This window comes from Mesorhizobium sp. M1328 (genome assembly GCF_040318075.1).
GTDB lineage: Bacteria > Pseudomonadota > Alphaproteobacteria > Rhizobiales > Rhizobiaceae > Mesorhizobium.
This window is the reverse complement of record NZ_JAMYLO010000001.1, coordinates 335,754-450,036: the sequence shown is the minus strand read 5'-3', so window position 1 is coordinate 450,036 and position 114,283 is coordinate 335,754. Positions and strand designations below refer to the sequence as shown.

At 62.9% G+C, this 114,283-nt stretch carries 102 protein-coding genes and 3 pseudogenes (2 of these 105 only partly in view); 44 read left to right on the top strand and 61 right to left on the bottom strand.

The window, feature by feature from the left end; genetic code table 11:
• The 3 genes from NKH23_RS02200 to NKH23_RS02190 all read right to left on the bottom strand — a co-directional run.
• Positions 1–264, bottom strand: the 5' portion of a protein-coding gene (locus NKH23_RS02200) for a helix-turn-helix domain-containing protein (protein WP_292656925.1). It extends 6 nt beyond the left edge of the window; 264 of the gene's 270 nt are visible here — the first part of the coding sequence; it begins with the start codon at positions 262–264; its stop codon lies off the left edge, out of view.
• A 312-nt stretch (positions 265–576) separates the two neighbouring features.
• The gene (locus NKH23_RS02195; RefSeq protein WP_352716085.1) at positions 577–1,278 is read right to left on the bottom strand and encodes a phosphatase PAP2 family protein; all 702 of its coding nucleotides are present in this window, start codon (positions 1,276–1,278) and stop codon (positions 577–579) included.
• 14 nt (positions 1,279–1,292) lie between these two features.
• Positions 1,293–1,631, bottom strand: a complete 339-nt coding sequence (locus tag NKH23_RS02190; RefSeq protein WP_023679017.1) for a hypothetical protein — start codon at positions 1,629–1,631, stop codon at positions 1,293–1,295.
• 199 nt (positions 1,632–1,830) lie between these two features.
• Between NKH23_RS02190 and NKH23_RS02185 the strand changes: the two genes are divergently transcribed.
• Positions 1,831–3,822 carry a PhoX family protein gene (locus NKH23_RS02185; RefSeq protein WP_352912158.1) on the top strand — a complete coding sequence of 664 codons (1,992 nt, stop codon included), beginning with the start codon at positions 1,831–1,833 and terminating at the stop codon, positions 3,820–3,822.
• Between the two features lie 100 nt (positions 3,823–3,922).
• Here the strand turns inward: NKH23_RS02185 and NKH23_RS02180 are convergent, their stop codons facing one another.
• The 4 genes from NKH23_RS02180 to NKH23_RS02165 form a co-directional block, all read right to left on the bottom strand.
• A complete protein-coding gene (locus NKH23_RS02180; protein WP_352912156.1) occupies positions 3,923–4,603 on the bottom strand; it encodes a GNAT family N-acetyltransferase in 681 nt (226 codons plus the stop codon).
• Positions 4,600–5,091: a MarR family winged helix-turn-helix transcriptional regulator gene (locus NKH23_RS02175; RefSeq protein WP_352912154.1), complete on the bottom strand. Its 492-nt coding sequence runs from the start codon at positions 5,089–5,091 to the stop codon at positions 4,600–4,602. The genes NKH23_RS02180 and NKH23_RS02175 overlap by 4 nt, the downstream gene beginning before the upstream one ends.
• A 165-nt stretch (positions 5,092–5,256) precedes the next feature.
• Entirely contained in the window at positions 5,257–6,018 is a 762-nt protein-coding gene (locus NKH23_RS02170; RefSeq protein WP_352912216.1) for an ABC transporter permease, read from the bottom strand.
• A gap of 14 nt (positions 6,019–6,032) precedes the next feature.
• A complete protein-coding gene (locus NKH23_RS02165; RefSeq protein WP_352716093.1) occupies positions 6,033–6,959 on the bottom strand; it encodes an ABC transporter ATP-binding protein in 927 nt (308 codons plus the stop codon).
• Positions 6,960–7,222: 263 nt separating this feature from the next.
• On the opposite strand from NKH23_RS02165, the gene NKH23_RS02160 reads away from it, so the two are divergent.
• The 3 genes from NKH23_RS02160 (at position 7,223) to NKH23_RS02150 (ending at position 12,248) form a co-directional block, all read left to right on the top strand.
• The gene (locus NKH23_RS02160) at positions 7,223–8,596 is read left to right on the top strand and encodes a cytochrome ubiquinol oxidase subunit I (protein ID WP_353034185.1); all 1,374 of its coding nucleotides are present in this window, start codon (positions 7,223–7,225) and stop codon (positions 8,594–8,596) included.
• Positions 8,593–9,597, top strand: a complete 1,005-nt coding sequence (locus NKH23_RS02155; RefSeq protein ID WP_352716098.1) for a cytochrome d ubiquinol oxidase subunit II — start codon at positions 8,593–8,595, stop codon at positions 9,595–9,597. Before NKH23_RS02160 ends, NKH23_RS02155 begins: the two co-directional genes overlap by 4 nt.
• 101 nt (positions 9,598–9,698) lie before the next feature.
• Positions 9,699–12,248 carry a mechanosensitive ion channel family protein gene (locus NKH23_RS02150; protein WP_352912151.1) on the top strand — a complete coding sequence of 850 codons (2,550 nt, stop codon included), beginning with the start codon at positions 9,699–9,701 and terminating at the stop codon, positions 12,246–12,248.
• Positions 12,249–12,400: 152 nt separating this feature from the next.
• On the opposite strand, the gene msrA is transcribed toward NKH23_RS02150, so the two are convergent.
• The 4 genes from msrA to NKH23_RS02130 form a co-directional block, all read right to left on the bottom strand.
• Positions 12,401–13,129, bottom strand: coding sequence for a peptide-methionine (S)-S-oxide reductase MsrA (msrA, locus tag NKH23_RS02145; RefSeq protein ID WP_352977000.1), 729 nt, complete (start codon positions 13,127–13,129; stop codon positions 12,401–12,403).
• A 77-nt stretch (positions 13,130–13,206) separates the two neighbouring features.
• Complete coding sequence (locus NKH23_RS02140; protein ID WP_352912147.1) at positions 13,207–13,491, bottom strand: hypothetical protein; 285 nt, start codon at positions 13,489–13,491, stop codon at positions 13,207–13,209.
• 78 nt (positions 13,492–13,569) lie between these two features.
• Positions 13,570–14,280, bottom strand: coding sequence for a DUF1223 domain-containing protein (locus NKH23_RS02135; RefSeq protein ID WP_352912145.1), 711 nt, complete (start codon positions 14,278–14,280; stop codon positions 13,570–13,572).
• Between the two features lie 336 nt (positions 14,281–14,616).
• Positions 14,617–15,669 carry a TadE/TadG family type IV pilus assembly protein gene (locus NKH23_RS02130; protein WP_353034183.1) on the bottom strand — a complete coding sequence of 351 codons (1,053 nt, stop codon included), beginning with the start codon at positions 15,667–15,669 and terminating at the stop codon, positions 14,617–14,619.
• Between the two features lie 159 nt (positions 15,670–15,828).
• Between NKH23_RS02130 and lepA the strand changes: the two genes are divergently transcribed.
• Entirely contained in the window at positions 15,829–17,634 is a 1,806-nt protein-coding gene (lepA, locus tag NKH23_RS02125) for a translation elongation factor 4 (RefSeq protein WP_352976998.1), read from the top strand.
• Positions 17,635–17,905: 271 nt separating this feature from the next.
• Here lepA and NKH23_RS02120 read toward each other — a convergent pair whose 3' ends face one another.
• Entirely contained in the window at positions 17,906–20,254 is a 2,349-nt protein-coding gene (locus NKH23_RS02120) for a DEAD/DEAH box helicase family protein (RefSeq protein WP_353034181.1), read from the bottom strand.
• A 208-nt stretch (positions 20,255–20,462) separates the two neighbouring features.
• Here NKH23_RS02120 and NKH23_RS02115 point away from each other — a divergent pair, with 208 nt between their 5' ends.
• From NKH23_RS02115 to NKH23_RS02090, 6 genes are all read left to right on the top strand, one after another.
• Positions 20,463–20,975 (top strand): hypothetical protein, encoded by a 513-nt coding sequence (locus NKH23_RS02115; protein ID WP_352976996.1) that lies wholly within the window; start codon positions 20,463–20,465, stop codon positions 20,973–20,975.
• A 284-nt stretch (positions 20,976–21,259) separates the two neighbouring features.
• Positions 21,260–21,631: a hypothetical protein gene (locus NKH23_RS02110; protein WP_352977072.1), complete on the top strand. Its 372-nt coding sequence runs from the start codon at positions 21,260–21,262 to the stop codon at positions 21,629–21,631.
• Between the two features lie 319 nt (positions 21,632–21,950).
• Positions 21,951–22,577 (top strand): CDGSH iron-sulfur domain-containing protein, encoded by a 627-nt coding sequence (locus NKH23_RS02105; RefSeq protein ID WP_352976995.1) that lies wholly within the window; start codon positions 21,951–21,953, stop codon positions 22,575–22,577.
• Between the two features lie 121 nt (positions 22,578–22,698).
• Positions 22,699–23,415, top strand: a complete 717-nt coding sequence (locus tag NKH23_RS02100) for a hypothetical protein (RefSeq protein WP_352912129.1) — start codon at positions 22,699–22,701, stop codon at positions 23,413–23,415.
• 293 nt (positions 23,416–23,708) lie between these two features.
• The gene (locus NKH23_RS02095; RefSeq protein ID WP_352976994.1) at positions 23,709–25,736 is read left to right on the top strand and encodes a hydantoinase/oxoprolinase N-terminal domain-containing protein; all 2,028 of its coding nucleotides are present in this window, start codon (positions 23,709–23,711) and stop codon (positions 25,734–25,736) included.
• 257 nt (positions 25,737–25,993) lie between these two features.
• Positions 25,994–28,168, top strand: a complete 2,175-nt coding sequence (locus tag NKH23_RS02090) for a malate synthase G (RefSeq protein ID WP_352976993.1) — start codon at positions 25,994–25,996, stop codon at positions 28,166–28,168.
• Positions 28,169–28,422: 254 nt separating this feature from the next.
• Here the strand turns inward: NKH23_RS02090 and NKH23_RS02085 are convergent.
• The 4 genes and pseudogenes from NKH23_RS02085 to NKH23_RS02070 all read right to left on the bottom strand — a co-directional run bounded on the left by NKH23_RS02085 (position 28,423) and on the right by NKH23_RS02070 (position 32,667).
• Positions 28,423–29,956: pseudogene (locus NKH23_RS02085) on the bottom strand (YifB family Mg chelatase-like AAA ATPase).
• 161 nt (positions 29,957–30,117) lie between these two features.
• The gene (gshB, locus tag NKH23_RS02080) at positions 30,118–31,059 is read right to left on the bottom strand and encodes a glutathione synthase (protein ID WP_353034179.1); all 942 of its coding nucleotides are present in this window, start codon (positions 31,057–31,059) and stop codon (positions 30,118–30,120) included.
• A gap of 218 nt (positions 31,060–31,277) precedes the next feature.
• Entirely contained in the window at positions 31,278–31,652 is a 375-nt protein-coding gene (locus NKH23_RS02075) for a GtrA family protein (protein WP_352979122.1), read from the bottom strand.
• A gap of 7 nt (positions 31,653–31,659) precedes the next feature.
• Complete coding sequence (locus tag NKH23_RS02070) at positions 31,660–32,667, bottom strand: glycosyltransferase (RefSeq protein ID WP_352571550.1); 1,008 nt, start codon at positions 32,665–32,667, stop codon at positions 31,660–31,662.
• 129 nt (positions 32,668–32,796) lie between these two features.
• Here NKH23_RS02070 and NKH23_RS02065 point away from each other — a divergent pair, with 129 nt between their 5' ends.
• The 6 genes from NKH23_RS02065 (at position 32,797) to NKH23_RS02040 (ending at position 39,233) form a co-directional block, all read left to right on the top strand.
• Positions 32,797–34,596, top strand: coding sequence for a GtrA family protein (locus NKH23_RS02065; RefSeq protein WP_352912120.1), 1,800 nt, complete (start codon positions 32,797–32,799; stop codon positions 34,594–34,596).
• Positions 34,597–34,727: 131 nt separating this feature from the next.
• Entirely contained in the window at positions 34,728–35,495 is a 768-nt protein-coding gene (locus tag NKH23_RS02060) for an SDR family NAD(P)-dependent oxidoreductase (RefSeq protein ID WP_352912118.1), read from the top strand.
• Positions 35,495–36,445, top strand: coding sequence for a 2-dehydro-3-deoxygalactonokinase (locus tag NKH23_RS02055; protein WP_352716399.1), 951 nt, complete (start codon positions 35,495–35,497; stop codon positions 36,443–36,445). Before NKH23_RS02060 ends, NKH23_RS02055 begins: the two co-directional genes overlap by 1 nt.
• The gene (locus NKH23_RS02050; protein WP_352912116.1) at positions 36,442–37,080 is read left to right on the top strand and encodes a 2-dehydro-3-deoxy-6-phosphogalactonate aldolase; all 639 of its coding nucleotides are present in this window, start codon (positions 36,442–36,444) and stop codon (positions 37,078–37,080) included. The genes NKH23_RS02055 and NKH23_RS02050 overlap by 4 nt, the downstream gene beginning before the upstream one ends.
• Positions 37,080–37,961, top strand: a complete 882-nt coding sequence (locus NKH23_RS02045) for an SMP-30/gluconolactonase/LRE family protein (protein ID WP_352912114.1) — start codon at positions 37,080–37,082, stop codon at positions 37,959–37,961. Before NKH23_RS02050 ends, NKH23_RS02045 begins: the two co-directional genes overlap by 1 nt.
• 213 nt (positions 37,962–38,174) lie before the next feature.
• Positions 38,175–39,233, top strand: coding sequence for a D-alanine--D-alanine ligase family protein (locus tag NKH23_RS02040; protein ID WP_352979120.1), 1,059 nt, complete (start codon positions 38,175–38,177; stop codon positions 39,231–39,233).
• Here the strand turns inward: NKH23_RS02040 and NKH23_RS02035 are convergent.
• The 6 genes from NKH23_RS02035 to dnaK all read right to left on the bottom strand — a co-directional run bounded on the left by NKH23_RS02035 (position 39,230) and on the right by dnaK (position 44,897).
• Positions 39,230–39,517 carry a DUF1330 domain-containing protein gene (locus NKH23_RS02035; protein ID WP_023718908.1) on the bottom strand — a complete coding sequence of 96 codons (288 nt, stop codon included), beginning with the start codon at positions 39,515–39,517 and terminating at the stop codon, positions 39,230–39,232. The two genes, NKH23_RS02040 and NKH23_RS02035, sit on opposite strands and share 4 nt — an antisense overlap.
• Positions 39,518–39,544: 27 nt before the next feature.
• Positions 39,545–40,258 (bottom strand): orotidine-5'-phosphate decarboxylase, encoded by a 714-nt coding sequence (gene pyrF, locus NKH23_RS02030; protein WP_352716155.1) that lies wholly within the window; start codon positions 40,256–40,258, stop codon positions 39,545–39,547.
• A complete protein-coding gene (locus NKH23_RS02025) occupies positions 40,255–40,851 on the bottom strand; it encodes an NADPH-dependent FMN reductase (RefSeq protein ID WP_352912110.1) in 597 nt (198 codons plus the stop codon). Before NKH23_RS02025 ends, pyrF begins: the two co-directional genes overlap by 4 nt.
• Positions 40,852–40,912: 61 nt before the next feature.
• Positions 40,913–41,518, bottom strand: a complete 606-nt coding sequence (gene pmtA, locus NKH23_RS02020; RefSeq protein WP_352716159.1) for a phospholipid N-methyltransferase PmtA — start codon at positions 41,516–41,518, stop codon at positions 40,913–40,915.
• 118 nt (positions 41,519–41,636) lie between these two features.
• Positions 41,637–42,767 carry a molecular chaperone DnaJ gene (dnaJ, locus tag NKH23_RS02015; RefSeq protein WP_023679852.1) on the bottom strand — a complete coding sequence of 377 codons (1,131 nt, stop codon included), beginning with the start codon at positions 42,765–42,767 and terminating at the stop codon, positions 41,637–41,639.
• Positions 42,768–42,980: 213 nt separating this feature from the next.
• Positions 42,981–44,897 (bottom strand): molecular chaperone DnaK, encoded by a 1,917-nt coding sequence (dnaK, locus tag NKH23_RS02010; RefSeq protein WP_352716162.1) that lies wholly within the window; start codon positions 44,895–44,897, stop codon positions 42,981–42,983.
• Between the two features lie 320 nt (positions 44,898–45,217).
• Here dnaK and NKH23_RS02005 point away from each other — a divergent pair.
• The 4 genes and pseudogenes from NKH23_RS02005 (at position 45,218) to NKH23_RS01990 (ending at position 53,677) form a co-directional block, all read left to right on the top strand.
• Positions 45,218–47,429 (top strand): annotated as a pseudogene (locus tag NKH23_RS02005) (hypothetical protein).
• A gap of 10 nt (positions 47,430–47,439) precedes the next feature.
• Entirely contained in the window at positions 47,440–51,219 is a 3,780-nt protein-coding gene (locus tag NKH23_RS02000) for a DUF7929 domain-containing protein (RefSeq protein ID WP_352979118.1), read from the top strand.
• Between the two features lie 217 nt (positions 51,220–51,436).
• The gene (gene rpe, locus NKH23_RS01995; protein WP_352912103.1) at positions 51,437–52,114 is read left to right on the top strand and encodes a ribulose-phosphate 3-epimerase; all 678 of its coding nucleotides are present in this window, start codon (positions 51,437–51,439) and stop codon (positions 52,112–52,114) included.
• A gap of 39 nt (positions 52,115–52,153) precedes the next feature.
• Positions 52,154–53,677: a malonate--CoA ligase gene (locus NKH23_RS01990; RefSeq protein ID WP_352979116.1), complete on the top strand. Its 1,524-nt coding sequence runs from the start codon at positions 52,154–52,156 to the stop codon at positions 53,675–53,677.
• Here NKH23_RS01990 and nagA read toward each other — a convergent pair.
• Genes nagA through NKH23_RS01970 form a run of 4 tightly spaced genes read right to left on the bottom strand, consistent with a single transcriptional unit; the run spans position 53,674 to position 57,537 of the window.
• Positions 53,674–54,852, bottom strand: a complete 1,179-nt coding sequence (gene nagA, locus NKH23_RS01985) for an N-acetylglucosamine-6-phosphate deacetylase (protein ID WP_352979114.1) — start codon at positions 54,850–54,852, stop codon at positions 53,674–53,676. The genes NKH23_RS01990 and nagA overlap by 4 nt on opposite strands.
• The gene (locus NKH23_RS01980) at positions 54,849–55,880 is read right to left on the bottom strand and encodes an SIS domain-containing protein (protein ID WP_353034176.1); all 1,032 of its coding nucleotides are present in this window, start codon (positions 55,878–55,880) and stop codon (positions 54,849–54,851) included. The genes nagA and NKH23_RS01980 overlap by 4 nt, the downstream gene beginning before the upstream one ends.
• Complete coding sequence (locus NKH23_RS01975; RefSeq protein ID WP_352912097.1) at positions 55,877–56,659, bottom strand: GntR family transcriptional regulator; 783 nt, start codon at positions 56,657–56,659, stop codon at positions 55,877–55,879. The genes NKH23_RS01980 and NKH23_RS01975 overlap by 4 nt, the downstream gene beginning before the upstream one ends.
• A complete protein-coding gene (locus tag NKH23_RS01970; protein ID WP_352912095.1) occupies positions 56,656–57,537 on the bottom strand; it encodes a glucosamine kinase nucleotide-binding domain-containing protein in 882 nt (293 codons plus the stop codon). The genes NKH23_RS01975 and NKH23_RS01970 overlap by 4 nt, the downstream gene beginning before the upstream one ends.
• A 199-nt stretch (positions 57,538–57,736) precedes the next feature.
• On the opposite strand from NKH23_RS01970, the gene NKH23_RS01965 reads away from it, so the two are divergent.
• The 6 genes from NKH23_RS01965 to NKH23_RS01940 all read left to right on the top strand — a co-directional run bounded on the left by NKH23_RS01965 (position 57,737) and on the right by NKH23_RS01940 (position 64,044).
• Entirely contained in the window at positions 57,737–58,696 is a 960-nt protein-coding gene (locus NKH23_RS01965; RefSeq protein ID WP_352716175.1) for an N-acetylmuramic acid 6-phosphate etherase, read from the top strand.
• Positions 58,697–58,698: 2 nt separating this feature from the next.
• A complete protein-coding gene (locus NKH23_RS01960; protein ID WP_352716177.1) occupies positions 58,699–59,958 on the top strand; it encodes an ABC transporter substrate-binding protein in 1,260 nt (419 codons plus the stop codon).
• A gap of 239 nt (positions 59,959–60,197) precedes the next feature.
• The gene (locus NKH23_RS01955; RefSeq protein WP_352716179.1) at positions 60,198–61,121 is read left to right on the top strand and encodes a carbohydrate ABC transporter permease; all 924 of its coding nucleotides are present in this window, start codon (positions 60,198–60,200) and stop codon (positions 61,119–61,121) included.
• Positions 61,122–61,132: 11 nt separating this feature from the next.
• Positions 61,133–61,972, top strand: coding sequence for a carbohydrate ABC transporter permease (locus tag NKH23_RS01950; RefSeq protein ID WP_023718923.1), 840 nt, complete (start codon positions 61,133–61,135; stop codon positions 61,970–61,972).
• Positions 61,969–63,030 (top strand): Gfo/Idh/MocA family protein, encoded by a 1,062-nt coding sequence (locus NKH23_RS01945; RefSeq protein ID WP_352912093.1) that lies wholly within the window; start codon positions 61,969–61,971, stop codon positions 63,028–63,030. The genes NKH23_RS01950 and NKH23_RS01945 overlap by 4 nt, the downstream gene beginning before the upstream one ends.
• A 15-nt stretch (positions 63,031–63,045) precedes the next feature.
• Positions 63,046–64,044, top strand: coding sequence for an ABC transporter ATP-binding protein (locus NKH23_RS01940; RefSeq protein ID WP_352716186.1), 999 nt, complete (start codon positions 63,046–63,048; stop codon positions 64,042–64,044).
• A gap of 167 nt (positions 64,045–64,211) precedes the next feature.
• Here NKH23_RS01940 and NKH23_RS01935 read toward each other — a convergent pair whose 3' ends face one another.
• From NKH23_RS01935 to NKH23_RS01915, 5 genes are all read right to left on the bottom strand, one after another.
• Positions 64,212–65,057, bottom strand: coding sequence for a fumarylacetoacetate hydrolase family protein (locus NKH23_RS01935; protein WP_352716188.1), 846 nt, complete (start codon positions 65,055–65,057; stop codon positions 64,212–64,214).
• Between the two features lie 166 nt (positions 65,058–65,223).
• A complete protein-coding gene (locus NKH23_RS01930; RefSeq protein ID WP_353034174.1) occupies positions 65,224–65,955 on the bottom strand; it encodes an SDR family oxidoreductase in 732 nt (243 codons plus the stop codon).
• A 177-nt stretch (positions 65,956–66,132) separates the two neighbouring features.
• Complete coding sequence (locus NKH23_RS01925) at positions 66,133–68,505, bottom strand: aldehyde dehydrogenase family protein (RefSeq protein ID WP_352912088.1); 2,373 nt, start codon at positions 68,503–68,505, stop codon at positions 66,133–66,135.
• A gap of 13 nt (positions 68,506–68,518) precedes the next feature.
• Positions 68,519–69,568, bottom strand: coding sequence for a deoxyribose-phosphate aldolase (gene deoC / locus NKH23_RS01920; protein ID WP_352912086.1), 1,050 nt, complete (start codon positions 69,566–69,568; stop codon positions 68,519–68,521).
• A 165-nt stretch (positions 69,569–69,733) separates the two neighbouring features.
• Complete coding sequence (locus NKH23_RS01915; RefSeq protein ID WP_352912084.1) at positions 69,734–70,561, bottom strand: ferredoxin--NADP reductase; 828 nt, start codon at positions 70,559–70,561, stop codon at positions 69,734–69,736.
• Positions 70,562–70,779: 218 nt separating this feature from the next.
• Between NKH23_RS01915 and NKH23_RS01910 the strand changes: the two genes are divergently transcribed.
• The 3 genes from NKH23_RS01910 to NKH23_RS01900 are packed head-to-tail and all read left to right on the top strand — an operon-like array spanning position 70,780 to position 74,922.
• On the top strand, positions 70,780–72,864 hold the full coding sequence (locus tag NKH23_RS01910) for a hydantoinase/oxoprolinase family protein (RefSeq protein ID WP_352912082.1): 2,085 nt from the start codon (positions 70,780–70,782) through the stop codon (positions 72,862–72,864).
• A gap of 1 nt (position 72,865) precedes the next feature.
• Positions 72,866–74,551 (top strand): hydantoinase B/oxoprolinase family protein, encoded by a 1,686-nt coding sequence (locus NKH23_RS01905; protein ID WP_352912080.1) that lies wholly within the window; start codon positions 72,866–72,868, stop codon positions 74,549–74,551.
• Positions 74,548–74,922, top strand: a complete 375-nt coding sequence (locus NKH23_RS01900; RefSeq protein ID WP_352912078.1) for a hypothetical protein — start codon at positions 74,548–74,550, stop codon at positions 74,920–74,922. Before NKH23_RS01905 ends, NKH23_RS01900 begins: the two co-directional genes overlap by 4 nt.
• 60 nt (positions 74,923–74,982) lie before the next feature.
• Here NKH23_RS01900 and NKH23_RS01895 read toward each other — a convergent pair whose 3' ends face one another.
• The 4 genes from NKH23_RS01895 to NKH23_RS01880 all read right to left on the bottom strand — a co-directional run bounded on the left by NKH23_RS01895 (position 74,983) and on the right by NKH23_RS01880 (position 78,315).
• Positions 74,983–75,639 (bottom strand): methionine ABC transporter permease, encoded by a 657-nt coding sequence (locus NKH23_RS01895; RefSeq protein WP_254815748.1) that lies wholly within the window; start codon positions 75,637–75,639, stop codon positions 74,983–74,985.
• Positions 75,620–76,717, bottom strand: coding sequence for a methionine ABC transporter ATP-binding protein (locus NKH23_RS01890; protein WP_352716206.1), 1,098 nt, complete (start codon positions 76,715–76,717; stop codon positions 75,620–75,622). The genes NKH23_RS01895 and NKH23_RS01890 overlap by 20 nt, the downstream gene beginning before the upstream one ends.
• A 104-nt stretch (positions 76,718–76,821) precedes the next feature.
• Complete coding sequence (locus NKH23_RS01885) at positions 76,822–77,670, bottom strand: MetQ/NlpA family lipoprotein (protein WP_352912073.1); 849 nt, start codon at positions 77,668–77,670, stop codon at positions 76,822–76,824.
• A gap of 345 nt (positions 77,671–78,015) precedes the next feature.
• A complete protein-coding gene (locus NKH23_RS01880) occupies positions 78,016–78,315 on the bottom strand; it encodes a DUF1236 domain-containing protein (protein ID WP_352912070.1) in 300 nt (99 codons plus the stop codon).
• Between the two features lie 204 nt (positions 78,316–78,519).
• Between NKH23_RS01880 and NKH23_RS01875 the strand changes: the two genes are divergently transcribed.
• Positions 78,520–79,236: a DUF1236 domain-containing protein gene (locus NKH23_RS01875; RefSeq protein ID WP_352912215.1), complete on the top strand. Its 717-nt coding sequence runs from the start codon at positions 78,520–78,522 to the stop codon at positions 79,234–79,236.
• A gap of 99 nt (positions 79,237–79,335) precedes the next feature.
• On the opposite strand, the gene NKH23_RS01870 is transcribed toward NKH23_RS01875, so the two are convergent.
• Positions 79,336–79,578 (bottom strand): hypothetical protein, encoded by a 243-nt coding sequence (locus NKH23_RS01870; RefSeq protein ID WP_023677112.1) that lies wholly within the window; start codon positions 79,576–79,578, stop codon positions 79,336–79,338.
• 247 nt (positions 79,579–79,825) lie between these two features.
• Positions 79,826–80,380 (bottom strand): DUF4142 domain-containing protein, encoded by a 555-nt coding sequence (locus NKH23_RS01865; RefSeq protein ID WP_353034172.1) that lies wholly within the window; start codon positions 80,378–80,380, stop codon positions 79,826–79,828.
• 232 nt (positions 80,381–80,612) lie between these two features.
• Between NKH23_RS01865 and NKH23_RS01860 the strand changes: the two genes are divergently transcribed.
• Entirely contained in the window at positions 80,613–80,855 is a 243-nt protein-coding gene (locus NKH23_RS01860) for a hypothetical protein (protein WP_023677110.1), read from the top strand.
• A gap of 75 nt (positions 80,856–80,930) precedes the next feature.
• Here the strand turns inward: NKH23_RS01860 and NKH23_RS01855 are convergent, their stop codons facing one another.
• Entirely contained in the window at positions 80,931–81,242 is a 312-nt protein-coding gene (locus NKH23_RS01855; RefSeq protein ID WP_352979104.1) for a hypothetical protein, read from the bottom strand.
• 309 nt (positions 81,243–81,551) lie between these two features.
• Here NKH23_RS01855 and NKH23_RS01850 point away from each other — a divergent pair, with 309 nt between their 5' ends.
• Positions 81,552–81,716 (top strand): DUF3309 family protein, encoded by a 165-nt coding sequence (locus tag NKH23_RS01850; RefSeq protein ID WP_023677107.1) that lies wholly within the window; start codon positions 81,552–81,554, stop codon positions 81,714–81,716.
• Between the two features lie 249 nt (positions 81,717–81,965).
• Here NKH23_RS01850 and NKH23_RS01845 read toward each other — a convergent pair whose 3' ends face one another.
• Positions 81,966–82,163 (bottom strand): hypothetical protein, encoded by a 198-nt coding sequence (locus NKH23_RS01845; RefSeq protein WP_292655400.1) that lies wholly within the window; start codon positions 82,161–82,163, stop codon positions 81,966–81,968.
• Positions 82,164–82,663: 500 nt separating this feature from the next.
• Here NKH23_RS01845 and NKH23_RS01840 point away from each other — a divergent pair, with 500 nt between their 5' ends.
• Positions 82,664–83,395 (top strand): Crp/Fnr family transcriptional regulator, encoded by a 732-nt coding sequence (locus NKH23_RS01840; protein WP_352716218.1) that lies wholly within the window; start codon positions 82,664–82,666, stop codon positions 83,393–83,395.
• 168 nt (positions 83,396–83,563) lie between these two features.
• Positions 83,564–84,091 carry a YciE/YciF ferroxidase family protein gene (locus NKH23_RS01835; protein ID WP_352979102.1) on the top strand — a complete coding sequence of 176 codons (528 nt, stop codon included), beginning with the start codon at positions 83,564–83,566 and terminating at the stop codon, positions 84,089–84,091.
• 138 nt (positions 84,092–84,229) lie between these two features.
• Here the strand turns inward: NKH23_RS01835 and NKH23_RS01830 are convergent, their stop codons facing one another.
• Positions 84,230–85,228: an ATP-dependent DNA ligase gene (locus tag NKH23_RS01830; RefSeq protein ID WP_352979100.1), complete on the bottom strand. Its 999-nt coding sequence runs from the start codon at positions 85,226–85,228 to the stop codon at positions 84,230–84,232.
• 30 nt (positions 85,229–85,258) lie between these two features.
• A complete protein-coding gene (locus NKH23_RS01825; protein ID WP_023677102.1) occupies positions 85,259–85,426 on the bottom strand; it encodes a hypothetical protein in 168 nt (55 codons plus the stop codon).
• 226 nt (positions 85,427–85,652) lie between these two features.
• On the opposite strand from NKH23_RS01825, the gene NKH23_RS01820 reads away from it, so the two are divergent.
• A complete protein-coding gene (locus NKH23_RS01820) occupies positions 85,653–86,357 on the top strand; it encodes an MgtC/SapB family protein (protein WP_352716224.1) in 705 nt (234 codons plus the stop codon).
• 200 nt (positions 86,358–86,557) lie between these two features.
• A complete protein-coding gene (locus NKH23_RS01815) occupies positions 86,558–87,820 on the top strand; it encodes a DUF763 domain-containing protein (RefSeq protein ID WP_352449581.1) in 1,263 nt (420 codons plus the stop codon).
• A gap of 10 nt (positions 87,821–87,830) precedes the next feature.
• Here the strand turns inward: NKH23_RS01815 and NKH23_RS01810 are convergent, their stop codons facing one another.
• From NKH23_RS01810 to NKH23_RS01780, 7 genes are all read right to left on the bottom strand, one after another.
• On the bottom strand, positions 87,831–88,274 hold the full coding sequence (locus NKH23_RS01810; protein WP_352912057.1) for a PPC domain-containing DNA-binding protein: 444 nt from the start codon (positions 88,272–88,274) through the stop codon (positions 87,831–87,833).
• Entirely contained in the window at positions 88,271–88,450 is a 180-nt protein-coding gene (locus NKH23_RS01805; protein WP_352977132.1) for a peptide ABC transporter permease, read from the bottom strand. The genes NKH23_RS01810 and NKH23_RS01805 overlap by 4 nt, the downstream gene beginning before the upstream one ends.
• 201 nt (positions 88,451–88,651) lie before the next feature.
• Entirely contained in the window at positions 88,652–90,367 is a 1,716-nt protein-coding gene (locus tag NKH23_RS01800) for an HAD family hydrolase (RefSeq protein WP_352912053.1), read from the bottom strand.
• A 4-nt stretch (positions 90,368–90,371) separates the two neighbouring features.
• Entirely contained in the window at positions 90,372–91,343 is a 972-nt protein-coding gene (locus tag NKH23_RS01795) for an SDR family oxidoreductase (protein WP_352912050.1), read from the bottom strand.
• Positions 91,344–91,530: 187 nt separating this feature from the next.
• Positions 91,531–91,833 carry a hypothetical protein gene (locus NKH23_RS01790; protein WP_352912047.1) on the bottom strand — a complete coding sequence of 101 codons (303 nt, stop codon included), beginning with the start codon at positions 91,831–91,833 and terminating at the stop codon, positions 91,531–91,533.
• Between the two features lie 460 nt (positions 91,834–92,293).
• Positions 92,294–93,694, bottom strand: a complete 1,401-nt coding sequence (locus NKH23_RS01785) for a phospholipase D family protein (protein ID WP_352912044.1) — start codon at positions 93,692–93,694, stop codon at positions 92,294–92,296.
• A gap of 63 nt (positions 93,695–93,757) precedes the next feature.
• Positions 93,758–94,573 (bottom strand): endonuclease/exonuclease/phosphatase family protein, encoded by an 816-nt coding sequence (locus tag NKH23_RS01780; RefSeq protein ID WP_352912041.1) that lies wholly within the window; start codon positions 94,571–94,573, stop codon positions 93,758–93,760.
• Positions 94,574–94,754: 181 nt separating this feature from the next.
• Between NKH23_RS01780 and NKH23_RS01775 the strand changes: the two genes are divergently transcribed.
• The gene (locus NKH23_RS01775) at positions 94,755–95,165 is read left to right on the top strand and encodes a DUF427 domain-containing protein (RefSeq protein WP_353016094.1); all 411 of its coding nucleotides are present in this window, start codon (positions 94,755–94,757) and stop codon (positions 95,163–95,165) included.
• Between the two features lie 29 nt (positions 95,166–95,194).
• On the opposite strand, the gene NKH23_RS01770 is transcribed toward NKH23_RS01775, so the two are convergent.
• The 4 genes from NKH23_RS01770 to ku all read right to left on the bottom strand — a co-directional run bounded on the left by NKH23_RS01770 (position 95,195) and on the right by ku (position 98,506).
• Positions 95,195–95,611 (bottom strand): HD domain-containing protein, encoded by a 417-nt coding sequence (locus tag NKH23_RS01770; protein WP_023677074.1) that lies wholly within the window; start codon positions 95,609–95,611, stop codon positions 95,195–95,197.
• A 120-nt stretch (positions 95,612–95,731) separates the two neighbouring features.
• Positions 95,732–96,103, bottom strand: a complete 372-nt coding sequence (locus NKH23_RS01765) for an avidin/streptavidin family protein (protein WP_352716236.1) — start codon at positions 96,101–96,103, stop codon at positions 95,732–95,734.
• A gap of 75 nt (positions 96,104–96,178) precedes the next feature.
• Positions 96,179–97,579, bottom strand: coding sequence for a PAS domain-containing HWE histidine kinase family protein (locus NKH23_RS01760; RefSeq protein WP_352912036.1), 1,401 nt, complete (start codon positions 97,577–97,579; stop codon positions 96,179–96,181).
• 93 nt (positions 97,580–97,672) lie between these two features.
• A complete protein-coding gene (gene ku, locus NKH23_RS01755) occupies positions 97,673–98,506 on the bottom strand; it encodes a non-homologous end joining protein Ku (protein WP_352912033.1) in 834 nt (277 codons plus the stop codon).
• Positions 98,507–98,631: 125 nt separating this feature from the next.
• Between ku and NKH23_RS01750 the strand changes: the two genes are divergently transcribed.
• Entirely contained in the window at positions 98,632–99,096 is a 465-nt protein-coding gene (locus NKH23_RS01750; protein WP_352912030.1) for an NUDIX hydrolase, read from the top strand.
• Between the two features lie 54 nt (positions 99,097–99,150).
• Here NKH23_RS01750 and NKH23_RS01745 read toward each other — a convergent pair whose 3' ends face one another.
• A complete protein-coding gene (locus NKH23_RS01745; protein WP_352912027.1) occupies positions 99,151–99,753 on the bottom strand; it encodes an alpha-ketoglutarate-dependent dioxygenase AlkB in 603 nt (200 codons plus the stop codon).
• Positions 99,754–99,882: 129 nt separating this feature from the next.
• Here NKH23_RS01745 and NKH23_RS01740 point away from each other — a divergent pair, with 129 nt between their 5' ends.
• Entirely contained in the window at positions 99,883–100,098 is a 216-nt protein-coding gene (locus NKH23_RS01740; protein ID WP_352912024.1) for a KTSC domain-containing protein, read from the top strand.
• A 79-nt stretch (positions 100,099–100,177) separates the two neighbouring features.
• Positions 100,178–100,464, top strand: a pseudogene (locus NKH23_RS01735) (ATP-binding protein); the annotation flags it as partial.
• 48 nt (positions 100,465–100,512) lie between these two features.
• Here NKH23_RS01735 and NKH23_RS01730 read toward each other — a convergent pair.
• Both NKH23_RS01730 and NKH23_RS01725 read right to left on the bottom strand, forming a co-directional pair.
• A complete protein-coding gene (locus NKH23_RS01730) occupies positions 100,513–101,694 on the bottom strand; it encodes an acetate/propionate family kinase (RefSeq protein ID WP_352977131.1) in 1,182 nt (393 codons plus the stop codon).
• A complete protein-coding gene (locus NKH23_RS01725) occupies positions 101,694–104,105 on the bottom strand; it encodes a phosphoketolase family protein (protein WP_352912020.1) in 2,412 nt (803 codons plus the stop codon). Before NKH23_RS01725 ends, NKH23_RS01730 begins: the two co-directional genes overlap by 1 nt.
• Before the next feature lie 276 nt (positions 104,106–104,381).
• On the opposite strand from NKH23_RS01725, the gene NKH23_RS01720 reads away from it, so the two are divergent.
• Together NKH23_RS01720 and NKH23_RS01715 are read left to right on the top strand one after the other, a co-directional pair.
• The gene (locus NKH23_RS01720) at positions 104,382–106,382 is read left to right on the top strand and encodes a protein-L-isoaspartate(D-aspartate) O-methyltransferase (RefSeq protein WP_352716247.1); all 2,001 of its coding nucleotides are present in this window, start codon (positions 104,382–104,384) and stop codon (positions 106,380–106,382) included.
• 39 nt (positions 106,383–106,421) lie between these two features.
• Positions 106,422–106,667: a hypothetical protein gene (locus NKH23_RS01715; protein ID WP_352716249.1), complete on the top strand. Its 246-nt coding sequence runs from the start codon at positions 106,422–106,424 to the stop codon at positions 106,665–106,667.
• A 118-nt stretch (positions 106,668–106,785) separates the two neighbouring features.
• Here NKH23_RS01715 and NKH23_RS01710 read toward each other — a convergent pair whose 3' ends face one another.
• The 4 genes from NKH23_RS01710 to NKH23_RS01695 all read right to left on the bottom strand — a co-directional run bounded on the left by NKH23_RS01710 (position 106,786) and on the right by NKH23_RS01695 (position 112,204).
• Complete coding sequence (locus tag NKH23_RS01710; protein WP_352716251.1) at positions 106,786–107,277, bottom strand: DUF1772 domain-containing protein; 492 nt, start codon at positions 107,275–107,277, stop codon at positions 106,786–106,788.
• A gap of 98 nt (positions 107,278–107,375) precedes the next feature.
• Entirely contained in the window at positions 107,376–108,914 is a 1,539-nt protein-coding gene (locus NKH23_RS01705; RefSeq protein WP_352977130.1) for a SpoVR family protein, read from the bottom strand.
• Entirely contained in the window at positions 108,914–110,236 is a 1,323-nt protein-coding gene (locus tag NKH23_RS01700; protein WP_352912013.1) for a YeaH/YhbH family protein, read from the bottom strand. Before NKH23_RS01700 ends, NKH23_RS01705 begins: the two co-directional genes overlap by 1 nt.
• A gap of 18 nt (positions 110,237–110,254) precedes the next feature.
• The gene (locus tag NKH23_RS01695) at positions 110,255–112,204 is read right to left on the bottom strand and encodes a PrkA family serine protein kinase (protein ID WP_352449545.1); all 1,950 of its coding nucleotides are present in this window, start codon (positions 112,202–112,204) and stop codon (positions 110,255–110,257) included.
• Positions 112,205–112,473: 269 nt separating this feature from the next.
• Between NKH23_RS01695 and NKH23_RS01690 the strand changes: the two genes are divergently transcribed.
• Complete coding sequence (locus NKH23_RS01690) at positions 112,474–112,635, top strand: hypothetical protein (RefSeq protein WP_292655465.1); 162 nt, start codon at positions 112,474–112,476, stop codon at positions 112,633–112,635.
• 16 nt (positions 112,636–112,651) lie between these two features.
• On the opposite strand, the gene ocd is transcribed toward NKH23_RS01690, so the two are convergent.
• A complete protein-coding gene (gene ocd / locus NKH23_RS01685; protein ID WP_352912009.1) occupies positions 112,652–113,719 on the bottom strand; it encodes an ornithine cyclodeaminase in 1,068 nt (355 codons plus the stop codon).
• Between the two features lie 3 nt (positions 113,720–113,722).
• Positions 113,723–114,283, bottom strand: partial view of an arginase gene (gene rocF / locus NKH23_RS01680; protein ID WP_352912006.1) — the 3' portion only. 360 nt of this gene lie beyond the right edge of the window; the window shows 561 of its 921 coding nt (coding positions 361–921); its start codon lies off the right edge, out of view; it ends in the stop codon at positions 113,723–113,725.

Genomic DNA, 114,283 nt, shown 5'->3' with positions numbered 1-114,283 from the left:
CTGCGGGTTCTGCGGCGTGACAGGCTTGAGGCGAACGCCCCTGCCGCCACGCTCGCTCGCCTGGTTCTCGCCGATCAGCTCGACCCCGGCCTCTTCAAGGGCCTGGATGACCTTCATCAGCGTATCGACCACGCCCCGGACCACGCCGTCGCTCGCTTCCATGCGCTGAATGGTTGGAAGCGAAACCCCGGCGCGCTCGGCGAGCGTCTTCTGATCGATGCCGGCCAGCGCCCTCGCGGCACGCATCTGCGCGGCAGTGATCATCGGCCAAAACCCCCGTCTGAATCTGCGGTATCACGTATAATACCTTCATTATGATGGTTCAAGCATCATCTTGCATATGTGAAACATGCAGCACTCTTTGCCAGCCGATGCGCTAGCATGCTACGGCATCGTTTGGCGGGACATCCATTGCGATCCCGATTTCACAGGCGACGACTCAAAAAGGATGAGCAGGTGAAGATATTCAAAGCGTTGGCGACCTCGACAGCCTTGCTGTCGATGGTTTTCCTGCTGGCAGGCTGCGGCCATGGCCTGATCAACAGGCTGATTTGACCGCAAATCGACTGACATGAGTCAGGTGCCGCCGGCCCGCCCGAGCCGTCGCTGCAGGAACCGGGCCGCAAGCCAGCACAGCATCGCCCAGGCAAAGCCGGCGCACCAGCCGGCCAATACGTCGGACGGCCAGTGGACGCCGAGATAGATGCGGCTGATGCCGACCACCACCGTCGTCAGCACCGCCAGCCCGAGCACATAGATCTTCGTTGTCCGCCCGGGCAAAAACCGCGCCGCCATGCTGCCCAGCGTCAAATATGTCACCGCCGACAGCATGGCGTGGCCGCTCGGAAACGAAAGCGATGCCACGTCGGCGAGATGCGAGACCAGATCGGGGCGCGGCCGGTCTATATCGAACTTGAGCACGCTTGACAGGACCTGGCCACCCGCTACCGCGACGAACATGAGAAGCGCCGCGCCTGGCCTGCGTATGAGGAGCAGATAGACGATCATTGCCGCGGTAATCAGGACCAACACGCTGGCGCTGCCGAGGCTGGTGATGTCGCGCATCGCTCCTTCCAGCCACGCCGGTCCGATCGGATTGTCGGGCTGGCCGGCCTTGCGGAAGGCGAGCAGGATTTCGGTATCGAAGGCATGCGGCGTGGTGGCCCGCGCCATCTCCATCAGCTCCTCGAACCCCCACAGCCCGCCGGCAATGATCAGCCCGGCCAGCAGAACCGGGAACTCCAGCCAGTTGCGCAGTCTGCTTGCGGTCTTCTTCATCGGCCCGATCGCAGTTACAGCCTTTGCAGATAGGGCCCGAGCGTGATCAGCGCCACAGCTGCGATGGCAAGCACAATGCCGGTCGCCTGCAAGGCATTGACGCGCTCGCCGAAGAAGACCAGCGCCACCACATTCACCGACACCAGCTGGATCACCGCTGACAGGCTGAACGACACCGACATGCCGAATTCACGGATCAGCCTCAGCATGATCAGATTGCCGAGCGAATAGAGCGCCAACGTCAGCACGATCTTGCCGAGGCTCGGCGCCAGCCCCCACTGTTTGGCAGCCATCGCCGCCAGCAGGAAGATCACCGTCGAAACGCAGAGCTGCCCAAGTCCCCAGAAACTCACTTTTTGTTCCTCCCGATGCGGTCCTACGCCCACCGCAGCTCTTGTTTCCGAAGCGCCGGTCGCGGTCAAGCGGGGCCGATGCTGGATACAAAATCGCAGTGGTAATTAGCCGGCATGTCATCAAACTGTGACCTGCCGGCGATACCGGACTGGCCAGGCAACACGCTCCAGCAATCCATCCAGCCAGAGGCATGCCCCTATGACCGAACATCGCTCCCCTGACGCCCATTTCCGCACCAGCCTGCTCGAGGAAAACGACGGGCCAGGAGCCAATCCCACCGACAACCGCACCATGGGTGAAATCATCGCCGCGCGGTTCTCGCGCCGCGGCTTCCTCAAGGGCTCGCTTGCCGTCTCGGCCATAGCCGCTACCGTCAGCCCGCTGGCGCTGATCACCGCCGACAACGCCCGCGCCGCCGAAGGCTCCGCCTTCGCTTTCGACGAGCTCGAGGCCGGCATCGACGACAAGCATCACGTCGCACCCGGCTATGACGCCGATGTGCTGCTGCGCTGGGGCGATCCGCTGTTCGCCGATTCGCCGGAATTCGATCCGACAAAACAGTCGGCGGAGGCCCAGGCCAGACAATTCGGCTACAACAACGACTATGTCGGCTATATCCCGATCGACGGCTCGGCCGAGCACGGCCTGCTGGTGGTCAACCACGAATACACCAATCCGCACCTGATGTTTTCGGGCCTCGTCACCATCGTCGACGGCAAAGCCAAGCAGGCGCCTCTCAGCAAGGAACAAGTCGACGTCGAGATGACCGCGCATGGCGGCACCATTGTCGAGATCCGCAAGATATCAGGCAAATGGCAGGTCGTTCGCGACGGCAAGCTCAACCGCCGCATCACCTCCAACACCGAGATCGAGCTCTCCGGCCCCGTCGCCGGCCACGACCGCGTCAAGACCAGCGCCGACCCGAGCGGCACCAAAGTCATCGGCACTGTCAACAACTGCGCCGGCGGCGTCACGCCATGGGGCACCTATGTCATGGCCGAGGAGAACATCCACGGCTATTTCTCGGGCGAGCTGCCGCAGAGCCATAAGGAAGCCGCCAATTACAAGCGCCTCGGCATTCCCGAAGGTGCCTATGAATGGGCAGCGCATTACGACCGTTTCGACATCGGCAAGGAGCCAAACGAGCCGAACCGCTTCGGCTGGATCGTCGAGGTCGACGTTCAGGATCCGACTTCGGTGCCGAGGAAGCGCACCGCGATGGGCCGCTTCAAGCATGAGGGCGCCGAGTCGATCGTCGCCAAGGATGGCCGTGTCGTCTTCTATCTCGGCGACGATGAGCGCTTCGACTACGTCTATAAGTTCGTCACCACAGGCAAATTCAATCCGGACGACCGCGCTGGAAACAAGGATTTGCTCGACGATGGCACCTTGCATGTCGGCAAGTTTGCCGAGGACGGTTCGGTCGAATGGTTGCCGATCGTCTTCGGCCAAGGGCCGCTGACGGCGGAGAACGGCTTTGCCAGCCAGGCCGACGTGCTGATCGAAACGCGCCGCGCCGCCGACCTGCTCGGCGCCACCAAGATGGACCGTCCGGAAGACATCCAGCCCAATGCCGCCAACGGCAAGGTCTATGTCATGCTGACCAACAATTCGAAGCGCAAGGCCGATCAGGTCGACGCCGCCAACCCGCGTGCCGAAAATGCCTTTGGCCACATCATCGAGATCGTCGAGGACGGCGGCGATTTCACTGCCACCAAGGGCAAGTGGGAGGTGCTCTTGAAATGCGGTGATCCCTCGGTTGCCGCTGTCGGCGCCACCTTCTCGACCGCAACCACGGCCAATGGCTGGTTCGGCATGCCGGACAATTGCGCGGTCGATTCGGCCGGCCGCCTCTGGGTTGCTACCGACGGCCAGGGCCCGAAGGCCACTGGCCGCACCGACGGTCTGTGGGCGGTCGACACGGAAGGGCCGGCAAGGGCCACATCAAAGCTGTTCTTCCGTGTGCCGATAGGCGCCGAAATGTGCGGCCCGTTGTTTGCGCCGGACGACCAGACCGCCTTCGTTGCCGTCCAGCATCCGGGCGACGGCGGCGAGGACTGGGAGGCTTTCGGCCGTCCATCCTATTATGAGGATTTGTCGACCCGCTGGCCCGACTTCAAGCCGGACATCCCGGTGCGCCCGGCGGTCGTTGCCATCACCAGGCAAGGTGGCGGCAAGATCGCGGTCTGACGCGCAGCCAGGTCTTGCAGTCTCAAGGAAGGATTTCGGCGATACGAAATCCTTCCTTTCCTGATACACGCATCCATGCTGCCCATCATGCGCCGACGAATTATTCGGTGCGCTGAACCACGGCCACATTCATTGTGCTTCGCAACCTGAAGCCAATGGACTTGTATAGTCCTATGGCCGTGGCGTTGCTGGCATAGGCGTGGAGATAGGGAACTTCGCCGCGCGCCACTATCCGGTTTGCCACGAACAGGGACAGCAGCTTGCCCAGGCCGCCGCCCCGAAATTCCGGATGTGAGCATACCCCGCTGAGTTCGGTATAGCCGGGTTGCTTCATGCGCTCGCCGGCCATCGCCGCAAGCCTGCCCTCGATTTTCACACCCCAAAAATCGCCCAGGCTCAAGGCTTCGAGCGTGAATGGGCCAGGCTTGGTGAGCAATGCCAGGGCGAGCATCTCAGCGGCATCGTCTCGCGTCAGACGTTGCACGCGTTTGTCAGACACGGTTTGCAACGGCTGCTCGGCAATCATCTGAACCCCGGCTGCGGTCGAAGTCGCGGAAAGCCCCGCGGGCAGATCAATGGCGTCCGACTGAAGCAGAATGACACTCTCGCCTGGGGGAACAAGCTTTCCGAGCGCCTGCAAGTTATCCGCGTCGTCCGCCCCGGTGGCGGCGAAAGGGACGATTGACGGCCGGTATCGCATGGCGAGGTTGTCACCCTCCGCGAAGGCCCGATGTCGCGTCTGAAGCGCGCTCCAGATAGGGCGGTCAAGCAGGTGCCTCATTGTACCGCATCCTTCGGTTTTTTTACTCGATGGTCGAGGGGAGCCGCGGCGAGGCCGTCCTCGATGGCAGCCAGCTGATCAAGAAGAGGCCCCGAAAGATCCGCGCACAAATCCGCGACGGCGTTCTCGATGCGCGGCCAGACCTCGCGCTTTGCGATATCGACCAGCCGCCGGCCGTCCCGAGTAAGCGAGACAATCCTGCGCCGCTGGTCATCGGTCGACGGACTGACCTCGAGCAGTCCCAATTCGGCCAGAAGCGAGACGCTTCGCGTTACGCCTGGCTGCGCGATGCCAAGGGATTGCGCCAGTTCCCCGACAGACAGCGGACCCAGCCTGTCGAGCGCGGCCAACAGCGGGTACTGGCTCGCCTGAACCGGGACATCCAGCCGGTCGAGCAGGCGCTGCGCCTCCGCTTGCAGTTGTTCGCCTATACGCTTCATCCTGCTGCCCAGGCACAGGAAACCAAGCGATCGTATGACGTCTTCCATAGGTCACTTCGTCTCGTGCGAAAATCGATAACATGATATATAACAATGCATAAAAAGCAAGATCGAGCGTTCAAGCGCCGGCTCCAGGCACGGGCGCAGGCCTATATCGCCTTCGGAAAGGAAACGTTGACCGATAAGGCTGCTTTGCCTGGCACGGCCAGTCGATCAGTTGCGCAGCCGGTAGCCGGTCCTGAAGATCCAGGCGACGATTGCTATGCAGACGAGCAGGAAGACCACCGTCATGCCAAGGCTGACGCCGACCGAAACGTCGGATTTGCCGTAGAAGCTCCAGCGGAAGCCGCTAACCAGGTACACCACAGGGTTGAACAGCGTCACCGTGCGCCAGATGCCGGGCAGCATATTGATCGAATAGAAGCTGCCGCCGAGAAAGGTCAGCGGCGTGATGATCAGCAGCGGCACCAGCTGCAGCTGCTCGAAGCTCTTCGCCCAGATGCCGATGATAAAGCCGAACAGGCTGAAGGTCACCGCCGTCAGCACCAGGAAGGCGAGCATCCAGAACGGGTGCTCGATCGTCAGCGGCACGAACAGCGAGGCCGTCGCCAGGATAATCAGGCCAAGCACGATCGACTTTGTCGCCGCACCCCCGACATAGGCGATGACGATCTCCAGATAGGACACCGGCGCCGACAGCAATTCGTAGATCGAGCCGACGAATTTCGGAAAGTATATGGCGAAAGACGCATTGGAGATCGACTGCGTCAGCAGCGACAGCATGATCAGCCCCGGCACGATGAAGGCGCCGTAGCTGATGCCGTCGATCTCGGTGATGCGTGAGCCGATCGCCGAGCCGAAGACGACAAAATAGAGCGATGTCGAAATGACCGGCGAAACGATGCTCTGCAGCACGGTGCGAAGAGCGCGCGCCATCTCCATCCGATAGATCGCCCATACCGCATGAAGATTCATGACCGCGCGCGGGTTCATGCCTGTTTCCTCACCAGATTGACGAAGATCTCCTCGAGCGAGCTGTTTTCCGTGTCGATGTCGCGGAACTGGATGCCGGCCGCCTCGAGCTCGCGGATCAGCGAGGCGACGCCCGGCCGTTCGCTCTGGTTGTCATAGGTATAGGTCAGCTGCCCGCCATCCGGCGAAAGTTCCAGCGCGTAGCGCGAAAATGCGTCGGGAACGGTGGCCAGCGGGCTGCGCAGTTCCAGCACAAGCCGCTTGCGGCCGAGCTTGCGCATCAGCTCGGCCTTGTCCTCGACCAGCACGATCTCGCCGCGGTTGATGACGCCGACGCGGTCGGCCATCGCCTCGGCTTCTTCGATGTAGTGCGTGGTCAGGATGATGGTGACGCCGTCTTCGCGCAGCCGGCGCACCATCGCCCACATGTCCTGGCGCAGCTCGACGTCGACGCCGGCGGTCGGTTCGTCGAGGAACAGGATGCGCGGCTCATGCGACAGCGCCTTGGCGATCATCAGCCGGCGCTTCATGCCGCCGGACAGCGTGATCGCCTTGGCGTCCTTCTTGTCCCAGAGCGACAGGTCGCGCAGCACTTTTTCGACGAACGCCTTGTCCGCCGGCTTGCCGAACAGCCCGCGGCTGTAATTGACCGTCGCCCACACGCTCTCGAAGGCGTCGATGGTCAGTTCCTGCGGCACCAGCCCGATCAGACTGCGCGCGGCGCGGTAGTCGCGGTTGATGTCATGGCCGTCGACTGTGACGCTGCCCGACGAGCGGTTGACGATGCCGCAGACGATCGAGATCAGCGTCGTCTTGCCGGCGCCGTTCGGCCCGAGCAGCGCAAATATCTCGCCGCGCACAATATCGAGATTTATCTCCTTCAGCGCCTGGAAGCCGGTGGCGTAGGTCTTGGTGACCCCGGAAATCGAGATGATCGGCTGCATGGCTGAAAACGGCTGCTTGAAACAGAGTTGTTGATTTAATCCGCTGAATGTCGGTTCGCAAATCCGTATGTCAATGGCGCTCCTGACAGTTCTGGACATCGAGGTTCGCCGGAATAAGCAACACCCGCCTGGTCGTCCAGCAAAATTCCACGCAAAAGCAGATTAACCGGCACTGCGGCGTTCCGCCTCGCGGCGGGACGCCGCTTTGACCGTCCGGCGCATCAAGCCTATCCTTGTACAAACAAGCAGCAGCCGGAGCCGCCATGGACCCGCTCATCCTGTCGCGCATACAGTTCGGCGCGAACATCTCGTTCCACATCCTGTTCCCGGCGATCACCATCGCGCTCGGCTGGGTGCTGCTGTTCTTCAAGCTCCGCTACAACGCGACAAACGATTCCGCCTGGATGCGCGCTTATTTCACCTGGGTTAAGGTATTCGCGCTGTCCTTCGCCATGGGTGTGGTTTCCGGCGTCACCATGAGTTTTCAGTTCGGCACCAACTGGCCGGGCTATATGGAGACGGTCGGCAACATTGCCGGCCCGCTGCTGGCCTACGAGATACTCACCGCCTTCTTCCTCGAGGCAGCGTTCCTCGGCATCATGCTGTTCGGCTTCCGTCGCGTCTCAAACCGCGTCCATACACTGGCGACGGTGCTGGTGGCCGGCGGCACCACATTGTCCGCCTTCTGGATCATCGCGCTCAATTCGTGGATGCAGACGCCGGCCGGCTTCGAGATGCGCGATGGTGTCGCCCACGCCACCGACTGGTGGGCCGTTGTCTTCAATCCGTCCATGCCCTACCGGCTCGTCCATATGCTGCTTGCTTCGGGGCTGACCGTCTCGTTCCTGATCGCCGGCCTGTCGGCGCTGCGCTATCTCTACGGCGATCGCTCGGAATCGATGTGGAAGGCCTTGCGCACCGGCGTCTTCACCGCCGCGATCCTGATCCCGATCCAGATCTTTGCCGGCGACCAGCACGGCCTCAACACGCTTGAACATCAGCCGCAGAAGATCGCTGCGATGGAGGCCAACTGGAACACCGGTCCCAACGTTCCGCTGGTGCTGTTTGCGCTTCCCGATGAAGCGGCCAAGGAGAACAGGTTCGAGCTCACCATTCCCGATGGCGCCAGCCTTATCCTCAGGCACAGCGCCGGCGGCATCGTACCGGGGCTGAACGACTATACCGGCAACCGTCCCCCGGTATTTCCGGTGTTCTGGGGCTTTCGCATCATGGTCGGCACCGGCCTCCTGATGCTCGCTGTCTCCTGGTCGGCGGCCTTCTTCCTCAAGCGCCGCCACAGCCTGCCTAAGCCGCTGGCGCTTGTCATGGTGCCGATGGCGCTGTCCGGCTGGCTGGCGACGCTGGCCGGCTGGTACACCACCGAGATCGGCCGCCAGCCCTGGTTGGTCACCGGCGTGCTGCGTACCGCCGATGCTGTCGGCCCGGTCGCCGGCAGCCATGTCGCGCTGTCGCTCGCGGTCTATCTCATCCTCTACGCGCTGCTGCTGATCGCCTATCTCGGCGTGCTGGTGCATCTGGCATTGAAGGCGGCGAAGGATGGTGACACCTCGCCGCTGCCGGGCGTCATGAACAGGCCGCTGTCGCAGCCGGTTGCGCAACCGGGAGAAACATCATGAGCTTCGACTGGCCGACCCTGTTGCCTCTGATCTTCGCCGGCCTGATGGGCCTCGCCATCCTGATCTACGTCATCCTCGACGGCTTCGATCTCGGCATCGGCATCCTGTTCGCCGCAGCCGAAGATACCGAGCAGGATACGATGATCGCCGCCATCGGCCCGTTCTGGGACGCCAACGAGACCTGGCTGGTTCTGGCGGTCGGCCTGCTGCTGGTCGCCTTCCCATTGGCGCACGGCACCATCCTGACGGCGCTCTACATTCCGGTCTTCGTGCTGCTGGTCGGCTTGATCCTGCGCGGCGTCGCCTTCGATTTCCGCGCCAAGGTGCCTGCCGGCAGGAAGCACCGCTGGAACCGCATCTTCTTTCTCGGTTCGGTCATCGCATCGCTGGCGCAAGGCTATATGCTCGGCGTCTATGTGCTCGGCCTCGACGTCGGCGCTGGCGGCATCGCCTTCGGCGCGCTGGTGGCGCTCTGCCTTGCCGCCGCCTACGCGGCGATGGGAGCGGCGTGGGTCATCTACAAGACGGAAGGCGACCTGCAGAGGAAGGCGGTGCTGTGGCTGCGCACGGCACTGGTGCTGACCGCGCTCGGCATGGTCGCGGTATCGCTGGCCACGCCCTTTGCCAGCGCGCGCATCTTCGACAAATGGTTCGTCTGGCCGGCCATGCTCTATTTGTCGCCGTTGCCGATCCTGTCGGCAGTGCTGTTCCTGTGGCTATGGCGCCAGACCTTCCATCTGCCGAAGCCCGGCGACCGCCACGCGCTGCTCCCGTTCCTGACATTGGCCGCGATCTTCACACTCGGCTTTGCCGGCCTCGCCTGGTCGTTCTACCCTTTCGTGGTGCCCGACCGGCTGACCATCTGGCAGGCTGCTTCGGCACCCGAAAGCCTGGCCGTCATCCTGGTCGGGACGGTCGTCGTGCTGCCGATCATCATCTTCTATTCGTTCTTTGCCTACCGGGTGTTCGCCGGCAAGGCGACGGATCTGACCTATGACTGACCGGCATCGCCGTCGCCGCCTGAAACAGAATATTCATCTTCAAGCGGAATAACCTTCTCTGGCCGGCCCAGCAGAATCGCCGGCAGAAGAAGGGCAACAGAATGACCCCCTTTTTTGCGGCAAGGCAGGATCGGCTGTTGCTTATGCTGATCCGGACGGTCGCGCTGATCGGCGCATTCGCGCTTGCCGGCCTGCTGCCGGCCATACCGCAGGCGCATGCCCAGGACGCGGCCAACTGGACCGGTGTGTGGGACACGAAGTGGCGCGGCGGCGGCGCCCAGATCAAGTTCGAGCAGACCGGCGCTGACGTAAAGGGCGTGTACCCGCTTTATAACGGCCGCATCGAGGCCAAGGCCGACGGCGACAAGCTTGTCGGCCACTGGTTCGAAGGCGACCGCCAGGGCGCCTTCACCTTCGTCCAGTCGCCCGACGGCGGCAGCTTCATGGGTCGTTTCGATGCCGCCACCGCCGAATGGTGGACAGGGGTGCGCGTCAGCGCCGTCGAGGACGTCCGTGTCGACCAGTCGAGCCCGATGAGCACCATGCGCTCGTTCCTGCAAACGATGAACGAGAGCGGCGCCGACAACGTGCCGCGCGCCACCGGCGGCGGCATGGGTCTTGCCGGTCTGGCAGCGGGTCTCGTCGACGTCACCGAGACCGACCGCGGCGGCCTCAACATGCCCGATTACACCAAGCTTCTGTTCACCGTCGTCGACAACGCGACGTTCCGTCTGTGGAGCCTGCCGCATGACACGATTGCCGGTGACGAGGTGACGGCGACGCTGCCGCAATACGGCACCAGGGTCTCCTTCGACGTCACTTTTCGCCGCAAGAATGGCGACTGGTTCATCGTCGGGCCGCCACTTGCCCAGCTCCAGGCCAAGCTCGCCGAATTCCAGGAAGCGCGTGGCGAAGCTGTCGACATGGTCGACGATCCGAGCAAGCTGGCCTCGCCGCGCGATACGTTCAAGGTACTGTTGAGCGGCCTCACCGAAGCCGGCGATCCGGCACAGGCGGCGCTCGATCTGCGCAACTACAGTCAGGCGGTGCGCGGCGACGAGGCATTTCTGCTCGAGCGCTATCTCAAAAAGGTCATCGACCGCATCGGCTATGTCTATTGGCAGGAGATCCCCGACGATCCGAAGAGCAACACCCCTTTCGTCTATTTCGAGCATCCCACCGGCAACATCGTCATCGGCCCGGTCGAGACTGAGAAGGGCAAGATCTGGCAGTTTACGCCCGAGACGCTCGCCCACATCCGCGCGCTCTACGCCGACGTCGAAGACGTGCCGGTGGCGCCGGAATTCGCCGCCTTCGCCAGCACCGACCCGTTCTTCATCGCCCGTGGCCTCGCCCGCGAGATCGGCCCCAGCCTGCTCACCCGCGCCGGCCCGATGGAGCACTGGCAATGGTGGATGCTCGGCCTTGCCGCACTGGCCGGCATCGTCTTCGGCTTCATCGCCAATGCGCTGATTTCCTTGTTTGTGCCAAGGACGGACAGCTCGGCCTTCTTCCGCATTGTCGAATGGGCGGTGCGCTCGATCGTGCTTGGCTTCTTCCTGCTGTTGACGCTGCGCCCGCTCGGTCTGCCGCAAGTGGTCGCCGCCCCGGTCAAGGCAATCGCCTGGAGCCTGATCGTGATCGGCGCCGTGCCGGTGGTCTGGCGTCTGATCGGCAAGGTCGCCGACCACTATCGCGGACTGTGGCAGGTGCCCGGCTACCACGACACGCTGATTTCGCTGTCCACCGGTGTCGCGCGCGTCGCCGTGCTGGTCGTCGCCTTCCTGCTGTTGGCCGAAGTGCTCGCCATCCCCTACGAAGGCGTCATTGCCGGTCTCGGCATCGGCGGTCTGGCGGTGGCGCTGGCCGCGCAGCCGACGCTGCAGAACTTCCTCTCCGGCCTGACGCTCTATGCCGATCGGCCAGTCAGCGTCGGCGACTTCTGCAAGTTCGGCGACCAGTCCGGCACGATCGAGCATATCGGCATGCGCTCGACGCGCATCAGGTCGCTCGACCGCACGATCATCTCGGTGCCGAACTCGGATTTCGCCGGCATGCAGATCGAGAACTACGCGCATCGCGACCGCACCCGGTTCGCGACGACGCTGCAGCTGCGCTACGAGACGACGCCCGATCAGCTGCGCTACGTCCTGGCCGAGCTGCGCAAGCTGCTGATCGCCCATCCGCGCGTCATCGACGAGCCGTGCCGCGTGCGCTTTGCCGGCTTCGGCGCCTATTCGCTCGACATCGACGTGTTCACTTATGTCAAAACCGCCGACGTGGCCGAATTTCAAGCCATCCGCGAGGACATCCTATTATCCATGATCAACATCATGGATGATGCCGGCGCGCAGTTCGCCTTCCCTTCGTCACTGGAATACAGAGCCACCGACCTTCCGGTCGACGACGAAAAGCGCATCGCCGCGGAGAAAAGGGTCAGCGATTGGCGCGAGGCGCAAAATCTGCCATTCCCGGACTTCAGCCAGATCGACAAATTCGCCCTCAACAACACGCTTGCCTACCCGCCTGAGGGCTCGGCGCATTATCGCGAGACAGAGCCCGACCCGGACTCGGCCGAGGCAAAGGCGACGCTGGAGAAAGTGCGCTGGAGCCTGCCCTGGAAAAAGGGGGGTATTAATCTCCCCCCTTGAGGGGGAGATGGCCGGCAGGCCAGAGGGGGTCGGTTCGGTTGGCGCGACGCGGCATTTCGAGGAAGACGAAGTTGGCGCTCAGCGCGCGGCGACCCCCTCTGTCGCCTTCGGCGACATCTCCCCCTCGAGGGGGGAGATTACCTCCCCACAACTCAGCTCTTGTTGGCGGCCAGCACCAGAACCGGCTTTTCGCTGTAGAGGTTGGGGAACAGCCGCTTCAAATTCTCGACCTTGGGCAGATCGTTGTAGACGATATAGGGATAGGTCGGGTTGAGCGTCAGAAAGTCCTGGTGGTAGTCCTCGGCCGGATAGAAGCTCTTGCCGGTCTCCAGCGTCGTAACGATCGGCTTAGGAAACACCTTGGCCTTATCGAGCTGCGCGATGTAGCTTTCGGCGATCTTTTTCTGCGTGTCGTTTTCGGCAAAGATCGTCGAACGGTACTGGGTGCCGCTGTCTGGCCCCTGATAGTTCAGTTGCGTCGGATTGTGCGCCACCGAGAAATACACCTGCAGCAGCTGGCCGTAGGTCACCTTGGATGGCTCGTAAGTGATCTCGACGGATTCGGCATGGCCCGTCCGGCTGGTGCCGACCATTTCGTAGACGGCCGTGTCCTTGTCGCCGCCGGCATAGCCGGAAACGGCGCTGGTGACGCCCTGGACGTGCTGGAACACGCCTTGCACACCCCAGAAGCAGCCGCCGGCGAAGACCGCCTTCTCGGTGCCGGCGGTGGCCTTCTCGTCCATTGCCGGCGGCGGGATCACCACCGCGTCTTCGGCCGAGACTGCCGGCGTCTGCCAGAACACGGCAGCGGCGGCCGCGAGGATGAGCGCGGCAAGTGCGGCTTTTGTGAAAATCGCCGATCGTTTCACGGTTGCGGTCATGTCTGATCTCCCATGATGCTGGTGTGGATTATACGACGGATAGGTCCGCCGGGCTCTCACATTGCTGTGCGCATCGCCTATTTGGCCGGAGCCATGGCATCGCAGGACTTGGTCGCTTCGGCTTTCTTCATGGCGTTCGTTTCGGCGGCTGCCTTGTTCATGCAGTCGGCCTTCATCGGATCTGTCGCCTTCATCGCAGTCGTGGGCATCGCGTCAGGCGCCATTGCGCCCGTCGCCGGCTTCATGGCGTTTGTCGCCATCGCCGGCTTCATCGCATCTTCGGCCCGCGCCGCGCCTCCTGCGAACAGCGCCGTCGAGCAAAGTGCGAAGGCGAGTGCCGCCAGGGTCGGGCGATTGGTCATGATGATCTCCTTGGGTTTGGCAGGGGTTGACGGCACGCGGCGGCGCCGCTGCGCGTTGGGGAAATTTCGCGAGGGTTTCTAGTTCGTAGCGGCGGCCAGAATCGGCCCGCCGCCCGGCACCTGCACCAGCACCGCCGTGCTGAGGCCGCCCGTCGTCGCCGGCAGCGGCAGCGCGGTGGCGTCGCCGGTCCAACTGCCCAGCCTGGTCAGCGAATGCACGACATTGGCGTGCGGCAGCGTGCGGCCGGTGTTTTCTCCGCGCGCCACCGGCACCTCGACGACGCCTTGTCGGTAACGCACCAGCCAGACGTCGGCCTTGCCGCCGGGCACCGGACCGGCGCCGATGCTGACCTTCCCGCCGGCGAGCGACAGCGAAGGTCCGTCGGCGAGGCCGCCGCTCGAAATCAGCTGCTCTATCTCGCCCGGCCTGGCGCCGACCGCATCGGCCTTGCCGTTGACCACCACTTGCGGCGTGAACGGGCCGGAACGGCCGAGCGACGGTTCATAGCGGACCTGGCGCTGCGTGAATTCTTCTTTGCCGAATGTGTCCTTCCAACCGAGATAGTCCCAGTAGGTGACGTTGAAGGACAGCGCCAGCACGCCGGGCCGGTCCTTGACCTTGATCAGATTGGCGTTGGCTGGCGGGCAGGACGAGCAGCCCTGGCTGGTGAACAGCTCGACGACGGTCAGCGTCTGGCCGGCGGCCGCGCTGGTTGCCGAAAACCCAATTGGCGAAAACAGAGCCAGGGCAAGCCCGATAAGGGCAGTGCCGCGTTTCGATCCGGTCATCGCTGTTCTCCTGTGCGGTTCCATGTCCACACTTCGCCGCCGACGCACGGTTCGTTACAGCATCACCGCTTCGTGATCGTTCGCAGCTGTCCCTTCTCCCCTTGTGGGAGAAGGTGGATCGGCGCGTAGCGCCCAGACGGTTGAGGGGTGCTGGAAGAAATGAGGCGTTGGCGTTCCCTGGAACACCCCTCTTCCGACCGAGCTTCGCTCGGCCACCTTCTCCCACAAGGGGAGAAGGGAAGATGGTCATTCGCAACCAAAAACGCCACCGGGTGGTGACCAGGCGGCGTTGTGACGAGTTCTGGGGCAGGCAGGTGGCACCCAGCCGCGGCCCGGCTATTGTGTAAGCACAGTTTCCGAAGGCCGCTTGTTGAAGGCGCACTTGCCGGTCACCGTGTAGAAGAAGTCGGCATTCGAAATGGCTGCCGGTACGGGATTGCCGCCATCTTCCCAAGCCTGTTTGCTGCTCTGGCCGCATGGCACGAGCGTGAAGATATCGACGGTTTCTCCGTTCGCAATTTCGACGCCGTCGGCGTAAAGCCGGTTCGATGTCGCCGGATCGTTCGATTTGAGCACGGATGGATTGCCGGACGGCACATCCATCCGCAGGTACAGCTGGTCCATGTGGCTGACGTCGATCACCGCACCGGCACTCGTCGCGGGATACATCGTGCTGACGCAGGTGGTTGCGTATTTCCTGCCGTATGAGTCGGTCTGGGTGATCGTGGTGCTGGGTAAGCCGTAGAAGCTGAGCACTGTGGTGGTCGTGCATACTTGCTGCTGGACGAGCGTGGTCGTCGTTCCGTTGACCGTATACACGCTGGCCGTGCCGTAGCCCTTAGGATCGCCATAACCGTTGTATGTGTAGTCGATCTTCATCAGCTTGTTGGCAGTCGTCTCAGCGAATTTGGTGCCATAGAGCGTCATCGTCTTGTTCCAATAGCCCGAGATCTTGTCGACCTTGAAGGTCGCCTCCACCAATGCCGGCCGCTTTGTCACTGCCGACGCGACGCCGACCTGCACCGTGTTGATCTTGGCGATCTGCATGAAACTCGTCGGCATGGCAAAGCCGGCCGAAGCCTTGATGCTGGCGGCGCCGTCCGTGGCGACGACGAAGCTGTCGAGCTTTGCCGTGCCTTCCCCGCCATTGGCCAGGTATGCCTCCTGCAGCTTCACCTGGCGGTCTGCCAGTGACGTGGTCGTCTCCAGCGTCGTGATCGACAGCGATGCTGCATCGAGCGCGTTCTGCATCGAGGCCTTGGTTGAAACCGCCGAGGTATAGTCGATGGAAAAGCCCAATGCGGCAACCATCGGAATAAGCAAAATGGCGAGCATTGGCGCGAACGAGCCGCTCACCGATCTGAGAAATTTGCGTGCTGACAGCGGCATTCCGATCCCCCCAAACGGCGATAGGCCAATGGGGCTATCACGCCGGGCGCGAACTATGCTCTAATCTCATGGATCAAAGTTTAACGACTTCGCCGCGCCGCCGCCGCACCCGCGCCCCGCCGCTTGCCGATGTACCGTGCCCCTGCTAAAGCGCGCCGCATGACCACGCCGATCAAGAACATCCGCAACTTCTCCATCGTTGCCCATATCGACCATGGCAAATCCACGCTTGCCGACCGGCTGATCCAGTCGACCGGCGGGCTGGAGCTGCGCGACATGAAGGAGCAGGTGCTGGACTCGATGGACATCGAGCGCGAGCGCGGCATCACCATCAAGGCGCAGACGGTGCGGCTGAAGTACCACGCCAACAATGGGCAGGACTATATCCTCAACCTGATCGACACGCCCGGCCATGTCGACTTCGCCTATGAAGTGTCGCGCTCGCTGGCCGCCTGCGAGGGTTCGCTGCTGGTCGTCGATGCCTCGCAAGGGGTCGAAGCGCAGACGCTGGCCAATGTCTACCAGGCGATCGACAACAACCACGAGATCGTCGTGGTGCTGAACAAGGTCGACCTGCCCGCCGCCGAGCCCGAGCGCATCCGCGAGCAGGTCGAGGAGGTGATCGGCATCGACGCCTCCAACGCCGTGCTGATCTCGGCCAAGACCGGGCTAGGCATTCCCGACGTGCTGGAGGCGATCGTCAACGATCTGCCGCCGCCGCGCGAGGGCGACATAGCCGCACCGCTGAAGGCGATGCTGGTCGACTCTTGGTACGACGCCTATCTCGGCGTCATCGTGCTGGTCCGCATCATCGACGGCGTGCTGAAGAAGGGCCAGACCATCCGCATGATGGGCACCGGCGCCAGGCATCTGGTCGAGCGCACCGGCGTCTTCACGCCTGCCCGCATCAATGTCGACGAGCTCGGCCCCGGCGAGTTCGGCTTCTTCACCGGTTCGATCAAGGAAGTGGCCGACACCCGCGTCGGCGACACCATCACTGAGGACAAGCGCCCGACGGCACAGGCGCTGCCCGGCTTCAAGCCGGCGCAGCCGGTGGTGTTCTGCGGCCTGTTCCCGGTCGACGCCGCCGATTTCGAAGATCTGCGCGCCGCGGTCGGCAAGCTGCGCCTCAACGACGCCTCTTTCTCGTTCGAAATGGAAACCAGTGCCGCGCTCGGCTTCGGCTATCGCTGCGGCTTCCTCGGCCTGCTGCATCTCGAAATCATCCAGGAGCGGCTGGAGCGCGAGTTCAACCTCGACCTCATCGCCACAGCGCCGAGCGTCGTCTACCGCCTGGCGCTGACCGACGGCACGGTCAAGGAACTGCACAACCCGGCCGACATGCCCGACGTGGTCAAGATTGCGGCCATCGAGGAGCCGTGGATTCGCGCCACCATCCTCACGCCGGACGAGTATCTCGGCAGCATCCTGAAACTCTGCCAGGACCGGCGCGGCATCCAGGCCGACCTCTCCTATGTCGGCAAGCGTGCCATGCTGACCTACGATTTGCCGCTCAACGAGGTCGTCTTCGACTTCTACGACCGGCTGAAGTCGATCTCCAAGGGCTATGCCTCCTTCGACTATCACCTCACCGACTATCGCGAAGGCGACCTGGTCAAGATGTCGATCCTGGTCAATGAGGAGCCGGTCGACGCGCTGTCGATGCTGGTCCACCGCACGGCGGCGGAAAAGCGCGGCCGCCAGATGTGCGAGAAGCTGAAGGAGCTGATCCCGCACCATCTGTTCAAGATCCCGATCCAGGCGGCGATCGGCGGCAAAGTCATCGCCCGCGAAACGATCTCGGCGCTGCGCAAGGACGTCACCGCCAAATGCTACGGCGGCGACGTCTCGCGCAAGCGCAAGCTGCTCGACAAGCAGAAAGAGGGCAAGAAGCGGATGCGCCAGTTCGGCAAGGTGGATATCCCGCAGGAGGCGTTTATCCAGGCGCTGAAGATGGGGGATTGAGCGGGCCGCGCGCTTACCCCCGAAGAAACTCCCGGCTGGAGCCGATCAATCGGCAGCTACAGTCCTATGCATCGATCCTGCAGCTAAAACAGGTCGACAAGTCTAGGAGATCAAACGCGTTAGTATGCCTCTGGTCGTCCACTCGGGACTTTCCCCAAATTTGCTTGCCATTGCAAAACTCTCCACTAGCGTTTGACGGCTCATATCACCAAGCAACACCGTAAAATCGTTCCAGAGTCGCTTCACCTTATCGAAGTTGACGAGGTGCATATTAGGCGAAAGGATTCGCTTTCTCAGATATCCGTGTTGCAGCCGTGTAGATAACCAACCCGACGAGCTCGTAACCGCTAAACTGAGTGTTTATCCACTCGATGTGATCGTGACACTGCCCGACGTCGGTCTTCGACACTTCGGAGTTGGCGAGTTTTTCGTTTTTTAGCTCGAAGCCGATGATCGTTTTAGTGTAGTGGTCAATCCAAATTCCGTCCGGTCCTGTGCCGTGATCCGTGCAGGGGCGCCTCGCATCGAAACCAAGGGTACTGCCCAATTGCCGGATGCCTTCTTCTGCCAACTTGTGGTCGCTCTGAACAAAGGCAGGCGCGACAAGCTCAGTGATACGCCCGATTTCCTTGGTCATCTTTGGCCGCTCTAGAATCAGTAGCCGACGGAGCCCCTCCTCGAAAAACGTCTTTTCCTTCTCCGGGTTTAGCTCTGAAAGGCGAGGCCTTCGGGGTAGGCTGACACGCGCGCCCAGCTTTCGCCTGGCTTCGTCAAACCAGTCATAGCTAGCTTCTTCGTCGCCATTTTTTTGGTGTGCGATGCCAATCCAAACCGAATACCATCCATGGAGACGAGGATTGATTTGAGAAAGGCCGTCCCGGTCTCCTTCAAATTCCGCCAGAGCGCCCGAAACGTCTCCTTGCCACATCTTCAATATGAATCGTGTTTCTTTCTTTGCGTACAAGTCATCGATCTTATTTTCAGCCTCGCGTTCGTCAATCTTATTGTCGTCGAGAGTTTGATTGTTAATGTGCGACTCATAATAGTCAATCCATTCGGGATCCCTATCAATTATCTGGTCTACAATCGATAGAATGCGCTCGTTAGAAACTCCTTTTATGCTGTCATTGAAAAATTCGGAAAGTTTAATTTGTTCTTGAAGAATACGAGGAAAATTCGTCATGTTGCGAACGTTCCGCAGCCAATTCTCCACTTCCCGGTCCGGAACAATGTAGACTCCAAAATCTGTCTTTCCACGGTTGATGCGACCAAATAGCTGCGTAATTCGATTAGCGATAGTAGACATAAAAGCTCGATCGAGCTTTAGGACGTCAAACGAAAACCGCTCCAACTGCGTGGTACCAACGGGCAAGCCATCGACCAGCATTATGCGGCATTGGTCATCCGGCAAATCGATACCATCATAACGACCGACTAGGATAAATGCGCCGGCATGTGACCGTCTAAATGCGTTAAGTCGAGCAGTGAAGTCGGCATCGCTCGACGCTTGCGTGACAACGGTTTGCCAGATCAAGGCCTTCTTTGCGTTAGGTACCGCGACGAGTACCTTGTGCCTCTGGCTCAAAGTCTCAATATTTGTCGGATTCCTAGCGAATTCCGGTATCGCACTTCCGAAAAGTAGAACCCGCTCTCCTCGACCGGCATCAACCGTTGGCTCTATTATTATCGAGGATCTGCCAAACGCTCTAATTATGTCCGCCTTTGAATGTATAGTGGCTGACAAGAAAATCTTAGGTACGGAGTTATCCTCAAGAATTGGCATGAATAATGCAGGCAAGAATGGCGGCGTTACCTCTATAGTGGTTTTGGAGATTGTTATCGCGCACAGAGATAGGCGACCACGTAAATAGTCGGCACTCAGGACATTCGAGGTGTCAGAATCTTTGATATTATCTTTCAATATTTGTTGAAGAGGGTCGGCGTGACGCAAGACGCCCACCGGTGGCACGAGTTGAACACCGCCCCCCGTGCTATCCTCTGCCATAGCGTGCTGATAATTATAGAGAGTCCCGTCCTCATCAAATATCTGCCGAATTTCAGCGGCGAGAGCGGCGAACAACTCAGGGTGTTTGCTACGATGTGCCGTTATAGTGAAAGCGTCTCGAACAAGTCGTTCGCCAACGTGCGCGTCATCAAATATAATAGCGCTCGGTGCTTTTGTACCTTTGAATTTTGTGCGCGCGGGCAGAAGAGCCTGGTACGTGGTGACGCAAAACGATTTCCCTTGTTCGAAATTATCGTCAGAAAATGTCCTGTCAAAATAGGTAGTGGGGTTCGACCCGATGCTCTTGGCTTCTTTCACGGTTTGGTGAATTAGGTCGATCGTCGGGCAGGCATAAACAACGTTGGCGTATCCTTGATTCGCGTAACTTTGGGCAATCAAAACTCCAACGAGAGTTTTGCCGGCACCGGTATACATCGAAATTAGGGACGATTTGTCTTTAACTTTGAACCACTCATCCAAGGCATAGGCCTGCCCTTGCCAGAGTTCCTTGATCCCGGATAATCCAGAGGGCCTTCTACCGAAAATATCTTTGGGTTTGGTTGGCTTCTCACCGCTTGCCGGTTTCTTCAGGTCTCCGAACTTAAATTTATCCATGACTAACTCTTTGTGATTCGAGAAGGGACACTATAGCAGTGAAGGGGAGTATCACAATTATAACTCGAATTAGGAATGGCTTGGTTGCTCCGTCACCGGTGGTATCTTCTTGCTTGAAAAGCTGTGGTTGCGGCCTGCCGAGGATCGCCCGCCCTTTGAGCACGCCCCGCCCTAGAGTATCCTCCACGCAGCTTCGGGGAAGATATCAGTGCGCTCCACCTTCGACATCATCGCAGCGATAGGCCTCACCATCGGCGGCGCTCTGGGCCTCGCCGGCACCTTCGTGGCGAGCGCGCCGCTCCGCGAAACACTCTGGACAATCGACGGCGTGGCGCTCGTGGTGGCGGCCGCACTGTTGACGATGAAATATCAGCGGCAGGGCAATGACTGGGTGGCGGCCGGATTTCTGACCTTTCTCGCCGGCGAAAGCCTGCTGCTCTCCGGCAATGCGGCGGGGCTTGAGGCCAGCGTGCCCTCCTATGTCGGCGGTATCTCGCTTTGGGCGGCGGCGCTGGTCATGGTCAGCGCGCCGAAAACCTTTGCCCTTTGGATACGGCTCACGGCTGTCGTGGCCGCTTTGCTGTTTGTCGCCTCAGTGGGCCTAATCCTCTGGGGCGCGCCTTTGCTGCCGACCTCGGCGCCGCTGCCCGCTGCCGGATATCCCTTCCTGGTGCTCACTTTCATCGGCTGGATCTGGACGCTGCTGAAGCCTGGCCGTTGAGCCCGGTCGGACCGCCCCCGCTCCGGCCGCTTTCCGGCCACCTCTCCCCCACTTTGTGGGGGCGAGGAACCCAGGTCTTGTGAGGCTGCGGCGATTGGCATTTCCTCGCCCCACAAAGTGGGGAGAGGTGGTTTGCGAAGCAAATCGGAGAGGGGTCTTGCTTAGCAACGCTGCGCCTTTCACGATGCAAATACCGCAATCGCCTCTTCCACCCGTTTAGCCGCCATGCCATGTTCCCCCGCGCGGCCGGACAGGCCGTTTCATTCCGGGGGGAATTGCAAATGTTGTCCTACGCTTTCGCGCGCCGCGCTGCCGCGGCGCTTTTCATTGCCGCGTTGTTTGCGCCAGCCGCACATGCCGGCGATGTCACTTTCGAGATCAAGAACAGCCATCCCAACGCTATGCGCGTCGAACTCTACAGCCAGGACCGCGACCATGTCTGGCCGGGCAACAATCAGGATTATTATCTCAACGACGGCGAGACCAAGTCGATCCCGCTGTCTTGCAATGACGGCGAATCGATCTGCTACGGCGCCTGGGTCGACGGCGACGAGAACACCTATTGGGGCGTCGGCCCCGCCAACACGGAAAAATGCGACGATTGCTGCTACACCTGCAGCGGCGGCGAGACCGAGGAAATCGATCTGGTGCCGTGAACTGCCTGTCTCTCGTGTGGACCCATTGTACCCGGCAGGGCAGGCGAGCGGCATCGATGTCGACAGCTCGCAGGAATGTTAGATCGAAAAGGCAACAAAAAACCCGCCTCGGCGGGCGGGTCGTTGGAGCCAATTAGCACCATACCGAGATTAGTAGCATAGCTGCCGGCACAAAGCAAGAACAAAATGTGGTGCGGCGGGCAAAAAAGCGAACTCCCTTCCCCCGCCGCGCTTGGCCCCCAAGAGGGCGAAGGGAATGCTGCCTTGACGCCGTCCGGGCCGCCGCCATAGCGTGACGGCTTCAGCAAGGAGTACAGTTATGGCCGGCATGGTCGAAGGCGAGAAGATCGATATCGGATTTTCCGGGCGCCGCTGCATCCATTCGCGCAATTGCGTGCTTGGCGATCCGCGTGTCTTCGTGCCCAATGCGCCCGGCCAGTGGATCCATCCCGAGGCGGCCAGCGTCGAGAAGGTCGTGGCGCTCGCCGAAGCCTGCCCGTCCGGCGCCATCACCTATGTCCGCAAGGATGGTGGGCCGCAGGAACAGCCGCCGGTGGTCAACACCGTGCGCATAAGGGAGAACGGCCCGCTGGCCGTCCATGCCGAGATAGTGCTGGGCGGCGAAACGTTTTTCCGCGCCACGCTGTGCCGCTGCGGCGCTTCGGAAAACAAGCCGTTCTGCGACGGCAGCCACGCCAAGGCGGGCTTCACCGCCACCGGCGAACCGGCGCTGAAGGATACGCCGGCGCTGGAAGTACGGGATGGCCCGCTGGCCGTGACGCCGACGACCAACGGCCCGCTCAAGCTCGAAGGCAATCTCGAAATCGTCACCGGCACCGGCCACACTGTAGACCGTACGCAGCGCGCCTTCCTCTGCCGCTGCGGCCACTCCGCCAACAAGCCGTTTTGCGATGGCAGCCACAAGCGCGTGGGATTTGCCGGGTAGGCGGCCCAGCGCTCGCCGCCAATCTCGGCCTTCGACAATTGCGCCCGGTTGATGTTAGATCTTTGCTACCGGTGCGTGCATGTGCCGGAGTGGCGGTTCGTCGGGCTTGGGGGATTTCAAATTGCGCAAATATGTCTTGCTGTTTCTCAGCCTTTGTATCGATTACATCTGGGTAAATGCGGCCGTCGTCCTGGCCGACCGGCTGTTTCCCGGCATTGCCGAGACCGTTCTTGGCCAGCCGGCGTCATGGGCGGCTCGGCAGGTCCTTTCGCTGATCCTGTTCAGCCTTGTACGGGTGGCAAACATATCGGTGGGGGAATGGCTGCTGTCCTATGCGCAGATGGAGCAGCCGGCCGGCCAGCGACAATGGGCCAATCTGTTGCTTGGCACGCTTGGTGTCCTGTCCGGGATTTGGTACCTGCTGCGCCTCACCGGACCAGACGACGGCACGCCGTTCCTTTTCATGGTGGAGGACACGCCGCTGAAGACCGCGGCCGTTGCGCTTTACAGCGCCCTATACAGTTGGTGTGGCGTGATGCTGTTGCGGTTCGAGCCCAAGGCGAAGCTCTGCAATGCCCTGCTGTTCGCCTCGGTCCTGCCATTGACCGCGATAAACCTGATCTTCTCCCGCGACGCGCTGATTGCCTCGATGGTGGCGCGCGCCGCCAGCCAGGGCCGCTCGTTCCCGGTGGAAAAGGCGGAGGTCTATGCCCGACTGTCGATCTACTACGCCATCCTGCTTGTCGCGGTGATGCTGACGATCTTGTATTTCTGCCGCGAACGGCCCACCGCTTCTGTCGGCAGGCCGCTAGAAGGCTCGCCGGGCAGCCGGGCGTAGCCCTATTCGGCCAACAAGCCTTTCTTGTGGGGTAGGCGGCCAAGCTGCGAATCTCCCCCCTCGAGGGGGAGATGGCCGGCAGGCCAGAGGGGGTCGTCTCGCGTGGAGCGCCGGCTTCTTCTTTCCTTGGCAGAGAGGGCGTCGCGTCAGGACGTACCGACCCCCTCTGTCGCCTTCGGCGACATCTCCCCCTCGAGGGGGGAGATTACGCTGCCTTGGCCCAGCCATCGCGGCTTTATCGGCCCGTTCATATCCGCTAAGGGGCGGGGCAAGAGAATTCTCCGGACCCAAATATGACCGCCAAGACCAAACCCTCACCCCTGTTCCTCGGCATAGACACCGGCGGCACCTACACTGACGCCGTGCTGTGGTCGGAAGCGGGCGGCCCCGGCGGAAAAGTGCTGGCCAAGGCCAAGGCGCTGACAACGCGCCACGACCTGGCGGTCGGCATATCGGGCGCAGTCGATGCCGTGCTGCAAAAAGCCGACACCGACCCGACTGCGATAAAACTGGTGTCGATGTCGACAACGCTTGCCACCAATGCGCTGGTCGAGGGCCAGGGCGGGCGCGTAGCACTTGTGATGATCGGCTTTGCCGAGGGCGATCTGGCCCGCGACGGACTAAAGGCGGCGCTCGGCTCCGACCCGGTGGTGTTCTGCCCCGGCGGCCACGATGTCCATGGCAATGCGGCAAAGCTCGATCTTTCCGGGCTGGAGGCAGCTTTGCCGGAACTGGAAAAGTCGGTGTCCGGCTTTGCCATCTGTGCCTATTTCGCCACCCGCAATCCGGCGCACGAGCTAAGCGCGCGGAACCTGATCCGCGATATAACAGACCTGCCGGTCACCGCCAGCCACGAACTGTCGGCCAAGCTCGGCGGCCCGCGCCGGGCGCTGACGACCTTGCTCAACGCCAGGCTGATCTCGATGATCGACCGGCTGGTCGCGGCAACCGAAGGCTTTTTGGCCGCGCGCAACATTGCCGCCCCGCTGATGGTGGTGCGCGGCGACGGCGCTTTGGTCTCGGCCGCCTTTGCCCGCCAGCGGCCGATCGAGACCATCCTGTCCGGCCCGGCCGCCAGCCTGGTCGGCGCCCGCCACATGACCGGCCTCGACGATGCCGTGGTCTCCGACATCGGCGGCACCACCACCGACGTCGCCGTGCTCGACAAGGGCCGGCCGCGGCTCGATCCGGAAGGCGCCACCGTCGGCGGCTTCCGCACCATGGTTGAGGCCGTCGCCATGCGCACTTTTGGCCTCGGCGGCGATTCCGAAGTGGCGCTGGAGGACGGCGCGCTCAGCCCGAGGATCCTGCTCGGGCCGCGCCGCCTGGTGCCGCTGGCGCTGGCCGGCTTGATGCATGGCGACGCCGTCACATCAGAGCTCGAACGCCAGCTGCGCGCGCCCAATCCCGGCCGCATGGATGGCCGGCTGGCGGTGCGCACCGGCGTGCCGGAGCGTCTGGCGGCCGGACTGACCGGTGCTGAAGCCAAGCTTTACGAGCTGATCGGTGCCGTGCCGCAGGCTCTCGACAGGTTGCTGACCTCGAATGCCCAGAACGCCACCTTGAACCGGCTGGTGTCGCGCGGGCTGGTGCATGTCGCCGGCTTCACGCCGTCGGATGCCGCCCATGTGCTGGGCAGGCAGGCCAATTGGGATCCGGCCGCCGCGCGTCTGGGTGCCGAGCTGTTCGCGCGCAGGCGCGACGGCCGCGGCCAGTTCATCGCGGCCTCGCCGGAGGCAATCTCGGACCGGGTGCTGACCATGCTGACCCGCCTGTCGGCGGAAGTCATCCTCGAAACCGCCTTCGCCGAGGATGGGCTGGATGGCGCGGCGACCGTCGCCCATGCCCTGGTCCAGCGCGCCGTCGACGCCCATCCCGGCATCGCCCGCCTCAGCGTCGCGCTCGACCGTCCGGTCATCGGCCTCGGCGCCTCGGCGCCACTGCATTATGCCGGGCTGGCCGAGCTGGTCGGCAATAACTGCGTGGTGCCGGAGGATACCGATGTCGCCAACGCGCTCGGCGCCGTCGTCGGCCAGGTCCGGGTATCGGCCGAGGCGCGGGTCAGCCAGCCCAAGGAAGGGCTGTTCCGCGTTGCCTCCGGCGAAAGTGTACGCGATTTCAACGACGAGGCCGCGGCGATCGCCGCGGCGGAGAAAGACGTGCGGGCGATTGCCGCCGGGCGGGCGAAGGACGCCGGCACCGACAGCGCCGAGATCGAAATCGCCAGCGAATTCCGCGTCTCCACCGTCGAGGGCCAGCGCATGTTCATCGAGGCGCATGTCGTGGCGGTGGCGTCGGGAAGGCCAAGGATTGCGGTGTGAGCGCGTAATCTCCCCCCTCGAGGGGGAGATGTCGCCGAAGGCGACAGAGGGGTCGCCGCGCATGAAGCGCGACGCGATTTGGTGCAAAGAAGAGGTCGCACTCCACGCGAGGCGACCCCCTCTGGCCTGCCGGCCATCTCCCCCTCGAGGGGGGGAGATCGGCAGCGAAAACGCCCTACCTTCACTCTATGCCGAATTGACCCTGCCACCGTGACATGCCAAAGGCCGGGCCTAGCCTTTCGTCTGGAGAAGCCCTGATGACCGATCGCGTCGAGATCGCCGGATTGCGGATTGCCCGCGAGCTTCATGATTTCGTCGTCAACGAGGCGCTGCCGGGCACCGGCATCGAGGTGGACGCATTCTGGAACGGTTTTTCGACGATCGTCCATGATCTCTCGCCAAAAAACCGGGCGCTGCTCGAAAAGCGCGATGCCATGCAGGACAAGCTCGACCGCTGGTACCGCGACAATGGCGCGCCCGTCGACATGGAGGCCTACAAGAGCTTTCTCCGCGAGATCGGCTATCTCCTGCCCGAGGGGCCGGCGTTCAGCGTGACCACCGAAAATGTCGACCCGGAAATCGCGCTGGTTGCTGGGCCGCAGCTGGTGGTGCCGGTGATGAATGCGCGTTATGCGCTGAATGCCGCCAATGCGCGCTGGGGCTCGCTCTACGATGCGCTCTACGGCACCGACGCCATTCCGGAGACGGACGGCGCCGAGCGAGGCAACAAATTCAATCCGGCGCGCGGCGCCAAGGTCGTCGCCTGGGTGAAAAGCTTCTTCGACGAGGCGGTGCCGCTCACGACAGGCAAATGGGCCGGCGTCAACGGGCTTTCGGTCGCCAATGGCATGTTGCGGCTGGGCGAGGGTGCCGGCGCCACCACGCTTGCCGACCTCAAACAGTTTGCCGGCTATCGCGGCGATGCCGCCAACCCCGAAGCCGTGCTGCTGGTCAAGAACGGCCTGCACATCGAAATGGTCATCGACCGCAACAACCAGATCGGCCGCACCGATCCGGCCGGCATTGCCGATGTCGTGCTGGAATCGGCGCTGACCACCATCCAGGACTGCGAGGATTCGGTGGCGGCCGTCGATGCCGAGGATAAGGTGCTGGTCTACCGCAACTGGCTCGGCCTGATGAAGGGCGACTTGGCGGAGGAGATCACCAAGGCCGGCAAGAGCTTTGTCCGGAGGCTCAACCCCGACCGCACCTATACCGCGCCCGATGGCGGCACGCTGACCTTGCCCGGCCGCTCGCTGATGCTGGTCAGGAACGTCGGCCACCTCATGACCAATCCGGCGATATCGGACCGCGAGGGCAACGAGGTGCCGGAAGGCATTATGGATGCGGCGCTGACGGCGCTGATCGCGCTGCATGACATCGGCCCGAACGCGCGCCGCGCCAACTCACGCACCGGCTCGATGTATATCGTAAAGCCCAAGATGCACGGGCCCGACGAAGTCGCCTTCGCCGTCGAGATTTTCGACCGCGTCGAGGCGCTGCTCGGCATGGCCAAAAACACCATCAAGATGGGCATCATGGACGAGGAGCGGCGCACCACCGTCAACCTCAAGGAGGCGATCCGCGCCGCGAAAGACCGCGTCGTCTTCATCAACACCGGCTTCCTCGATCGCACCGGCGACGAGATACACACCTCGATGGAAGCCGGCCCGATGATCCGCAAGGGCGACATGAAGCAGGCCGCCTGGATTGCCGCCTACGAAGCCTGGAACGTCGATACCGGGCTCGAATGCGGGCTGGCCGGCCACGCCCAGATCGGCAAGGGCATGTGGGCGATGCCCGACCTGATGGCGGCGATGCTGGCCGAGAAGATCGCGCACCCCAAGGCCGGCGCCAACACCGCCTGGGTGCCGTCGCCGACGGCGGCGACGCTGCACGCCACGCACTACCACAAGGTCGACGTCCACGCCGTCCAGAAGGCGCTGAAAAGTCGGCCCAAGGCCAGGCTCGACGACATCCTGTCGGTGCCGGTAGCAAAGCGGCCGAACTGGTCGCCTGAAGACATCCAGAGGGAGCTCGACAACAACGCACAAGGCATTCTGGGCTATGTCGTGCGCTGGATCGACCAGGGCGTCGGCTGCTCGAAAGTGCCAGATATAAACGACGTTGGCCTGATGGAGGACCGCGCCACGCTGCGCATCTCCTCGCAGCACATCGCCAATTGGCTGCATCACGGCGTCTGCACCCCCGAGCAGGTCACGGAAACGATGAAACGCATGGCGGCGATCGTCGACCGCCAAAACCAAGGCGATCCGCTCTACCGGCCGATGGCGCCGGATTTCGACAACTCCATCGCCTTCCTCGCCGCCTGCGACCTGGTCTTCAAGGGCCGCATCCAGCCCAACGGCTACACCGAGCCAGTGCTGCACGCGCGGAGGTTGGAGCTGAAGGCGAACGAGCAGGCGCGCTAGTCGCCGGCGTCCCCCTCCCCCTCGAGGGGAGGGTGGCCCGAAGGGCCGGGTGGGGTCCTGGGTGCAGTGCGCCGACGCCCATTCTGACGATGCGCCTCGGGAAGAGCACCGCAACGCTCCGCACGCGGATCGGTTTCGAAATACAGCAAGGCCGAGGGTCCCACCGGCGCCCGCCCCCCCCCCCCGAGCCCCCCCCCCCCCCCCCCCCGGCGGCTGCGCTCCCACCCTCCCCTCAAGGGGGAGGGGGGCGTCCCTCAGGCCGCTTGTGCCATCCGTTCCGAGCTCATGCGGTAGGAAATCGCTTCGGCCAGATGGATGCGGCCGACCGTCTCGCTGGCCTCGAGATCGGCCAGTGTCCGCGCCACCTTCAAGACGCGGTGATAGGCCCGCGCGGAAAAGCCAAGCTTTTCGCTGGCGTCCCTGAGCAGCGACAGGCCGGCGGCATCGGGCATGGCGATCTCCTCGATGACCGACGGTGAGCAATGCGCGTTGGTGGTGGCGGAGGGTCGCGCCGAGCCGTTCGAAACGCTCACGCTGGATCGTCCGCGCCCGTGCTACGCGAAGTGCCACGGCTGCACTCTTCTCCGCCCGGTCCGGCCGGATCAAATCGCTGGCCGAGACCGCCGGCACCTCGATCCTGAGATCGATGCGATCGAGCAGCGGGCCGGAAATGCGCGCCTGGTAGTCGGTGCGGCAGCGGTCGCCGCGCAGGCAGCGATAGCCCGGCTCGCCGGCCATGCCGCAGCGGCACGGGTTCATCGCCGCAACCAGCTGGATGCGCGCCGGATAGGTGACGCGGTGGTTGGCGCGCGCGATCATGCAGTCGCCGGTCTCGAGCGGCTGGCGCAGCGCATCGAGCGCCTGCGGTGAGAATTCGGGAAACTCGTCGAGGAACAGCACGCCGTGATGGGCAAGCGAGGCCTCGCCCGGCCGCACGCGCAGGCCGCCGCCGACCATCGCCGCCATCGAGGCCGAATGGTGTGGCGCACGGAACGGCCGCCGGTCGGTCAGCTTGCCTTCGCCGAGTTCGCCGGCCACCGACGCGATCATCGAGACTTCGAGCAACTCCCTGGGCGCAAGCGGCGGCAGGATCGACGGCAGCCGCTGCGCCAGCATCGACTTTCCCGATCCCGGCGGACCGACCATCAAAAGATTGTGGCCGCCGGCCGCCGCCACCTCCAGCGCCCGCTTGGCGGTCTCCTGACCCTTGATGTCGGCAAGGTCGGGCAGGTCGCGCGCCGAAGCATGGATGCCGGCTTCCGGCCGCGACAGGACCTGCGTGCCGCGAAAATGGTTGGCGATGGCAATCAGGCTGCGCGGCGCCAATATGTCGAAATCCTTGCCGGCCCAAGCCGCTTCCGGCCCGCAGGCGAACGGGCAGATCAGGCCCTTGCCTTCGGCATTGGCGCCGATCGCCGCCGGCAACGCGCCGGCCACCGCGGCAATGGTGCCGTCGAGCGATAATTCACCAAGCACGACATAGCCGGCCAGCATGTCGCCCGGAATGGCGCCGAGCGCAGCCATCAGCCCGAGCGCGATCGGCAGATCGTAATGGCTGCCTTCCTTGGGCAGGTCGGCGGGCGCCAGATTGACTGTGACCTTCTTCGACGGCATCGACAGGCCGGATGCATGCAGTGCTGCCTGTACCCGCTCGCGGCTTTCGGCCACAGCCTTGTCGGCCAGGCCGACGATGTGCATGTTGACCTTGCCCGGCGCGATCATCACCTGCACGTCGACCGGCACGGCCTCGATGCCCTGGAAAGCAACCGTGCGAACCCGCGCCACCATGTCTTCACCCCGGATGCAGGCTTTGCCCCAAGCCTTTGCGATCATGCCGCGAACGGCGTCACCGGAGACAACCACAGATTTCCGGCGAAGGCAAGAACATTTGGGGAACAGCTGAACGCAGCGGCTGCAATGGTTTGCAACGCGGCCGCTCCGAAGCGAGACTAGTTACGCTTCTCCTCCACCGCATCCCAGAACAGGCTGGCGATGTCGGCGCCCCCAAAACGCTGCACTTCGCGTATGCCGGTCGGTGAGGTCACGTTGATCTCGGTCATGTAGTCGCCGATGACGTCGATGCCGACGAGGATGAAGCCGCGCTTCTTCAGCGAGGGGCCGATGCGGGCGCAGATCTCGCGTTCGCGTTCCGTCAGCTCGGTCTTTTCGGCGCGGCCGCCGACATGCATGTTGGAGCGCGAATCATGCTCGGCCGGCACGCGGTTGATGGCGCCGACCGGCTCGCCGTCGATCAGGATGATGCGCTTGTCGCCGGCGCGCACCTCCTTGAGGTAGCGCTGCACGATGTAGGGTTCGCGGAACATCTGGCCGAACATTTCGAGCAGCGAGGCGAGGTTGCGGTCGGCCTCATGCAGATGGAAGATGCCGGCGCCGCCATTGCCGTAGAGCGGCTTGACGATGATATCGCCGAACTCCTTGCGGAAGGCTGCGACCTCGAGCGGGTCCTTGGTGATCAGCGTGTCCGGCATCAGGTCGGGAAATTCGGTGACGAAGATCTTTTCCGGGCTGTTGCGCACCCAGGCCGGATCGTTGACCACCAGCGTCTTCGGATGGATGCACTCGAGGATATGCGTGGTGGTGATGTAGTTCATGTCGAACGGCGGATCCTGCCGCAAAAGGATGACGTCCATTTCCGAAAGGTCGGTGCGGACTTCTTCGCCCAGCGAATAATGGTTGCCCTTCTCGTCGCGGACCTGCATCGCCTCGATACGGGCAAACACCTTGCCGTCGCGCAGCGACAGCCGGTCGGGCGTGTAGTGGAACAGCTGGTGCCCGCGCCGCTGCGCTTCCAGCGACAGCGCAAACGACGTGTCGCCGGCAATCGACACGGTGGAGATATGGTCCATCTGGATGGCGACTTTCAGGGGCATAGGTGCTCTCCGGCGCAGTTGGAGCGATCCACTTGGACGCACAAAGTGCGCTCCAAACACTTTTGAATCCATGCATCGTACTGCCCGAAAATCGATTCCGATTTTTCGGGCCGATGCATCGACGACAGCGATATAAGGAAATCGGCGGCTTCTGCCAATCGGCCAAGGTCATGATGAGGCTGCGCTTCGCTTGGCGCAGACCCCAATGCGGTGTGCCTTCAGCGATCGAAGACCAGCTTGGAATAGCCGAGGAAGGACAGCGCCATGGCAATCAGCGAGGCGACCGCAAGGGCAATGAGCGGCGACACCATCGGCAGCGCGAACAGCATGGCGCAATAGACGAGATAATTGACGACGCTGGTGGCAATACCGACGCCGCCGTAGCGTGCGCCCTCTTGCGCGACGCCGCGGCTGGAAGGCGAGAAGGTCAGATGGCGGTTGATCAGCCAGGTGACGGACAGGGCAAAACCTATCGAAATGATGCGGGCCATGAAAGGTCCGACCGGCGCTATCGTCAGCACCAGCCAAAGCGCCGCCGCGTCGGCGACGAAGCCGATGCCGCCGGCGACAATGAAGCGGGCAAGGCGTCCCATTTAGGCTCTAAGCCGCCCGCGGGGTCTTGCGCGGTCCGGCCTTCAAAGTCGCGAGCGCGCTTGCACGTTCACGTTCGACGCGGCCGGAAGGCATCGACAGATAGAAGATGCGCTTCTGCTCGGCCCGGCCGCGCGACACCGAATCGAGGATTACCCCGGTCACTGCCGCTAACATCGACAGCAGCAGCAGCCCGACCGACAGCACCCAGGTCGGCATGCGCGGCACAAGCCCGGTTTCGGCGAACTCGATCAGCACCGGCGCCATCAGAAACAGGCTTGATGCCAGGAAGAACACCGAAAAAGCGCCGAAGAAACGCAGCGGCTGCGTCTCCTTCATCAGCATGGCGAACATCCACAGGATCTTCGCGCCGTCGCGAAAGGTCGACAGCTTCGACGAGGAGCCTTCCGGCCGGCGGCCATAGTCGAGTCCGATCTCGCTGACCGGCAATTTGAGCTGCGAGGCGTGCACCGACATTTCGGTCTCGATCTCGAAGCCGCCGGAAACGGCGGGAAAACTCTTGACGAAGCGCCTGGTGAAGGCGCGGTAGCCGGAGAAGATATCGGTAAAGTCCGAGCCGAACAGCCGCTTGTAGAGGCTGTTGAAGATGCGGTTGCCGAAGGCGTGGCCTGTCCTGCCGGCATCGTCGGCGACCCCGCGCCTCGTGCCCACCACCATGTCGGAGCGCTCGGTCAACAGAGTGTTGATCAGTTGCGGCGCGTCCTCCGGCGCATAGGTGCCGTCGCCGTCGGCCATCAGGTAGATGTCGGCCTCGATGTCGGCGAACATGCGGCGCACGACATTGCCTTTGCCCTGGCGCGGCTCGCGCACCACGATGGCGCCGGCGGCGCGGGCTCGGAGCGCCGTCAGATCGCGCGAATTGTTGTCGTAGACATAGATCGCGGCGGCAGGCAGCGTTTCGCGAAAGCGCCGCACCACTTCGCCGATCGTCAGCTCCTCATTGTAGCAAGGCAGCAGCACGGCGATGCTCGGCTCATGGCGCACTTCTTGTGGCATTTTCGTCTCCGGATGCCCTGTGAGGCCCCTGACCGCTCAAACGCCGGCCTCGCTCGGGCGGCTTTACTATTTATTGAAGCTGTTAAGGCTAGGTTTAAACCGCACCGTATTCCTTCCAAAGGTCCTGATATGAGCACAGCCGACGATGGCGCCTCCAGTTGGAGGTCCGATATCGCGCTGGCGCTGCTTGCCACATTGCTGGCGCTTGCCGTCAATGCCTTTGCCGGCTTCCCGGAATTGACCAATGCCGGAGGCGACAACGACAATCTGCTGCGCCTTGTCGAAGTTCGCGACATGCTGGCCGGCCAGGGCTGGTTCGATCTGCACCAGTACAGGATGGGCCTGGAAGGCGGCTTCGTCATGCACTGGTCGCGGCTGGTCGATGCGCCGATCGCCGCCATCATCATGGCCGTATCGGCCCTGACCGGCAGCGCGGCCTTTGCCGAGCATGTCGCGCAAGTGCTGTGGCCGGCGCTGCTCTTTTGCCTGACCGTATTTTTCACCGCCCGCGCCGCGCGTAGCTTTGCCGGTGACGGCGCCGTGCTGCCGGCCGTCGTCGTCGGCGCCGCCGCACTGCATTTCCTCGGCATTTTTTCGCCTGGCGCGCTCGATCACCACAATATCCAGCTGATGCTGAGCATGGCCAGCCTGAGCCTGTTGCTTGAAGCGCCATTGCGCAAGCCGGCGGCATTGCTCTCCGGCCTATGCGCCGGGCTGATGCTGGCCATCGGTATGGAAACCGCGCCTTACGTTGCCACCATCGGCGCCTCTGTCGCCATGCTGTTTGCTCTCGACGCCAATGGCGAGAGGTCGATCGCCAGGGATTTCGGCCTCGGCTTTGCCGGCGTCTCCGCCCTCGTCTTTATCGCCACCATTGCGCCATCCGCCTGGGGTCAGGCGCAATGCGACGCCTTTTCGACCGTGCAGTTCGTCGTCGCAGCGATTGCCGGAACCGGCCTTGCAGCCATAGCGTCGATCGAGCCGGCAGGCCGCACGCGCCAACGGCGCATCGCCTCACTTGGCCTGCTTGCCCTGCTATTGGGCGCTGTCGTCGTCTTGTTGTTCCCACAATGCCTGGCAGCGCCCTACGCCAACCTCGATCCGCGCCTCAAGGAGCTATGGCTTGATCACATCGACGAGGCGCAGTCGCTGTTCAAACTGCTCGCCGAGGATCCGGCCGAGGTGGTGGCGCGCTATGCCACGCCGCTCATTGCGCTCGTGCTGATGGCGCTTCGCCTTGGCCACGGCTGGCGACGGCAGGACAGCCTTGTCGGCGCGCTGCTTGTCGTGGCCTTCATCGTCAGCGCCTGGCAGGTGCGCGGTTCGACATTCTCGATCGCCTTCGCCGTCATCCCGCTTGCCGCCTGGATTGCCAAATGGCGTCAACGGGCTGAGGCCAGCCCGTCGCGTGGTGTGGCGCTGCGTATGGCTGCCGTCTGGCTGGTTTCGGTGAATGCGGTCTGGACTGGGGCTGCCGCGGCGACCTCGGTAGCCTTCGACGACAGCAACACGACGGCCGATAACGGCGACGGCACCGATGTCGCTTGCCAGCGCATGGCCTCCTTTGCGGCACTCGGCCGCCTGCCCGGCACCACGGTGCTGGCAATTTCCAATCTCGGATCGCCGATCCTGGCCTATTCCGGACATCGCGTCTTCGCCGGGCCTTATCATCGCAACGTAGCCGGCAACCTGCTGGCGCTCGATGCCTTCCTTGGGTCCGATGCCGATGCCAGGACGATCCTGACCGATCATCACGTCGGCCTCGTCGCGCTCTGCCCCGGCAGCGCCGAAAGCAAGCTCCTCGCAACCAAGGCGCCGGCAGGCTTTCTTGCCGGGTTGATGAGCGGAAGCGTGCCGGAATGGCTTGAGCCGGTTGCCGGGACCAGCGGAGCCGCCGTCGAATTGTACCGCGTCCGGCTGGGCAGTTGATCGATCGGCGGGCCGTGCGGCCTTTTGTCGGACATAAGTCCTGACAATCCACTCTTTCGCCCTTGCCCGCCCGACACGGCTGGATAGGATGCGCGCCGGCCGACCGAGATCATTGGACCGGGAGAGAATTCATGATGCCATCGGCACGCTTTGCCGACCTCGAAGGCGCTTCGGTGCTGATCACCGGCGGCGGCTCCGGCATTGGCGCTGCCTTGACCGAAGGTTTTGTCCGCCAGGGGGCAAAGGTCGCCTTCATCGATATCGCCGACCGTCCGAGCCTGGCGCTGGCCGATCGGTTAGACAAGGAGCTCGGCTTTCGGCCGCTCTATCTCAAGACCGACATACGCGACATCGAGGCCTTGCGGCTATCAGTCGCCAAGGCCGCCGAGGCCCATGGTGACGTCACCGTGCTGGTCAACAATGCCGCGCAGGATGACCGTCATGCCGTCGAAGACGTCACGGTCGAGTTCTGGGACAACAACCATGCCATCAACCTGCGTCCGCATTTCTTTAGCGCACAGGCGGTGGCGCCGGGCATGAAGCGGGCCGGCGGCGGCTCGATCATCAACTTCACCTCGACCTCGTTTCTCATCAACCATCCCGATATGCCGGCCTACACCGCCGCCAAGGCCGGCATCGTCGGCCTCACCAAGGGTCTCGCCGGCAAGCTCGGCGTCGACGGCATCCGTGTCAACGCGATCGCGCCCGGCTGGGTGATCACCGAGCGGCAGAGAAAGCTCTGGGTCACCGAACAGGCGCTCGCCGCCCACGTCGCCAAGCAGTGCATCAAAGAGGTGATGCAACCTGAAGACATTGTCGGCACCGTGCTGTTCCTGGCGTCGGATGCTTCACGCATGCTGACCGCGCAGATGCTGATCGTCGACGGGGGGTTCCTGTGATCTCACCGAGCAAGGCAGCGTCTGTCGCGGCCGTCGACTGGGGTACCACCCGTATGAGGGTCTGGCTGCTCGATGGCACCGGCAAGGTTCTCGCCGAGCGGCGCGGCGATGACGGACTGATCACCGCCCAGGCCAAAGGATTTTCGTCCGTTCTCGAAGGGCATCTGGCCGCCATGGGCGCTCCAGAGGCGCTGCCGGTCATCATTTGCGGCATGGCCGGTTCGCGCCAGGGCTGGCTGGAGGCGCCCTATGTCAGCGTGCCGGCGCCGATCGGCGCTATCCTCGCCGGCGCTGCCCGCATCCCCGGCCAGCGCCGTGATATCCGCATCGTGCCTGGCCTCGCCCAACGCCTCGCCGATGCACCTGACGTCATGCGCGGCGAGGAAACCCAGCTTGCCGGCGCCGGTTTGCCGGCAAAGGGACGCCACCTCGTCTGCATGCCCGGCACCCATTCGAAATGGGTGCTGGTCGAGGACGGCTCCGTTGCCGGCTTCGGCACCTGGCCGACCGGCGAGCTGTTTTCGGTGCTGGCCGCGCACTCGATCCTGCGCCATTCGCTGGGCGAGCCGCCGAAGCCGGTTGCCGCCGAAAGTCCGTTTTTCCGGGACTGGTGCCTGAAGGCGTTGGCCGAGGGCGGTGACATTGTTTCAAGACTGTTCTCGATCCGCGCCGCCAGCCTGTTGCAGGATCTGAAGCCCGAGGATGCCGCCGCCTGCCTGTCCGGCCTGCTGATCGGCGGCGAGATCGCTTCGGCAAATCGCCGTTATGGAGCAAGCGCTGTGCCCGTCGTGCTGATCGCGTCGGGCGCACTCGGCACGCTCTATGCCGAGGCGCTCGGCCTTGCCGGGCTCGCTTTCAGGGCGGTCGACGCCGACGAGGCGGTGCGTGCCGGCCTTGCCGAAGCCGCGCGCGAAAATGGCATGATCGCCAAAAATGGAGTTGCCGCATGACAGAGACCGCACCTTTTCCAAAGCTCGAGCGGGGTCTGGTCGCGATCCTGCGTGGCCTCAAGCCAAGCGAGGCGGTGGCGATCGGCCAGGCGATCTTCGGCGCCGGCATCGAAGCAATCGAGGTGCCGCTCAACTCGCCCGAGCCCTTTGCCTCCATCGCCAGCATTGTCGAAGCGCTTCCTCCGACGGCGCTGGTCGGCGCCGGCACGGTGCTCACCGCCGCCGATGTCGACGGTCTGCACAAGGCCGGCGGGCGGCTGCTGGTCAGCCCCAATATCGATGCCGAGGTCATGGGCCGTGCCATGCAGTACGGCATGGTGACGATGCCCGGCGTGTTCACGCCGACCGAGGCATTCCAGGCAATCCGGCTCGGCGCCTCGGCACTGAAATTCTTCCCGGCGAGCGTGCTTGGCGCGGCGGGCATTTCGGCGATGCGCGCGGTGCTGCCGGCCAGTGTGCTGGTCGGCGCCGTCGGCGGCGTTTCGGACAAGGATTTTGCCGGCTACAAGGCAGCCGGCGTCAGCGTCTTCGGTCTTGGCTCCAGCCTGTTCAAGCCGGGCATGAGCGTCGACGAAGTGGCAGCACGGGCGAAGGCCGCAGTCGTGGCCTGGGACGCGGCGTTAGGAGTGGCATGATGAGCGAGACCATCGTTTCGGTTTTTTCCGACCATGTCTGCCAACTCGGGGAGGGGCCAAGCTATGACCCTGCCACCGACACGCTCTACTGGTTCGACATCGTCAATGGCCAGCTCCTGGAAAAACGTCTGTCCGGCGGTGCGGTCAAGATCTACGAGCTCGGTCAGATGGCCAGCGCCGTCGCCATCGTCGACGACCGGCGCCAGTTGATCGCCACCGAGACCGGCCTGCATGTCCGCGACGTCGCGACCGGCAAGCTGACGTTGCACACGCCGATCGAGGCCGACAATGCGGTCACCCGCTCGAACGATTCACGCGTTCACCCTTGCGGCGCGCTCTGGGTCGGCACAATGGGCAAGGGCGAGGAGAAGGGCGCCGGTTCGATCTACTGGTTCTTCAAGGGCGAGCTGCGCCGGCTTTATGCCGACATTACTGTGCCCAACTCGATCTGCTTTTCCGAGGATGGGACCATTGCCTATTACACCGACACCAGCACCGGCCTGTTGATGCGCGTCGGCTGCGATCCGGCGACCGGACTGCCGGTTGGCGAACCGAAGGTCTTCGTCGACCACCGTTCCGCCAAGGGCTATATCGATGGTTCGGTGCTCGACGGCGACGGCATATTGTGGAACGCTTGCTGGGGCGGCAGCGTCGTCGAAGCCTATGGACCCGACGGCAAGCTTGTCCGTTCGGTGGCGATGCCGGCGACGCAGCCATCCTGTCCGGCTTTCATCGGCAGGAACGCCGACCGGCTGGCGGTCACGTCCGCCTGGTCGGGCAAGAGCGAGAAGCAGCGCCTGCTCGACCCGCAAGCCGGCATGACATTTATGCTCGACATTCCAGTCAATGGTCGCTTCGAGCCGCGCGTGCTGATTGGCTAGACCCATGTCTGCACTGTCGTGCGGGCGTCCGGCTGACGTCGGTTCCGCGAAAGCCGAATGCAGTCGCCATGCGATGCTAGAACGGTTCATCGTTTCGCGGAAACGCTGAACCGCTCTATCTCTTTGTTTTGACGCAGTTCCGAACGGAAAACCGTTCCACACTTTTCCTGGAATTGCTCTAGGCAATCGTGCTGCCGGGAAATCGTTTCGATCATGTCAAGCCGCAAGCCGAAGCTGATCCTTGTCTACGAGCCGGAAAAGGCCTGCTTCGATCGGCTGGTCGCCGATAACCACGTGCCGAAGCGTGCCGCCGAAATCGCCTCCTATCTGGCGCAATCGACCGACATCACTGCTGATTTCGACGCACTTGCAGCCGCTTGCCAGACGCGCGGCCTGTCGTTCGCCCCACTGGCGCTCGACGATGCCGCAAGCGTTCTCGCTAGCGAAGTTCCGAAGACCACGCTTGTCTGGACGCTGACCGACGGCATCGCCTATTTCCGTGGCGGCGCGGCACCAGCTCTGGCACGGCTGAATGGCCTGAAGGCGATCGGCGCCGACGATGCGTTGTTCGCGCTCTGTCAGGACAAGTTCCGGTCCGGCGCCGTGCTTGGCGCGCTTGGCCTGCCGGTGCCGCAGGCGGGCCTTGCCCGTGACGGCGCCTGGCTGGTCGCGCCACCGGCCTCGCCTGCCGGCTGGTTCGTCAAGCCGAACCGGCTCGGCGCCAAGATCGGCATCTGGCCGGATTCGCGCTGCCATGATCTCGGCCATGCGCTGGAGCTTAGCCGGCGCGTCTTCGCCGCCTATCGCGACGATGTCGTGGTCCAGCCCTATGTCGCCGGGCGCAACGCGCGGGCCAGTTTTCTCGGGTTGAGGCCCGATACCGGCGTCGAGGCGCTGGGCATCGCCTTTGTCGATTCAGGCGGCGATTTCCAGACCATGCAGGACAGCCTGGCGCTTTACGGCGATACCGGCGCAGTGGCGAAAGCGTCGGGAACATACACAGAGCCGGCGCTGCTGCCGGTCGCCGACAGCCAGCCTCGAGCGGATGCAACTATTCGCCGAATAGCCGGAAACCTGATGGTCGGGCTTGGCCTGCGGGACGTCTTTTCCATCGACTTCCGGGTCGAAGCCGACGACAGCGTGCACCTCATCGAGTTCGAGGTCTGCCCCGGCCTGCCCTGCTTCGATTTCCGCGATTACTGTCGCCGACAATGGGGCCTGAGCCTCGCCGATGCGATGGCTGAAACCGCGATGAACCGATTTCTCGCCTAAATCCCCTCGACCAGCACGATTTCGCCGTCAGCCACCTTCTGGCGGATCGCGACGGCGCGCTGGTATTCGGGCGAGTGGTAGCAGTCATGCGCCGCCGCAAGCGACGGAAATTCGATGATCACATTGCGGTCGCGGCCTGGTCCCTCTGCCTTCTCATGCGCGCCGCCGCGCGCCAGGAACTTGGCGCCGAAGCGGTCGAAGGCCAGCTTGGCAGCTGCGACATAGTCCTTGTAGCCTTCCGCATCGCGTACATCGACGCGGGCGATCCAGTATCCCTTGGGCATGGCTTTTCTCCGGGTTAATTCCTGGCGTCAGGCCGAGCGCATTTCATCGAGGATCGCTTCCGCTGCCGCCCGCCTGTCGGCCGCGCCGACGATCGGCCGGCCGACCACGAGGTGGCTGGAGCCGTTGCGGATCGCCTGCGCCGGCGTCACCACGCGTTTCTGGTCGCCATGGTCGCTGCCCTTCGGCCGGATTCCCGGCGTCACGACGGCCAGGTCGGGGCCGACGATGCGGCGCACTGCCTCCGCTTCCTCGGCCGAGCAGACGATGCCGCCCATGCCGGCATGCAGCGCCTGCTCGGAGCGCCTCAGCACCAGCGTATGCGGATCATACTCATAGCCGGCGTCGATCACGTCCTGCTCGTCCATCGAGGTCAGCACAGTGACCCCCAGCAGGCAAAGGTCGCTGCCCTTCGCAGCCTCGACCGCCGCCTTCATCGTCTTCGGATAGGCATGGATGGTCAGCATGCTCACGCCCATTTTGACGATGTTGTCGACCCCCTTGGCTACCGCGTTGTCGATGTCGAGCAGCTTCATGTCGAGGAAGATCCTGGTGCCGCCGCTGGCCAGCTCGCGGGCGAAGTCGAGCCCACCGGCAAAGGCGAGCTGGTAGCCGATCTTGTAGAAGGAGACGAGTCCGTCGAGCTCGCGCACCGCCTTCTCGGCCTCCTTCAGCGTCGGCAGGTCGAGGCCGACGATCAGCCTTTCCTGCATTGTGTCGGCATGCGTGGCGTCCGGGATCATGCCTCGATCCGCGTCGACAGCATGCGCGAGGTCTCGATCAGCGTGCGGCATAGGTGCTCCATCGATTGGTGTAGTCTCTCGTCCCTGAAGTTGCCCTCGTCGTCGAAGGCGTTGCCGCCCTCCGGCACCGAGCATTCCGGTGTCACCACTTCCATCCGGCAGCGCACCAGCACGGCGCGCAGATGGTTGATGCAGCGTATCCCGCCGAAGGGTCCGTTGGAAGACGAGCAGAGGCCGGCGACCCTGCCGGCAAGCGGCCTGAACGTCCGGCCGCCATCCTTGCGCAGCTGGCTCACCCAGTCGATGGTGTTCTTGAGCAGCGGCGGAATGGAGCCGTTATATTCGGGCGTCGCGATCAGCAGCCCGTCATGGGCGGCGATCATCCGGCCGAGCTTGACGGCGTTTTCGGGAATGCCTTCGTTCTTTTCCAAATCCTGGTCGAGGATCGACAACGGATAGTCGGCGAGCGAGATGCGGGTCACCTCGGCGCCCTGCATGGCAAGTTCCTTCTGTGCCACGTCGGCGGTCCTGCCGCTATAGGCGCCGCTGCGCACCGAACCGGCGAAGACAAGAATTTTCGGGATCACAGCCATGGGTCTGCCTTGTCACCCGATGGGTATTAAGACAAGTGCTATTCAAACCCAACGCTTCAATTCATGCGGCCCCGCGCCGATAGATCCAAAGCTGCGTCGGCGGAATGTTGCGGATAACGAAATGGAAATGCTCGACCGTATAGTCGCCGCGGCCCGGCGGGATCGGCGACAGCGGCCCGTAAGTCAGCTGCACGATCGGCCGGCCCGCCGGGATACGGTCGAGCAGGCTCTCGACATAGGCGATGCGCTGGGCGACAGGGAAATTGAGCAGCGGCACGCCCGATATCACAGAATCGAAGATCAGGTCGCGCTTGTCGCCAAGCGTCGCGTCGAGATTGAAGGCGTCGCCCTCGATGACGTTGACGCCTGGATAAAGCTGGCGCAGATGGCGCACGAAATCAGAGGAATATTCGACCGCGTAGAGATTCTCAGGCTTTATGCCCTGGGCGAGGATGGCGCGCGTGATGACGCCTGTACCGGGCCCGACCTCGAGCACCGGCAGGCCGGATGTCGGATCGACGATCGAGGCCATCTTGCCTGCGGTGATGGAACTGGTCGGGACGATCGAACCGACCGCCTTCGGCTTGTCGATCCAGCCCTTGAAGAACTTCAACTCGTCGTCGAACTTTTCCGCCAGCGTCTTTCGCAGTCCTGGACTACGCGTCATCGAAAAGTCCTCCTCAACGCTCCCTCGCACGCTACTTAGCAGTTACGAGGTGCAAGACAAGGTGAATCCCCGGATAAGGTGTTGATGACGCTCGGGAAGCGTTTTCCAGGGATCAGCTTCAGTGCTCGCCGAACGTTTCGAAAAAATCCTTCATGCGCGCGAAAAATCCGCTCGATTGGGGCGAATTGTCCTTTGAGGAAAGCTGCTCGAATTCCTCCAGCAATTCGCGCTGGCGGCGCGAAAGGTTCTGCGGCGTCTCAACCACGGTCTGGATGTAGAGGTCGCCGATATTGGGCTGGCGCAGCACCGGCATGCCCTTGCCCTTGAGGCGGAACTGGCGACCGTTCTGGGTGCCTTCCGGCACCTTCACCTTCGTCTGGGTACCGTCCAGTGTCGTCACCTCGAACGAGCCGCCAAGCGCTGCCGTCGTCATCGAGATCGGCACCTTGCAATAAAGATCGGCGCCGTCGCGCTGGAAGAATTCGTGCGGCTTGACCGCGAGGAAGATGTAGAGATCGCCCGACGGGCCGCCGCGCAGGCCGGCCTCGCCCTCATTGGCCAGCCGGATGCGGGTGCCATCCTCGATGCCGGCAGGGATGTTTACCGACAGCGAGCGCTCCTCGGTGACACGGCCCTGGCCGGCGCATTTCGGGCACGGATCCTTGATGGTCTGGCCGCGCCCCTGGCATTGCGGGCAGGTGCGCTCGATCGAGAAGAAGCCTTGCGTGGCGCGCACCTTGCCGTGGCCGTTGCACATCGAGCAGGTGACGGGCTGGGTGCCGGGCTTGGCGCCGCTGCCCGAGCATTCCGAGCAGGAGATCGAGGCCGGCACCCGAATCTGCGCGGTCTTGCCGGAAAATGCCTCTTCCAGCGTGATTTCCATATTATAGCGCAGATCAGCGCCGCGCTCGCGGCCGCCGGATGAGCGGCGCTGGCGCCCGCCCATCATGTCGCCGAAAATGTCTTCGAAAATGTCGGCGAAGCCGCCGGCGCCAAAGCCTTGCGCCCCGCCATTCATGCCGCCGTGCTCGAAGGCGGCGTGGCCGAAGCGATCATAGGCGGCGCGCTTCTGCGGGTCCTTCAGTGTCTCGTAGGCTTCGTTGATTTCCTTGAACTTGTGCTCGCAGGCATGGTCGCCTGGGTTGCGGTCGGGATGGAACTGCATGGCGAGCTTGCGAAAAGCGCTCTTGAGCTCCTTCTCGTCGGCGCCCTTTTGCACGCCCAGCGTTTCGTAAAAATCAGCTTTCATGTTTTCCCGCAGTCCGGATATTCAACGTCTTGAAGCATCGTTGCGTCGTTTGCCGGCACGCTGTTCCGATTTAGGTGTGATGGAGCCGCGATGCCAGTGTCTACGAGGCTTTGTCCGCATTTTTTCGGGCAGCTCAGCGTTTTTCCGGCAAAGGGTTGCAAAAAAGCCCGGCTGTGCGCCGGGCTTTTTCCCTTACCTGTACCGTCAGGCGGTTCAGGCCGACTTCTTCTTCTCGTCGTCTTCGTCGATTTCCTCGAAATCGGCATCGACGACGTCGCTGTCCTTGGCAGCATCAGCCTTGGCGTCGGCCTCGGCGGCTTCCTTCTGCGAAGCCTCGTACATGGCCTGGCCGAGCTTCATCGAGACTTCGGCGAGCGTCTGCGTCTTGGCCTCGATCTCGGTCACGTCGTCGCCTTCGGCAGCGGTCTTCAGCGCCGCGATCGCATCGGCAATCGCCGTGCGGTCGGCCTCGGAAACCTTCTCGCCATATTCCTTCAGCGACTTCTCCGAGGAATGCACCAGCGCCTCGGCCTGGTTGCGGGCCTCGACCAGCGCGCGCCGCTTCTTGTCGGCTTCCGCATTGGCCTCGGCGTCCTTGACCATCTTCTCGATGTCGGTGTCCGAAAGGCCGCCGGACGCCTGGATGCGGATCTGGTGCTCCTTGCCGGTGCCCTTGTCCTTGGCCGAGACGTTGACAATGCCGTTGGCGTCGATGTCGAAGGTGACCTCGATCTGCGGCACGCCGCGCGGCGCAGGCGGGATGCCGACCAGATCGAACTGGCCGAGCGCCTTGTTGTCGGCGGCCATTTCACGCTCGCCCTGGAAGACGCGGATGGTCACCGCCGACTGCGAATCCTCGGCCGTGGAGAACACCTGGCTCTTCTTCGTCGGAATCGTCGTGTTGCGTTCGATCAGCCGCGTGAACACGCCGCCCAGCGTCTCGATGCCGAGCGACAGCGGCGTCACGTCGAGCAGCAGCACGTCCTTGACGTCGCCCTGCAGCACGCCGGCCTGGATGGCGGCGCCCAATGCGACGACCTCATCCGGGTTGACGCCCTTGTGCGGCTCCTTGCCGAAGAACTGTTTCACGATCTCCTGGATCTTGGGCATACGGGTCATACCGCCGACAAGGACGACCTCGTCGATTTCGCCGGCCTTCAGGCCGGCATCCTTGAGCGCCGCCTTGCAGGGATCGATCGTGCGCTGGACGAGATCCTCGACCAGGCTCTCGAACTTCGCCCGCGTCAGCTTCAGCGTCAGGTGCTTGGGGCCGGTGGCATCGGCGGTGATGAAGGGCAGGTTGATTTCGGTCTGCGTGGTGGACGACAGCTCGATCTTGGCCTTTTCAGCCGCTTCCTTGAGGCGCTGCAGGGCGAGCTTGTCGTTCCGCAGGTCGATCCCCTGTTCCTTCTTGAACTCGGCCGCCAGATATTCGACCAGACGCATGTCGAAATCCTCGCCGCCGAGGAAGGTGTCGCCATTGGTCGACTTCACTTCGAACACGCCGTCGCCGATTTCGAGTACTGAAATGTCGAACGTGCCGCCGCCAAGGTCATAGACGGCAATCGTCTTGCCTTCCTTCTTGTCCAGTCCATAGGCAAGTGCGGCCGCCGTCGGCTCGTTGATGATGCGCAGCACTTCGAGGCCGGCGATCTTGCCGGCATCCTTGGTCGCCTGGCGCTGGGCGTCGTTGAAATAGGCGGGAACGGTGATGACCGCCTTCTCGACCTTCTCGCCGAGATAGGCCTCCGCCGTTTCCTTCATCTTCTGCAGGATCATCGCCGAGATCTGGCTGGGCGACTGCTTCTTGCCGCCGGCCTCGACCCAGGCGTCGCCATTGTCGCCCTTGACGATCTTGTAGGGGACAAGCTTCTTGTCCTTCTCCGTCACCGGATCGTCGTAGCGGCGGCCGATCAGGCGCTTGACCGCGAAAATGGTGTTTTCAGGATTGGTAACCGCCTGGCGCTTGGCCGGCTGGCCGACGAGGCGCTCGCCGTCGCTGTTGATGGCGACGATGGAAGGGGTCGTGCGCGCGCCTTCCGCATTCTCAATGACCTTGGATTCCTTGCCATCCATGATGGCGACACAGGAGTTGGTTGTTCCCAGATCGATACCGATTACTTTTGCCATTGTTCTAATCTCTCCGCTAAGCAGGCTCTCAGGACCCGTACAGGCGTTCCGACGAAAGCCCCTGTTCACAAGAAATTCCGCTCCGGCAACCGGCATTCGGCGCTGGACGGCTTGGCGCGTATATAAGAACACGCTGCGTGGCGCGCAAGCATTCTGCGCAAGGCGTTCACCATTCATCGCGGTTGATCCGATTCGGGACCGGCAGGCCCGTATTTTCCGGCGATGACCCAGCCGGCCCGGCCCGGCCCTTGAACCTTTCCGCCTCACCCCGCGACTGACGCTCAGGTGCCGCGTGGTGCGGCCCCGGAAAGGAAAGCCCCATGACCACAGATCCAGAGGCTCCATGGTCTCCGGGAACAGCAGGAGCTCAGCGCGACCATCGCCTTCGGGACCGGGTCGATGCGCTGGGCTTTTCGCTGGTTCCGTTGACCCTGCGCGGACGCAGGCGTATCGTGACGTCGAGGAAAGCAGACAATTCGATCAGGGATGAACGTGCCGGAACGCCGCGCCTTGCCCTGATTTGCGCGCCGGGACCGGATGTTTCTCCCATGACCTGTGGGGGGAGATCCATGTCTTGCGACCACGGCGCGTTGGTGCGCTCTCGTGCCGGCCGTTTGCGCCGCGCCATCCAGGCTGCCAGCGGATTGTCGATCTTGGCGCTCGCCGCTGGGCTCTGGCTCGGTGGCTCGGCCCAGGCTCAGGAAACCCAGATCATCTATCCCGGCTCGATGGCAGTGACCGGATTCTCCGGCACCATCATCCCCAATTTCGAGGAAGGCCTGCCGCCGGGGCGTCGATCCCGTCGACGAAACCTTCATCGACACGGCGCGCGCGACCTTACGCATCTTCGACGTCTCAAGGCTGGGCGGGCCGGCGTCTGGCCAATTGGTCTTCACCCCGCCACCGTTCGAGGTCACGGCCGGGCAAATCGGCCAGGTGTTCGGCATCGCCTATGACGACGGCGTGCGCGACGGTGTTCCCTCGGCCATTCCAAACCTCTATGCCGGCGCCACGTCGCTGCACGGCATCCGTATCGTCACACCAGACGGCGACGCCGACGGCCGGCCGGAGCGGCAGCGCCGCGGCACGGCTGACGCGGTCTTCATGGATGGCCAGTTCGGCACCGAAAACGGCGGCGGCCCCGGAACGATCTGGAAGATCGACGGCATCACCGGCGCCGTCTCGAAATTCGCCGATATCGACGCCAATAGTGGTCCCGGCATCGGCGACGTCACTTTCGACAATATCCACCGCCAGTTCTTCGCCAGCGATCTCGACACCGGCCTCATCCACCGCATCGACGCCAATGGCGCGCTGCTCGACACGTTCGACCACGGCATAGCCGGCCGCCCGGCGCACGGGCTTGCCGCCCTTGCAGACGACGGCTCGGTGATGGACATCCAGGGTGCTGCCTTCGACAGCGAGGAACCCGACAGCTGGGGCTACACGCAGGACGAGCGCCGCGTCTGGTCGGTCGCCTATCGTGGCGGCCGGCTCTATTATTCGGTCGGTGATGAGGCGGAGATCTGGTCGGTGGGCATTGCCGGCGACGGCAGTTTCGCCGGCGACCCGCGCTGGGAACTGACGGTCAAGGCCGACAAGGATTACGCCGTCACCGACATCGCCTTCGATAACAAGGGCTTCATGTACCTGGCCCAGCGCGGCCCGGTGGAGAACCGCTACGACTACAGCCAGTTCGCCGATTCCGGCAAGGGTGAGGTCATCCGCTACTGGCGCGAAAATCCGGACGATCCGGCGACGGAATCGGCCTGGGTGGAAGTGCCGCAGGCATATGCGGTCGGCTTCCCGCAAGACAACCGGCAGTCGGCCGGCGGCCTCGACCTGCAATATGGCTACGATGCCGAAGGCAATCTCGATACCGGCGTCTGCACCGACACGCTGGTCGATACCGGTGACAAGTTGCGCGACAACCCGGAGCTTGCTGAACAACTCGCAGCCGGCGGGCCGCTTGCCGTGCACGGCGTGCAGATCACGCCGACGGCGCTGGTCAAGCCGGCCAACGTGCCGCCTTTCGGCTCGTGGTTCGTCGACTTCGACACCTATTTCGAAGACCCGGAAGTCGAGGGCCATGTCGGCGACGTCGAGGTCTGGCGCCCCTGCGAAGGCCGCGCCGGCTATTACGAACAAGTGCCGGGCGGCTATCTGCCACCGTTCTATCCGCCGGACTTCCCGCCTCCCGGCAATCTGCCTCCTTGCCTCGATGTCGACGATGTCAGGTATTTCTGCACGCCCTCCGGCCTCGAGGCCGATCTCTATCTCCGCGACCATGCCGGCTTTGGCGGCGATTCGATCAAGGCTCTGTCCAGGACGCCTGGCGTCGGGGTGACTTCACCCCTGTCGCATGCGCCCGGCGCGCCATTCACGATCGGCATCACCGGCCATTATCCTGGCGATAGGGTCGATGTCGGGCTCTGCTTCTACCGGCAGTCCGACCGCGACAAGGGTGGCTACTACCCTTGCTGCAAGATGACCTTGCCGCTCAGAACCCCAGCCGTCAGCTGCGAACCGTGAGGAGGGGAAGATGAGCAATCTTGCACTTTTCCCGCCTGCGGCGAGCAGCCAATCAACCGGCAAACAATCATTTGTCATGGAGACCATCATGAAACCCCTGTCACTCGCCAGGCGCGGCGCGCGCTGGCTGATGGCGGCCGGTATCGCGGTCGCCATGCTGAGTCCGCTGCAAGGCTTCGCTGAAGACCTTGCTCCGGCCAAGACCAAGCCTGCCGATACGGGCACTGTCATTCCAGATACCAAGCTCGATTTCGACAATCCTCGCATCGTCAATCCGGAGCCGGGCCGGATCGTGCCCTTCTTCACCAAGAAAGGCACCCAGAGAGGCTGCGACTATGTCGTATATTCGCTGAGCTTTGGCTTGCGCGGCAATCCGCAGGGTTTTGCCAGCCCCGGCCTCGCGGCCATGCTGAAAAAGGTCCGGCTCGATTTCAGGGACCAGCTCCCGCACGGCCTGCGCATTGTGGGCGTGCATGTGACCGGCGACGGCACCGATGCGTCCGGCGGACCGCTGCCCGGCGCTACGATCAGCAGTTCGGCTGGCCCGGACGATACCGCGACGGTGTCCGATTTCCGGCTTTCCGCCAGCGATCTCGACGGCATCGGCGCTGGGAACGAGCGCGTCATTACGTTCCAGATCATCGCCAAGATCGACCATTCGGCGTTTCCGTCACCGACGATCGTTCACAACCAGGGCGTAGTCAAGGTGAGCCGCGAACGCGGTGCTGGCGTCGAAATCCCGTCGCAGGATCCGGGCAAGCCGGACGACGGTAATTTCCTGACCGGCGAAAAGACCTCAATCAGGATCGACGTCATCAAGTGTAATCCGCCACCGCCACCTCCCGGCAAGGAATGCTTCAAGGTGGAGCGCGGCACGGTCGATTGCGTGCCTGGCGGCGGCGCCTTCATCTACCACATGCCGGTCGGTCCAGAGATGGCTGGCAAATGGGTGCAGCTTTCGACGACGACACCCGGCATCACCATCATTCCCGACACGCAATTGGTGCCGGCGGGCGGCGGTGTGCTCAATTGGAAGATCGTCGGCGCTTCACCTGGCGAAGTCATCCACCTCATCGTCACCGGTATCGAAACCTATGCCGGCCCGAAGGAGGGCTGGGGCCTGTGCTGCACGCAGACCATCGACATCGTCATCCCGCGTGATCAGCGCTGCCCGCCGAAGGACAAGGAACCGGATCTGAAAGTCGAAAAGCGCGCCGACGTGCAACGTTGCACGATGGGCGGCGGCTGCGACTTCACCATCAGGGTCACCAATGTCGGCGATGCACCCTACCACGGCAAGATCGTGCTCGACGAAGTCACCCTGCCGGCCAGCTCCACCCTCGATTCAGGGCCGAACCCGCCTTGGATCTGCGCGCCTGGAATCACCCCGATGACATGCACCCATCCGGTGACCACGCTCAGTCCGGGTGCCTCTGTCGACCTCAAGCTCGGCTTCAAGCCGGCCGCAGGCTGGCGAGGCAGCGTCTTGCGCAACTGCGCCACCTACAATTATGGCGCCAGCGGCAAGCTGCTTTTCGGCAGCCAGCAAAACGATCGCGGCTGTGCTTCGATCCCAATCTGCCGGCGTGGCGATCGTGACCGTGACTGCCGGCCGCCGGTGGAGAAGAAGTTCGATCTGATCCTGAAGAAGCGCGCCCGAACCGAATTCTGTTCGGCCGATGGCGTCTGCACCTTCGTGATCGACATCATCAACAATGGCAGCGTCCCCTATAACGGGCCGCTGACGGTCGTCGACACCTATCCGGGCGGCGCGCCGGCATCCTCGACCTTCGGCCCGACGCCGCCATGGATCTGCGGGCCGAACGGTCCCGGCAAGTTCCGTTGCGACAATGCCGGCATCGTGCTGTTGCCTGGCGCCTCGACGCCGATCTTCGTCAGGGCGGTGATGCCGGCCAACTACCGGCCCGATACCGTCGAGAACTGCGCCGAGGTGAAGGCTATTCCCGGTGAGAACGACATCACCAACAACAGAGCCTGCGCCAAGGAACGCATCCGTCATCCCAATGGCGGCGAGCCGGCCCTGCGCATCACCAAGGTGTGCAATGGCTCGCTGGCCGGTGCTGCGATCGTTTCCTGCCGCATCACCGTCATCAGCCTCGGCGCCGCTGCCCCGACCGGTCCGGTGCGGGTCAACGATGCCGCGACGCTGATAACCGGCGGAGCGCCGGTCCAGATCCAGACCGTCACCCCAGACGGCGCGGAATGGGCTTGCGGACCGGTTCCGGCCAACACACTGTCCTGCCAGATTCCCGGCGCCGTTATGACGCCCGGAACCAGTCGCCATTTCGACGTGACGGTTGCCACGAATGGCGAATTCGAGAACTGCGCACGCGGCTCCTACGGCCCGGCTCCGGGAGACGACATCGTCTATCCGATCGGCCAGGCCTGCGCCAAGGGCGGCGCCTCGACCATCCGCGTCGAGAAGACCGGCGACGCCGAGTGCAAGCCCGGCCAGCCCTGCTCGTTCGAGATCACCATCACGAACGATGGGACGAGCGCCTTCTCCGGTCCGGTTCGCATCGGCGATGCCATCGGCGTCGAAGGCCTCGGCCGGCTGGAAGGCGTTGCGATCACCTCGATCGATCCGCCCTTCGGCTGCTCGCCGGAGCCGGCAACCTTGCCTCTGTCCTGCGTCGCCAATTTGACGATCGGCGCCGGGGAAAGCCACGTGCACAATGTGACCGTGATCATTCCCGACGATGGCCGTCTGGCCAATCTGCAGGGCACCGTCAACGGCCAGAACTGCGTCGGCGTGCTGTCTCCGAACACGCCGGTGCAAGGCGGTGGCGACGTGTTGTCCCGCGGTGCGGCCAACGTGCAGGGTGATCGCGGCAAAGCCTATGCCTGCCATCCCTTCACCATCAGGAATGAGGTGAAGAAGGAATGCTCGCAAGGCTTCGTCATGAACGACGCCGGCAACTGCGTCTGCCCGCCAGGCACGACCTTCCGTAACGGCCAATGCTCGTCCGGCGGCGGCACGGTCATCGTGCCGAAGCCAAGACCTTGCGTTCTGCTCAAAGGCCAGATCCGCACCGAAGACGGACGTTGCGTCTGTCCGCGCGGAACCGAGCTGGAGAACGGCGCTTGCGTGGGGAAAGAGCCGAAGCCCGAGCAGTGCACGATCCGTGGCCAGATCCACGACGCTGCCGGCGATTGCGTCTGCCCGCGGGGCACCGAAGTCAGAGGCAATGCCTGCAGGCCGATCCAGCCGGAACCCGAGCAGTGCACCATTCGTGGCCAGATCCACGACGCTGTTGGTGATTGTGTCTGCCCGCGGGGCACCGAAGTCAGAGGCAATGCCTGCCGGCCAATCCAGCCAAGGCCCGAGCAGTGCACCATCCGTGGCCAGATCCACGACGCCGCTGGCGATTGCGTCTGCCCGCGGGGTACGGAAGTCAGAGGCAATGCCTGCCGGCCAATCCGGCCAAAGCCCGAGCAGTGCACCATCCGTGGCCAGATCCACGACGCCGACGGCGATTGCGTCTGCCCGAGGGGCACGGAAGTGCAAGGCAATGCCTGCAGGCGCAAGAAGCCTGTTGTGGTGGAGTGCCCGATACCAGGCCAGATCCACAACAAGCGCGGCGTCTGCGTCTGCCCGCGTGGGACAGAGCTGCGCGACGGCGCCTGCCGCAAACCACGGCTGGAATGCGCACCGGGCGCGCGGCCGATCAATGGCCAGTGCCAGCCGATCCGCAAACCGACCCTGCTGCTGAATCCAAAGGTTCTTCAGCAGGTCGTGCCAAGGCGCAAGCCGCAGCTCGAGCAATAGGATCGCGCGCGGAACTTCAAACGGTGATGGTTCGCGTCACCCAAAACCCGCCGGAGCGATCCGGCGGGGTTTTCTTCGGCGGCAGATGAGAAGGCAGCGCAAACCTGAAGCCGCTGCGTCGGCGGAAGGACAAACCAGCTTCCACTTTCCGGACTCATGGTCTAGGCAGTCGATGCAGACATAGGGCATAAACCGGGGCGTTCGAGAAGGCCGCATCATGAGCAAAAAAACCCTGATCGCGCCATCGGTGCTGGCGTCCGATTTCTCGAAGCTCGGCGACGAGGTCGAGGCCGTGGCGGCCGCGGGCGCCGACTGGATTCACCTTGACGTCATGGACGGGCATTTCGTCCCCAACATCACCTTCGGGCCGCCGGTGATCAAGGCGATCCGCAACCGCACCAAGGCTTTCTTCGACTGCCATCTGATGATCGCCCCGGCCGATCCCTATCTGGCCGCCTTCGCCGAGGCCGGCTGCGACGGCATCACGGTGCACGCCGAAGCCGGGCCGCATCTCGACCGTTCGCTGCAGACGATCAAAAACCTTGGCAAGAAGGCCGGCGTGTCGCTCAACCCGGCGACACCGGAGACGATGATCGAATACGTGCTCGACCGGCTTGATCTGGTCCTGATCATGACGGTCAATCCAGGCTTCGGCGGCCAAGCCTTCATTCCAGCGATCGTCGACAAGGTGAAGCGGGTGAAGGCGCTGATCGGTGACAGGCCGATCCGGATCGAGATCGACGGCGGCATTTCGCCTGAAACTGCGCCCTTGGTCACCGCGGCCGGCGCCAGCGTGCTGGTCGCCGGCGCGGCCATCTTCAAGGGCGGCAGCGTCGAGGCCTACCGGGCAAACATCGAGGCAATCAGGGCGGCGGCGGACAAGGCGGCCGGCTGACCGCCGCCGTCCGGCCGGAGACAGCTGCTCGGGGGACTTATGAGCAACCATCTGTTCGATGCTTTCCGTGCCCGGATGCCCGCGCCCGGACGCCTTTTGATGGAGGCAGAGGACGGGCGCTCGATCAGCTATGGCGAAATGCTGGCGCGCTCCGCTCAACTGGCACATGCGCTGTCGCAGCTAGGCGTCGAAGCCGGCGACCGCGTCGCCGTTCAGGTCGAGAAGAGCCCCGAGGCCATTTTCCTTTATCTCGCCTGCCTGCGTGCCGGGGCGATCTTCCTGCCGCTCAACACCGCCTATACGCTGACCGAGCTCGACTATTTCTTCAGGGATGCCGAGCCGCGACTGGTCGTCTGCGACCCGGCGCGAGTGACCGAGATCGGCGCTTTGGCGCAGGCCTCGGGCGCTGCGGTCGCGACACTCGGCAGCAAGGGTGAGGGTTCGTTGACCGACCGCGCCTCTGAGGCGGCCGTGGACTTCCACGATGTGGCGCGCGGACCGGACGACCTTGCCGCAATCCTCTACACGTCCGGCACCACCGGCCGTTCGAAAGGCGCCATGCTCAGCCACGAGAACCTTGCCTCGAATGCGCGGGTGCTGGTCGACCTCTGGCGCTTCACTGCCGCAGACGTGCTGGTTCACGCGCTGCCGGTTTTCCACACACATGGCCTTTTCGTCGCCACCAATGTCGTCCTGATGGCCGGCGCCTCGATGCTGTTCGTAACCAAATTCGACCCGGCCCGCATCGTCTCGCTGCTGCCGCGCGCCACCGCCCTGATGGGCGTGCCGACATTCTACGTCCGCCTGCTGCAGCAGGACGGTTTGAACCGGCAAGCGGCGAAAAACATCCGCCTGTTCATTTCCGGCTCGGCGCCGCTTTTGGCCGAGACGCACAGAGCCTGGCGAGAGCGCACCGGCCACGCCATCCTCGAGCGCTACGGCATGACCGAGACCAACATGAACACGTCGAACCCTTATGATGGCGAGCGGCGTGCCGGCACGGTCGGGTTTCCCCTGCCCGGCGTTTCCCTGCGCATCGCCGATCCCGATGGCGGCGAAACACTTGCCCGGGGCGAGGTCGGCATGATCGAGGTCAAGGGCCCGAACGTCTTTTGCGGCTACTGGCATATGCCGGAAAAGACCAGGGCCGAATTCCGTGACGACGGTTTCTTCATCACCGGCGATCTCGGGCTGATCGATCCCGACGGCTATGTCCACATCGTCGGCCGCGGCAAGGACCTGATCATTTCCGGCGGCTACAATATCTATCCAAAGGAAGTCGAGAGCGAGATCGACGCGCTGGCTGGCGTCGCCGAAAGCGCTGTCATCGGCGTTGCCCATCCGGATTTCGGCGAAGGCGTCACCGCTATCGTGGTGAGGACGCCGGGCTCGGCCATCAGCGCCGCAGGGATCGTCGAGGCCATCGCCGGGCGCCTCGCCAGGTACAAGCATCCGAAACGGGTGATCTTCGTGGACGAACTGCCGCGCAACACAATGGGCAAGGTGCAGAAGAACCTGCTGCGCGAAACCTACAAGGACCTCTATACGTCCAAAGCCGGCTAAGCCGGAGGGATGGCGTTGGCTGCAAAAACCCTGGCACCGTCGATCCAGACGCTTTTAATGTCCAGATCGTCCGACAGCGAAACGATGTTGGCAGCAGTTCCCTTGGCGAAGCGCCCGAGCCGGTGCGACTGGCCGATCGCTTGCGCCGGATAGAGCGAGGCCATGCGCAAGGCTTCGTCGAGGCTGAGGCCGACGACGCGGTGCACGAAGCGCACCGCGGAAATCATGTCGAGATCCGCGCCCGCCAGCGTGCCGTCGGCAAGCGTCAGCCTGCCATCCTTGCGGTGGATGGTGCGGCCGTTCAGCGTAAACGAGGTCATGTCTGTGCCGATCGTCGCCATGGCGTCGGTGACGAGCAGGATCTTGCCCGGCCCCTGCTTGGCGCGCAAGGCGATGGCCATGGTGGCCGGATCGACATGGATGCCGTCGGCGATGATGCCGGCATGGAATGTGGCTGTATCGATTGCCGCGCCCGCCAGCCCCGGCTCGCGATTGCCGATCTGGCTCATTGCGTTGAACAGATGGGTGACCACCGTTGCGCCGGCCTCGGCAAAGGCGCGAGCCGTGGCATAGCCGGTATCGGAATGGCCGATGCTAACGACAATACCGGCCTTGCTAAGTGCCGACACCTGGCCGGGCTCGACGGATTCGGGCGCCACCGTCGTCAGCAGTACCGGCAGGTTTTTCCGTGCGGCGATCAGCATCGCCTGGTCGGGGTCTAGCATCGGCCGGATCAACGCCGGGTCATGCGCGCCCTTGCGGGCGATCGACAGATGCGGCCCTTCGAGATGCAGGCCCAGGAACCCCGGCACCTTCCTCCGTGCCGCCTCGGCTCCGGCCGCAACCGCCGCGGCGGTGATCTCGGACGTGTCGGTGATCAGCGTCGGCAACAGCGCCGCCGTGCCGAAGGGCGCGTGCGCCCGGCAGATGGTCTCGATCGAGGCGACGTCGGGATGGTCGTTGAGCATGACGCCGCCGCCGCCATTGACCTGCAGATCGACGAAGCCAGGCGCCAGCATGCCGCCGCCGGTCTCGATACGCGCAACACCGGGTGGAACGGCCCCGGCGGCAACGATGGCCTCAACGAGGCCGTCGCGCACGACAAGCGCCGCATTGTCGTGCCAGTCGTCGCCATCGAATATCCGGGCGCCAGTCAGGGCAAAGCGATCGGTCATAGGGTTTCCGTCACCTTGCGCAGATTGGGCGGCGTGTCAGGGTCGAGGCCGCGATGGCGGGCAAAGGCCTCGACGAAACCATAGAACGACACGATCAGCGTCAGTGGATCGGTCAGCGGATGACCGGTGGCGACATGCGGCAGGCGCTGAGCGCTCTTTGCCTTGTCCGACGTCACGAAGACGGCAGCGCCCTTGCCGGCCAGGCTGTCGGCGGCATCGGCCACCGACGGCTCGGACGCATCGCGAGCAGCCAGAGCCAGCACCGGGAAGCCGGGACCGAGCAGCGCCAGCGGGCCGTGCATGACCTCGGCGGCACTATAGGCTTCCGCATGCATGGCGCAGGTTTCCTTGAATTTCAGCGCCGCCTCGTTGGCGATCGCCGCCGACGGGCCACGGCCAAGGATGAACAGCGATTTTTGCGTCTCGAGTGCCCCTGCCAGCGCCATCCAGTCGCAGGCGATCGCCTTGCGAAAATGCTCCGGCAAGCTGGCGAGTGCTGCCAGGAGTTTGTCGTCGCCGGTGCAATGCGCCATCAAGGCGAGCCCGGCGACGGCCGAATTGACGAAAGTCTTCGTCGCCGCGACGCTGCGCTCCGGTCCGGCCAGGATGTCGATCGCGTAGTCGCAGGCGCGCGCCAGCGGCGAATCGGCGGTGTTGGTGATGGCGACGGTAAGCGAACCGCCGGCCCGCGCCGCTTGCGCCATGGCAACTATGTCCGGGCTCTTGCCGGATTGCGAGATAGCCAGGCAGGCCGAGCCGCCCAGCTTCAGCTTGGCGCCATAGATCGAGGCGATCGACGGGCCGACCGATGCGACCGCCAGCCCGGCGGTCAGCTCCACGGCATATTTCATGAAGGTCGCGGCATGATCGGACGAGCCGCGCGCCACTGTGACGATGAAATTCGGATCGCGCTCGCGAATGCCGCGTCCGGCTTCCGTCAGCACCGCGGCCGAGCCGTCGAGCAGGCGGGCGGTGGCCTCCGGGATCTCCTCGATCTCGCGCCGCATATGGGTCGTTGTTGCGGTCATGGCCGGCCCTCTTCGCCCGGCCCGCTCAGCCGGAGTTCGGCGACAAAATCATAGGCGTCGCCTCTGTAGATGGAGCGGGTGAACTCGATCACCTTGCCGCTCGCCAGATAGGAGATACGCTCGATATGCAGGCCGGCAATGCCCGGCGGCACTTCCAGCAGATGTGCGTCGCCTTCGCCGAGATTGGTGGCGGAAATGCGCTGCACCGCCCGAACCGGCCTGTTGCCGGTCTTTTCCAGCGCCGCGTAGAGCGACGAACCGATCGCCGCCGGATTGGGCAGCACGCTTGTCGATAGCGAGGCGCGCTCGATCGCCAGCGGCGTGTCGTTGGCGATGCGAAGGCGCGCGACGCGCGCCACCAATTCGTTCGACGCCAGGCCGAGCACCATCATCTCGTCGGGCGACGGCGGATAGAGGCCGCGGTCGAGCCAGGCCGAACGCACCGCCATGCCGCGCCGCGCCATGTCCTCGGTAAACGAGGTCAGCATCGACAGCGACTGCTCGACACGCTCCATGCGCGGCGCAACGAAGGTGCCGGAACCATGGCGCTGGACGAGGATGCCGCCCTTGACCAGGTCCTGCACCGCCTTGCGGACGGTGACGCGCGAAATGTCGGCCTTGCTGGCGATGTCGCGCTCGGAAGGCAGCGCATCGCCCGGTCCGATCAGTCCGCGTTTGACGGCGTCCTCGATGCTCTTCCTCAGCTGCAGATAGAGTGGCGCGCCACTCTGCGACGATTGTCTCAGCGCCGCGAATATCTGGTCGGCCGCCTCGCTCATCGCGCTGCCTCCGCCGTGTTTGCGAAAATCCGAACCGCCATCTGAACCGCGCCGCCCAGCGCGTCGTCGAGCGGCGGGTTCAGCAGCGCCCGGTAGCGGGCCGACAGGCGCGGCGCATAAAGCGGCGCCAGGCCGCCCAGCAGGCAGAGCGGATCGTCGTCACCGAGGTCGAGCACGCCAAGTGCTGCCTCGACATCGGCGACCGCCTTGTCGAGGATCCAGATAGCGACGACGTCGCCTTTTTCGGCATGTTCGAACACCTTGGGCGCGAAGCCGCCGAAGTCTCCGGGCTTGGCATTGGTGGTGAATTCGACCACATCCTCGGGATTGTTGCGGAAGATGGCGAGCATGGCCTCTGTCAGCGGTGATCCCTGGCGGATGCCGTCATAGGCGAGCAGCGTTTGCTCGAGCAGGTCGCGGCCGATGCGGGCGCCGCTGCCCTGGTCGCCGACCTGGAAACCCCAGCCGCCGATGGCGCGCGACTTGCCTTGTTTGCGTGCCATATAGGCGGTGCCGGTGCCGAGGATGGCCATGGCGCCGTCGCCGGAGCCGACCGCGCCTTCCAGCGCGATCTCCGCGTCGGTTTCGACACGGCTGATGCGGAACGGCAGGATCGCTTCAAGCTGCTGCCTGTAGGTGCCGACATTGGCGCCGGCAAGGCCGAGAACGGCCGGAGTTTGCGGGATCAGTGCGGGATCTCTGCCCGCGGCGACAAAGGCCTGCTGCGCTGCGTCGACGATGTTTGTCCTGGCGCCGGTGAGATCGGTTCGGATGTTGGCGGCGCCGCTTTTGGCGCGGCCGAGGACGATGCCGTCGGCCGTTGCAAGGGCCGCCCTGCAGCTGGTGCCGCCGCCATCGATGCCGAGCACGAATTTCACGCGATTTCTCCTCCGGGCGGATAATACCAATAAAATACCAATAGCCAAGGGTTAATTTCCGTTTCAAAAAAGCTAAGCCCTACCTACCTAGAAAATAAGCCAATTTGGTCCGTAGGCCTGCGCCGGCGCAACGATTTCATTAATGCGTGTGGACAAGTGGTATTTTTTTGGTATGGTTTTCTCGATTGGAGGAAAGCGGATGGCCGAAACGCGCACCGAAGCGCTTCACCACAATGCCGAGGGACTGGATATCCAGGCCCCGGAAGCCGTCCTTTCCTGTTTGGCCAACGCACAGATCGAGGCCGCCAAGGCCGTGCACGGCGCCATTCCTGCCATTGCCGCGGCAGCCGAAATCATCGCAAGCAGACTGAAAAGCGGCGGCAAGCTCGCCTATGCGGCTGCCGGCAGTTCGGGCCTGATGGCACTGGCCGATGCGCTGGAGTTGCCGGGCACGTTCGGCATCCAGCGCGATCGCATCGCCATCCTGATCGCCGGCGGCGACGAGGCCTTCAAGACACTGGCCGGCGGGCCGGAGGACGACACTGAGGAAGCTTCGGCAGCGGTTGCTGCCGCCCGCATCGGCAAGGGCGACTGCCTGATCGCCGTCTCGGCCAGTGGCTCGACACCTTATGCTGTCAGGGCGATCGAGGACGCCAGGCGCCGCGGCGCGGCGACCATTGCCATCGCCAACAACCGGGATGCGCCGCTGCTGCGGCTGGCCGACATCGCAATCCTGCTCGAAACGCCGCCGGAGCTGATTGCCGGCTCGACGCGCATGGGCGCCGGCACCGCCCAGAAGATCGCGCTCAACATGCTGTCGACGCTGGCCGCGATCCATCTCGGCCATGTCCATGACGGCTACATGGTCAACCTCATGGCCGACAACATCAAGCTGCGCGACCGCGCCGCTCGCATCGTCGCCGCCATCAGCGGGCGCGACAAGAACGAGGCGGCGCGCCTGCTCGAAAGGAGCGGCGGCGTCGTCAAGACCGCCATTCTGCTCGCCGCCGGCGCCGCCAGCGCCGATGCGGCCGAGAAGATATTGGAAGGGACCGGCCACAAGCTGCGGCCAGCCCTTTCCGCGATCGAGGGGAGCAAGGGGCGCAATGCCTCTGTTCTCATCAAAACCGAACCTGAAAAAGGTCAACAGGGAGACTGAGCATGACAACGAAGCTACTGACGGCACTTCTTCTCGGCACCAGCATTCTCGGCTCCGCCGGGGTGGCTTATGCCGACGACGTAACGCTCAACATCGAAAGCTGGCGCGGCGACGACCTTGCCATCTGGAAGGACAAGCTGATCCCGGCCTTCGAAGCCAAGAACCCGGGCATCAAGGTGGTGTTCGCGCCGTCGGCGCCAACCGAGTATGACGCCGCCCTCGGCGCCAAGCTCGCCGCCGGCTCGGCCGGCGACCTGATCACCTGCCGCCCGTTCGACAAGTCGCTGGAACTCTTCAAGAAGGGCAACCTCGCCGATATCTCGACCCTGCCCGGCATGGAGAACTTCTCCGATGTTGCCAAGGCGGCCTGGCAGACCGACGACGGCAAGTCGAGCTTCTGCGTGCCGATGGCCTCGGTCATCCATGGCTTCATCTACAACAAGGACGCCTTTGACAAGCTCGGCATCAAGGTGCCGACGACCAATGAGGAGTTCTACGCCGCGCTCGACAAGATCAAGGCCGACGGCACCTACATCCCGATGGCGATGGGCACCAAGGATCTCTGGGAAGCGGCGACCATGGGCTACCAGAACATCGGCCCGAACTACTGGAAGGGCGAGGAAGGCCGCCTGGCACTGATCAAGGGCGAGCAGAAGCTGACCGATCCGCAGTGGGTCGAGCCCTACAAGGAACTGGCCAAGTGGAAGGACTATCTCGGCGACGGCTTCGAGGCGCAGACCTATCCGGACAGCCAGAACCTGTTCACGCTCGGCCGCGCCGCCATCTACCCGGCCGGTTCGTGGGAAATCGGCCTGTTCAACACGCAGGCACAGTTCAAGATGGGCGCGTTCCCGCCGCCGGTACAGAAGGCCGGCGACACCTGCTACATCTCCGACCACACCGACATCGGCATGGGCCTCAATGCGGCCTCGAAGAACGCGGATGCGGCCAAGACCTTCCTGTCCTGGGTGGCCTCGCCGGACTTCGCCACCATCTACGCCAACGCGCTGCCGGGCTTCTTCAGCCTGAACAACACCCCCGTGAAGATGGAAGACCCGCTGGCCCAGGAATTCGTCTCCTGGCGCGGCAAGTGCAAGTCGACGATCCGCTCGACCTACCAGATCCTGTCGCGCGGCACGCCGAACCTCGAAAACGAAACGTGGGTTGAATCGGCCAACGTCATCAACGGCACCGACACGCCGGAGGCTGCCGCCAAGAAGCTGCAGGACGGCCTCGACAGCTGGTACAAGCCGGCGAAGTAAGGCGCGGCGAAGCGTTGTCTCCCCCCTCGAGGGGGAGATGTCGCTGAAGGCGACAGAGGGGGTCGGTCGAGGCAGGCCGCGGCTTGATCGTTGTTGGAAAGCGCGGTCGAACGACGATGGCGCGCTGCCTCTGCCGACCCCACCCGCCTCGCTTCGCGAAGCACCCTCCCCTCGAGGGGGAGGGAGGCGCCGTGCCCTTTGACGGCAATAGCAAGACCTGATCGGCGGGGACCGAACGCATGGCCGCAGTACCGAAAAGACCGTTCCGCTGGCATATCGGCGTTTTCCTGGCGCCGGCGTTGCTGGTCTATACGGCGATCATGATCCTGCCGCTGGCCGGCACGCTGCAGCTTTCCTTGTTCCGCAACATCAATCAGTCGCAGGTGTTCGTCGGACTGGAAAATTTCCGCATGCTGTTCGGCGATCCCAACTGGTCGGTCAATTTCTGGAACGCGCTGCGGAACAATGTCTGGTTCTTCATCATCCACATGCTGGTGCAGAACCCGATCGGCGTCCTTTTGGCGGCACTTCTGTCCAGCCCCAGGCTGCGGTTTTCCGCCTTCTACCGCACGGCGATCTTCGTGCCGACGATTCTGTCTTTCGTCATCGTCGGCTTTGCCTGGAAGCTGATCCTGTCGCCGCTATGGGGCGTGGCACCGCATATGATGGACCTTGTCGGCCTGAAAAGCCTGTTCACGCCCTGGCTCGGCAAGGCGCAATATGCGCTGACCGCGCTCAGCCTGATCTCGGTGTGGCAGTTCGTCGGCATCCCGATGATGCTGATCTACGCGGCACTGCTGTCCATCCCCGAAGAGGTGATCGAGGCCGCCGAATGCGATGGGATCACCGGGATGGCGCAGTTCTGGAAGATCAAGCTGCCGCTGATCCTGCCGTCGATCGGCATCATCTCGATCCTGACCTTCGTCGGCAATTTCAACGCTTTCGACCTGATCTACACCGCGCAAGGCGCGTTGGCCGGGCCGAACTATTCAACGGATATTCTCGGCACCTTCCTCTACCGCGCCTTCTTTGGCTTCCAGCTGCAGGTTGGCGACCCCAATATGGGAGCTGCGATCGCCACGATGATGTTCCTGATCATCCTCGGCGGCGTCTGCGTCTATCTGTTCCTCGTGCAGACACGCTTGCGTCGCTACCAGTTTTAGGGAGCGCGATCATGAGCACCGCAACCCGTTCGCTGCCCCGCACCATCGGCGCCCACGCGATCCTTCTGACCTACACCGCGATCGCGCTGTTTCCGGTGATCCTCGTGATCATGAATTCGTTCAAATCGCGTGCCGGGATCTTTGGCGCGCCGCTGACGCCGCCGACGCCAGGGACCTTCGACCTGATCGGCTACACCACGGTGATCGGTCAGGGCGACTTCATCCACTATTTCCAGAACAGCCTTGTCGTCACCGTCGCCTCGCTGTTCTTCGTGCTTCTGTTCGGCGCCATGGCGGCTTTCGCGCTGTCCGAATACCGCTTTCGCGGCAATTCGCTGATGGGGCTTTACCTGGCGCTCGGCATCATGATCCCGATCCGCCTCGGCACCGTCGCCATCCTGCAGTTGATGGTGGCCAGCGGACTGGTCAACACGCTGACGGCGCTGATCCTGGTCTACACGGCGCAGGGCCTGCCGCTTGCCGTCTTCATCCTGTCGGAATTCATGAAGCAGGTCTCCGACGATCTGAAGAATGCGGGCAGGATCGATGGCCTGTCCGAATACACGATCTTTTTCCGGCTGGTGCTGCCGCTGGTGCGGCCATCGATGGCGACGGTCGCCGTCTTCACCATGATCCCGATCTGGAACGATCTGTGGTTCCCGCTGATCCTGGCGCCGTCGGAGGAGACCAAGACGGTGACGCTCGGCGCGCAACTGTTCCTCGGCCAGTTCGTCACCAACTGGAACGCCATTCTCGCGGCGCTGTCGCTGGCGATCATGCCGGTGCTGATCCTCTACGTCATCTTCTCGCGGCAATTGATCCGCGGCATTACGTCCGGAGCCGTCAAGTGAGTTCGCAAAAACCTCTTCGCGTTGTCGTCGCCGGGCTCGGCAATATGGGGCGCAGCCATGCGCTGGCCTATCACACCAATCCGGGATTCCAGATCGCCGCACTGGTCAACCGCTCCGATGTGCAGCTGCCGGAAGGGCTTTCGACCTACGCCATCCGGCGCTCCTTCGACGAGGCGCTGCGTGACGAACGGCCTGACGTCGCCTGCATCGCCACCTATTCCGACAGCCATGCCGATTATGCGGTCAAGGCATTCGAGGCCGGCTGCCACGTCTTCGTCGAAAAGCCGCTGGCAACGACGGTCGCGGATGCAGAGCGCGTCGTCGCCGCAGCCAAGGCCAACGGCAAGAAACTGGTGATCGGCTATATCCTGCGCCATCACCCGTCCTGGATCAGGCTGATCGCCGAGGCGCGGAAGCTCGGCGGCCCTTACGTGTTCCGCATGAATCTCAACCAGCAATCCTCCGGCCACACCTGGGAGACGCACAAGCAGCTGATGCAGACGACGTCGCCGATAGTCGATTGCGGGGTGCATTATCTCGACGTGATGCTGCAGATCACCGATGCCAGGCCGGTCGAGGTGCGCGGCATGGGGCTGCGGCTGAGCGACGAGATTGCGCCCTCAATGTACAATTACGGGCATCTGCAGGTGCTGTTCGACGATGGCTCGGTCGGCTGGTATGAGGCCGGCTGGGGGCCGATGATTTCGGAGACGGCTTTCTTCGTGAAAGACGTGATCTCGCCCAATGGTTGCGTGTCGATCGTTATGAAAGAGGGCGTCAGGTCCGACGACATCGACACCCACACCAAGACCTCGACCATCCGCCTGCACAGTGCGGCAACCGGAGCGGACGGCAAATTCGCCAAACCGGATGAGATGCTGTCGATGCAAGGCGAGCCCGGCCATCAGGACCTCTGCGACCTGGAACAGGCGTTTGTGCTGAAGGCGGTCCGCGAGGATCTGGACTTGACCCGCCACATGGACGACGCGGTGAAGTCGCTCGCCGTCTGCCTGGCCGCAGACGAGAGCGTGCGCAGCGGCCTCGCCGTGAAACTCTAGAACAGGGACTAAGCCGTGGGCTCGCTGAACATCGAGAACGTGAAAAAGGCCTTCGGGCCGGTCGAGGTGCTGAAGGGCATCAACCTCGAAGTGACGGATGGCGAGTTCGTCGTCTTCGTCGGTCCATCCGGCTGTGGGAAGTCGACGCTGCTCAGGGTTATTGCCGGGCTGGAGGACTCGACCTCAGGCCGCGTGGTGATCGACGGTGCGGACGTCTCCGCAACGCCGCCGGCCAAGCGCGGCATCGCCATGGTGTTCCAGACCTACGCGCTCTACCCGCATCTGACGGTGAAGAACAATATGGGCCTCGGCCTCAAGCAGGCAGGCACGCCGGCGGCCGAGATCGACCGCCGCATCGGCATCGCTTCGTCGATGCTGTCGCTGGAGCCCTATCTCGAGAGGCGGCCGGCCGAATTGTCCGGCGGCCAGCGCCAGCGCGTCGCCATCGGCCGTGCCGTGGTGCGCGAACCAAAGCTTTTTCTGTTCGACGAGCCGTTGTCGAACCTCGATGCCGCGCTGCGCGTCAACACCAGGCTGGAGATTGCGCAATTGCATCGCCGGCTGAAGGCAACGATGATCTATGTCACCCACGACCAGGTCGAGGCGATGACACTGGCCGACAAGATCGTCGTGCTCAACGCAGGCAAGATCGAGCAGATCGGCGGACCGATGGAGCTTTACAATTCGCCGGCAAATGAATTCGTCGCTGGGTTCATCGGCTCACCGAAGATGAATTTCGTCGACGGTGCCAGGCTTGGCGAAACGGCAAAGACCATCGGCGTCCGTCCCGAACATTTGACGGTCGATCCCAAATCCGGCGCCTGGAAAGGCACGGTCGTCCATGCCGAGCATCTCGGCGCCGACACCAACCTCTATCTCGACTGCGAGATGGCCGGCCTGATCACCGTGCGCATTTTTGGCGTCTATAACGCTGAGCCTGGTGCCACGCTCTATGCGACGCCGGATCCGGCGAAGACATACCGGTTTGGAGCCGATGGGAAGGTGCTGAAGTAGCTTCGCGGCAAAGGTTGGCGCTGCCCCTCACCCTTACCCTCTCCCCGTATAGAGACGGGGAGAGGGGGGCGTCAGCGCTGGAGCTTCGTCCTTCTCCCCGTCACTATACGGGGAGAAGATGCCGGCAGGCAGATGAGGGGCGGCGCAAACTTGCCAAAGTGAAACGCCTACAAATCCGCCTTGAACGTCTGCTTCTGTATACCAAGCCCTTCAATACCGAGCTCGACGACGTCGCCTGGCTTCAGGAACACCGGCGGCTTCATGCCGAGGCCGACGCCGGGCGGCGTGCCGGTCGAGATGATGTCGCCGGGATGCAGCGACATGAACTGGCTGAGATAGGAGACGAGATAAGCGACGCCGAAGACCATGGTCTTGGTCGAGCCGTTCTGCATGGTCTTGCCGTTGACCGTCAGCCACATCGGGATGTTCTGCGGGTCCTTGACCTCGTCCTTGGTCACCAGCCACGGACCGATCGGCCCGAACGTGTCGCAGCTCTTGCCCTTGGTCCACTGGCCCTGCCGCTCGGCCTGGAAGGCGCGCTCGGAGACGTCATGCGCGACGCAGTAGCCGGCGACATAGTCCAGCGCCTCGGCCTCGGTGACATATTTCGCTTTTCTGCCGATGACCACGCCGAGCTCAACTTCCCAGTCGGTCTTGACCGAGCCGCGCGGGATCAGCACGTCGTCGTTCGGCCCGACAATGGCCGAGCTTGCCTTCATGAAGATGATCGGCTCCGGCGGCACGGTGGCGCCGGTTTCGGCAGCGTGATCGGAATAGTTGAGGCCGATGCAGATGAATTTGCCGGTGCCGGCGACGCAGGCGCCGATCCGCGGCTTGCCGGAAACCACCGGCAGCGATTTCACGTCGAGCTTCGACAATGTCTCAAGCGATGCCGGGTCAAGCGCCTTGCCGGCAATGTCGGTGACATGGGCGGAGAGGTCGCGGATCGTTCCATCGGCATCGAGCAGGCCGGGGCGTTCGCTCCCCGCCTCGCCATAGCGCAGCAGTTTCATACAGTTTTCTCCCAGTTGCGACCAGAGGCCGTTTGCAAACTCGCTCCGCTGCGGCGAATGGCGTGGGTTTCGAGAACCGGAGCGGAGCGTACTTAAAGTACGTGAGCACCGGAAGCGCAGAAAGCCGCGTCAGGCGCCCGGCGGAGTAGGGTTTTCAAATGGCCTCTTAGATCGACCAGCCACCGTCGATATTGTAAGCCTGCCCCGACGTATAGGTGGCACCGGCGAGATAGACGGCGAAGTCGGCGATTTCCTCGGGCGTGCCGAGGCGGCCCATCGGCTGGCGGGCGATGAAGGCGGCGCGGGCTGAGTCGTAGTCGCCCTGCGCATGCATGCGGTCCTGCAGCGACGGGCTTTCGACCGTGCCCGGACAGATCGCATTGCAGCGTATGCCCTTGCCGACGTAGTCGGCGGCGACCGACTTGGTCAGGCCGATGACGGCTGCCTTGGTCAGGCCATAGACGAAGCGGTTCGGCACACCCTTGGTCGAACTGGCCAGCGATGCCATGTTGATGATCGAGCCGTCGCCGCGCTCCAGCATGCCGGGCAGCACGGCGCGGATGGTGCGGATCATCGAGCGGACATTGAGGTCATAGGCAAAGTCGAGATCGCCGTCCTTCATCTCGAGGATCGAGCCGGAATGGACGAAGCCGGCGCAATTGAACAGCACGTCGACGGCGCCGATCTCGGCAAAAGCGGCGTTCACCGCCTCGTCGTTCAGCACGTCGAGCTTGCGGGTCTTGATGCTGGGGGTCTTGCCGAGGTCGGCGAGCACAACCTCGTTAATGTCGGTGGCATGGACGACGGCGCCTGCCTTGGCGAAAGCCAGCGCGCTCGCCCGGCCGATGCCTTGCGCCGCCGCCGTGACGACAACGATTTTGCCTGTCAGATCCGCCATGCTTTTCTCCTCGCCCGTCTGTGATCGTTCGGCTTTTTACCGGCACAAGGCCGGGGCGCAATGTGCCAGGCGGGCACTACCATCCCGCCTGTTTCGATATCCGCCTGCCAGCCAAATGTTTTTTCTCGGTAAAGAACATCTTTTGACCCGTCAAGCCCGGACGTCCCTCCGGGACACTCAGTCGCCGTAGGGCACCCAGACGTTCTTGACCTCGATCGCCCGACGCAGCACGGCATTGCCGGCTGCTTCGCCCGACGCCCAGTCGAGGCTGTGGCCATTGCCGGTCCAGACGCGCTTGAGATTGCCGATGGACTCGGCCTCGGCCTTGGCGCAGGTCTCGGAATCGGCGAACACCCAGAGCCCGTCGACATCGTCATGCTTGGCCAGGACGCCGGCGAGTTCGGCGCTGCGGCCTGTGACGATATTGATGGCGCCCGCTGGAACGTCGGAATATTCGATGACCTGGTAGAGGTCGGTGGCAAGCAGCGGGTATCTTTCGGATGGTACCGCGACCACGGTGTTGCCCATGGCGAGCACAGGCGCCACCAGCGAGATCAGGCCAAGCAAAGGTGCGTTGTCCGACGCGACGATACCGACGACGCCGACCGGTTCGTGCAGCGCCAGTGTGACGGCGCGGGCCGGCGGCTGGTGGACGCGGCCCTCGAACTTGTCGGCCAAGCCGGCATAGAGGAACAGGCGCTCGATCGACAGTTCGACCTCTTCGCGCGCCGCCTTGGCGGTCGCGCCGGTGAGATGGGTCAAACGGGCGGCAAACTCGTCGGCGCGGCCGGAAAGGTTTTCGGCCAGGTAGTAGAGCACCTGGCTGCGGTTGTAGGCGGTCGCCTCCGGCCAGGCCTTGCAGGCACGCGCGGCCCCGACGGCGTCGCGGATGTCCTTGCGGTTGCCGAGACCGACCTCGCCCGCAAGCTTGCCCTTGGCGCTGGCGACGGCAATGGAATAATTGCCGTCCGGCCGGACCTGCTTGCCGCCGATGAACAGCTTTGCCGTGCGGTCGATGGCATCGCCCTCCGGGCGCTCGATAGGTTGAGCCGAAGACGTTGCCGGTTTGATGACCGGGCCAAGCGGCAGTTTTGCCGAGAGATATTCGAACATGCCCTCGCGCCCGCCTTCGCGGCCGAAGCCGCTCTCGCGATAGCCGCCGAAACCGCAGGAGGCGTCGAACATATTGGTGCCGTTGACCCAGACGACGCCGGCCTTCAATTGCGGTGCGACGTGCAGGGCAAGATTGATGTTCTCGCTCCACACCGAAGCGGCCAGGCCATAGCGTGTGTTGTTGGCGAGGTCGATCGCTTCCTCGGTGTTGCGGAAGGTCATGGTGGCGAGCACCGGCCCGAACACCTCTTCCTGTGCCAGAATGTTAGCCGGCGAAACACCTGTCGCCAGCGTTGGCAGATGGTAATAGCCCGAGGCGGGCAGTGCCGAGTCCGGCTGCCAGCAGATCGCGCCCTGCTTGGCGCCTTCGGCGATCAGGCCCTTGACGCGATCGAGCTGGGTCAAATCGACCAGCGGGCCGATATCGGTGTTCTTGTCGAGCGGGCTGCCGACGCGCAGCCGGCTCATCCGCGTCTTGACCTTGGCGATGAAGGCGTCGGCGATGCCTTCCTGCACCAGAAGGCGCGAGCCGGCACAGCACACCTGGCCCTGGTTGAACCAGATGCCGTCGACCAGCCCTTCGACGGCGCTGTCGAGATCGGCATCCTCGAAAACGACGAAGGCCGACTTGCCGCCAAGCTCCAGCGAAAGTTTCTTGCCCGAGCCGGCAGTGGCTTTGCGGATGATCTTGCCGACCTCGGACGAACCGGTGAAGGCGATCTTCTGGATGCCGGGATGGTTGACGATGGCCGCGCCTGCTGCCGGCCCGCCCTGGACGACGTTGACGACGCCTTTCGGCACGCCGGCGCGTTCACAGATCTCGGCAAAGAGGATCGCGGTGAGCGGCGTGAATTCCGCGGGTTTGAGCACCACGGTGCAGCCCGCGGCGAGCGCCGGCGCGATCTTCCAGGCCAGCATCAAGAGGGGGAAGTTCCACGGGATGATCTGGCCGACGACGCCGACGCCCCTGTGGCCTGGAAAATCCTTGTCCAGCGCCTGCGCCCAGCCGGCATGATGGATGAAATGGCGGATGGCGAGCGGCACATCGATGTCGCGGCTTTCGCGGATCGGCTTGCCGTTGTCGATCGATTCCAGCACTGCGAACAGCCGCTGGTGACGCTGCATGGCGCGGCCGATGGCATAGAGCACTTTGGCTCGGCTGTAGCCGGTGCTGGCGCTCCATTTCGGCAGCGCTTTTGTGGCGGCCGAAACCGCCGCGTCGATATCGGCGGCACCAGCGTCCGACACCTTGGCCAGCAGCTTTCCCGAGGACGGATCGCTGGTGTCGAAGGTCTTGCCATTTGCAGCTGCCTTCCAGTCGCCGCTGATGAACAGGGCTTTCGAGAAATCACGGGTCGCCAGCCAGGCATCGGCCTCGTTGCGGGCTTCCGGCGCCGGGCCGTAATCCATGGCGTGATAGCGTTCGAGAATGTTCATGAAGCGCTCCGAATCACGCCATCGCGTGGCGATGATTGGCCGAGTAGTGGCCGGTCAGATGATGCTCAAGCTGGCGCTCGATATCGGTCAAAAGGCTCGATGCTCCGAAGCGGAACAGCTCCGGCTCCAGCCACGGTCGGCCAAGCTCTTCCTTCATCAGCACCAGCCAGTCGAGCGATGCCTTGGCGGTGGAAATGCCGCCGGCCGGCTTGAAGCCGATGAGATAGCCGGTTTCCTCGAAATAGGCGCGGATGGCGCGCACCATGGCAAGGCCGACCGGCAGCGTCGCGTTGACGCTTTCCTTGCCGGTCGAGGTCTTGATGAAATCTGCACCCGCCATCATCGCCACCATCGAGGCGAGCATGACGTTGCGCAGCGTGGCGAGGTCGCCGGTGCCGAGGATCACCTTCAGATGCGCCTCGCCGCAAGCGGCACGCATCGAGACGATCTCGTTATAGAGCTCTTGCCATTTCGCCCCGAATACCAGGCCGCGCGGAATGACGACGTCGATCTCGTCGGCGCCGTCGCGGACCGATGCTTCGATCTCCTGCAGACGTGTCGAAAGCGGTGCAAGGCCATGTGGGAAAGCCGTGGAAACGGCGGCGACATGGACGCCGCTGCCGCGCAGCGCCTCGACGGCAGTGGCGACGAAGGGGTGATAGACGCAGACCGCCGCCGGGCGGATCTTTTCACCGGTAATGCCGAGCCCCTCGGCAATGTCTCGGCGGAACGGGTTGACCGCCTTGGCACAGAGCCGGCGCACGCGCTCTTCCGTGTCGTTCGAGTTCAGCGTCGTCAGGTCCATGCAGGCGACAGCGCGCAGCAGCCAGGCGGCCTGGTTATCTGCCTTGATCGAGCGTCTTTTGGTCAGGCTGGCGACGCGGCGTTCCAGCGCCGAGCGGTTGACGCTGCGCACCGATTCCATGAAGCCAAGATCGAGCCTCATGCCGGGATTGCGGGCAATGCCATGGGCCTGCGGCATAGGCGCATTGGCGGCGGGCCGCGCCGGCAGCGGCGTGATCTTGGACGTGCCGAGATCGGTTTCGCGGATTGTGCTGCTCATCTCCTGCCCCTTGTTTTCAGCGACTTATGCCGAAGATAGACCGTGAAGCAGCGCTTCACGAGTCCTTCAAGCGGTCATAGCGGAAAAAGGCAGTCAAGGCAGCCGATTTTTGACCGTATGATCAAAATCAGGATCGCAAACCAGTGGACGCTGAACTGCCGCGTCTCAGCCGACGAAGGCGCGCTCGACGACGAAGCTTGCCGGATGATGCAGCGAGCCTTCCTGGAAGCCGTGGCTTTCAGCCAGCTCCTTGACGTCCTTCAGCATATGCATCGAGCCGCAGATCATGATGCGGTCGGTCTCGGGATTGAGCTTGTCGATGCCGAGATCGGTGTAGAATTTGCCCGAGCCGATCAGTGCGGTGATGCGGCCCATGCGCTCGGAGGTCTCGCGCGTCGTTGAATTGTAGAGCGTGACCCGGCCGCCGGTCAGCTCGCCGATCAGCGGATCGTTCTCCAGTGCGGCCACCAGCTCCTGGCCATAGGTGAGCTCGGCATTGTCGCGGCATGTATGGGTCAGGATAACCTGCTCGAACTTCTCATAGGTATCGGGATCGCGCAGCAGGCTGGCGAAGGGCGCAATGCCGGTGCCGGTCGAGATCATGAACAGGCGCTTGGCCGGGATCAGCGCGTCGACCACCAGCGTGCCGGTCGACTTCTGCCGCATGATGACGGTGTCGCCGATCTGGATTTTCTGCAGCTCCGAGGTCAGCGGGCCGTCCGGCACCTTGATCGAGAAGAATTCGAGTTCGTCGTCCCAGGCGGGGCTGGCGATCGAATAGGCACGGAACACCGGCTTCTCGGCATTGGGCAGGCCGATCATGACGAACTCACCGGAGCGGAAGCGCAGTGATTGCGGCCGGGTGATGCGGAACGAAAACAGCCGGTCGGTATAGTGCTTCACCGAGACCACGGTTTCGGCATAGACATTGGCCGGTATCGGGAACTGCAACGGCCGGGCGCCGGTAGTGTTGAACGCGGATGTGGTGTTCATCAAACCTAACCTTCTGGGCCAGCTCAGCGCCCGCGCCAAATCTTCACCTGCGCGCCCGAACCGGTCAGGTTCCAGCGTGCCGTTTGCACACTCCGAAGCGGTAAGCTCTTGTGTCCGGAATTTATTAGTATACAAACGATATTTGCGTCAAGACGCCGCCGTAAAACAGCTTTCCAAACTGAGGCATGTAAGCAGTTCGGGCATTTCGGGTTTCGACAATGGGACAGAATTTTTCGGCGCAAGCTCTGGATTCGACGGGCAGCGTCGTGGCCGGTATCGATGTCGGCGGCACCTTTACCGACCTGCTTCTGATCGACGGCCGCGACGGTGGCCGGGTGCATATCGCCAAGACCCCGACCACGGTCGACAACCAGGCCTTCGGCGTCGTTGCAGCGCTTGGTGCCACCGGCTTTCCGATCGACGGCATCGACCTTATCGTGCACGGCACGACCACCACAACCAACGCGGTGCTGGAGCGCCGGCTGGCCAAAACCGGCATGATCACCACGCGCGGCTTTCGCGACGTGATCGAGCTAGGCCGGCGGACACGGCCGCAACCCTACGGCATGACAGGCACTTTCGTGCCGATCATTCCGCGCAATCTGCGGCTCGAAGTGTCGGAGCGGGTCGAGGCCTCGGGCGCGGTGCGCATACCGCTCGACGAGGCCGAGATGCGGGCAGCGATTTCAGAACTGATCGAAGCCGGCTGCGAATCCCTCGTCATCCATTTCCTGCATTCCTACGCCAACCCGGCGCATGAGCGGCGCGCGGCCGAGATCGCCGCCGAGCTTTGGCCGAACGGCTACATCACGACAGGCCATGCGCTGCTTTCGGAAGCGCGCGAATTCGAGCGCGGCGTGACCGCTTCGGTCAACGCCTCGGTGCAGCCGATCCTCGAACGCTATGTCGAACGGCTGCGCAAGGAACTGGCGTCAAAAGGCTACGCCCGCGACTTCCTGATCATGAACGGCAATGGCGGCATGATCTCGGCCCGCTTTGTCACACGTGAGTCGGCCAAGACCGTCATGTCGGGACCCGCCTCCGGCGTCATTGCCGCCGCCTATACCGGCAAGCGCGCCGGCTTCGAAAACCTGGTCACCTACGACATGGGCGGCACCTCGACCGATGTGGCGCTGATCCGCAACGCCGAGCCGGCGGTGTCGAACGAGATCGAGATCGAATATGCCATGCCGATCCATGTGCCGATGGTGGCGGTGCATACGGTCGGCGCCGGCGGCGGCTCGATCGCCCGCGTCGATGCGGCCGGCCTGATCCAGATCGGCCCGGAAAGCGCCGGCGCCAATCCCGGGCCGATCTGCTACGGACGCGGCGGCTTGGAGCCGACCATTACCGACGCCAATCTGGTGCTCGGTCGGCTGGCGCCGAAAAAGCTGCTTGCGGTGGAAAACCCGGTCACCGTCGAACGCGTCACCGGCATATTCGAGGACAGGATCGGCCGCGCCACGGGCCTGTCCGGCGTCGAGGCGGCGGGTGCCGTGCTGCGGCTCGGCAACGTGAAGATGGCCGGCGCCATCCGCATGGTGTCGGTGTCGCGCGGCCACGACCCGCGCGATTTCGCGCTGTTCGCCTTCGGCGGCGCCGGGCCGCTGCATGCGACGGCATTGGCGCGCGAGCTCGGCTTGCCCAAGGTGCTGGTGCCGGCGCGGCCAGGCATTACCAATGCGCTCGGCTGTGTCGTCGCCGATCTGCGCCATGATTTCGTTAATACAGTCAACCAGCCGGTGGCGAGTCTCGATGAAACCCAGCTTCACGGAGTATTGGAACGGCACCGAAACGAAGGCGAGGAGCTGGTCGGCAAGGAAGCGGTGAAGCCGGAAATGATCCGCGTCACGCATTCCGCCGACATGCAGTTCGTCGGCCAGACGCATATCATCAACGTGCCGCTGCCGTCGTCTGCGGTGACGCGCGAGGTACTGCAGCAACTGTTCGAGAAGGCCTATTTCGCCCGCTTCAAGGTCGAGCTGCCGGAAATCCGCGCCAATCTGGTCAACCTCAACACCTCGGTGACCGGCGTGCGGCCGGCGATCGATCTGTCCCGGCTGATCGACCCGGCTGGCCGCGCCAAAACGCTCGAAGAGGCGCGGCGCGAAGTCAGGCCTGTCTGGTATGGCGGGCGCTGGTACGACACGCCGGTCTACAGCAGAGAGAAACTGCCGCTCGACGCAACAATCGAAGGGCCGGCAATCCTCGAACAGATGGACGCCACCACGGTGCTGGAGCCCGGCGACCTGGCGCGATCGGATGCCGACGGCAACATCATCATCGATATCGGTAAGGCCTGAGATGGAAAAGCTCGACGCCATCACCCTTTCGGTCATCCAGGCGGCCCTACAGCAGGTCTGTGACGAAATGGACCTGACGTTTTCGCGCGCCGCGTTCTCGCCTGTTATCGCCGAGGCCAATGACCGCTCCGACGGTATCTATTCGGCGCTCGATGGTTCGCTGATCGCGCAAGGCAGCCAAGGCCTGCCGGTGTTCGTCGGCGTCATGCAGTATTCGACCAAAACGGTGATCGAGATGATCGCCGACGGTCGCTGCCTGCCGCCCGAGCCAGGCGATATCTACATCGTCAACGATCCCTATCTCGGCGGCACCCATCTGATGGATGTGCGCTTCGCCATGCCGGTCTATCGCGGCGGCAAAATATTCTGCTGGCTGTCGAACACCGGCCACTGGCCCGACATCGGCGGTTCGGTGCCGGGCGGCTTCTCCGCCTCGGCAACGGCGGTCGAGCAGGAAGGCTTGCGACTGCCGCCGGTGAAGCTGTTCAAGAAGGGCGTGCTCGATCGCGAAATCTACGCCATTATCTGCTCGAACATCAGGGTTGCGGACCAGCGCATCGGCGACATCCGCGCGCAGGCGGCGGCACTGCTGATCGGACAGGACCGGCTCAACGGAATTTTGGATCGTTACGGAGATGAAACGGTGGTCGATGCGATCGCCGAATTGCGGCGCCGCGCCGCTGAACAGATGCGCGTCAACATATCAGCCATTCCGGACGGCATTTACCGGTCGCAGGCTTTCGTTGATTCCGACGGCGTAGTCAACGAGCCGCTGACTATCGCGCTGGCGGTCGAAAAACAGGGCGACACGCTCAGCTTCGACTTCTCGGGGTCGTCAAAGCCCTGCGCTGGGCCGATGAACAGCGTGCTGGCGACTACCTTGTCCTCGGTCTATCTCGCCATGCGGCACATTTTCCCCGACGTGCCGATCAGCGCTGGCGCCTTCGAGCCGCTGATCGTCAAGCGGCCGGAAGGCACCTTCCTCGATGCCAAATATCCGCGGCCGGTGTCGGGCTGCGCAGCCGAAGTCTCGCAGCGCATTGCCGAGGCGGTGTTCGCGGCGATGGTGCAGGCGCTGCCGGACAAAGTGACGGCGGCTCCGGCCGGCTCCAGCGGCAATTTCGCGCTCGGCGGCAACGACCCGGCGCGCGGCCGCGACTACGTCATGTACCAGATTTCCGGCGGCGGCTATGGCGGCAATGCCGGTCACGACGGCCTGACCAATGGCTGCTCGACCATCGGCATTTCAAAGTCGCCGCCGGTCGAGATCATGGAGCAGGCCTTCCCGGTGCTCTACCGCCACTACGCCCTGCGCGAAGGCTCGGGCGGCGCCGGCAAGCATCGCGGCGGTTTTGGCCTCGCCTATGAGGTCGAGATCCTGCGCGGTGACGCCCGCGCCTCCTTCGTCATGGACCATGGCCGGTTTGGCCCGCAAGGCGCGCTCGGCGGCAAAGACGGTGCGGTCAACACGGTGACCGTGTTCCGCGACGGCAAGGAACATGTGCCGCCGCATCTGTCCAAGGAACAGGACATCGCGCTGAAGGCAGGCGATCGCGTGCGCGTCGGCACGCCGGGCGGCGGCGGCTACGGTGACCCGTTGCAGCGCGATTCGGAACTGGTCGCTCGGGATGTCAGGCTAGGGTACTATACGGCAGAGCAAGCCAGAGATCTGTTCGGGATCAAATGAATCCACAAGATAACTTCAAATGCCGTGTCTGCGGCCTCGATCAATCTCCCGATCTGCCATGGGGCGAGAACAGCAAAGAACCCAGCTACATCATATGTTCGTGCTCTGGAGTGGAGTTCGGCTACGAAGACGACGGCCTCGGCAATTGTTTGTCAATTCGCCGGCATTGGGTGGAGGTTCGGCGATGCAAGTGGTTCGCGCCGGAGGATCGGCCGCTCGATTGGGACATGCCCGCTCAAATCAGAGGTATTCCGTTAGCCTATAAAGGCGCAGAGGATGAGCAACTGATCCAGCTATATTTGCAAGCCGGAGAGCCGCCTCTACAAGGCTTGGCGGCGCTGAGCGCGGTGGAGAAGCCGGACCGGCAGTGAGGGTCTCACCGGGTGCTGGCGCATCGCCCAAACCGCAGCGCACCCTCAGTTCAAGCGGCCCTATGCCCTGTGATCCAGCCTCGCGACCAGCCGGTCGCCGGCCCACTGGATGCCGCAGACCAGGACGATCAGGACGATGACCACGGCGATCATGACGGACGTTTCGAAGCGCTGGTAGCCGTAGCGGATGGCGAGGTCGCCCAGCCCGCCGGCGCCGATGGCGCCGGCCATGGCCGAGGCGCCGATAAGCGTCACCAGCGTCACCGTGAAGCCGGCGACGATGCCGGGCAACGCTTCCGGCACCAGCACCTCGCGAATGATCGTCCAGCGGTTGCCGCCCATGGCGCGCGCCGCTTCGATCAGCCCGTGGTCGACCTCGCGCAGCGACACTTCGGCGATCCGGGCGTAGTAGGGCGTCGCCGCGATCGACAGCGGCACAATCGCTGCCCAGGTGCCGATCGAGGTGCCGACGATCAGCCGCGTCACCGGGATCAGCGCAACCAGCAGGATGATGAAAGGCACCGAGCGGAAACCGTTGATGACCGCGCCGAGCGCGCGGTTCACCCACAGGTTTTCGGCGATGCCGCCGCGGTCGGTGGCGACCAGCGCCAGGCCGAGCGGCAGCCCGAAAACCAGCGAGATGAGGCCGGAGGCGGCTGTCATCAGGATCGTTTCCCAGATCGAACGGACGAGAAGCTCAAACAGAACCGGCGACATGGCCAAGCACCTCCACCCGCGCTTGGCGAGCTTTCAAGAACGCGATCACCTCTGCCAGGTGACCTTCATTGCTGCCCGCGACCGCCACGAACAGTGTCCCGACAGGCTGCTGCTGGACGTGATCGATGCCGCCATGCACCAGGCGGAACGAGCCGGGAACTGCCGAGGCAAGATCGGACAAAAGCGGGCTTCGCGCGGCCTCACCCGCCACGTCGATCCTGAGGATCGCCTCCACGCCGGCGTTCTGCGTTAGCCGGCTTGCGATCTCCGCCGGCAATTGCGGCCTGATGCCGCCGAGCAGGCTTTGTGTGATCGCCGACTTCGGATCGGCAAAGACCGACCACACCGGCCCTTGCTCGACGATTCGTCCGGCATCGATCACCGCGACCCGGTCGGCGATCGAACGGATCACCTCCATCTCATGGGTGATGAGCAGGATGGTCAGGCCGAGCTGCCGGTTGATGTCTCTGAGCAAGGCAAGGATGGAGCGCGTCGTCTCCGGGTCCAACGCCGAGGTCGCTTCGTCCGACAGCAGCAGCGCCGGGCGCGCCCCAAGCGCCCGGGCAATGCCGACGCGCTGCTTCTGCCCGCCCGAAAGCGACGCCGGATAGGCTTTCGCCTTCTCCGACAGGCCGACGAGCTCGAGCAACTCGGCAGCGCGCGCCAGGCGTTCGGCTCTGGGCCGGCCTTCGATCTTGAGCGGCAGCGCTACATTGTCTTCGACCGTCTTGGCGGACAGCAGATTGAAATGCTGGAAGATCATGCCGATGCGCCGGCGCAGCGGCTGCAATTCGCGCTCGCCGAGCCGGCTGATGTCGCGGCCTTCGATGAAGACCTGTCCTGTATCCGGCCGCTCCAGGCCGTTCAGACAGCGTATCAGCGTCGACTTGCCGGCGCCGCTGCGGCCGATGATGCCGAGGATCTCGCCCTGGCGCACGCTGAGCGATACGCCGTCCAGCGCCGCCGTAGCGCCGAAGCGGCGCTTCAGCTCGACGAGGCGCACGACATCGTCCGGTCCGGTGGAACGGCTGCCGATGGGATGCATGATCTCGGTGGCCGAGGCGAAATGCTGGTTCATGAAAATTCCTGTCTCGCGATCCACAAACGCGATCGCGGTCCGCGTTGCAACACGGACCGCTTTCCTCATGGACCGGGCTTCAGCACCCGGACCGGTTCGGCAAATCAATAGGCGCTGATGCCGGTTCCCTTGTAGACCCGGTCGAATTCGGCCTTCACCTTTTCGTTCTGATAGGAGGCGACCAACGTCTTTACCCAGGGCTGGTTTTCATTGCCGGCCTTGACCGCGATGAAGTTGCGGTAGGGATTGTCGGCCACCGCCTCCTGGGCGATGCGGTTCTCCGGTGTGAGGCCGCTTTTAAGCGCCCAATCCGTGTTGACCACGGCCCCGTCGAGATCTTCCACCGAGCGCCCGACAATGCCGGCGTCAAGCTCCTTGACGACCAATTTCTTCGGGTTTTCGGCAATGTCGGTCGTCGTAGCCAGAATGCCGGTGCCTTCCCTGAGCTTGATCAGACCTTCGCTCTGCAGAACGCGCAGTGCGCGGCCCTCATTGGACGGGTCGTTCGGCACGCCAATGACGGCGCCTTCGGGCAGGTCGGCAATCTTCGTGTACTTCTTGGAATAGAGGCCGATCGGCCAGACCCCGGTATAGCCGACCGGGACGATGTGATAGCCCTGCGTCTTGATCTGGTTGTCGAGATAGGGCTTGTGCTGGAAGGCGTTGGCGTCGATTTCGCCACGCTCGAGTGCTTCATTCGGCTGGGTGTAGTCGTTGAACACCACGGTCTCGATCGTCAGCCCCCTCTCCGCCGCCTGGGCGGTGACGACGCGCCATACATCCTCATCCTCGCCGCTCATGATGCCGACCTTGACCGCCGTCTTGTCTTCGGCGAACGACGGCGCAGCAAGGCCGACAATCGCAACCGCCGACGCGAAAAGTACAGCCAGACCGGCGCGCCGGTTTATACTTGCGGAGAGAAATGAGAGCAAAGTGTTGGTGTTCCCAGACATGATCTATCCCGTCGGTTCTGAAGTCGTTGCGGCCAAGCGGAGTGCCAAGCCTTGCCGGCATCATCGGGAATGCTGACCGTCGGATCAAAGCACCGTATTTCCCGCGAAATGCCAAGCCAGGAATATTCTCTCAAAGTTTCGGGCCTGGCGAGCACAGGGCGTGCTGGGATCATGCGTTCCAAGCCAATGCTGGCTCAGAAATTGTCCGGCTGTCGTCTCCGCTATGAGGCCCGCCGTGCTTCGAAGCGGCGGGCCTTTCTGCGTCCGAATGCCCAACACGGGCAGCAGTTTGGGATGTCGACAATGCTGGACGCGCCGCATGTCCCTTCAAAGCGACGCGCTTGCTCACTCGATGACCTTTACAATCCTGCGCGAGCCAGGATCGACCAGGACGGTCCGATTGTCGACGACGACATAGCGGTATTTGACGTCGGGAACCTCATGAAGCTCGACGGTATCGGGCAGGGTCGAGCCGACATTGAGCTCCACGCCGGGAAGCTGGACGGACGCCAGAGGCTGCTTTTTCACATACTCGCGTACGATCGTCTCCTGCTGCGGTTCGATGACCACGTCCTGAGCGGCAGCGGCGCCAATACCCGCAAGCAGCAAGAACCCAGCCGCGGCTGCCGAAAGATGCATTCTCATGATCGTCTCCTTTCGTCGTGAGCCACCTCTGCGCTGCGCCGCGTCATGCCGTTCGCAGCGGGGTCGCTATAGGCCAGTAACGTCATCAGGTGGAGCTTGTTCCGCCACTCGGATCGCTTGCCGTTTCGCTCCATTGGTTTGGAACAAAATTTTTTAGCCGCAGTTTTACGCGGTGAAGGGACGCATTTTCCAAGGAGATCTCTCATGAAAGGCGTTCTGATCACCAGCATGCTAGCAATCAGCGTCAGCTGCGGAGCTGCACTTGCCCAGACGCAGCAGTCGACCGACGACCAGTCCGGCGCCAATTGCGCAGCCGGCGCTGCCAATTGCCAGAATGGCGCCAAGATGGACGAGCAGGCTCAGGGCAAGGCCGGCGCTGCGACTGATCAACAGGCGCAGGGCAAACCGAAGCTGAAGACCGACGAGCAGGCCCAGGGCAAGGCCGGCGCTACGACTGATCAACAGGCGCAGGGCAACAAGAAGCTGAAGACCGAAGAGCAGGCCCAGGGCAAGGCCGGAACCACCACTACCGAGCAGGCCCAAGGCAACACGAAAATGAAGACCGAGGAGCAGGCTCAGGGCAAGACTGGGACCACGACCACCGAGCAGACTCAGGGCAATGCCTCGACGCAGACGCAAGACCAGAGTTCGACCGCTTCCATCAACAATGTGACCGTTGAACAGAAGACGGAGATCACGCAGGTCATCAAGGAGACGAACGTCCAACCCGTTTCCAGCGTCGATTTCGACATCTCTGTCGGCATCGAGGTTCCGCGGAAGAAAGTCCGGCTGCATCGTCTGCCGGCGCGCATCGTCAAGATCGTTCCGGCTTACGAAGGCTATGAGTATTTCGTGCTCGCCGATGGCCGGATCGTCATCGTCGACCCGAATACCTACAAGATCGTGATTATCCTGACTTAGTTGTGGCCAGATGGTTTGATTGAACCAAAGGGTCCGTCGCGCAGGTCGCGTGGCGGGCCTTTCCGCATCTCCTCGCTCCGCGTCTGCTGCAATCGCAGATCACGGTCCGTCCTCGGGGCGAGGAGTGAGCACGGTGTGATCGATGGTGTCGGGCAGGCATGGACTGGGCACGCAGCTTGTTCGGACTGACGCGGTGGTCATGGCATCGATATCCGTAACCAGCACCATTCTCGCGTAGTGCCGCGGCCACAGCGGCTCTCCAAACAGGACGAAGACGCCGCCAATCATCAAGGCCAGCAACATGAGTGCCGTAACATTTGCAAATATCTCGCCGTAGCGCATGAAGGCAGCCTGTCCCGTTCGGAAAGCGATTTCAGCCTATGACAGCGGCGACCAGGACGGTGCCGAAAGCCGGCGCTACTATCCTTGAGGCCTCGCGAATGCCGCCTTCCATTGGATCCTCCCCGAACAAGCCGGATAAATAACGGCACTCTCTGTGCTTTGTTCCCGGCCGTGTGGCCGGACTACAGCCGCTTTACACAGGCCGTGTGTGGGGCGGCCTTTCGTTTGCAAAAGGCACTCCTCGCTCTCATTGATGCGCGGCAGCGAGGTCCTTGACATGACGTTCGTGCATTTGCAGCACCGGCAGCGTCTTCTTGGCAAACTCCTTCATCGCCGGATCGTCGCCGGAATTTGCGTAAGCGGAAAACATCGCCACCGCTTCCTTATGCGCCTGGGTCTGCATGTCGATATATTTCGATTGGAAGCTGTCACCGCTGGCCTCCTTAAGTTGGTCGAGCAGCGCCTGGTGCTTGGTGTCCAGCGACGGGCCGGCTGGCGCGGTGGCCGAAGTCGTCTGACCCCTGCTGAGCGCCGCCTTGAAGTCCTCGCCGGCCTTGGTGTGGTCCGTGACCATTTGCGCCGCGAATGCCTTCACGTCGTCGGCAGTCGCCTGCGTCTGCGCAAGTCGGCTCGATTCGATTTCGAATGTATTGGCGATGGGCACGGTCTTGACGAACGTCGCGGTGTCAACCTTGCTCATGGTGTCGGTCGTTAGAGGCGTCAGCGTCGCCGATTGAGCAAAAGCAGCCAAAGGCGCGCCGGCCATCAGCGCTGCCGCAGTGATGGATAGAAGTGTTTTCATGGAAGTTCTCCGAGGCCGATGTCATCCCTCCGATGGCTCAACGCGGAAGCTGCGGCGAGGTTGCCTGATCGCGGCGGCCACGCCGCCGCGACGCCAAACAATGGTTTGGAAACGCAAAACAAAAGACGCCGGCCGGGTCGTGGAAAGTGCAACGCAAGCCGCGAGATCGTACGGAATCGTACAAGCTCTTTCGCTTTGCCGCAGTCTTGCTATCGTTGGCTGGGAGAGATGGGTGGAGGCTTCCGTGGGGCAGATCAAGTCGCCGCTAGGAATCGGTATTGACACCGACGCTGCCGTTCATACCATCATGGCCGACTATCATTCCGGCGACATTCTCTCGACCACCGTCGTCATAGCCGATTTGCGCAAACGCTTTCCCTGGTTCCGGCAAACCGACGAGGAGCTGGTTGGCTTTATCGTTCGGGCGCTGGACGGTCGGGATATCGCGGTCAGCTTCGACCACCGCGGCCGTTAGGCTGATTTTACGGCAAAACCAGCCGGCCGCGGAGCCTATGCTCCGCGGCCTCGTCAGGCTGTGATGACCGGGCGCTTACTTGCCGCAGTGGTTGTCGTTCACCGTCGGCGCCATCGTGTCCCGAGCCTTGCCGGTCGCATCGGGCAGAGCCCCCTGCGGGCCCGGCGGGCAATTCCGGTCGGCATTCGAATTCGTCGTTGAGAAATCGCGAATGCTGTTGGTGATGGTCGAATCCGTGCCGGTGTCAGGGCCGCCATTATCCGGGACTACGACCGTCCGCCCGCTACCGTCGGCAGCGGCTCCGGAGGGGTCGCCGACGTTCTGGGCCATCGCTGACGTGGCCAGACCGATCGTAAGCGCCGAAGCTGCGAGAATTTTCGTGAGCATGATGCTTCTCCTTTTTACGAGGGTCGTCGCGTTGCGACTACGAAAACAACCGTTCGAGCTGGCGAAGGTTCCGACAAATTTCCTATGAAATTCAGCATGTTCTCAGGTGTTCAAGGTGGCCGGCATGCCATTCTCCGCGGGCACGCATCTATGGACTTTTCTAACGGCACAACCCGGCATTTTGCTCGCCGCATGAGCGTACGCCTTACCGTCCCGCCGGAACAGGAATGCTCCTTGCGAGTTCATACCTTTGTACAATGCGACGCGCTGATGCGAATGGCGGCAGCGCAAACAAGGAGAGCAGACATCATGGGCCTTGGAACCATTCTCATCATTATCTTGGTCCTTGCCTTGCTTGGCGGCTTCAGCGGCTTGGGCGGCGGACCGTTCTATGGCACCGGCTATTACGGTGGTGGCGGCCTCGGCCTGGTGTTGCTTATAGTCATCATCCTGGTCCTGCTTGGGCGCATTTGATGTATGTCGCGCAAAAGTGTGCAGCGGTTTTGTGATAGCGACATGCATAAAACAGGAACCTAAAGCGCGTCGCATGGGGCCGGTCGAGCGCGACGCGCTTTAGTGTCACGCTCACGACCAAACACCCGGCGCTTGGTAACAAGCGCCGGGCGTTTTGTCGTGAAGAGACAAGATTTCCATGATCCTTGGCTAAAAAGGGCGACCCGGTGCCGAACCTTTCGGCAACGAGGACACCACCATAGCAGCAGCTTAGTGTTGGCGATCGGCGGCCAGCGCTTCTTTCAGATCGGCGCTGAGCACACCCTCGTTGAACAGCGACATGATACGGGCGGCCAACCGCTCGCGGACAGGACTGTCGTCCGCAACACCCAACTCGCGGCAGCAGTCGTCGAGCGCTTTTTTCAGCACGCTCAGTTCGGCTGGAGTTGCTGCACCTTGCATCGACATGCCATCCTCCCTTGAAAAGGGCGAAAGCGCGAAGCGTCTTTCAAGCGTCCACTCGCCATGTCTGTGTGGACGACTCCAATTCAATTAGCGCCGCTCTCTTCCAAACTCAATGTACGGAAATTACCAAGCAGACAGTTTGGGAACGACTGCCTTCCACCTGCATTGTTGCTGCGATCCAACCCACCCCTCATTTGGATCACTGGGCGTAGCCCACGACGCCCGAATGGAGCCCGTTGCATCCCTCGCGACGGGCTCTTTCGCGCCCGATGATCTCAATTGTCGTTTTCGTACCAAACTGTCTTTGGTACGTTTCCAACTCTAACTTTCAGTCGGATGTTTTCGTAGGCAAGCGGCAGGAGAAACTGCCGTGCATCGATTCATTTTTTTATTTAGTAGGCTCCATACCTTTCAGTGCTTATATGAGCGCTATCGTCCGCAGGTTATACCGGGCGCGGACGGCTGGGAGATAAAAAAGCTCTTGCCCTGTTTTGGGGCGAGCTATGTCTGATCCAGCAATTTCCAACAAAAACCTGTACAAAAACAAGCTGTTGCGCCGGATGAGCGCCGGCGATTTCGCATCTCTCGAGCCGCACATCGAGCGCTGTTCGCTGGAGTTACGGCAATCGCTCGAAGTGTCCGGATCGCCGATCGAGGCCATTTATTTCCTCGAGGACGGCATCGGTTCGGTGGTTGCGAAAATGCCGAACGGCAGCGATGCGGAAGTTGGCCTTGTCGGCTTGGAAGGTATGACCGGCTCGGCTCTGATAATGGGCGACGACCGTACGGTCCATGATTGCTATGTGCAACTGGCGGGAGAAGCCGCCAGGATAGATGCCGAGCCATTCAAGGCAGCGCTGACGCAAAGCCCGACGCTGCGCCTGTTCTTGCTGCGCTACGTGCAATATCTGCATGTCCAGACTGGCTATACCGCGCTGGTCAACGCGCGATCGAAACTTGAAGACCGGCTGGCGCGCTGGCTGCTCATGTGTGACGATCGGGTGGACGGCGGCCGGCTGACGATCACTCACGAATTCCTGTCGATCATGCTTGGCGTAAGGCGCCCGGGCGTCACGGTCGCGTTGCAGCTGCTTGAGGGGCGAGGGCTCATCCGGTCCCGCCGCGGCGAAATTATCATTCGCGATCGCGATGGTCTCGTCGCACTGGCGGATGGCGGCTACGGCCTGGCCGAGGCCGAATATACCCGCCTGGTCGAGCATATCGGCGAGCGCTGACGGCGCTTTCCTGGCCGATTGCTGCCGCAGGTTGAGGCCCCTTGCGACACTACACGGCGGGTCGGAAAATTTTCAAAGCTCCCGGACCGTCAGGGAACTTGTTTCCCGTCGGTGGGTTATCGGACGCCTCTACTTTGCGAGGCGGCACCAACCATTGGGGAGAGGATCATGGTGACTACGAAAAAGGCCGCGAAGACGGCAAGCAAGGGCCTTGAGGATCTGTTCCTCGACGGGCTCAAAGACCTCTACTACGCCGAGAAGAAGATACTGAAAGCGCTGCCCAAAATGGCCAAGGGCGCGGAGTCGGAAGAAGTGACCGCCGCCTTCGAGAAGCACCGCATGGAAACCGAAGGACATGTCGACCGCCTGGAGGAGGTGTTCGAGAAATTCGGCAAGCCGGCCCGCGGCAAGACCTGCCCGGCGATTGACGGCATCATCGAAGAGGGCTCGGAAATGCTCGAGGAGTATAACGGTGCTCCCGCGCTCGACGCCGGGCTTGTCGGTGCGGCGCAGGCCGTCGAGCATTACGAGATCGCTCGCTACGGCACTTTGATCGCGTGGGCGGAAGAACTTGGCAAGAGCGACGTTGTCGAGCTGCTCAGGGCAACTCTCAAGGAAGAGGTCGCGACCGACGAAGCGCTTTCCAAGCTCGGCGAAAGCGGTGTCAACGAACGCGCAATGCAAGAAGCCGCTTGATCTACCAGATCGCCTCCGAGCCTCGGCAATGGATTGCCGAGGCTCCGCTAGTGCGGCGAACCAGCGAATTCTGCATTGGTTCCGTCGTCGTCGGCAGGACGGGGCAGCAAGAGCTTGAATCGGTGCCTCGGGACGGACTTACTCGATCTGCTCGAACGTGCATTGCCGCGGCTGCTTGTCCGGCCGCCAGCGCAACAGCTTGGTTCCATGCCGGAACCGGTCGCCTGTCACATGGTCGAAACGAACCTCGACCACCAGTTCAGGCTTTATCGGTTCCCATTGTCCGCTGCGGTCCGTACTCCAGCGGCTTGGTCCGCCCGGCGCCTTGCCGGTGAAACCCGGTTTGGCCCGCAGTTTTTCCAGCCGTCTGGTCAGCGCCGCCCTGTCGTCCTTGCCGATGGTCGAGGTGAACCCGACATGGTCCAGCCTGCCTTCGTTGTTGTAGAGGCCGAGCAGCAGGGATCCGACTTCGTTGCTGCCGGCGAGATAGCGAAAGCCGCCGACCACGCAATCCGCCGTGCGCAGCCGCTTGACCTTGACCATGGCGCGCTCGCCGGGCCGGTATGGCCCGGCGATCAGTTTTGCAACGACACCGTCGGTCGAGCCGTGGCCGGCGCCCTGCAGCCAGCGCTCGGCGGTGGCGGCGTCGTGCGTATATTTAGACAGGTGCAGTTCGGGCCGTGCCGCCGACGCGACAAAGGCCTCAATCGCCTGCCTCCTGCTGGTGAGAGGCTCTTCGATGATGATCCTGCCGCCGGGTTCGGCCAGCATGTCGAACAGGACCAGCATGGCAGGCGTCTCCAGGCTCAACTTGCGGATCCTGCTTTCGGCTGGATGAAGGCGCATTTGCAGGGCCTCGAACGAGGACGATCCGTCGACCTCGATGACGATCTCGCCGTCGGCAACAAACCGCCGCGAGTTCACATAGCGCAGCACCACGACCAGTTCGGGAAAATAGCGGCCAAGCGGCTTGCCCGATTTTGCACGCAGATCGACGGCATCGTCGCCCTTGAACACGAGGCAGCGGAACCCGTCCCATTTCGGTTCGTACTGCCAAAGCCCGTCACCGCCAGGAATTGCATCGGCGGCTTTGGCTTCCATCGGACGAAGGTCGAGCGGCAACGGAAATGCGGTCATGGCTGGTCCGCGCCGCCGCTGAGGCATTCGCTACCGCCGTCGGCCATTCCCCTGCGCCCCGCTTTCCCGCCTCGGCACCTTGCGGCCGGTTTGGTCGGGTGAAGGCGACCGCGGATCGACCTCGTCGGACCCACCGATCTCCTTGGTGATGCGATAGGCCAGATAAGCGACGGCTCCGGCAAGCAGCAAGCGGACCATGACTGCAAATCCTTCGTTGGCGTGAACCCACCAACCCACAGGCCGAAGGTTTTGTTCCGCCGCTGCCGATCGCCGGAGTGAATCGTCGGCGGCGCAACCAAAATCCAAGCGCATCGTTTGTTGCTTATCGACGAAAAGAATTTGCGATGAAGACGCTCTTGCCCTTGTTCGCTTTGACCCTGGCGCTATTCCTGGCCAGCAGCGCTTGGCCTGACGGGTGACCGCGATGCTTCTCGTTGTTCCGGTCTGGCAGGACATCGCGGCACGACTGCTTCTGACCGCGCTCGCCGGCCTGTTGATAGGCCTCAACCGCGAGGCGCGCGGGCACGCGGCGGGGCTACGCACCACCGTGCTGGTCGGATTGGCCGCCGCCATCACAATGATCCAGGCCAGTATTCTGCTCGAGACCGTTGGCAAGCACCCGGATTCGTTTGCATCGATGGACGTCTTGCGCTTTCCGCTGGGCGTGTTGACCGGCGTTGGCTTTATCGGCGGTGGCGCCATTCTTCGCCGCGGCAATCTTGTCAGCGGGGTCACCACGGCGGCCACGTTGTGGGTGATGACGGCGATCGGATTGGCTTTCGGTGGTGGCCAATACGGCTTGGGCGCGGCCGGCACGGCGCTGACGCTGGCCACCTTGCTGGTCCTGAAATGGGTGGACCTTCGAATGTCGCGCGAACACCATGCCCAGTTGGAACTGACGTGGAAGGCCGCGGCTCGACAGGAGCTCGATGCGCTCATCGGGCCGCTTGGCTACCAGGCACGCCTCGTCGCAATAGAGAGGCGCCCAGATCTCAAGGACCCTGTGTTCTCGTTCGAGATCAGTTGGAGGCGGCCCGACACTGGCGCACCGCCAATGGATCTGCTGGCATCGGTGGGCGAGCATTGCGAGATCCAAAAGTTTGATCTCCTCAGCGAGCCTGCCCGCTAGAGCGGTTCATCGTTTCACGGAAACGCCGAAACGCTCTATCTCTTTGTTTCTGCGCAATCCCGGACGGAAAACCGTTCACACTTTTCCTGGAATTGCTCTAGCGGCTCGCAACGATCGCGGCCTGAATCAGGCCATCGCTTCTTCGCGGCGCTTTCGATACCTATCTGTGGAGGCAGGACTCAAGGAGCAAGCAAGAGAGCGTGGCACAGCGATCGGGAAGTGCTGATCTTCCACTTCACGGCGGACGCGTGCCGAAATGGCTCGGCGACCGCATGACGCGGCTTGGCGCGGTCATGTGCGAGGCGATCATCCACCATTACGGCCGCGATGAATTGCTGCGCCGGCTGGCGCATCCGTTCTGGTTCCAGTCCTTTGGCGCCGTGATGGGGATGGACTGGCACTCTTCCGGCATCACCACCAGCGTCGTCGGTGCGTTGAAGCGCGGCCTGTCGCCGCTTTCCGGCGAACTCGGCATCCACGTTTGCGGCGGCCGCGGCGCGCATTCGCGCAAGACCCCGCACGAGCTTGCCCTGATCGGCGAGCGTGTCGGCCTCGACGGGCAAGGCCTCGCGACTGCCAGCCGGCTTGTCGCCAAGGTGGACAGCGCCGCGGTCCAGGACGGTTTCGATCTCTATCTGCACGGCTTTATCGTCACCGATGACGGCAAATGGGTGGTGGTGCAGCAAGGCATGAACGGCGACAGCAAGGTGGCGCGCCGCTATCACTGGCTGTCCGAGGGCCTGAAGAGCTTTGTCGACCAGCCGCATGCTGCCATCGAGGGCGCCAACCAGGGCGAGATCGTCAACCTGACCGACCGCCGCGCCGAAGCGTCGCGCCAGGGACAACTGGACCTTCTGCATGACCTTGGACCGGATCGCATCGTGAGGGAGCTTGCCGCTTTGGAGCGGGGTTCGGCGCCAGCGCCGGAGCCGGCACAAAAGCTGCTGCCGCATCTGGTGATGCCGGCGCACCACGATGTACGCGAAAGCGATGTCGTCATGCGCCGCCTGCACGGCAACATCGCGGCGGCGGCCGAGCGCGGCCCGACAGATTTCGCCGGGCTTCTCCTGGTGCCCAATGTCGGCGCGCGCACGGTGCGGGCGCTGGCGCTGGTCGCCGAAGTGGTGCATGGCGCGCCGTGCCGTTTTTCCGATCCAGGGCGTTTCTCGCTGGCGCATGGCGGCAAGGACCGGCATCCGTTCCCCGTGCCGCTGAAGGTCTATGACGAGACGATCGGCGTGCTGAAGTCGGCTGTCCAGAAGGCCAGGCTCGGCCGTGACGAAGAGATCGGCGCGTTGCGGCGGCTGGACGACCAGTCGCGGCAGGTCGAGCGCTATGTCACCGGCCCAAGCCTGAAGGAAATCGTCGCCGGGGAGTTCGAGCAATCGCATCTGCTCGGCGGCCGCAGCGTCTTCGGTTGGGAGGTCGTACCCGAAACGGCCGCGGTCAAATCAACGAAGTGATCGGCTCGGATCAAGCCTCCAAGTCGATCAGGGCGACGCCGAGTTCGGGACGGTGCCTGCGGCGCAGATGGCCAGGCGTCTCCACCAATGTGACCTCGAGCGTCGGCCGCACGATGCCGTCCAACAGATGACCGCCCCTCGTGGTGCCGTCACTCAATCCAAGGACTGCGTGGACGTGCAGGCTGGGCCTGCCGTCGTCGCCGATGGCAACATCGCCGATCGCGCTCAGCACTTCACACTGTTCCCGAACGGGGATTTTCCGGTAGGTCCTTTCCCCAGGGTCGAACCAGCCGACGGTCGCTCTTTCGAAAGCGCCGAGCGCGGTCAGCGCCGCACTGCCAATGTCGTTGTCGACGGCAAAGGACGTCAGCTGGGCAAACGCCTCTTCGCCCGGATCGAGCACAATGACGAACGTTCTCTGTCCGGCGCTTTCGGCAACAAGCTGTGATTTCATGATTTCGCTCCAGCCGTCAGGAATTCAATCCACCACACCAGCAATGCCAGCAAGACGAGACCCGCCAGGCCGGCGATGAAAATGATCCGGCGCGCCCGCGTCCGCAGGATGATCTCGCCCTGCCGCGCCTGCTCCGCCGAAAAGACAGGACCATCCTTGTCCCGGTCGTTGCTCATCCATCGTCTCCTTCCGGGCAATTATTCGGCATTGAATGGATCTGGCGCCCGATAGAACACAATCTCGTTTGGCGGATGAGGTTCCACGATGGACCATCGACGATTGGAACCGACTGGGACCCGGTCTTCTGCCGGCTCGGGACGGAGATCGACCACGAGGTGAACCCAGCCGGCTTGGGACCGGCTGGGCGCCGTTTGCATCTATTCCTTCGGCGCGGTCGCGGGCGCGGTATAGCGGCGGCGCACCGCGTCCAGGACGTGGTTGCGGCTCTCCTGCGCCGAAAGTGTGCCGTCTTTCTCCGCTTCGGCGGTTTCGCGCGCCAGTTCCTTGTCCCTGATCTGGTGGCGAAACCATTCGGAATAGTCGCCGGCGCGCAAATGATGTTCCCAGGTCTTGTCGTCGATGCCCTCGGCGATCTGGGCGAAAATCATCAGATTGTGGGCGCGGAGGTTCATCGCATTGTCGGGGCCGCGGAAATAGAAGCTGCCCTTCTCGTCCAGCTGGCCCTCGGCATATTTGCGGCTGTGGCGCTTGAGCGACTGTCGCGGTTCGATCGGCTCGACCATGGCAGGTTTCTTACGCGCCTGCGGCCGCCAGAACAGCACGCGCTTGTCTTTTGGAGAGTTCAGGTCCTTGTCCTTTGGCGGTTCGGTGCCGGTCTCGTGACAGAACGTCTTGATGACCTTTTTCGCCTTGGGGCCGAGTGCGATGACGGCGGTGACCAGCCGCAATGCCTCGGTTGAGATCGCGTCCGGATGAACCGTGATCAGGATCGTGCCCGGCAATTCCATGGCCAGCACCATTGGCGTGTCGTCGCGCCGCTTCGGCAAGAGGTGATGCGCTTCGTCGATGATCAGCCAGTGTGGTCGTGCCGTGCGGAAGCGAACGCTACCAAGCCCCGGCAGCAGGTCGGCAAAGAAGTCCGGCCGCTCATTGACGCGCAGCGCCAGGCCGTTGACGACCAGGTTGTTGTCCGGCTTCTCCAGGATCTCGAGCAGCTCCGTCTTCGTCGGCGCATTCGAGCCGTCGCCCAGCCGGACGGCGCCTTCGAGGCCGTCATAGTCGCCTTCCGGATCGAAGATGCAGAACTGGAACTTTCTCTCGACGAAGCGCTCCGTCAGTGCGGTCGCCAGGGTCGATTTGCCGATGCCGGAGCTGCCGGCGATCAGCACCGTATCGGTTGGCGACAGATGCACCTCCTTGCCATCCTCCGAGCCGAGCAGAATGCCGTCGCGGTTCGGCACAAGCTCGCGATCGCGCTCGACAAGTTTGTCGATCAGCTCCTCGACGCCCTTTCCGCGCGCGCCGCGTGTCACGAGATCCGCTGTATCCTTGACCGCCGCCAGTGCATTGTCGACGGCGATGCTGAGGCCGCAGGCGCGCAGGAAGGCGTGGTCGTTTTCGGCGTCGCCGACACCGACGACGTTGTGCGGCGACAATCTGAGGTCCTGAAGCGCGGCTGTCAGCCCGGTCGCCTTGTTGATGCCGCTGGGCAGGATCATAACCGCGCCCTTGTTGAAGATGATTTCCAGCTCCAGCCCCAATTTCTTGATGACCTCGAGTGCGGTAGCCTGATGCGGTTCCCAGGTAGCCACGATAGAGCGGCCGACCGAAAGCGGTTTGACACCGCGTTTCCTGAGTTTGGCGATGAACTCGGGGGCGGGCGGCGGAGATATCGCCCGCTCCTCCTCGCTCGCCGGCGTGTAGATCAGCGCGCCATTTTCCGCGACGACCTTGTCGAAGATCGCGACTTCGGGAAAGACACGCTTCAGGTCGGGCAGCTCGCGCCCGGTAACGAGAATGAGCTTGCGGCCGCTCTTCTTGAAGCGCTCGAGCGCCGCAAGAGTCTTCTCGGCAACGATCCCTTCATGCGCCAGCGTGCCGTCATAGTCAGTGGCCAGGGCTATGAAATACATGTCGTCAGTAGCCGCCGACGATCGGCAATATCTCGCCGGTGATATAGCTGGAGCAGTGCGGCGAGGCGAGGAACACGTAGGCCGGCGCGATCTCCTCCGGCTGGGCCGGCCGTTTCATCGGCGTGTCAGCGCCAAATTTCGAAACATCGCCGGCTTCCTTGTCCGAGGGGTTGAGCGGCGTCCAAACCGGGCCTGGCGCCACGGCGTTGACCCTTATGCCCTTGTCGACAAGGTTGCCCGAGAGCGCGCGGGTGAAGGCATGAATGCCGCCCTTAGTCATGGAGTAATCGACCAGTTGCTTCGAGCCCTCGATGCCGGTCACTGAACCGGTATTGATGATCGCCGAACCGGGTTTCATGTGCGGCACGGCCTCCTGCGCCATGTGAAAATAGCCGTAGAGGTTGGTCTTCAGCGTCGTGTCGAAATGCTCCTCGGTCAGCTCGCTGAAATCGCTGGAGTGGACCTGGAAAGCGGCGTTGTTGACCAGCACGTCGATCCGCCCAAACTCCTGCACGATCTCAGCCACCGCGTTGTGGCAGTGGTCGCGTTCGCTGACATCGGCCTTGATCAGGATGCAGCGCCGGCCTTCCGCTTCGACGGCCCTTTTGGTATCTTCGGCGTCCCTATCCTCTGAGAGATAGATGATCGCCACATCGGCGCCTTCACGCGCATAGAGCACGGCCACCGCACGGCCGATGCCTGAGTCGCCGCCGGTAATGACGGCCACTTTGCCGTCGAGCTTTTTCGATCCGATATAAAATGGCGCATCGTAAAGCGGCGCCGGCTCGATCGCCCATTCATGCCCCGGCTTCGGCTGGTGCTGCTCGGGGAAGGGCGGCTCGGGATATTTGCGGGCACCGGCCTGCATGGCGCCTTTTTGCTTGCCATTGGACTTGGACTTATCCTTCTCGTCGATACGGCGCTGGATGTGCCGCTGCTTGGCGGCCTCGCCGGCGATTTCCGACTTCATCTGCATGGTCATCTCCCTGGCTTGAAACCCAACAACGCGTGTCCAGCGAAAAGGTTTATGCGATGGCGTCATTCCTTCAGCCCGGGCGGATCGTGCGGAGTCTAACCCACGGCGCCGGCTGCAGTACGGACCCGCTGAAAAGCCTAGGAGATTGCGGCTCCCTCAGCGGCGCATTCGTTCGGCCCGCCCTGAGTCACAGATTGTTCTGCAGGGTCGCCGGCCCGTTGGCTCCATCCGTCCTATTCGTGTCGCGCCCCTTGCCATTGAGTTGCCTGGCCTCGTCTTCGGCTGCGTCTTCGAGCTTGGCGACAAGCAGATCCTTGAGGTCACCAACCTCTTCCTCGATATCTTCGATGGGTACGCCGGCGTCTGCCGCCTCTTCCTTGCATTCCCTGGCGAGGGTTTCCGCCTCCTTTTCAAGCTTGATCGGAGGCGGCGGTAGATGAACGTTTTCGTGGATCCAGTCCTGCAAGAATTCTATCGCACTAGCACTCATGGCGCTCACCTATAGCGGCAACCTGTAGTGCACATTAACGTACGTGCTGCAAAATGGATGCTTGGCAACGCCGGATTTCGAATTACGCCACTTGACGATAGCGTGATCGCCTAGGGGCTAGAGCTTCTGCAGCCAAATGGGATCACTTGGCGTCGCAGAAATGCGGCTAGCCAGACAGTTGGAGCGGGATCCAATTTGAAGGTATCCCGCCCTTAGGACGTGTTGCGCCGCCGCGCCGATGTTGCTCGATTCGGATCGCCCGACGGCCGACCATCGTCATCCGCAGCAGCCGGTCGTGTCGGCCACTCAGCGGCGCGGTCGGCGCGCATTTTGCGTTTATGCGCCATCCAGAACGGCAAGAGCTCAGCAAGAAAACTGTATATCGTGGTCTTCATCGGCATGCTCCGGACACGGGTTACAACTCGTGATCCCGGAGTTCCGTTCCGACAATGAGTTGCCTCTACAATTGCGATTCGATCGGCAGGCACCCAACCAGCGCTGCAACGATGCGCCGATAGAGACTGGCCTCGGGTTCACGCGAATATTGCCGCATCTCGCCATTCGCCATGCCGAGCCACCGCACGGCGCCTTTGTCCAGGACCAGCTGGTAGCTCGTCTGCGGTGACTTTTCGTGCTCGAACCGCCGGCGCAATTCCATCACCAGATTGGTATCATGGAAAAGCACGCCCATTTCGGCATTCAACGACACCGAACGCGGATCGAAATTGAAGGAGCCGACAAACCCCAGCGTGTCGTCGACCGTGAAGGCCTTGGTGTGGAGGCTGGCTCCCTTTGAGCCGAAAACGGAGATGTTGGCCTGGCGGTCGAAGGGCTGCAATTCGAAAAGCTGGACGCCGTTTTTAAGCAGCTTGCGGCGGTATTTGGCATAGGCGCCGTGCACGGCGGCGACGTCCGTCGCGGCGAGCGAGTTGGTCAGGATTGCAACCTCGGCGCCACGGTCCACCAGCTTCGACAGGATGGCCAACCCGGTGCGGCTGGGGATGAAATAGGGCGAGACGATTTCGAGGCGCTGCCTGGTCGCCGCGATAGCGGGAAGCAGCTCCTTGGTCAGCCAGTTCCTGCGCCTTTTGCCGCGCACCTTTTCCGGCGGATCGGAAATGACGCGAACGCCTTTCGTCCAGCAGACGTCGCTGTGCGCTACAATGAACTCCGTGATCGTGCGCCAGGCACGGAAGCTGTTCAAAAGCTGGCCGTCCGCGGTCGCATCGAAATTGTCGAGGAAATCGGCGCGCGAGCCCGCCGCAGCCGGGTTGAGCAGCTGGATCGGCGTTGCCGCCTCGCAATTCCAGAACGCCTCGAAGATCTGCATCGTCTGCCCTACGGCAGGACCGAGAAGCAACAGGTCGAGATCGCGGAAATTCGTCTCCGCAGCGTCGAAATAGGCATCGCCGATATTTCTTCCTCCGACGATGGCCAAGCCCTCATCGGCGATCCAGGCCTTGTTGTGCATGCGGCGGGTCATCGCAAACAGCCGGGCGACCATCTCCAGCGAGCGAAAGATGCTGCCGTTCCTCATGCCGCTGGGGTTGAACAGCCTCAGCTCGATGTTCTTGTAGCTGTTGAGCGCCAGGTAAGCGGCGTCGCTGTTGCGCGGATTTATATCGTCCAGCAGTATGCGGACGCGGACACCGCGCTCCGCCGCCTTGACGACCTCCTGCATAAGCAGCCGGCCGCTATGGTCGTCGTGCCAGAGATAGTACATCAGGTCGAGGCTGCTTGTGGCACTTCGCGCAGCAAGGATTCGCGCGGCAAACGCGTCATAATTGTCGGTGATCAGCAGCAGCCCGCTATTGCCGGCCGCGATCTTGTCCCGGGCAAACCGCGAAATGGCTGTATCCATGAAGTGCACCGGCAAACATCAGCGAAGCAAACGGTCTGAAATCTGACTAACAACCCTTCAGGTTCATTCTGGTTGCAGTCGCGGCTGCCGTATCGCGTCCAGGTTCAGCCGGGCCTTGATCGGCAGATGATCGGAAGCCCGTTGCGCCAGCGGCGTCTTGTGCACCTCGATGCTGGAAATCAGGTGCGGCGGCCTGGCCAGGATGCGGTCGAGCGCAAAAAGCGGAAAGCGCGACGGAAAGCTCGGCAGAACCGCATCGATCGGACCGAAATGCGGCAGCAGGGCCAGCAGCGAAGACCTGTTGCGGACGCGCCATTCGTTGAGGTCGCCAAGCAGGATTGTTGGCCGCAGAACCGGGTGCGTGGCTTCGACCAGCGCGTTGGCCTGCTGCGAGCGCGACCGCCGCAGCAAGCCAAAATGTGCGGCTATGATCCTGAGGGAGACGCCCTTCAGTTCCAGGTCCACGATGACCGCACCGCGCGGCTCGAGGCCGGGCAGCCGGATCTGGTTCACGCTTTCGACCACGCCGCGGCGTGCCAGGATCAGATTTCCGTGCCAGCCATGGCTGCGGCGGTTTTCGGGGACGTGGGTGGGGACGAGGTCGCTGTCCCGCTCGAGCGCTGCGAGATCGAGCAAACCCTGCCTGCTTCCGGTTCTTTCGTCGGCCTCCTGCAAAGCAATGATATCCGCGTCGAGTTCCTTGACCACGGCTGCGACCCGCTCCGGATCGAACCTACCGTCTGTGCCGACGCATTTATGCACGTTGTAGGATGCGACCGTTGTGCACGAAATTTCATTGCCGGGTACCGTAAACCGCGGCACTTCCCTTCGCAGCGCAGCGCCAAGCGACCTTGGAAGGGTAGGCGATCGATCCAGCATGTGATCCATTTGCTGTTGAGTCGGTGAGTGGCGGCCATTGCGATTATGGCGCGTGCGGAGGTCTGAAACAACGACGACCTTGCAAAACCGTTCCACCGCCGGCCTCGGCGCGCCCGCGGCCTGGAACCGTGACGGGCAACAACACGTTTCAGGAGGGCAGCGCAGTCAACGGAGAAGTCGAATGCAGCCCTTAGCCGCAAATTCCGCCCCCCGGCCAGGCCCGCTCAGCATTGTCCCGTTCGATGGAACCGTGACCGTTCGGTTTTCCGATGCCATTATCGCGTCGAGCCAGCGGGCAAAGCTGCTCTACGAAGACGGTCATGATCCTGTCTTCTACATACCCTTCGAGGACATCTATTTCGACCTTCTGGAGAAGACGAACACAACGAGCCACAGCCCGCTGAAGGGCACGGCAAGCTATTGGCGTGTTCATGCGGTCGGTTCGTCGGCAGAAGACTTCATGTGGGCCTACGAGACGCCCGACACCCCGGCATTGGCGATCGCCCGCCACGGCGCGTTCGATCCCGGCAGGGCGCGGATCGAGGCCGATCCCGCGGAGGACAAGCGGCATACGCCGCACGTCACCGAGTAAACTCAAATCGGCGACAGCGCAGCCTTCCGTCAGCTCGCAAACTCTTCTCTGAGAATGCGCAAGCCGTCTTCGTATTTCGCTGTCGAGGCCCCGATCTGCCGTGCCTGCCATAGATTGTCGGCAAGATCGGCGCGCTTGACAGGCAACGCCAACGGGTTGGCCGCGGCCCTGCGAACGAAAGCCGCATCGTCCTCGTTCGGCAGCCGCGTCATGGCATCGACGGCGGATACGATGGACGGTCCAAACCCGGCCGCCTCAAGCCGGTCGCGGTTCCAGCCGTCGCCTTTTTCGATGACGTCGTGAAGATAGGCGATGGCTTTCTGGTCGAGCGTTTCGACGGCATCGACGACCCGGCGGCAATGTTCGATATAAGGCCGCCCTGTCTTGTCCGTCTGCCCGGCATGAGCCTGTTCGGCGATTTTCGCTGCGCGATAAAGCACGCTCATTGGGTCGACCCCGTAACGAACAGCGCATGTCCTGGCGCACCAACGCGCCATCGTCAGTGCGAGTTCCTGTGCACTGCGGGACTCCTGCTGCCTCACTCGCGAGCTGAATGCCCGCGACAGTCAGGAGACGCGTTCAAAACTGTCGAGGCTGGTTCCAAAAGCGCGCCAGGCGGGGAGTTTCCTGGCTCGGGCCGGGGCACCTTCCTTTTCAGCCGACAAAGCGGCATCCGCAACGGTGTGCCACAGCATCTCCAGCTTCCCGTTCCTGAGGATGCCGGTATAGCTCACCGCCGCGGCTCCGATCCGCCCTTCGGCCGCGCAGGTGAATCCGATGACGTCTCCATGGCAGGCTCCGAACAGCGGCACCGTCATGCCGAAGAAGGCGCTGTCCTCCAGTGCCGTCCTGAAGGTTCCGCTGATCCGTCCGCCCTCTTCGCTGGTCAGTTCGACGACCGACCCGTACTGGTTCCGCCAGGTGCCCAGCCAACTCATCGCTGCTCCTCCTGATTGCTACCAAAGGGATTGCGTTGCCACACGGCCGCCAAGCCGCGGCTGGTGTAGCAGCCTTCAATCAGCCGCGATGCCAGCCATCGACATCTGAACGAAGCGCAGCGGCGCTTCCAGCGTCCAGGTGATGCCGTGCCTGGCGAATTCCAGGCGGCCGGTGCCGCTGAGCGCCTGCGGGGTGACGCGTTTGAGCACAACCGTTCCGAAACCGCGTCGCGTGTTTTCATCGACCAATGGTCCGTCCAGTTCCCGCCAGACAAGGCGGAAGCCATCGCTGCCATCGGCGGCTGGCGTCACGGTCCATTCGACCTCGACCCGTCCGTCAAGGCGCGACAGCGCTCCGTGCTTTACCGAATTGGTGGCCAGCTCGTGAAAGGCAATGCCGAGATATTGCACCGCGTTCGGCTGCAGCATGATCATCGGCCCGCTCATCGACAGCCTGGCCTGTGTCGCGAAGGCCTTGGTCTGGGCATGGATCAATTCGCCGATAGTCGCGCCACGCCATTCGGCATCGACCAGCAGATCGTGCGATTCCGAAAGCGCCATGATGCGTTCCCGAACCTGTGAAAGGAAAGCCTCTGGCGTCCCCGCCAGCTTGCTGGTCTCGCGGATCATCGAGACGATCACCGAATACTGGTTTTTGACGCGATGGTTGACTTCGCGCATGAGTGTGCGGATACGCCGTTCGCTCTCCTTGTGCGGGCTGATGTCGCGCGCGATCTTGGAGGCGCCGATGATACGCCCGATGCCGTCGCGTATCGGCGAGATGGTGAGCGAAACCGGAACCAGGGTGCCGTCCTTGCGCTGCCGGATCGTCTCGTATGAAGGAATCCGTTCGCCGGCGCGAATGCGGCTGATGATCATGGCTTCCTCATCCAGGTGGTCGGGCGGGATAAGGATCGTCACCGGGCGCCCGATCGCCTCGGCGGGCGTATAGCCGAACAGGCGTTGTGCCGCGTCGTTCCAACTGGTGATAATGCCGTTCAGGTCTTTCGACACGATCGCGTCCATCGAGGATTCGACGATGGCAGCGAGCCTTATGCCGGCGTCGTCAGCCAGCGCCTGGGTGCGCAGGTCGAGCAGGGTGTTGATGGCGCCGACGACCTCACCGCGCGCATTGCGAAGCAGGACCGGGTGCGCGCTGAACGGGATGAACTGGCCGTCCGGCCGCTCGGCGATCGCCCGGCCCCCACGAACCTCCCGCTCCTCCAGCAAGGCAACGGCCATCGGACATTCGTCATGCGCCATCGGCCGCCCGTCTATGTGGCGAAGCTTCCATGATCCGCACCAGCGGTCCTGGCCGATAACTGGACGATATCCCCAGAGATCGGCAGCGGCTTCGTTGAAGAAGGTAATGTAGCCTTGTTTGTCGGTGGTGTAGACGGCGACAGGCAACGCCTGCATCAGATCGGCGGAGGAAACTTGCGGGATTCCGCCAGTCTTTAGTTCAACGACGTCCACCAGTCCCCCGCTCCGCTTGGCTTGCCGACGGATTGCTTCGTCATCTAAATGCGCGCGAGCGTTTTCGGTTCCGTTCGATCCACTTTCGGACATTCAGGCCGATTTGCGTTTCGGGGCCGTTCTCGGATTCTTGCTGGGAGCCTTGCCGCCTTCCTGCGCCAGGCTTTTGCGCAGAACATCGGCGAGGTTGACGACGTTCGTCCTCGGCTCGGGTGCCGGCTTGGGCGGTTTCTTGCCCTTGCGCTTGGCTTCGATCATCGCAACCAGCGCCTGTTCATAAGTGTCTTCGAACTTCGACGGGTCGAATTTGGCCGGCTTCTTGTCGACTAGCAATTGCGCGATTTCCAGCATCTCGGGATCGACCTTGCGAGCCTTCAGCCCTTCGAACACCGCGTCCGCCGCGACCACTTCATTGTGGTTGCGTAATTCAGTCATCACCATGCCCTTGCCCAGCGGCTGGATCAGCACCTCTCGGCCACGCTGGTACAGCACGACGCAGGAGCGAGCTGCCACTTTCTTCCTGGCCATGGCGTCCCGGATCACCGCGAACGCCTCCGTGGAGGGCGCATCGGCCGGGACCAGATAATAGGGCTTTTCGAGGTAGCGTGCGTCGATTTCGGCGGCGGGCACGAACTCGCCGATCTCGAGCGTATGCTGCGATACCATCTTCAGTTTCTTGATTTCGTCCGGCTCAATGCGGATGAACTCGCCCTTTTCGACCTCGTAGCCCTTTACCTGCTCGGCCGCCTCGACCGTGTCGCCGGTCTCCTCGTCTATATAGGCGCTCTTGACCGGGAGACCGTCTTTGCGGTTCAGGATCCTGAAATGTACTTTCTCGGCCTCGCTGACGGCGCCGATGATCTTGACGCCACAGGAAACCGATCCGACTTTCATAAAGCCCTTCCAGGCAGCTCGCGGCGTCGCCATGTCAATCACTCATTTGCCGAACGGACGGAACGGCTGCGAGCGGAAATCGTTCCGCCGTGGCAGGCTGCTCCATACGCCGGCCCGGACGAGAACGTTCGTTTCATTTTCGTCAGGGGAATAGCGGAATGGCCAAACGCAGCGCAGGGTTGCTCATTTATCGCCAAAGCAGAGGTTCACTTCAGGTGTTGCTGGTGCATCCGGGCGGCCCATTCTGGGCGAAGAAGGACGACGGCGCATGGTCGATCCCGAAGGGCTTGGTCGACGAGAACGAGGACGAGCTGGCGGCGGCCAAACGCGAGGCAGAAGAGGAACTCGGCATCGCCATCGATGGAGTTTTCGAACACCTTGGCAGCTACCGGCAGCCGGGCGGCAAGCTCGTCATCGCATGGTGCGTCGAGGCGGATTTCGACAGCGACGCCATCAGCAGCAACACCTTCGTCATGGAATGGCCGCCAAGGTCCGGCTCGATGAAGGAATTTGCCGAAGTCGACAGAGCGGGCTGGTTCTCCCTGCCTGAAGCCAACCTCAAGATCCTGAAAGGCCAGCGCGCCATGTTGGCGGACTTTGCCGGTCGGCATGGCGACGGATGAACTTGTTTCAGCCTGGTCCTTAGGGCATCGCTTGGGCTTCCTCACCGCCCTGCTTTAAGCGCGTTGCGGTCGCAGCGTGCGCAACGTGATCGAATAGCGGCGCTCGGCAACCGGTGGAATGCTGTGCTCCCATTCGTTGCGCGCAGCACCCGTCATCAGATAGGCCGATCTTGGCTCGACGGTGACGGTCTTGCGATCCCATCGCGTGCCATTTTTCCGGCGCAGGCGAAAGCTGCAGGCGGCTAGCAGCGAAACGCCGGCGACCGCCTCGAAATGAGGCTTGTCGCGGTGCCAGCCGATACCGGCGCCCGGCCGGTACTCGTTGATCAGCACCTGCACGAAGGTTTCGGCCGGCAGGCGGGCAAAGGCTACAACCTTTTCCCTGAGCGGCAGCAGAAAGCCGGGTATCGGCGGTGCCTCGACGACTTCGAGCCGGTCGTAGTCGTAACGCAGCCCGAAGCCGACCACCCGACGGTTTGCCAGATGGCCGTGAAAGTCGAAGGCCTGAAATGGCAGGGTTGCGAGCTGGCTCGCCAACGTTGCTTCTTCGTCCGGCGTGATCAGTTCGGGCCGGTAGTGAAATCCTTCCGGCAGGTCGTCGATGGCGGCAAAGAGATCGCCCTGGCGGGCTGCAGCCGATGTCTTGAGCGACGGCATCAACCGTATTTGGTGAAGCCGGCCCGTAGCGGCAAGGCTGCCTCGGCAGCAAGGAACCTCGCTCTCCGTGCAGGGTTATTCACACGACGGCATGGAATGGAGCACTGCCGAGCATTGGACCTGTCGAGGATGCCTTCAACTGCGATCAGAAACATCGACTACCAGCCGGCGACGAGGGTACTCTCCGTATGGTTCGTCCCGAGCGGAAACCGCTATGATTACGAGGACGTGCCGCCGCGGGTGCACGCGGCATTCCGCAAAGCCTCGTCAAAGGGCCGGTTCTTCAACGCGCATATTCGCGACCGGTATAAATTCCATCTGGTCGAGCAGAGCCATTCGAGCTGAGCCTTCAGGCGCTTCCCAACCATCATCTCGGCTCTCCGCCATGCGTGGCCGCGCCGGGACTTCGCAGTTGGCGAGTGACCTCAATGAGCTTTTGACGAACGCGCTGAAGCACGCCTTTTGGGCCGCGAAGGCGGGACGATCACGCTGCGCAGCGTCGTCGATGGCGACGGTTTTCGCATCGTAGTCGCCGATGACGGCATCGGGCTGCCCGAAGGCGAGACCTGGCCGAAACCCGGCAAGCTCGGAGCGTTGATCGCGCAATCGCTGACCGAAAATGCCAATGCCCGGTTCGAGGTGGATTCGACCCCTGGCAAAGGAACGCGGGTGACCATTGTGTTCAACAGATCGGCCGCGCTAGCGGCGTAGCCGCTCGACCAGTGCGGTCGTAGGCGCCGCCACTCAAGGCCATCCGCATCAGCCGGGCTCCTCCATCACCTTGCGGGTGTGGCGGGCGATGACACCTTCTTCGTCGGTCGCCACGACGCGGACTTCGACCTTGCTGTCTGCCTGGCTGATGAGCGCGGCATGGGAGCTGTTGGCGGCCTCGTCGATCGCCACGCCGAGCCAGCCAAGCCTCCCGCAAATCGCTTTGCGGGCCGGGGCAGAGTGCTCGCCGATGCCGCCGGTGAACACCAGGCATTCCAGCCCGCCCAGCGTGTTGGCGAGGGCGGCAACCTCCCGGGCGGCGCGGAAGGCGAAAAGCTCCACCGCTTCGCGAGCCCGGCGGTCGTCGCTGGCCTCCAGCGTGCGCATGTCGCCGGAAATGCCGGACACGCCGAGCAGGCCGGATTCCTCGTAGAGCATGTCTTGCAGCGCCTCTCCCGAAACGCCTCTTTCCAACAACAGGTACAAAAGCACGCCCGGATCGATGGCGCCGCAGCGTGTGCCCATGACCAGGCCGTCAAGCGCCGAAAAGCCCATAGTAGTATCGACGCTTCGCCCGTAGCGCATGGCGCACAAGCTCGCCCCGTTGCCGAGATGGGCGACGATGGTTCTTTTCGCCGCCAGATCGGGCGATATCTGCTTGAGCCGGCCGGCGACATATTCGTAGGAAAGCCCGTGAAAGCCGTAGCGGTGGATGCCGTCTGCCTCATAGCGGCGCGGCAGTGCGAAACGGCTGACCAGAGGCTCGATGGTCCGATGGAAGGCCGTGTCGAAACATCCGACCTGCGGCAGGTCCGGCCGCAGCGCAGCAAGCGCCCGGATTGGTGCGAGACTGCGCGGCTGGTGCAGTGGCGCAAGCGGGGTCAGCCTGTCGAGAGCCTCGATAACTGTCGGCATCAGGCGGACAGGTTCGACGAACTCGCGTCCGCCATGGACGATGCGATGGCCGGCGGCGATCAGTTTCCTTCCGCCAAGTTCGTTCTCGATCCATTGCAGCATCTGGCCGATGCCCATGTCGCGTGATGCGTCTGCGGCAAGTGGCCGATCGCACTGCACCGCCCCATCGGCGGCTTTCGCGGTCAGCCTTGGCGCGTCGCCCAGATCCAGCGAACCGCGCGAGGCAAGATCCAGCTCGGCGGATGCTGCAAGGTCGTAAAGTCTGAACTTGATGCTCGACGAGCCGGCATTCAACGCAAGGATCGATCGTCGCATCAATCGCCGGCCTTCGTCGCGCTGTCCTGTGGCCAGGACCATTTCTGGATCTCGGGCATGTCCTCGCCATGTTCGCGGACATAGGCCTTGTGCTCAGCCAATTTCCCATGCAGCGCCGCGGCAAGCTCCTTCGCCCGCTCGGCCAGCCCCGGCACGCGCGCGATCGCGGCGAGCGCCAGATGATAGCGGTCGAGCTGGTTGAGCACGACCATATCGAACGGCGTCGTCGTCGTGCCTTCCTCGCGAAAGCCATGCACATGCATGTTGTCGTGGTTGGCGCGCCGGTAGGTCAGACGGTGAATGAGATAGGGGTAGCCGTGATAAGCGAAGATAACCGGCTTGGCCTTGGTGAACAGGGCGTCGAATCTGTCATCGGCAAAGCCATGCGGATGCTCGGAATTCGACTGCAAAATCATCAGGTCGACGACATTGACGACGCGGATCTTCAGGTCCGGAATGCCTGAGCGCAGGATGTCGGCTGCGGCAAGCGTCTCCAGTGTCGGCACGTCGCCGGCGCTGGCCAGGACCACATCCGGATCTTCGCCCTTGGCAACCGTCCCGGCCCATTCCCAGATGCCCGCACCGGCCTTGCAGTGCGCTTCCGCGTCTTCGGCGGACAGCCATTGCGGCGCCGGCTGCTTGCCGGCGACGATGACGTTGATGCGGTTGTAGGTTTTCAGGCAATGGTCGGTGATCCACAGCAGCGTGTTGGCATCCGGCGGGAAATAGAGCCTGACCGTGTCGGCCTTCTTGTTGGCGACGAAATCGGCAAATCCCGGGTCCTGATGGCTGAAGCCGTTGTGATCCTGCCGCCAGACATGCGAGGTCAGCAGGTAGTTGAGCGAGGCGATCGGCTTGCGCCAGGCAAGTTCGCCGGAGGTCTTCAGCCATTTGGCGTGCTGGTTGACCATGGAATCGACAATGTGGATGAACGCCTCGTAGCACGAGAACAGGCCGTGGCGGCCGGTCAGCAGATAGCCCTCCAGCCAGCCTTGGCAAAGGTGCTCGCTGAGCACCTCCATGACGCGGCCGTCGCGGGAAAGATGGACGTCGTAAGGCTCGATCCGCTCCATCCAGACGCGGTCCGTAACCTCGAACACGTCGTCGAGGCGGTTGGAGGATGTCTCGTCCGGTCCCATCAGCCGAAAATTCCTGGCATCGGCGTTCAAGCGGATCACATCGCGAAGATAGCTTCCGACGGTCCGCGTCGCCTCCCCAACAGTACCGCCCGGACGCAGTACGTCGAGCGCGAGGCCTTTCCAGTCGGGAAGCACAAGGTCTTGTTTCAGCAGGCCACCATTGGCGTAGGGGATTGCGCCCATGCGTCTTGACCCCGTAGGCGCCAGCGCCGCGAGTTCCGCCAGGAGATGCCCGCCTTCGTCGAACAGCGTCTTCGGTTCGTAGCTGCGCATCCAGTCTTCGAGGATCTGGCGGTGCGCCGCGTCGCCGCGTGCGTTCGACACCGGGACCTGGTGCGAGCGCCAGAAATCCTCGACCTTCTTGCCGTCGACCTCTTTCGGCCCGGTCCAACCCTTTGGGCTGCGCAGCACGATCATCGGCCACAGCGGCCGCTCTCCCATCCAGCCCGCGGCTCGTGCAGGCTCCTGGATGGAGTGGATCCGGTCGAGCACGGTATCGAGCGTGCGGGCCATCTCCCGATGCATCGCGGCAGGCTCATGACCTTCCACGAAGAAGGTCTCGTAGCCATAGCCGAGGAACAGGCTGCGCAACGCCTCGTCTTCCATGCGGCCGAGGATCGTCGGGCTGGCGATCTTGTAGCCATTGAGATGCAGGATCGGCAGGACGGCACCGTCGGATGCCGGGTTCAGGAACTTGTTGGAATGCCAGGCCGCGGCGAGCGGGCCGGTCTCGGCTTCACCGTCGCCGACGACGCAGGCAACGACAAGGTTCGGATTGTCGAAGGCGGCGCCGAAGGCATGAACCAGCGCATAGCCGAGTTCTCCGCCTTCGTGGATCGAGCCGGGCGTCTCCGGAGCCGCGTGGCTCGGCACTCCGCCGGGAAACGAGAACTGCCGGAACAGCTTTCGCAGGCCGTCTTCGTCCCCGCCGACCTCGGGATAGATCTCGCTGTAGGTGCCCTCGAGCCAGGTGTTCGCGACCATTGCCGGGCCGCCGTGACCCGGCCCGCAGATGAACAGAACATCGAGACCACGTTCACGGATGATCCGGTTCAGATGCACATAGATGAAATTGAGGCCGGGCGTCGTGCCCCAATGGCCGAGCAGCCGCGGCTTGATGTGCTCGGGCCGCAAAGGCTCGCGCAAGAGCGGATTGTCGAGCAGATAGATCTGGCCAACCGAGATGTAGTTCGCGGCGCGCCAGTAGCGGTCCATCAGATCGATCTGGTCAAGGCCGGTTGTCTGCGCAGTGGTGCGGGCCTCGTCGTTCATGGAAATGCCTCCGGAATACCCTCGTCCGTCGGTATCTGGAGTGGCGTCGCCTCGGAGAAAGGATTTGCCTCGAAATAAGTTTGGGCGGGCGCTGCCCCTCGCCAGCAAAAGCCGATCGGTCACTTGGGAACCTCGAGGCTCGCCAACGGTTAGAGAGACGTGCGTAATCCAGGAATTCACGGGACCGCAATTCCAGGGACGTACGGGACATGAACCTAGTTGCCCTTGAGGACGCTTGGCTCATTGGGGCGGAGGGGTCTGCAAAAGGAGCAAAAAATGCTCGATCTCTCCGATGCCCGTGATCGTATGGTGGACGTCCACCTAAGCCGCCGTGGCATTCGCGACCGCAATGTCCTGCAGGCGATGCGGGAGGTTCCGCGCGAGGCTTTCGTCGATCCGGGCTTCGAAGAGTTCGCTTATGAGGATGGGCCGCTGCCGATCGCCGAAGGTCAGACGATATCGCAGCCCTTTATCGTTGCGTTCATGATCGAAATGGCGGAGATCGGAGCTGGTGACCATGTTCTCGAGGTCGGCACCGGCTCCGGCTATGCGGCTGCCGTAATGAGCCGCATCGTCGAACGCGTCTACACGATCGAGCGCCACGCCGCGTTGGCTGAAACGGCAAGGCAACGGTTCAAAAAGCTTGGCTACGACAATATCGAAGTCCGCACTGGCGACGGCACCAAGGGCTGGCCCGAAGCGGCGCCCTTCGATGCGATCCTGGTTGCCGCCGCTGGACCCGGCGCACCGCTCGCTCTGCAAGAACAGCTCGACGTCGCCGGCCGGCTTATCATCCCGGTCGGCGACGAATTCGACGCGCAGCGGCTGCTCAAGGTCACCCGGACCGGCGCAGCAACTTACACCGAGGAGGATTTCGGCGGCGTGCGGTTTGTTCCGCTGATCGGCGAGCAAGGCTGGGGCGAGCCAGGCAGCGACAGCCAAATAGCGGCCGATCTTCCGCACCGGCATCAGCGCAGGAGCAGCCTGCCGCAGATGATAGCGGCCGCAGCCGAACCGCTTCCGGATTTCGACGATCCGGCCTTCGGTGCGCTGTTCGACCGGTTTGCCGACCGCCGCGTCGTCTTGCTCGGCGAAGCCAGTCACGGTACGTCGGAGTTCTACCGTGCGCGCGCCGCGATCACTCGCAGGCTGATCGAGAAGCATGGCTTCACCATCGTCGCGGTGGAGGCCGACTGGCCCGATGCCGCGGCGATCGACCGCTACGTCCGCCATCGGCCGCCGCGGCCGGGCGCGGCGCCGCCGTTCCAGCGCTTTCCCACCTGGATGTGGCGCAACACCGACGTCGCGGCGTTCGTCGACTGGATGCGAGTGCGTAATGAGCGGATCAGCATATCCTCCCGGCGGGCCGGATTCTATGGCCTTGACATCTACAATATGGGCGGATCGATTGCGGCGGTCCTGCAATATCTCGACCGGGTCGATCCGCAGGCGGCGAGGATCGCGCGCGAACGCTATGGCTGCCTGACGCCGTGGCAGAACGACCCGGCCACTTATGGCCGTGTCGCACTCACCTCCGGTTACCAGAAATGCGAGAAGGCCGTGCTCGAGCAATGCCGGGAACTGCTTTCCAGGGAGCTCGACTATGCGCAGCAGGACGGTATCGATTTCCTCGACGCCACCCAGAACGCCCGCCTAGTCGCCGCCGCCGAGCGCTATTACCGCACCATGTATTATGGCGGCGCGCAATCCTGGAACCTGCGCGACACCCACATGTTCGAAACGCTGGAGCACCTGCTGCAGGCCCGCGGCCCGAATGCCAAGGCGGTGGTGTGGGCACATAATTCCCATATCGGCGATGCTCGCTACACCGAGATGGGGATCGTCAGGGACGAAGTGAACATCGGCCAGCTCTGCCGCCAGCGTCTTGGCGACGAGGTTGGCTTGATTGGGCTCAGTACGCATTCCGGGACGGTGGCCGCGGCGACCGACTGGGACGGCGACATGGAAGTGAAACTGGTGCGGCCTTCCCACAACGACAGCTATGAGCGGCTTTGCCACGACAGCGGCGTCTCGCCTTTCCTTCTCGATTTCGAGCGCGACGACACGCTGCGCCAACGGCTTCTCGAGCGCCGGCTGGAGCGCTTTATCGGCGTCATCTACCGGCCCGAGACCGAGTTGCACAGCCACTATGCGGATGCCTCGCTCGCCCGCCAGTTCGATGCTTTCGTCTGGTTCGATGAAACCAGTGCCGTGACGCCGCTTGGGCCGGAACATGCGGGGACAGGCCTTCCCGAGACCTATCCTTTCGGGCTTTAGCAGCTTGGGAAGCGGAAAATAGAAAGAAGGAGGTCGCCGATGGCCGGAAGAAAGACTCATGAGCAGCAGTTGCGCATCATCGAAGAGCGCGAGAACACGAAAAACGCCGGCAAGGATTTCGACGCCGAAGCGGATTTGAAAAAGACCAGGCAAGAGCGCGAGGCGTTCCGGCGCGGTGCCGAGCTCAGATCGGACCCGAAGGATATTGCCGATCCCGACGATCGCAACATCATCCGCGGCGAGCACCAGGAAAGCGCCCACAACAAGCATCGCGCCGACCGCTGAACGGCCGGATCGCTTGACGTTAAGACAATACGGCGCCGGGTCCGTTCTCTGATCTGACGGATGCAGCGTTCGTAGCCGCAAATTGGCGAACGAGGACGCCGTCTTGATCTCCTCGGCGCTATTCGGCAAAAAATGTCGCGGCGACAGCAATTGAGACTAGGCTCAGCATCGCGAGGCCTGCCCTGGCGACATGCGAAGCCTCCCAGACGTTGCGCAAATCTCTCCAGTCGCCGGTCTGCTTTCGAGAGAACATTGAAAAAAACGTCGCGGCTGATTTCGGCATGGCAGTGTCTTGCACCCAGAAATTATTGACGGGATGCGTGACCAACCAATAGGTCGCATGCTCCGCCAGCAAGAAGACAAGCGCCGCCAAGGTCCACCAGAATCGGGCGCTTGGATAGGGCGTCAGGTAGAGCAGGACGGCGAGTGCAATGATGCCGCCGATCTCGGCGAACCCGCCGATCGTGAAGCCGGGATAGTAGATCGCCTGCACTGATCTGTAGGTGGCCTCCTTGAGACGCAACTTGCCGGGCAATTCCAGTGCGTGCGCGAGCGAGAGCGCCATCGAGACGGCGACCAGAAGAAGGGTGGCGATCATCAATGCGCGCATGTTCCTGCTCCCGATCATGCCAAGGTGCGCGCGTAGATAGGGTCGTTGGTGATCCGGTAAAGGCTATGACACCCGACGTCGCCGGCAAGCCGGTCGGGTCATTCCCCGATCTGGCTGGTAGACCGTTCGTGGAGCGTGGCGCCGGTCTGCGCGTCGACCGCGACCATGCTGACCTCGTAGCCCCAGAGCTTGCGGATGTGGCGCAGCGTGGCGTCGCGGCTGCCGCCTTCCAGCACGATGCCGTACTTGACCTTGTGCTGCAGGCGCAGATGCCGGTCGCCGAGCAGGTCCACGTCCACCACCTGGATGTCCGGCCGGCTGGCGCCGATGTCGTAGCTGTGGGCGAGTGCGGCGCGGACGCTCTCGTAGCCGCGCTCATTGTGTATCGAGGCGACTTCGTAATGGGGGTCGTTGGCGGCATCGGCAAGGACAAAGAACCGCCATTTCCGTATCAGGGTAGGGCTCAGATATTGGCGGATGAAGGACTCGTCGCGATGGTTGGCCCAGGCGTCCAGCAAGGTCTGGCGCCAGTCGCCATTGCCGGCGATATCGGGGAACCAGTCGCGGTCCTCGGCCGTCGGCGCGGTCGAGATGCGCTGGATGTCCTGCATCATGTCGAGACCCAGCGCGTAAGGGTTGATACCGGAAAAGCGCGGATCGTCGAACCCTGGCTGGAAGATCACGTTCGAATGGTTGCGCAGGATTTCCAGCATGGCACCTTCGCCGATCAGGCCGCGATCGAACAAAAGGTTCATCAGCGTGTAATGCACGAAGGTGGCGCAGCCCTCGTTCATCACCTGCGTTTGCCGTTGGGGATAGAAATACTGCGCGATGACGCGGACAATCCGGACGACCTCACGCTGCCATGGTTCCAGGATCAGGCTGTTCTTCTCCAGGAAATAAAGCAGGTTCTCCTCGGGCAGCTTGAGCGATTTCTTGCGCTCCGCCACGGTGTCCGTCTCGCGGACCTTGGTGCCGTCCTTGGACGGCGGCAGCGTGCGCCACAGATCATTGTAGGAGCGCTCCTCGTATTCCAGGCGCTCGCGAAGGCCCTCGCGCTGCTTTTCCGACGACAGCTTCGGCGGCCGGTGATATCTGAACACGCCCTGTTCCATCAGCGCATGTGCGGCATCGAGGATCTCTTCCACCGCATCGACGCCATGCCGCTCCTCGCAGCGGGCAATGTAGCCCTTGGCAAAGTCCAGATAGCTGAGGATGGCGCCGGCGTCCGTCCACTGCCGGAACAGATAATTGTTCTTGAAGAAATGGTTGTGGCCGAGTGCCGCGTGCGCCGTCACCAGGGCCTGCAGGGCCATGGTGTTTTCCTCCATCAGATAGACGATGCAGGGATTCGAATTGATGACGAGTTCATAGGCGAGCCCTCGCCCGCCTTTGCGATAGAGCAATTCCTGGTAGAGGTAGTGCTTGCCGAACGACCAGTGCCGGTACATCAGCGGCATGCCGACCGAGGAATAGGCGTCGAGCATCTGTTCGGACGAGATGATCTCCATTTGTACCGGATAGATGTCGAGGTGGAGCTCTTCGGTGGCGATCGCCTCGATGGTCTTGTAGGCGCGCGACAGCGTCCTGAAATCCCAGTCGGAACCGGAAAACAGCAGCCCGGATCTGCTCTCCATCAGCCCCCTCTTTCACCGCTCTTTTGATAACCCGGCTGTCTGGCGAAGAGTTGGCGGAAAACCGGGTAGATGTCGGCCGCGGTGGCGATGCGGCTCATCTGGAAATTCGACCATCTCAGCTTGACCGCACTGTAGGCACGCCATAGCGACGTGCCGTTGTCGGTAGCGCCGAAGATATGGCTCTCGCGCTCGTCGAGGATCTCGACATAGGCGAAATACTGGCAGAGCCGCATGATCTGTTCATCGAGAAGTGCGATGCAGCGCTCGGAATCGGTGACGAAATTGTCGCCGTCCGAGGCCTGGGCGACATAGATGTTCCATTCGCGGCTAGGATAGCGTTGCTCGACGATGCGGTGCATCTCCTCGAGCGCCGTGGAAACCACCGTACCGCCGCTCTGGGTGTTGTAGAAGAAGGTTTCCTCGTCGACCTCCTGCGCCTCGTGCGTGTGGCGGATGAAGACCACCTCGGTCCGGTCGTAGCGCCGTTTCAGGAACAGGTGCAGCAGCACGAAGAAGCGCTTGGCCAGATCCTTCTCGCGTTCGCCCATCGAACCGGACACGTCCATGAGGCAGAACATCACCGCGTTGGCATTCGGCACCGGCTGCGCGTCGAAGCGGTTGAAGCGGATATCGACCGGATCGACAAAGGCGATCCGCTTGCGGCGGCGCTCCAGCCGATCGAACTCTTCCTGAAGCGCCACGATGCGCTGGCGTATCTCGGCGTTTTGCGGCTTCGCCTCCAGCGACGCAATCTCCTGCGCGATCGCGTCGAGTTCCTCCTGCTTGGGGCGCCTGAGCGCTATGCGGCGGCCGTGGCTGTTGCGCATCGTGCGCCCGACATTGATGTTGGTCGGCGAGCCGGTCGCGGCGAAGCCGGCCCGGCGCGGCTTGAAGGCGAGGATCTCCTTCAGGTTGAGCTTGACCATATCAGGCAGTTCGAGGTCTTCGAAAAAGAGGTCGAGCACCTCTTCGCGCGACAGCACGAAACGGAAATCGTCCTCCGATTCGGTTCTCCCCGGGGCTGATCCCATGCCGCCGCCCTGGCCGGGCTTGGGCAGCCGGTCGCCTGGAGCAAAATGCTTGTTGCCGGGCAGGACGTGCCGGCGACTGCCGCTGTTCCTGGCATCGTTGAAGCTCGGCTCGCCGGTGCCTCGCGCCGGCATCGAAACGGCATGCTCGGCATCCACGTCGGCGATCTTGCCGGTGCGGATCTGATCGCGGATGGTGCGCTTCAACTCTTCGCGCGCCCGCCGCAGGAAACGCTGCCGGTTGCCGAGGCTTTTGTCCTTCGGGTTCAGTCGGCGATCGATGAAGATCGGCATATGTTACCCCGGCTGGCTTCAACCCGCCTTGTTCACCCGCATGTACCAGTCCACCAGCCGGCGGACCTGGCGCTCGGTGTAACCGCGCTGGATCATCCGCTGCACGAATTCGGTATGCCGCTTCTCCGTCACGCTGTCCTGCTTGGAGCCGAAACTGATCACCGGCAGCAGATCCTCGACCTGCCCGAACATCCGCTTCTCGATGACTTCGCGCAGCTTTTCGTAGCTTGTCCATGACGGGTTGCGGCCATGGTTTCTGGCCCGCGCGCGCAGCGTGAACTTCACCACTTCGTTACGGAAGTCCTTGGGATTGGCGATGCCGGCCGGCTTTTCGACCTGCGACAGTTCGTTGTCCAAAACCTCGCGATTGAGGATCTGGCCGGTATCGGTATCCTTGTAGTCCTGATCCTCGATCCAGGCATCGGCATAGGCGATATAGCGGTCGAACAGATTCTGGCCGTATTCGCTGTAGGATTCCAGATAGGCCTTCTGGATCTCGTGGCCGATGAACTCGGCATAACGGGTGGCCAGCTCCGACTTTATGAAATCGAGATAGTCCGCCTCTGTTTCCTTCGGGAACTGCTCGCGCTTGATCGCCTCTTCCAGGATGTACATCAGATGCACCGGATCGGCGGCCACCTCTTCGGTGTCGTAGTTGAAGGTCTGCGACAGGATCTTGAAGGCGAAGCGGGTGCTGACGCCGGTCATGCCTTCATCGACACCGGCCGCGTTTCGGTACTCCTGGACCGACTTCGCCTTGGGATCGGTTTCCTTGAGGTTCTCGCCGTCATAGACGCGCATCTTGGTGTAGAGCGGCGAATTGTCGTGTTCGGCCAGGCGGGTCGAGACGGTGAACCGGCTGAGGATGTCGAGCACTTCCGGAGCGCAGGGACTGTTAGCCAGTTCGCTTTCGCGCAACAGCTTCTCGTAGATCTGCCGTTCTTCGGTAACGCGCAGGCAATACGGCACCTTGACCACCAGGATGCGGTCGAGGAACGCCTCGTTGTTCTTGTTGTTCTTGAACTGCAGCCATTCCGATTCATTGGAATGGGCAACGATGATGCCCTGATAGGGGAAAGCGCCGAAATTCTCGGTGCCGTTGTAGCTGCCTTCCTGGGTCGCGGTCAGCAGCGGATGCAGCACCTTGATCGGCGCCTTGAACATCTCGACGAATTCGAGCAGTCCTTGCGTGGTCCGGTTCAGCCCGCCGCTATAGGAGTAGGCGTCCGGATCGGACTGGCTGAAGTTTTCCAGCTGCCTGATATCGACCTTGCCCACCAGGGCCGACACGTCCTGGTTGTTCTCGTCGCCCGGCTCGGTCTTGGCAATGCCGATCTGGCGCAGCCTGGACGGCATCAGCTTGACGACGCTGAATTTGGAGATGTCGCCGGACAATTCGTCGAGGCGCTTGGCCGCCCAGGGCGAGATCAGGCCGTTCAGCCGCCGCCGGGCGATCCCGTATTTGTCCTCCAAAAGGTCGCCCATGCGGTCGGGATCGAACAGCCCGAGCGGCGATTCGAAGACCGGGCTGACCTGGCCGCCGACCTTCAGGGTATAGATCGGACGCTGCTCCATCAGCCTTTTCAGCTGCTCCGCAAGCGAGGATTTGCCGCCGCCGACCGGGCCGAGGAGATAGAGGATCTGCTTGCGTTCCTCAAGCCCTTGCGAGGCATAGCGGAAATAACCGGCGATACGCTCGATTGTATCCTCCATGCCGTAAAAGTCGGCGAAGGTTGGATAGATCTTGATCGTCCGGTTCGAAAAAATACGGCCGAGCCGCTCGTCCTTGCTGGTATCGACAAAGGTCGGCTCACCGATCGCCTCGACCATCCGTTCGGGTGCCGAGGCGTACATCGACTTGTCCTCGCGGCAGGCAAGCAGATATTGCTGGAGGCTTATCTCCTCCTGCGCCGCATTCTTGTAGACCTCGGAAAACAGATCGAAGACGTCGGATTGATTCTCACGCATGGTATTCCTAGCCCCGGAGCCGGTGTGGCTGCACGTTTGTCTCTTGAACAACCAAATGTTGGAAAGCCCTTGTGGTTCCCTTCACTTCGCAGAGAGTGCATGTGACCGAATGATAAGAGTTACATAAGCGCATCCTGAGTGCAGACAAGGCGTGGAACGTCCTGCCCGAGGCACAAAATCCTGAATCGCACCACGTCCTGCGGGCGACATCCGACAAGACGGAGGAACGGTTCGGGTCCTTTCCGGTTGTGAGGGAAAGGAGACGGTCGATGTCTGGGAATAGTTTGTGGTTGCTCGTTGTTGCAGGCGGTCCACTGCTTCTGGCAATTCTGATCGCCTACGCCCTGCTCACGCAGCGCCGTCGCGGCCCGGCGGAGCGCAGGGAAAGCGAGCGTGCGACCGAGCGCCTGTATCAGGAAAAGAAGGACTGACCGACGGGATCGCAGCTCAGCTGCCGGCAACCGCCAGGCTGGTCGCTTTTTCGGCGCGCAGCAGCATGCCAAACAGGTCGCGCGGCTCATCGGGATCGGCCAGAAGGTCTAGTTCCTCGTAAAGGCCGGTCCGCTGCAGCTGATCGCGGACGTAGCGCAACGCGGAAAAATCCTCGATCGCAAAGCCGACGGAGTCAAACAATGTGATCTGTCTTGCGTCCGTCCGGCCTGCTGCCTTTCCTGTCATCACTTGCCACAATTCGGTGATCGGGTGATTCGCATCGAGCTGCTGGCTCTCGCCTTCGACGCGCGTTTGCGGCGGATATTCGACGAAAATGTCCGAGCGCAGCAGAATGTCGCGATGCAGCTCGGTCTTGCCCGGGCAGTCGCCGCCCACCGCGTTGATGTGCACGCCGGATCCAACCATGTTGTCGGTCAGGATTGTTGCCGACCGCTTGTCGGCGGTAACCGTGGTGATGATCTCTGCACCTTCAACGGCTTCCTGCGCCGACGCGCAGACCTTGATGTCGAAACCCATGCCGGCAAGGTTCTTCATGCATTTCGTCGAGGCCGCCGGGTCGATATCGTAGAGCCGCAGCCTGTCGACGCCAAGCAGCGCCTTGAACGCAATCGCCTGGAATTCCGATTGCGCGCCATTGCCGATGATCGCCATGCACCTGGCGGCCTCGGGAGCGAGGTATTTCGCCGCGACCGCCGAGCTTGCGGCGGTTCTGAGCGCGGTCAGGATGGTCATTTCCGAAAGCAGCATCGGATAGCCGTTGCCGACATCGGCAAGCACGCCGAAAGCGGTCACGGTCTGGCGGCCGTCACGCGTATTCTTCGGATGCCCGTTGACGTATTTGAAGCCGTAGAGCTGCCCGTCGCTGGTCGGCATCAGCTCGATGACGCCGTCAACGCTGTGCGAGGCGACGCGCGGCGTCTTGTCGAACAGCTCCCAGCGCCTGAAATCCTCTTCGATGTAGGCAGCAAGCTCGACCAGGAAGCGCTCGATGCCGATGGCAAGCACCAGCTTCATCATGCGGTCGACGCTGACGAACGGGACGATGTTCAAATTCACCGTCATGGCTCAGAACCCCCTCGTCGGGCGATCCATGATCCGCCGGCCCATCAGGCTTGCGGTCAGGTCGACCAAAAGCGTGGCAGTGCGGCCGCGTTCGTCGAGAAAAGGGTTGAGCTCGACCAGGTCGAGACTGGTGACGAGGCCGCTGTCATGCAGCATTTCCATCGCCAGATGCGCCTCGCGGAAGGTGGCGCCGCCGGGAACGGTGGTGCCGACCGCCGGGGCGATCGACGGGTCGAGAAAATCGACGTCGAGGCTGACGTGCAGCATGCCGTTGGCGGCGCTCACCCGTTCGAGAAACGCGCGAAGCAGTTGCGCGATGCCGTGCTCGTCGATCGAACGCATGTCATGGACCGTGACGCCGGCTCTGCGCAACGCTTCCCGTTCCGCCAGGTCCACGCTGCGGATCCCCAGCGCGCATATGCGAGCCGGATCCACCTGCGCTGCAAGGCGGGGGAAATAGCCCTCGAAGCCGGGCTGCCCGCTGGCATAGGCCAGCGGCACACCATGCAAATTGCCGCTGGTCGTCGTGTCGAGCGTGTGAAAATCGGGGTGCGCGTCGAGCCA

Coding starts and splice junctions, on each gene's coding strand:
- NKH23_RS02025 (WP_352912110.1), bottom strand. CDS start 40,851: ATGGCTGTGATCCCGAAAATTCTTGTCTTCGCCGGTTCGGTGCGCAGC.
- NKH23_RS02155 (WP_352716098.1), top strand. CDS start 8,593: ATGAGCTTCGACTGGCCGACCCTGTTGCCTCTGATCTTCGCCGGCCTG.
- NKH23_RS01795 (WP_352912050.1), bottom strand. CDS start 91,343: ATGCAGATGAAGTCGGAAATCGCCGGCGAGGCCGCCAAGCAGCGGCAC.
- NKH23_RS01885 (WP_352912073.1), bottom strand. CDS start 77,670: ATGTCTGGGAACACCAACACTTTGCTCTCATTTCTCTCCGCAAGTATA.
- NKH23_RS01830 (WP_352979100.1), bottom strand. CDS start 85,228: ATGACCGCATTTCCGTTGCCGCTCGACCTTCGTCCGATGGAAGCCAAA.
- NKH23_RS01800 (WP_352912053.1), bottom strand. CDS start 90,367: ATGTATTTCATAGCCCTGGCCACTGACTATGACGGCACGCTGGCGCAT.
- NKH23_RS01980 (WP_353034176.1), bottom strand. CDS start 55,880: ATGACCGCAACAACGACCCATATGCGGCGCGAGATCGAGGAGATCCCG.
- lepA (WP_352976998.1), top strand. CDS start 15,829: ATGACCACGCCGATCAAGAACATCCGCAACTTCTCCATCGTTGCCCAT.
- NKH23_RS02000 (WP_352979118.1), top strand. CDS start 47,440: ATGAGCAATCTTGCACTTTTCCCGCCTGCGGCGAGCAGCCAATCAACC.
- NKH23_RS02105 (WP_352976995.1), top strand. CDS start 21,951: ATGGCCGGCATGGTCGAAGGCGAGAAGATCGATATCGGATTTTCCGGG.
- NKH23_RS02180 (WP_352912156.1), bottom strand. CDS start 4,603: ATGAGGCACCTGCTTGACCGCCCTATCTGGAGCGCGCTTCAGACGCGA.
- NKH23_RS01890 (WP_352716206.1), bottom strand. CDS start 76,717: ATGAACCAGCATTTCGCCTCGGCCACCGAGATCATGCATCCCATCGGC.
- NKH23_RS01810 (WP_352912057.1), bottom strand. CDS start 88,274: ATGAAATCACAGCTTGTTGCCGAAAGCGCCGGACAGAGAACGTTCGTC.
- NKH23_RS01700 (WP_352912013.1), bottom strand. CDS start 110,236: ATGCCGATCTTCATCGATCGCCGACTGAACCCGAAGGACAAAAGCCTC.
- NKH23_RS01930 (WP_353034174.1), bottom strand. CDS start 65,955: ATGGCGGATCTGACAGGCAAAATCGTTGTCGTCACGGCGGCGGCGCAA.
- NKH23_RS01950 (WP_023718923.1), top strand. CDS start 61,133: ATGAGCACCGCAACCCGTTCGCTGCCCCGCACCATCGGCGCCCACGCG.
- NKH23_RS01960 (WP_352716177.1), top strand. CDS start 58,699: ATGACAACGAAGCTACTGACGGCACTTCTTCTCGGCACCAGCATTCTC.
- NKH23_RS01975 (WP_352912097.1), bottom strand. CDS start 56,659: ATGAGCGAGGCGGCCGACCAGATATTCGCGGCGCTGAGACAATCGTCG.
- NKH23_RS02050 (WP_352912116.1), top strand. CDS start 36,442: ATGACAGAGACCGCACCTTTTCCAAAGCTCGAGCGGGGTCTGGTCGCG.
- NKH23_RS02130 (WP_353034183.1), bottom strand. CDS start 15,669: ATGCCGCTGTCAGCACGCAAATTTCTCAGATCGGTGAGCGGCTCGTTC.
- NKH23_RS02120 (WP_353034181.1), bottom strand. CDS start 20,254: ATGGATAAATTTAAGTTCGGAGACCTGAAGAAACCGGCAAGCGGTGAG.
- NKH23_RS01990 (WP_352979116.1), top strand. CDS start 52,154: ATGAGCAACCATCTGTTCGATGCTTTCCGTGCCCGGATGCCCGCGCCC.
- NKH23_RS01750 (WP_352912030.1), top strand. CDS start 98,632: ATGGCCAAACGCAGCGCAGGGTTGCTCATTTATCGCCAAAGCAGAGGT.
- NKH23_RS02065 (WP_352912120.1), top strand. CDS start 32,797: ATGAGCACAGCCGACGATGGCGCCTCCAGTTGGAGGTCCGATATCGCG.
- NKH23_RS01705 (WP_352977130.1), bottom strand. CDS start 108,914: ATGGAGAGCAGATCCGGGCTGCTGTTTTCCGGTTCCGACTGGGATTTC.
- NKH23_RS01845 (WP_292655400.1), bottom strand. CDS start 82,163: ATGTCGATGCAAGGTGCAGCAACTCCAGCCGAACTGAGCGTGCTGAAA.
- NKH23_RS02060 (WP_352912118.1), top strand. CDS start 34,728: ATGATGCCATCGGCACGCTTTGCCGACCTCGAAGGCGCTTCGGTGCTG.
- NKH23_RS01905 (WP_352912080.1), top strand. CDS start 72,866: ATGGAAAAGCTCGACGCCATCACCCTTTCGGTCATCCAGGCGGCCCTA.
- NKH23_RS01895 (WP_254815748.1), bottom strand. CDS start 75,639: ATGTCGCCGGTTCTGTTTGAGCTTCTCGTCCGTTCGATCTGGGAAACG.
- dnaJ (WP_023679852.1), bottom strand. CDS start 42,767: ATGAAAGCTGATTTTTACGAAACGCTGGGCGTGCAAAAGGGCGCCGAC.
- NKH23_RS01695 (WP_352449545.1), bottom strand. CDS start 112,204: ATGCGTGAGAATCAATCCGACGTCTTCGATCTGTTTTCCGAGGTCTAC.
- NKH23_RS02135 (WP_352912145.1), bottom strand. CDS start 14,280: ATGACCGGATCGAAACGCGGCACTGCCCTTATCGGGCTTGCCCTGGCT.
- NKH23_RS02160 (WP_353034185.1), top strand. CDS start 7,223: ATGGACCCGCTCATCCTGTCGCGCATACAGTTCGGCGCGAACATCTCG.
- NKH23_RS02165 (WP_352716093.1), bottom strand. CDS start 6,959: ATGCAGCCGATCATCTCGATTTCCGGGGTCACCAAGACCTACGCCACC.
- deoC (WP_352912086.1), bottom strand. CDS start 69,568: ATGAGCAGCACAATCCGCGAAACCGATCTCGGCACGTCCAAGATCACG.
- NKH23_RS01805 (WP_352977132.1), bottom strand. CDS start 88,450: ATGAGCAACGACCGGGACAAGGATGGTCCTGTCTTTTCGGCGGAGCAG.
- NKH23_RS02170 (WP_352912216.1), bottom strand. CDS start 6,018: ATGAATCTTCATGCGGTATGGGCGATCTATCGGATGGAGATGGCGCGC.
- NKH23_RS01730 (WP_352977131.1), bottom strand. CDS start 101,694: ATGCGACGATCGATCCTTGCGTTGAATGCCGGCTCGTCGAGCATCAAG.
- rpe (WP_352912103.1), top strand. CDS start 51,437: ATGAGCAAAAAAACCCTGATCGCGCCATCGGTGCTGGCGTCCGATTTC.
- NKH23_RS02035 (WP_023718908.1), bottom strand. CDS start 39,517: ATGCCCAAGGGATACTGGATCGCCCGCGTCGATGTACGCGATGCGGAA.
- NKH23_RS01835 (WP_352979102.1), top strand. CDS start 83,564: ATGGTGACTACGAAAAAGGCCGCGAAGACGGCAAGCAAGGGCCTTGAG.
- NKH23_RS01955 (WP_352716179.1), top strand. CDS start 60,198: ATGGCCGCAGTACCGAAAAGACCGTTCCGCTGGCATATCGGCGTTTTC.
- dnaK (WP_352716162.1), bottom strand. CDS start 44,897: ATGGCAAAAGTAATCGGTATCGATCTGGGAACAACCAACTCCTGTGTC.
- NKH23_RS01910 (WP_352912082.1), top strand. CDS start 70,780: ATGGGACAGAATTTTTCGGCGCAAGCTCTGGATTCGACGGGCAGCGTC.
- NKH23_RS02140 (WP_352912147.1), bottom strand. CDS start 13,491: ATGACCAATCGCCCGACCCTGGCGGCACTCGCCTTCGCACTTTGCTCG.
- nagA (WP_352979114.1), bottom strand. CDS start 54,852: ATGACCGATCGCTTTGCCCTGACTGGCGCCCGGATATTCGATGGCGAC.
- NKH23_RS02090 (WP_352976993.1), top strand. CDS start 25,994: ATGACCGATCGCGTCGAGATCGCCGGATTGCGGATTGCCCGCGAGCTT.
- NKH23_RS02075 (WP_352979122.1), bottom strand. CDS start 31,652: ATGGGACGCCTTGCCCGCTTCATTGTCGCCGGCGGCATCGGCTTCGTC.
- NKH23_RS02175 (WP_352912154.1), bottom strand. CDS start 5,091: ATGGAAGACGTCATACGATCGCTTGGTTTCCTGTGCCTGGGCAGCAGG.
- NKH23_RS01785 (WP_352912044.1), bottom strand. CDS start 93,694: ATGGATACAGCCATTTCGCGGTTTGCCCGGGACAAGATCGCGGCCGGC.
- ku (WP_352912033.1), bottom strand. CDS start 98,506: ATGGCGACGCCGCGAGCTGCCTGGAAGGGCTTTATGAAAGTCGGATCG.
- NKH23_RS01855 (WP_352979104.1), bottom strand. CDS start 81,242: ATGCTCACGAAAATTCTCGCAGCTTCGGCGCTTACGATCGGTCTGGCC.
- NKH23_RS01870 (WP_023677112.1), bottom strand. CDS start 79,578: ATGCGCTACGGCGAGATATTTGCAAATGTTACGGCACTCATGTTGCTG.
- NKH23_RS01825 (WP_023677102.1), bottom strand. CDS start 85,426: ATGGTCCGCTTGCTGCTTGCCGGAGCCGTCGCTTATCTGGCCTATCGC.
- NKH23_RS01715 (WP_352716249.1), top strand. CDS start 106,422: ATGGCCGGAAGAAAGACTCATGAGCAGCAGTTGCGCATCATCGAAGAG.
- NKH23_RS01720 (WP_352716247.1), top strand. CDS start 104,382: ATGCTCGATCTCTCCGATGCCCGTGATCGTATGGTGGACGTCCACCTA.
- NKH23_RS01820 (WP_352716224.1), top strand. CDS start 85,653: ATGCTTCTCGTTGTTCCGGTCTGGCAGGACATCGCGGCACGACTGCTT.
- msrA (WP_352977000.1), bottom strand. CDS start 13,129: ATGACCGCAACCGTGAAACGATCGGCGATTTTCACAAAAGCCGCACTT.
- NKH23_RS01850 (WP_023677107.1), top strand. CDS start 81,552: ATGGGCCTTGGAACCATTCTCATCATTATCTTGGTCCTTGCCTTGCTT.
- NKH23_RS02150 (WP_352912151.1), top strand. CDS start 9,699: ATGACCCCCTTTTTTGCGGCAAGGCAGGATCGGCTGTTGCTTATGCTG.
- NKH23_RS01900 (WP_352912078.1), top strand. CDS start 74,548: ATGAATCCACAAGATAACTTCAAATGCCGTGTCTGCGGCCTCGATCAA.
- NKH23_RS02195 (WP_352716085.1), bottom strand. CDS start 1,278: ATGAAGAAGACCGCAAGCAGACTGCGCAACTGGCTGGAGTTCCCGGTT.
- ocd (WP_352912009.1), bottom strand. CDS start 113,719: ATGACGGTGAATTTGAACATCGTCCCGTTCGTCAGCGTCGACCGCATG.
- NKH23_RS01770 (WP_023677074.1), bottom strand. CDS start 95,611: ATGAGCGTGCTTTATCGCGCAGCGAAAATCGCCGAACAGGCTCATGCC.
- NKH23_RS02185 (WP_352912158.1), top strand. CDS start 1,831: ATGACCGAACATCGCTCCCCTGACGCCCATTTCCGCACCAGCCTGCTC.
- NKH23_RS02040 (WP_352979120.1), top strand. CDS start 38,175: ATGTCAAGCCGCAAGCCGAAGCTGATCCTTGTCTACGAGCCGGAAAAG.
- NKH23_RS01915 (WP_352912084.1), bottom strand. CDS start 70,561: ATGAACACCACATCCGCGTTCAACACTACCGGCGCCCGGCCGTTGCAG.
- NKH23_RS01865 (WP_353034172.1), bottom strand. CDS start 80,380: ATGAAAACACTTCTATCCATCACTGCGGCAGCGCTGATGGCCGGCGCG.
- NKH23_RS02095 (WP_352976994.1), top strand. CDS start 23,709: ATGACCGCCAAGACCAAACCCTCACCCCTGTTCCTCGGCATAGACACC.
- NKH23_RS01880 (WP_352912070.1), bottom strand. CDS start 78,315: ATGAGAATGCATCTTTCGGCAGCCGCGGCTGGGTTCTTGCTGCTTGCG.
- pmtA (WP_352716159.1), bottom strand. CDS start 41,518: ATGACGCGTAGTCCAGGACTGCGAAAGACGCTGGCGGAAAAGTTCGAC.
- NKH23_RS01710 (WP_352716251.1), bottom strand. CDS start 107,277: ATGCGCGCATTGATGATCGCCACCCTTCTTCTGGTCGCCGTCTCGATG.
- NKH23_RS01965 (WP_352716175.1), top strand. CDS start 57,737: ATGGCCGAAACGCGCACCGAAGCGCTTCACCACAATGCCGAGGGACTG.
- NKH23_RS01740 (WP_352912024.1), top strand. CDS start 99,883: ATGCCTTCAACTGCGATCAGAAACATCGACTACCAGCCGGCGACGAGG.
- NKH23_RS01780 (WP_352912041.1), bottom strand. CDS start 94,573: ATGCTGGATCGATCGCCTACCCTTCCAAGGTCGCTTGGCGCTGCGCTG.
- NKH23_RS01840 (WP_352716218.1), top strand. CDS start 82,664: ATGTCTGATCCAGCAATTTCCAACAAAAACCTGTACAAAAACAAGCTG.
- NKH23_RS01725 (WP_352912020.1), bottom strand. CDS start 104,105: ATGAACGACGAGGCCCGCACCACTGCGCAGACAACCGGCCTTGACCAG.
- NKH23_RS01765 (WP_352716236.1), bottom strand. CDS start 96,103: ATGAGTTGGCTGGGCACCTGGCGGAACCAGTACGGGTCGGTCGTCGAA.
- NKH23_RS02070 (WP_352571550.1), bottom strand. CDS start 32,667: ATGCCACAAGAAGTGCGCCATGAGCCGAGCATCGCCGTGCTGCTGCCT.
- gshB (WP_353034179.1), bottom strand. CDS start 31,059: ATGCCCCTGAAAGTCGCCATCCAGATGGACCATATCTCCACCGTGTCG.
- NKH23_RS01690 (WP_292655465.1), top strand. CDS start 112,474: ATGTCTGGGAATAGTTTGTGGTTGCTCGTTGTTGCAGGCGGTCCACTG.
- NKH23_RS01775 (WP_353016094.1), top strand. CDS start 94,755: ATGCAGCCCTTAGCCGCAAATTCCGCCCCCCGGCCAGGCCCGCTCAGC.
- NKH23_RS01935 (WP_352716188.1), bottom strand. CDS start 65,057: ATGAAACTGCTGCGCTATGGCGAGGCGGGGAGCGAACGCCCCGGCCTG.
- NKH23_RS02045 (WP_352912114.1), top strand. CDS start 37,080: ATGAGCGAGACCATCGTTTCGGTTTTTTCCGACCATGTCTGCCAACTC.
- NKH23_RS01745 (WP_352912027.1), bottom strand. CDS start 99,753: ATGCCGTCGCTCAAGACATCGGCTGCAGCCCGCCAGGGCGATCTCTTT.
- pyrF (WP_352716155.1), bottom strand. CDS start 40,258: ATGATCCCGGACGCCACGCATGCCGACACAATGCAGGAAAGGCTGATC.
- NKH23_RS01925 (WP_352912088.1), bottom strand. CDS start 68,505: ATGAACATTCTCGAACGCTATCACGCCATGGATTACGGCCCGGCGCCG.
- NKH23_RS01790 (WP_352912047.1), bottom strand. CDS start 91,833: ATGAGTGCTAGTGCGATAGAATTCTTGCAGGACTGGATCCACGAAAAC.
- NKH23_RS01875 (WP_352912215.1), top strand. CDS start 78,520: ATGAAAGGCGTTCTGATCACCAGCATGCTAGCAATCAGCGTCAGCTGC.